General features: G+C 62.8%; 96 protein-coding genes, 4 tRNA genes, 1 pseudogene and 1 riboswitch (2 of these 102 running past the window's edge). Of the genes and pseudogenes, 49 read left to right on the top strand and 52 right to left on the bottom strand.

Annotation, left to right across the window (positions count from 1 at the left end):
- The 3 genes in view from rsxC to rsxA are tightly spaced (at most 14 nt apart) and all read right to left on the bottom strand, a layout consistent with a single transcriptional unit that may run on beyond the window.
- A protein-coding gene (rsxC, locus tag HB860_RS11575; RefSeq protein WP_247626741.1) for an electron transport complex subunit RsxC crosses the window boundary here: on the bottom strand, positions 1-1229 show its 5' end (the start). The gene continues 1507 nt to the left of window position 1, outside the view; only the first 1229 of its 2736 coding nucleotides appear in the window; the start codon lies at positions 1227-1229; its stop codon lies off the left edge, out of view.
- A 14-nt stretch (positions 1230-1243) separates the two neighbouring features.
- Entirely contained in the window at positions 1244-1810 is a 567-nt protein-coding gene (gene rsxB / locus HB860_RS11570) for an electron transport complex subunit RsxB (RefSeq protein ID WP_247626740.1), read from the bottom strand.
- 4 nt (positions 1811-1814) lie between these two features.
- Positions 1815-2396 carry an electron transport complex subunit RsxA gene (gene rsxA, locus HB860_RS11565; protein ID WP_005326871.1) on the bottom strand — a complete coding sequence of 194 codons (582 nt, stop codon included), beginning with the start codon at positions 2394-2396 and terminating at the stop codon, positions 1815-1817.
- Positions 2397-2507: 111 nt separating this feature from the next.
- Here rsxA and HB860_RS11560 point away from each other — a divergent pair, with 111 nt between their 5' ends.
- Positions 2508-3404, top strand: a complete 897-nt coding sequence (locus HB860_RS11560) for a DMT family transporter (RefSeq protein WP_247626739.1) — start codon at positions 2508-2510, stop codon at positions 3402-3404.
- 61 nt (positions 3405-3465) lie between these two features.
- Positions 3466-3663, top strand: a complete 198-nt coding sequence (locus tag HB860_RS11555; protein ID WP_139434130.1) for a hypothetical protein — start codon at positions 3466-3468, stop codon at positions 3661-3663.
- An 80-nt stretch (positions 3664-3743) separates the two neighbouring features.
- Here HB860_RS11555 and HB860_RS22285 read toward each other — a convergent pair whose 3' ends face one another.
- Together HB860_RS22285 and HB860_RS11540 are read right to left on the bottom strand one after the other, a co-directional pair.
- On the bottom strand, positions 3744-5042 hold the full coding sequence (locus tag HB860_RS22285; RefSeq protein WP_348773030.1) for a methyl-accepting chemotaxis protein: 1299 nt from the start codon (positions 5040-5042) through the stop codon (positions 3744-3746).
- 324 nt (positions 5043-5366) lie between these two features.
- Positions 5367-6404 (bottom strand): helix-turn-helix domain-containing protein, encoded by a 1038-nt coding sequence (locus HB860_RS11540; RefSeq protein ID WP_247626738.1) that lies wholly within the window; start codon positions 6402-6404, stop codon positions 5367-5369.
- Positions 6405-6701: 297 nt separating this feature from the next.
- Here HB860_RS11540 and HB860_RS11535 point away from each other — a divergent pair, with 297 nt between their 5' ends.
- Positions 6702-9122: a beta-glucosidase family protein gene (locus HB860_RS11535; protein ID WP_247626737.1), complete on the top strand. Its 2421-nt coding sequence runs from the start codon at positions 6702-6704 to the stop codon at positions 9120-9122.
- 85 nt (positions 9123-9207) lie between these two features.
- Here HB860_RS11535 and HB860_RS11530 read toward each other — a convergent pair whose 3' ends face one another.
- Positions 9208-9654, bottom strand: a complete 447-nt coding sequence (locus HB860_RS11530; protein ID WP_247626736.1) for a DUF4124 domain-containing protein — start codon at positions 9652-9654, stop codon at positions 9208-9210.
- A 260-nt stretch (positions 9655-9914) separates the two neighbouring features.
- Here HB860_RS11530 and fabV point away from each other — a divergent pair, with 260 nt between their 5' ends.
- Positions 9915-11108 carry an enoyl-ACP reductase FabV gene (gene fabV / locus HB860_RS11525; RefSeq protein ID WP_247626735.1) on the top strand — a complete coding sequence of 398 codons (1194 nt, stop codon included), beginning with the start codon at positions 9915-9917 and terminating at the stop codon, positions 11106-11108.
- Positions 11109-11271: 163 nt separating this feature from the next.
- On the top strand, positions 11272-12747 hold the full coding sequence (locus HB860_RS11520) for a YfcC family protein (RefSeq protein ID WP_247626734.1): 1476 nt from the start codon (positions 11272-11274) through the stop codon (positions 12745-12747).
- Between the two features lie 64 nt (positions 12748-12811).
- Here HB860_RS11520 and HB860_RS11515 read toward each other — a convergent pair whose 3' ends face one another.
- A complete protein-coding gene (locus HB860_RS11515) occupies positions 12812-14026 on the bottom strand; it encodes a pyridoxal phosphate-dependent aminotransferase (RefSeq protein ID WP_117403192.1) in 1215 nt (404 codons plus the stop codon).
- Positions 14027-14385: 359 nt separating this feature from the next.
- Here HB860_RS11515 and HB860_RS11510 point away from each other — a divergent pair, with 359 nt between their 5' ends.
- Positions 14386-14595 carry a DUF1653 domain-containing protein gene (locus tag HB860_RS11510; protein ID WP_005326862.1) on the top strand — a complete coding sequence of 70 codons (210 nt, stop codon included), beginning with the start codon at positions 14386-14388 and terminating at the stop codon, positions 14593-14595.
- A 60-nt stretch (positions 14596-14655) separates the two neighbouring features.
- Here HB860_RS11510 and HB860_RS11505 read toward each other — a convergent pair whose 3' ends face one another.
- From HB860_RS11505 to HB860_RS11485, 5 genes are all read right to left on the bottom strand, one after another.
- Positions 14656-14913 carry a GrxA family glutaredoxin gene (locus HB860_RS11505; RefSeq protein ID WP_010674029.1) on the bottom strand — a complete coding sequence of 86 codons (258 nt, stop codon included), beginning with the start codon at positions 14911-14913 and terminating at the stop codon, positions 14656-14658.
- Positions 14914-15128: 215 nt separating this feature from the next.
- Positions 15129-16562 carry a D-alanyl-D-alanine carboxypeptidase/D-alanyl-D-alanine endopeptidase gene (gene dacB, locus HB860_RS11500; RefSeq protein WP_247626733.1) on the bottom strand — a complete coding sequence of 478 codons (1434 nt, stop codon included), beginning with the start codon at positions 16560-16562 and terminating at the stop codon, positions 15129-15131.
- A gap of 92 nt (positions 16563-16654) precedes the next feature.
- Positions 16655-18415 (bottom strand): DEAD/DEAH box helicase, encoded by a 1761-nt coding sequence (locus HB860_RS11495; protein ID WP_247626732.1) that lies wholly within the window; start codon positions 18413-18415, stop codon positions 16655-16657.
- 113 nt (positions 18416-18528) lie between these two features.
- On the bottom strand, positions 18529-19566 hold the full coding sequence (locus tag HB860_RS11490; protein ID WP_139434122.1) for an HlyD family secretion protein: 1038 nt from the start codon (positions 19564-19566) through the stop codon (positions 18529-18531).
- Between the two features lie 10 nt (positions 19567-19576).
- Positions 19577-19909, bottom strand: a complete 333-nt coding sequence (locus HB860_RS11485) for a DUF3302 domain-containing protein (RefSeq protein WP_202045145.1) — start codon at positions 19907-19909, stop codon at positions 19577-19579.
- Positions 19910-20133: 224 nt separating this feature from the next.
- Between HB860_RS11485 and HB860_RS11480 the strand changes: the two genes are divergently transcribed.
- Complete coding sequence (locus HB860_RS11480; RefSeq protein ID WP_432612678.1) at positions 20134-21762, top strand: mechanosensitive ion channel family protein; 1629 nt, start codon at positions 20134-20136, stop codon at positions 21760-21762.
- A gap of 71 nt (positions 21763-21833) precedes the next feature.
- Here the strand turns inward: HB860_RS11480 and HB860_RS11475 are convergent, their stop codons facing one another.
- From HB860_RS11475 to adhE, 5 genes are all read right to left on the bottom strand, one after another.
- The gene (locus tag HB860_RS11475) at positions 21834-23255 is read right to left on the bottom strand and encodes a carbon starvation CstA family protein (protein ID WP_139434120.1); all 1422 of its coding nucleotides are present in this window, start codon (positions 23253-23255) and stop codon (positions 21834-21836) included.
- 142 nt (positions 23256-23397) lie between these two features.
- A complete protein-coding gene (gene btsR, locus HB860_RS11470) occupies positions 23398-24102 on the bottom strand; it encodes a two-component system response regulator BtsR (RefSeq protein WP_247626731.1) in 705 nt (234 codons plus the stop codon).
- Positions 24099-25790 carry a sensor histidine kinase gene (locus tag HB860_RS11465; RefSeq protein ID WP_247626730.1) on the bottom strand — a complete coding sequence of 564 codons (1692 nt, stop codon included), beginning with the start codon at positions 25788-25790 and terminating at the stop codon, positions 24099-24101. Before HB860_RS11465 ends, btsR begins: the two co-directional genes overlap by 4 nt.
- Positions 25791-26142: 352 nt before the next feature.
- Complete coding sequence (locus tag HB860_RS11460) at positions 26143-27378, bottom strand: HD-GYP domain-containing protein (RefSeq protein WP_171269608.1); 1236 nt, start codon at positions 27376-27378, stop codon at positions 26143-26145.
- Between the two features lie 110 nt (positions 27379-27488).
- A complete protein-coding gene (gene adhE / locus HB860_RS11455; RefSeq protein WP_247626729.1) occupies positions 27489-30176 on the bottom strand; it encodes a bifunctional acetaldehyde-CoA/alcohol dehydrogenase in 2688 nt (895 codons plus the stop codon).
- 896 nt (positions 30177-31072) lie between these two features.
- On the opposite strand from adhE, the gene HB860_RS11450 reads away from it, so the two are divergent.
- The 7 genes from HB860_RS11450 to HB860_RS11420 all read left to right on the top strand — a co-directional run bounded on the left by HB860_RS11450 (position 31073) and on the right by HB860_RS11420 (position 38899).
- The gene (locus tag HB860_RS11450) at positions 31073-31708 is read left to right on the top strand and encodes a YchE family NAAT transporter (protein ID WP_162519108.1); all 636 of its coding nucleotides are present in this window, start codon (positions 31073-31075) and stop codon (positions 31706-31708) included.
- A gap of 280 nt (positions 31709-31988) precedes the next feature.
- A complete protein-coding gene (locus tag HB860_RS11445) occupies positions 31989-33608 on the top strand; it encodes an ABC transporter substrate-binding protein (protein WP_139434114.1) in 1620 nt (539 codons plus the stop codon).
- A gap of 96 nt (positions 33609-33704) precedes the next feature.
- Positions 33705-34625: an oligopeptide ABC transporter permease OppB gene (gene oppB / locus HB860_RS11440; RefSeq protein WP_041205427.1), complete on the top strand. Its 921-nt coding sequence runs from the start codon at positions 33705-33707 to the stop codon at positions 34623-34625.
- A gap of 14 nt (positions 34626-34639) precedes the next feature.
- Positions 34640-35551, top strand: a complete 912-nt coding sequence (gene oppC / locus HB860_RS11435) for an oligopeptide ABC transporter permease OppC (RefSeq protein WP_139434113.1) — start codon at positions 34640-34642, stop codon at positions 35549-35551.
- A 110-nt stretch (positions 35552-35661) separates the two neighbouring features.
- Positions 35662-36642, top strand: a complete 981-nt coding sequence (locus tag HB860_RS11430) for an ABC transporter ATP-binding protein (RefSeq protein ID WP_043129280.1) — start codon at positions 35662-35664, stop codon at positions 36640-36642.
- Positions 36642-37637, top strand: a complete 996-nt coding sequence (gene oppF, locus HB860_RS11425) for a murein tripeptide/oligopeptide ABC transporter ATP binding protein OppF (protein WP_139434112.1) — start codon at positions 36642-36644, stop codon at positions 37635-37637. The genes HB860_RS11430 and oppF overlap by 1 nt, the downstream gene beginning before the upstream one ends.
- Positions 37638-37939: 302 nt before the next feature.
- The gene (locus HB860_RS11420) at positions 37940-38899 is read left to right on the top strand and encodes a TerC family protein (RefSeq protein ID WP_247626728.1); all 960 of its coding nucleotides are present in this window, start codon (positions 37940-37942) and stop codon (positions 38897-38899) included.
- A gap of 52 nt (positions 38900-38951) precedes the next feature.
- On the opposite strand, the gene alr is transcribed toward HB860_RS11420, so the two are convergent.
- On the bottom strand, positions 38952-40178 hold the full coding sequence (alr, locus tag HB860_RS11415) for an alanine racemase (RefSeq protein ID WP_247626727.1): 1227 nt from the start codon (positions 40176-40178) through the stop codon (positions 38952-38954).
- Between the two features lie 172 nt (positions 40179-40350).
- On the opposite strand from alr, the gene HB860_RS11410 reads away from it, so the two are divergent.
- Positions 40351-40797: a methyltransferase family protein gene (locus HB860_RS11410; protein WP_247626726.1), complete on the top strand. Its 447-nt coding sequence runs from the start codon at positions 40351-40353 to the stop codon at positions 40795-40797.
- Between the two features lie 54 nt (positions 40798-40851).
- Here the strand turns inward: HB860_RS11410 and HB860_RS11405 are convergent, their stop codons facing one another.
- The 5 genes from HB860_RS11405 to HB860_RS11390 all read right to left on the bottom strand — a co-directional run bounded on the left by HB860_RS11405 (position 40852) and on the right by HB860_RS11390 (position 44682).
- Positions 40852-42105 carry a dicarboxylate/amino acid:cation symporter gene (locus HB860_RS11405; RefSeq protein ID WP_247626725.1) on the bottom strand — a complete coding sequence of 418 codons (1254 nt, stop codon included), beginning with the start codon at positions 42103-42105 and terminating at the stop codon, positions 40852-40854.
- A 202-nt stretch (positions 42106-42307) separates the two neighbouring features.
- A complete protein-coding gene (locus HB860_RS11400; RefSeq protein WP_247626724.1) occupies positions 42308-42778 on the bottom strand; it encodes a CC0125/CC1285 family lipoprotein in 471 nt (156 codons plus the stop codon).
- 133 nt (positions 42779-42911) lie between these two features.
- Positions 42912-42988 (bottom strand) — tRNA-Pro (locus tag HB860_RS11395).
- A gap of 226 nt (positions 42989-43214) precedes the next feature.
- Positions 43215-43337 (bottom strand): hypothetical protein, encoded by a 123-nt coding sequence (locus HB860_RS22195; protein ID WP_282101207.1) that lies wholly within the window; start codon positions 43335-43337, stop codon positions 43215-43217.
- 1 nt (position 43338) lies between these two features.
- A complete protein-coding gene (locus tag HB860_RS11390) occupies positions 43339-44682 on the bottom strand; it encodes a dihydroorotase (RefSeq protein ID WP_247626723.1) in 1344 nt (447 codons plus the stop codon).
- 79 nt (positions 44683-44761) lie between these two features.
- On the opposite strand from HB860_RS11390, the gene HB860_RS11385 reads away from it, so the two are divergent.
- A complete protein-coding gene (locus HB860_RS11385; RefSeq protein ID WP_247626722.1) occupies positions 44762-45637 on the top strand; it encodes a 6-carboxytetrahydropterin synthase in 876 nt (291 codons plus the stop codon).
- A 72-nt stretch (positions 45638-45709) separates the two neighbouring features.
- On the opposite strand, the gene HB860_RS11380 is transcribed toward HB860_RS11385, so the two are convergent.
- Complete coding sequence (locus HB860_RS11380) at positions 45710-47722, bottom strand: methyl-accepting chemotaxis protein (protein ID WP_247626721.1); 2013 nt, start codon at positions 47720-47722, stop codon at positions 45710-45712.
- 258 nt (positions 47723-47980) lie between these two features.
- Between HB860_RS11380 and hinT the strand changes: the two genes are divergently transcribed.
- From hinT to secF, 9 genes are all read left to right on the top strand, one after another.
- On the top strand, positions 47981-48331 hold the full coding sequence (gene hinT / locus HB860_RS11375) for a purine nucleoside phosphoramidase (protein ID WP_025326574.1): 351 nt from the start codon (positions 47981-47983) through the stop codon (positions 48329-48331).
- Complete coding sequence (locus HB860_RS11370) at positions 48331-49764, top strand: COG3014 family protein (protein ID WP_247626720.1); 1434 nt, start codon at positions 48331-48333, stop codon at positions 49762-49764. Before hinT ends, HB860_RS11370 begins: the two co-directional genes overlap by 1 nt.
- A gap of 66 nt (positions 49765-49830) precedes the next feature.
- On the top strand, positions 49831-50229 hold the full coding sequence (locus tag HB860_RS11365) for a YcfL family protein (RefSeq protein WP_247626719.1): 399 nt from the start codon (positions 49831-49833) through the stop codon (positions 50227-50229).
- A complete protein-coding gene (gene lpoB, locus HB860_RS11360; protein WP_202045159.1) occupies positions 50229-50825 on the top strand; it encodes a penicillin-binding protein activator LpoB in 597 nt (198 codons plus the stop codon). The genes HB860_RS11365 and lpoB overlap by 1 nt, the downstream gene beginning before the upstream one ends.
- On the top strand, positions 50815-51678 hold the full coding sequence (locus HB860_RS11355) for a phosphotransferase (RefSeq protein WP_247626718.1): 864 nt from the start codon (positions 50815-50817) through the stop codon (positions 51676-51678). The genes lpoB and HB860_RS11355 overlap by 11 nt, the downstream gene beginning before the upstream one ends.
- Before the next feature lie 51 nt (positions 51679-51729).
- Positions 51730-52590: a DUF6279 family lipoprotein gene (locus tag HB860_RS11350; RefSeq protein ID WP_202045161.1), complete on the top strand. Its 861-nt coding sequence runs from the start codon at positions 51730-51732 to the stop codon at positions 52588-52590.
- Positions 52591-52658: 68 nt separating this feature from the next.
- Positions 52659-53156: a hypothetical protein gene (locus HB860_RS11345; protein ID WP_247626717.1), complete on the top strand. Its 498-nt coding sequence runs from the start codon at positions 52659-52661 to the stop codon at positions 53154-53156.
- Positions 53157-53302: 146 nt separating this feature from the next.
- Entirely contained in the window at positions 53303-55105 is a 1803-nt protein-coding gene (gene secD, locus HB860_RS11340; protein ID WP_247626716.1) for a protein translocase subunit SecD, read from the top strand.
- A 100-nt stretch (positions 55106-55205) separates the two neighbouring features.
- Positions 55206-56120, top strand: coding sequence for a protein translocase subunit SecF (secF, locus tag HB860_RS11335; RefSeq protein WP_202045164.1), 915 nt, complete (start codon positions 55206-55208; stop codon positions 56118-56120).
- Positions 56121-56213: 93 nt separating this feature from the next.
- On the opposite strand, the gene HB860_RS11330 is transcribed toward secF, so the two are convergent.
- Entirely contained in the window at positions 56214-56816 is a 603-nt protein-coding gene (locus HB860_RS11330) for a DUF924 family protein (RefSeq protein ID WP_247626715.1), read from the bottom strand.
- Between the two features lie 209 nt (positions 56817-57025).
- Here HB860_RS11330 and HB860_RS11325 point away from each other — a divergent pair, with 209 nt between their 5' ends.
- The 5 genes from HB860_RS11325 (at position 57026) to HB860_RS11305 (ending at position 63938) form a co-directional block, all read left to right on the top strand.
- Positions 57026-57940, top strand: coding sequence for a DUF808 domain-containing protein (locus tag HB860_RS11325; protein ID WP_139436055.1), 915 nt, complete (start codon positions 57026-57028; stop codon positions 57938-57940).
- A 173-nt stretch (positions 57941-58113) separates the two neighbouring features.
- Positions 58114-59892: a M3 family oligoendopeptidase gene (locus HB860_RS11320; RefSeq protein WP_247626714.1), complete on the top strand. Its 1779-nt coding sequence runs from the start codon at positions 58114-58116 to the stop codon at positions 59890-59892.
- A 112-nt stretch (positions 59893-60004) separates the two neighbouring features.
- Positions 60005-61822, top strand: coding sequence for a M3 family oligoendopeptidase (locus tag HB860_RS11315; protein ID WP_247626713.1), 1818 nt, complete (start codon positions 60005-60007; stop codon positions 61820-61822).
- A 209-nt stretch (positions 61823-62031) separates the two neighbouring features.
- Positions 62032-62571, top strand: a complete 540-nt coding sequence (ycfP, locus tag HB860_RS11310) for an alpha/beta hydrolase YcfP (protein WP_005331594.1) — start codon at positions 62032-62034, stop codon at positions 62569-62571.
- A 74-nt stretch (positions 62572-62645) separates the two neighbouring features.
- A complete protein-coding gene (locus HB860_RS11305; RefSeq protein WP_247626712.1) occupies positions 62646-63938 on the top strand; it encodes an NAD(P)/FAD-dependent oxidoreductase in 1293 nt (430 codons plus the stop codon).
- 72 nt (positions 63939-64010) lie between these two features.
- Here HB860_RS11305 and HB860_RS11300 read toward each other — a convergent pair whose 3' ends face one another.
- Entirely contained in the window at positions 64011-65201 is a 1191-nt protein-coding gene (locus HB860_RS11300) for an OmpP1/FadL family transporter (protein ID WP_247626711.1), read from the bottom strand.
- Between the two features lie 253 nt (positions 65202-65454).
- Between HB860_RS11300 and HB860_RS11295 the strand changes: the two genes are divergently transcribed.
- Both HB860_RS11295 and HB860_RS11290 read left to right on the top strand, forming a co-directional pair.
- Positions 65455-65772: a heavy metal-binding domain-containing protein gene (locus HB860_RS11295; protein WP_010674360.1), complete on the top strand. Its 318-nt coding sequence runs from the start codon at positions 65455-65457 to the stop codon at positions 65770-65772.
- A gap of 331 nt (positions 65773-66103) precedes the next feature.
- Positions 66104-67114 (top strand): S66 family peptidase, encoded by a 1011-nt coding sequence (locus HB860_RS11290; protein ID WP_247626710.1) that lies wholly within the window; start codon positions 66104-66106, stop codon positions 67112-67114.
- Between the two features lie 133 nt (positions 67115-67247).
- On the opposite strand, the gene HB860_RS11285 is transcribed toward HB860_RS11290, so the two are convergent.
- Positions 67248-69509, bottom strand: a complete 2262-nt coding sequence (locus HB860_RS11285) for an LTA synthase family protein (RefSeq protein WP_247626709.1) — start codon at positions 69507-69509, stop codon at positions 67248-67250.
- A gap of 249 nt (positions 69510-69758) precedes the next feature.
- On the opposite strand from HB860_RS11285, the gene HB860_RS11280 reads away from it, so the two are divergent.
- Positions 69759-70853, top strand: coding sequence for a hypothetical protein (locus HB860_RS11280; RefSeq protein WP_247626708.1), 1095 nt, complete (start codon positions 69759-69761; stop codon positions 70851-70853).
- A 131-nt stretch (positions 70854-70984) separates the two neighbouring features.
- Here the strand turns inward: HB860_RS11280 and lysC are convergent, their stop codons facing one another.
- Entirely contained in the window at positions 70985-72337 is a 1353-nt protein-coding gene (gene lysC / locus HB860_RS11275) for a lysine-sensitive aspartokinase 3 (protein ID WP_247626707.1), read from the bottom strand.
- A gap of 86 nt (positions 72338-72423) precedes the next feature.
- Positions 72424-72645, bottom strand: a riboswitch (Lysine riboswitch).
- A gap of 108 nt (positions 72646-72753) precedes the next feature.
- On the bottom strand, positions 72754-74082 hold the full coding sequence (argA, locus tag HB860_RS11270) for an amino-acid N-acetyltransferase (RefSeq protein ID WP_139436071.1): 1329 nt from the start codon (positions 74080-74082) through the stop codon (positions 72754-72756).
- Positions 74083-74334: 252 nt separating this feature from the next.
- Between argA and msrA the strand changes: the two genes are divergently transcribed.
- Entirely contained in the window at positions 74335-74967 is a 633-nt protein-coding gene (gene msrA, locus HB860_RS11265) for a peptide-methionine (S)-S-oxide reductase MsrA (RefSeq protein ID WP_247626706.1), read from the top strand.
- 276 nt (positions 74968-75243) lie between these two features.
- Here the strand turns inward: msrA and HB860_RS11260 are convergent, their stop codons facing one another.
- The 3 genes from HB860_RS11260 to HB860_RS11250 are packed head-to-tail and all read right to left on the bottom strand — an operon-like array spanning position 75244 to position 76504.
- On the bottom strand, positions 75244-75579 hold the full coding sequence (locus HB860_RS11260) for a DUF3802 family protein (RefSeq protein ID WP_139436190.1): 336 nt from the start codon (positions 75577-75579) through the stop codon (positions 75244-75246).
- An 11-nt stretch (positions 75580-75590) separates the two neighbouring features.
- Entirely contained in the window at positions 75591-76127 is a 537-nt protein-coding gene (locus HB860_RS11255; protein WP_247626705.1) for a GNAT family N-acetyltransferase, read from the bottom strand.
- Positions 76128-76132: 5 nt separating this feature from the next.
- A complete protein-coding gene (locus HB860_RS11250; RefSeq protein ID WP_247626704.1) occupies positions 76133-76504 on the bottom strand; it encodes an MmcQ/YjbR family DNA-binding protein in 372 nt (123 codons plus the stop codon).
- Between the two features lie 108 nt (positions 76505-76612).
- On the opposite strand from HB860_RS11250, the gene HB860_RS11245 reads away from it, so the two are divergent.
- Positions 76613-77401, top strand: coding sequence for an alpha/beta fold hydrolase (locus HB860_RS11245; protein ID WP_247626703.1), 789 nt, complete (start codon positions 76613-76615; stop codon positions 77399-77401).
- A 192-nt stretch (positions 77402-77593) separates the two neighbouring features.
- Here HB860_RS11245 and HB860_RS11240 read toward each other — a convergent pair whose 3' ends face one another.
- The 4 genes from HB860_RS11240 to HB860_RS11225 all read right to left on the bottom strand — a co-directional run bounded on the left by HB860_RS11240 (position 77594) and on the right by HB860_RS11225 (position 83119).
- Positions 77594-78490: a hypothetical protein gene (locus HB860_RS11240; protein WP_247626702.1), complete on the bottom strand. Its 897-nt coding sequence runs from the start codon at positions 78488-78490 to the stop codon at positions 77594-77596.
- 280 nt (positions 78491-78770) lie between these two features.
- Complete coding sequence (locus tag HB860_RS11235) at positions 78771-79811, bottom strand: lipocalin-like domain-containing protein (protein WP_247626936.1); 1041 nt, start codon at positions 79809-79811, stop codon at positions 78771-78773.
- Positions 79812-79996: 185 nt separating this feature from the next.
- The gene (locus HB860_RS11230) at positions 79997-82423 is read right to left on the bottom strand and encodes an FtsX-like permease family protein (protein ID WP_247626701.1); all 2427 of its coding nucleotides are present in this window, start codon (positions 82421-82423) and stop codon (positions 79997-79999) included.
- A gap of 21 nt (positions 82424-82444) precedes the next feature.
- On the bottom strand, positions 82445-83119 hold the full coding sequence (locus HB860_RS11225; RefSeq protein WP_247626700.1) for an ABC transporter ATP-binding protein: 675 nt from the start codon (positions 83117-83119) through the stop codon (positions 82445-82447).
- 152 nt (positions 83120-83271) lie between these two features.
- Between HB860_RS11225 and HB860_RS11220 the strand changes: the two genes are divergently transcribed.
- The 4 genes and pseudogenes from HB860_RS11220 to HB860_RS11200 all read left to right on the top strand — a co-directional run bounded on the left by HB860_RS11220 (position 83272) and on the right by HB860_RS11200 (position 86143).
- Positions 83272-83745 (top strand): DUF4357 domain-containing protein, encoded by a 474-nt coding sequence (locus HB860_RS11220; RefSeq protein WP_247626699.1) that lies wholly within the window; start codon positions 83272-83274, stop codon positions 83743-83745.
- Between the two features lie 33 nt (positions 83746-83778).
- A pseudogene (locus HB860_RS11215) lies at positions 83779-83871 on the top strand (DUF4357 domain-containing protein); the annotation flags it as partial.
- Between the two features lie 250 nt (positions 83872-84121).
- Positions 84122-85546 (top strand): sodium:proton antiporter NhaD, encoded by a 1425-nt coding sequence (nhaD, locus tag HB860_RS11205; RefSeq protein WP_247626698.1) that lies wholly within the window; start codon positions 84122-84124, stop codon positions 85544-85546.
- A 30-nt stretch (positions 85547-85576) separates the two neighbouring features.
- Entirely contained in the window at positions 85577-86143 is a 567-nt protein-coding gene (locus HB860_RS11200; RefSeq protein ID WP_247626697.1) for a pyridoxamine 5'-phosphate oxidase family protein, read from the top strand.
- Positions 86144-86223: 80 nt separating this feature from the next.
- Here the strand turns inward: HB860_RS11200 and HB860_RS11195 are convergent, their stop codons facing one another.
- The 15 genes from HB860_RS11195 to HB860_RS11125 form a co-directional block, all read right to left on the bottom strand.
- Complete coding sequence (locus tag HB860_RS11195) at positions 86224-87426, bottom strand: Bcr/CflA family multidrug efflux MFS transporter (protein ID WP_247626696.1); 1203 nt, start codon at positions 87424-87426, stop codon at positions 86224-86226.
- A gap of 116 nt (positions 87427-87542) precedes the next feature.
- Complete coding sequence (locus HB860_RS11190) at positions 87543-89186, bottom strand: hypothetical protein (RefSeq protein WP_139436099.1); 1644 nt, start codon at positions 89184-89186, stop codon at positions 87543-87545.
- A 77-nt stretch (positions 89187-89263) separates the two neighbouring features.
- Entirely contained in the window at positions 89264-90583 is a 1320-nt protein-coding gene (locus HB860_RS11185; protein ID WP_247626695.1) for a hypothetical protein, read from the bottom strand.
- A gap of 143 nt (positions 90584-90726) precedes the next feature.
- Entirely contained in the window at positions 90727-91287 is a 561-nt protein-coding gene (locus HB860_RS11180) for a hypothetical protein (RefSeq protein WP_247626935.1), read from the bottom strand.
- Between the two features lie 116 nt (positions 91288-91403).
- Positions 91404-92828, bottom strand: coding sequence for an NAD(P)/FAD-dependent oxidoreductase (locus HB860_RS11175; protein ID WP_247626694.1), 1425 nt, complete (start codon positions 92826-92828; stop codon positions 91404-91406).
- A gap of 76 nt (positions 92829-92904) precedes the next feature.
- Complete coding sequence (locus HB860_RS11170) at positions 92905-93729, bottom strand: FTR1 family iron permease (protein WP_247626693.1); 825 nt, start codon at positions 93727-93729, stop codon at positions 92905-92907.
- Positions 93729-96713: a hypothetical protein gene (locus tag HB860_RS11165; protein ID WP_247626692.1), complete on the bottom strand. Its 2985-nt coding sequence runs from the start codon at positions 96711-96713 to the stop codon at positions 93729-93731. Before HB860_RS11165 ends, HB860_RS11170 begins: the two co-directional genes overlap by 1 nt.
- 4 nt (positions 96714-96717) lie before the next feature.
- The gene (locus tag HB860_RS11160) at positions 96718-97167 is read right to left on the bottom strand and encodes a hypothetical protein (RefSeq protein ID WP_247626691.1); all 450 of its coding nucleotides are present in this window, start codon (positions 97165-97167) and stop codon (positions 96718-96720) included.
- 122 nt (positions 97168-97289) lie between these two features.
- Positions 97290-97775 (bottom strand): YqhA family protein, encoded by a 486-nt coding sequence (locus tag HB860_RS11155; RefSeq protein ID WP_139436110.1) that lies wholly within the window; start codon positions 97773-97775, stop codon positions 97290-97292.
- Positions 97776-97862: 87 nt separating this feature from the next.
- Positions 97863-98564, bottom strand: coding sequence for a peptidase (locus tag HB860_RS11150; RefSeq protein ID WP_247626690.1), 702 nt, complete (start codon positions 98562-98564; stop codon positions 97863-97865).
- 31 nt (positions 98565-98595) lie between these two features.
- Positions 98596-99396: a transglutaminase family protein gene (locus HB860_RS11145; protein WP_247626689.1), complete on the bottom strand. Its 801-nt coding sequence runs from the start codon at positions 99394-99396 to the stop codon at positions 98596-98598.
- Positions 99393-100319 (bottom strand): alpha-E domain-containing protein, encoded by a 927-nt coding sequence (locus tag HB860_RS11140; protein WP_247626688.1) that lies wholly within the window; start codon positions 100317-100319, stop codon positions 99393-99395. The genes HB860_RS11145 and HB860_RS11140 overlap by 4 nt, the downstream gene beginning before the upstream one ends.
- Complete coding sequence (locus tag HB860_RS11135; protein WP_041998737.1) at positions 100313-101749, bottom strand: circularly permuted type 2 ATP-grasp protein; 1437 nt, start codon at positions 101747-101749, stop codon at positions 100313-100315. Before HB860_RS11135 ends, HB860_RS11140 begins: the two co-directional genes overlap by 7 nt.
- A 311-nt stretch (positions 101750-102060) precedes the next feature.
- Positions 102061-102136: transfer RNA gene (locus HB860_RS11130), tRNA-Asn, on the bottom strand.
- 2 nt (positions 102137-102138) lie between these two features.
- Positions 102139-102214, bottom strand: a tRNA-Asn gene (locus HB860_RS11125).
- Positions 102215-102768: 554 nt separating this feature from the next.
- Here HB860_RS11125 and dauA point away from each other — a divergent pair.
- Both dauA and HB860_RS11115 read left to right on the top strand, forming a co-directional pair.
- Positions 102769-104505: a C4-dicarboxylic acid transporter DauA gene (dauA, locus tag HB860_RS11120; protein WP_202045197.1), complete on the top strand. Its 1737-nt coding sequence runs from the start codon at positions 102769-102771 to the stop codon at positions 104503-104505.
- 270 nt (positions 104506-104775) lie between these two features.
- Positions 104776-104863, top strand: a tRNA-Ser gene (locus HB860_RS11115).
- Between the two features lie 511 nt (positions 104864-105374).
- Here the strand turns inward: HB860_RS11115 and HB860_RS11110 are convergent.
- Positions 105375-106589, bottom strand: a complete 1215-nt coding sequence (locus tag HB860_RS11110; protein WP_247626687.1) for a hypothetical protein — start codon at positions 106587-106589, stop codon at positions 105375-105377.
- Positions 106590-107458: 869 nt separating this feature from the next.
- Between HB860_RS11110 and hybO the strand changes: the two genes are divergently transcribed.
- The 8 genes from hybO to HB860_RS11070 all read left to right on the top strand — a co-directional run.
- Positions 107459-108592, top strand: a complete 1134-nt coding sequence (gene hybO, locus HB860_RS11105; RefSeq protein ID WP_247626686.1) for a hydrogenase 2 small subunit — start codon at positions 107459-107461, stop codon at positions 108590-108592.
- A 2-nt stretch (positions 108593-108594) separates the two neighbouring features.
- Entirely contained in the window at positions 108595-109638 is a 1044-nt protein-coding gene (hybA, locus tag HB860_RS11100; protein ID WP_247626685.1) for a hydrogenase 2 operon protein HybA, read from the top strand.
- Positions 109631-110818: a Ni/Fe-hydrogenase cytochrome b subunit gene (gene hybB / locus HB860_RS11095; RefSeq protein WP_139744840.1), complete on the top strand. Its 1188-nt coding sequence runs from the start codon at positions 109631-109633 to the stop codon at positions 110816-110818. Before hybA ends, hybB begins: the two co-directional genes overlap by 8 nt.
- Positions 110815-112518, top strand: a complete 1704-nt coding sequence (gene hybC, locus HB860_RS11090) for a hydrogenase 2 large subunit (protein ID WP_247626684.1) — start codon at positions 110815-110817, stop codon at positions 112516-112518. The genes hybB and hybC overlap by 4 nt, the downstream gene beginning before the upstream one ends.
- Entirely contained in the window at positions 112518-113048 is a 531-nt protein-coding gene (locus HB860_RS11085) for a HyaD/HybD family hydrogenase maturation endopeptidase (RefSeq protein ID WP_247626683.1), read from the top strand. Before hybC ends, HB860_RS11085 begins: the two co-directional genes overlap by 1 nt.
- Positions 113030-113572 carry a hydrogenase-2 assembly chaperone gene (gene hybE / locus HB860_RS11080; RefSeq protein WP_247626682.1) on the top strand — a complete coding sequence of 181 codons (543 nt, stop codon included), beginning with the start codon at positions 113030-113032 and terminating at the stop codon, positions 113570-113572. Before HB860_RS11085 ends, hybE begins: the two co-directional genes overlap by 19 nt.
- A 104-nt stretch (positions 113573-113676) precedes the next feature.
- Entirely contained in the window at positions 113677-115293 is a 1617-nt protein-coding gene (locus tag HB860_RS11075; protein WP_247626681.1) for an ABC transporter substrate-binding protein, read from the top strand.
- Positions 115278-115343, top strand: the 5' end (the start) of a protein-coding gene (locus HB860_RS11070; protein ID WP_247626680.1) for an ABC transporter permease. It continues 945 nt past the right edge of the window; only the first 66 of its 1011 coding nucleotides appear in the window; the start codon lies at positions 115278-115280; its stop codon lies off the right edge, out of view. Before HB860_RS11075 ends, HB860_RS11070 begins: the two co-directional genes overlap by 16 nt.

Below are 115343 nucleotides of genomic sequence, written 5' to 3'. Positions count from 1 at the left end.
TTCTCGGCCTTGTCATACTCCTTGACCCGGCTGTACCAGTAGAGCTCCTGGGGCAGCAGGTTGGCGGGGCAGGCGTCGGCACAGGCGCTGCAACGGATGCAGGCCTGTTCGGGGCCGGGGGGCGGCAGCTCGGCGCGGGTGGGGGAGAGCAGGCAGTTGGTGGCCTTGACCACGGGCACCATGGCATGGGGCAGGGTGAAGCCCATCATGGGGCCCCCCATGATGACCCGCTGATCCGCCTCCGGTTGCAGTTCGAAACGCTGCAGCAGCCAGCGCACCGGGGTGCCGAGGCGCACCCAGGCATTGCCGGGCTTTTTGAAGGCGTCACCGGTGAGGGTGACGATGCGCGAGATGAGCGGCTCGCCGTCGATGATGGCGCGCTTGATGGCAAAGACGGTGGCGACGTTGAGCACCATGATGCCCATGTCGACCGCCCGGCCTCCCTTGGGCACCTGGCGCCCGGTGAGCAGCTCTATGGTCTGCTTGGCACCGCCGGAGGGGTACTTGGTCGGCACTGACTTGACCAGCACATCCTCGTCTGTGGCATGGCGGGTCAGGGCGTCGATGGCCGCCGGCTTGTTGTCTTCCACCCCGATCAGGGTCAGCTTGGGCTTGAGCAGGTGCTTGAGCACCCGGATGCCGTCCATGATCTCGTCGGCATACTCCTGCATCAGGCGATCGTCTGTGGTGATGTAGGGTTCACACTCCAGGCCGTTGACGATCAGGATCTCGGTGAGCTGGCCGCGGCCATCGAGCTTGCTGTGAGTCGGGAAGACGGCGCCACCGAGCCCAGCGACGCCCGCCTGCTGGATGCGCTCGAGCAGGTCGCCCCGCTCCAGATTCCAGTAGTCGGGTTGGGGGTTGCGCTCACCCCAGGCATCTTCTCCGTCCGGGGTCAGGATGACGCAGAGATCGTCCAGGCCCGAGGGGTGTGCCACCGTGTGTTGTTCGATGGCGGTGATGGTGCCCGAGGTGGAGGCGTGCACCGGCACTATGCGACCCTTGTCATGACGGGTCAGCGGTTGGCCCTTCTTGACCCTGTCACCCACCCGCACCAGCAGTTCGCCGGCCGGGCCCGCGTGCTGGCGCACCGGTATGATGAGCTGGGGGGGAAGCCCCGCGTCCACGACGGGGGTCAGGCTGGACTGGTGCTTGTTCTCGGGAGGATGAATGCCACCGTGAAAATCCCAGAGGGTGCCGGCTTTGATGCGTTCTAGCAGATGCTGCATGGTTACTCCGCTGTTTATTCCACTATCTTGACCGGAATGGCGACCTTGGCCAGATCCCATTTCCAGTTGTCGACCGTGGTCGGCACCGGGATCATCTCGATACAGTCAGTCGGGCAGGGGTCGACGCAGAGATCGCACCCGGTGCACTCGGCCGCGATGACGGTGTGCATCGCCTTGGTGGCGCCGAGGATGGCATCGACCGGGCAGGCCTGGATGCACTTGGTGCAACCTATGCACATGTCCTCGTGAATGAAGGCGACTTTCTTGACGGGGACGGCCGCTTCGTCGCCACCGTCCAGCGGCTGGGGCTCGACCCCCATCAGATCCGCTATCTTGCGCATGGTGGTATCGCCACCGGGCACGCACTTGTTGATCTTGTCGCCGTTGGCCAGGGCCTCGGCGTAGGGCTTGCAGCCCGGGTAGCCGCACTGGCCGCACTGGGTCTGGGGCAGCAGGGCATCGAGCTGGTCGACGATGGGGTCGGCCTGCACATGAAACTTGACGGCGGCATAGCCCAGAATGATGCCGAAGGCCAGGGCCAGCAGGGCCAGCACCAGGATGGCAAAGAGTATGTGAGTCATAGAGCTATATCTTGATGAGGCCGGTAAAGCCCATGAAGGCCAGGGACATCAGGCCGGCGGTGACCATGGCGATGGAGACGCCGCGAAAGGGGGCTGGCACGTCGGCGGCCACCAGACGCTCACGCATGGCGGCAAACAGGATCAGCACCAGCGAGAAACCGCAGGCAGCCCCGAAGCCGTAGATGATGCTCTGGATGAAGTTGTGACGCTCGTTGATGCTCAGCAGCGCGACGCCCAGCACGGCGCAGTTGGTGGTGATGAGGGGCAGGAAGATGCCGAGCAGGCGATAGAGGGTCGGGCTGCTCTTGCGGATCACCATCTCGGTGAACTGCACCACCACGGCGATCACCAGGATGAAGCCCAGGGTGCGCAGATAGGCGATGTCCAGCGGGATCAGGATATAGTGCTCCATCAGATAGGAGCAGGCGCTGGCGAGCGTCATCACGAAGGTGGTGGCCAGTCCCATGCCGATGGCGGTTTCCAGCTTGCCGGAGACGCCCATGAAGGGGCAGAGGCCGAGAAACTTCACCAGCACGAAGTTGTTGATCAGCACGGTACTGACCAGTAAAAGCAGGTACTCAGTCATTGACGATGGGTTTTCCGGTGTGAAGGCGGCAGTATTATCTGATGTTAGGTGCCTTTAGACAACCGCAAGGCCGTATGGTTATTATTCGGGGGCCCAATTCATGGAGGCATTGTGCGCCCGTTACCCATACTGACCCTCACCCTGGCCATGCTGCTCTGGTCCAGCTCCTTTATCGCCCTCAAACATGTGCTGGAGGTCTGGTCCTTCGGTCAGGTGCTGTTTATGCGCATGGCGGTGGCATCGGGCTGCTGGCTGCTGTGTTACCGTCACCTCGGCAACTTCCACTATCAAAAAGGGGATTGGCGCTGGCTGGCCCTGATGGGCGCCTTGGAGCCCTGCCTCTATTTTCTGCTGGAGGTCAATGCCCTGCGCTACACCAGTGCCGGGCAGGCGGGCATGGTCTGTGCGCTGCTGCCCCTGATGGTGGCCCTGGTGGCCTTCGTGTTGCTGAGGGAGCGGGTGAGCCGCCGTCAGCTGCTGGGTTTTGCCATCGCCATCTGCGGCATCGCCCTGCTGGGGCTGGCCGAGGGGGCGGATGAGTTCGCTCCCAATGCCCTGCTCGGCAACAGTCTGGAGATGGGGGCCATGCTCTGCGCCGCCACTTACTCGGTGGTGTTCAAGAAGCTCTCCAGCCGCTACGGTGTGCTGACCCTGACCGCCCTGCAGGCCTTCGTCGGCACCCTCTTCTTCGCCCCCTTCGCCTTCAGTGCCCCCTGGCCCGCGGACTGGGCCTGGCAGGACATGGGGGTCATCCTCTTCCTCGGCGCCTTCGTGACCCTTGGGGCTTACCTGCTCTACAACTGGTCGGTCACCCAGGTGAAGGTGACCCTGGCGGCCGCCTATGTGAACCTCATTCCGGTCTTTACCCTGCTGCTCGCCTATCTGCTGCTGGGGGAGACGCTGGGTGCCCTGCAATGGGTTGCCTGCGCCGCCGTGCTGGCCGGCATCGGGGTCGGTCAGTTGCCCGCGGGCAAAAACCGGGTGCGCAGCGCCGCCGCCCAGAGTTGACTTCCCCCCGATCGGCTACAGTCTGGACAGGGGCCTATGCTGGCCATAAAGGAACCACACCATGAGCGACATGAAGTTGCTGGCCGAGGCCAAGACCTTGTTGAGTCACCACCCTTTTACCCTGGCCGATGCCAGGGCCCTGGAGGCCCTGGAGGAAGCGGCGGTGGGGGAGGAGGGGCTCTGCATCGCCGAGTTGTGGGAGCTGGCCCTGGGTCAGGCCGACGAGGAGGCGAGGCACTATCTGCAGGGAGGGGATTGACGCCTCTTTGAGTGTCTGGATGAGCAAAAAACAACGCGGGGCCTGGCCCCGCGTTTTTTATTGGATGGTGCGCCAAGGTCTCAGATGGAGAGACTCTTGACGGTGTCCGAGACCGAGTTGGCGTCCTCGATGATCTCCTTGATGACGTCGGCGATGATGTTGGCCTGATCCTGCCCCGCCACCGCCTTGCCTGAGACGACGGAGACGGTCTGGGTGATCTTGGAGGTGATGTCGGAGTTGTGCTTGATGACGGAGACGATCTCGTTGGTGGAGGTCGAGGTTCTGGCCGCCAGCTGCCTCACCTCGTCGGCGACCACCGCAAACCCCCGGCCCTGCTCGCCGGCCCTGGCTGCCTCGATGGCGGCATTGAGTGCCAGCAGGTTGGTCTGATCCGCGATGCCGCTGATGGTGGAGATGATGGACTCTATGCTCTTGGATTGCTGATTGAGCAGATCTATCTGCTTGCTCACCTCGTTGACCGAGGTGTTGATGTGGGAAGAGGTCTCAAGCACCTTGTCGATCACCTCACGCCCCTTGGCGGCACTGGCGACGGTTTCGCTGGCGATGGTGCAGGCCTTCTGGGCCGCCTCCCGGGTGGAGATGGATTTTTCCACCCGCTCAGTGATGTCGCTCGCCAGCTTGATGATTTTGACCACCTTGCCCTCGTGGTTGAAGATGGGATTGTAGGTCGCCTCCAGCCAGATCTTCTCCCCGCGGTGACCAAGGCGCATGAAGAGTCCGGACTTGATGTCCCCCGAGCCGAGATCGCGCCAGAAGTTGGGGTTTTTCTGGTAGAACTCGGGGTCGCAGAACTGGCGGTGGTGTTTGCCGACCACCTCCTCCAGCCGGTAGCCGAAGCAGTGGAGGAAGTTCTGGTTGGCGGTGATGACGGTGCCATCCGGCTGGAAGTCGATCACCGCCAGGGATTTGTCGAGCGCCACCAGCAGGGCCTGGGTGCGCTCGAGGGAAGACTGCTGCTGGGTCACGTCCGAGGCGACCTTGGCGACGCGTGCCACCTTGCCATCGATCATGATGGGGAAATAGGTGGCCTCCAGCCAGACAGCCTTGCCCGATTTCGACTGGCGGATGAAGCGGCCGTTGCGGGAGATGCCGCCGCGCAGATCCTGCCACAGGCTCTCGTAGTCACGGGTCTTGACGTCCTCCGGGAAGCAGAGCGCACTGTGGTGCTTGCCAATCACCTCCTCCCACTGAAAGCCCACGATCTTCAGAAAGAGATCGTTGACGAAGGTGACTGTGCCGGCCGGAGTGAACTGGATGAAAGGCACCTGGGACTGGATGGCCTGCTCGAAAGCCCCCAGCTCTGCCATCTTCACCACCTGTTCACTCGCTTCCTTGCTTGCTTTGTGATTCCAGAACATATGGAGCTCCTCCATGAGACCCTTGAATGACAGACCGACAGTAATCTGAGTGAATTAACAATAACATTGCTGCTTGATGAACCTTAATCGACTCCAGCTTAACTTTTTGAAGTTTTTTAATTTTTAATCTCGATTAATTGTTTTCTTCTGCATCCCTGCCTCTCAGGAGGGCTCCATACGGGTTCGTTATCCACGGCGCTCAACTTCGAGCCATTTTTGTCATAAATATGTATCAATTGGCACTGACGATGGGGGCGGCCACGCTGCATTTGGCGCCATGTCCACTAGGGTGTTTATTGGCAGAGCGCCGACTATTGCGAGTCGTTAACCACCTTGACCGAGCCGACGCCGATAATGCAATGGCGGGGTGCCCATGTGGGTGGAGAAGAAGCGTGAAAATACCGAGAGGGAAGAGAAGCGAAGTCGCTCACTGATATCCTGAATACTCATGTCGGTTTCGGCCAACCAGGCGCAGGCTTTTTTAATGCGTACATTTTTCAATAACATGCTGAGATGGCTATTTTCCTGCTTGAGCCTGGCATTTATGGTCCAACGACTCATGCCGATCAGGCCACAAATATATTCCATGAAGCTGGCTTCATCATTGAGACAGTTATTTTCGATGGCCTTTTCTAGCAATGACATGACAAGGGTCGAGAATCCTTGCTCATATTCCAGCGCAGCGACTCTGCGGCTGATCTGCTGGTGCTGATTCCGGTTGAGCAGCGGAAGATAGTGCTCGGCCCGGCTCGTCAGGGCGGCGCTCTTGAAGTGGATGACGTTGGCCGCCTGATCAAACTGGCAATGGCAGCCGAAGCCCTCGTCGAGTTGCTTGCGGCCGGGCTCCGCTGCCCCGCGCAAGCTGACGGCGGTCTCCACCCCGGGAGCATAGAGGCGCACCAACTCCTTCAGCAACATGAAATTACCGATGGCGGAGTGGTTGCGCTGCACCAGTTCCTGGTCTTCGACATAGGTTATGGCGAGTTGGTCGTCCGCTTGGGCAATGGTGAAATGGTCGCAATTGCCGATGATGATCCGGTTGTGGATATAACCGAGCACAGCCTCCTCGGCCGTCGGCTGGTTGAGGCAATAACCGACGAGATCGGGAAACATCTCATAGGCACCGTCGATGAGCGATGCGGGGGAATGGCTTTGCGACAGGCGCTCCTGCCATAAGAAGTCATATGCCGATGTCGCCTTGATAAAACGCAGATGCTGCCTTTGTGAGAGCCGGCCATCCGCTCTATCCAGCTCATATTGGCTGAGTTGGCACAGTGTTTTTATGGCGTCGGTATTGACGCCACCCTCTTCTAATAGATAGAGCGTCGATCTGGCGATGATATTTGAAACGCTCTTTCCCATTTTTATTTCCTCATGCCGGAAACATGCCTGTCGTGGCCCCGCAGCATCCTGCTGTTCGGGAAATTAAGGCATGTTATGCAAGGGATAACTGAGAGTCAGATCAAATGCAGTGCAACCGAGTGTCGGTAACTGTAACCAAAGGTAACGTTGTGACCGCCGTGGTGATATTGGCGTCCCACTCCCCAATGCAAAATGGCTGCTCCCCCATGCAAAGCAGGCACCCTGGCCCTCGCGTTAAGCTGCGCTGGCTAGTTCGGCTTGTTTATTCACCTGAATAATGGAATGAAAGGGAATTATATGCAGCATAACAATAAAGGGTATCAATGGAGCGCCCTTGCCATCGCCGTCGCGCTGATCCTTGGGGCTCAGGGGTGCAACGACAACAGCTCGTCGGCGCCGCAAGAGGTGGTCAAGGACAATGCCTATTATCGGACCCTGGCGGAAGGCATGGTGGCCAAAATGACCCACGACGAACAGCTGGGCATGCTGGTGGGACCGGGTTACGTGTTTACCAGCCGCGGCCTTGAGGTGAACAAGGAGGCGATCAACAACCTCAAGGGTGACGTGCCGGGCAGCGTGGGCTACATCAGCGGCGTGTTCAACGCCGACTCCGGGCTCGACATCGCCGCCAGCAAGCTGGCCGATGGCGCCGCCGGGGTGCGCATCACGCCGACCCGGGAGGGGGAAACCGGCACCTTCTACGGCACCGCCTTCCCGGTGGGCACTCTGTTGGCGTCGACCTGGGATGCGAGCCTGGTCAAGCAGGTGGGGGCCGCCATCGGCAACGAGGTCAAAGAGTACGGGCTGGATGTCTGGCTTGCCCCCGGTATGAACATTCAGCGTGACCCTCTCAATGGGCGCAGCTTCGAATACTTCTCCGAAGATCCCCTGGTGTCCGGGGTGATGGGGGCTGCCGAGGTGAACGGAGCCCAGGCCCAGGGGGTGGGCACCACCATCAAGCACTTCATCGCCAACAACGCCGAGACCTCCCGATCCATCGTCGACAACATCATCTCCCCAAGGGCCATCCGGGAGATCTACCTGCGGGGCTTCCAGTACGCCGAGGAGCACGCCAATCCCTGGGCCGTGATGACCGCCATGAACAAGGTCAATGGCACCTACACGGGCCAGTGGGCGGATCTCAATACCCGGGTGCTGCGGGATGAATGGGGGTTTGAAGGCTTCGTCGTGAGTGACTGGTGGTCGGGTGATGGCCACTATGCGGACATGATCAAGTCCGGCAACGATCTTATCGAACCCGGTGGCCCGGCGCTGCCCTATGGCTACGGCGATGCCCTGACCGGCTTGCAGGAGGCCTATGCCGCCGGCGATCTGAGCGCGGATGACATCAGGCAGGGGGCGGTGCGGATCCTGACCCAGGTGCTGAAGATGCCATCGAACCAGGGGGTTATCGCCAGCAATGCGCCGGATCTGGCTGGCCATGCCAGGTTATCGCGCCAGGCTGCCAGTGATGGCATGGTGTTGCTGAAAAACGAGCAGGGCAGCCTGCCCCTGGCGAAGGGGATCAAGTTGGCCTCCTTCGGGATCACTCAGGTCAATACTCTCAAGGGCGGCGCTGGTAGCGGCGACGTGAACGCGGCCTATACCGTCAATGTGGTGGACGGGCTGGCCCGGCAGTTCAGTGTCGACACCGGGCTTGCGGACTTCTATCGCACCTTTTTCGAGCAGAACAAGAGCACGAGCGACTTTGGCGGCATCTCGATCATAGTTAGCTGCCCTGAGCCATCCCTGAGCCAGGCCGAGATAGCGACTTATGCCGCCAGCAATGATGTCGCCGTCATCACCCTTGGTCGCAACTCGGCGCAAGGGGAGGATCGCCTGAGCGGGAAGGGGGATTATCTGCTCTCCGATGTGGAGCAGACGCTCATCGACGACGTCAGCAGTGCTTTCCACAGTCTTGGCAAGAAGGTAGTGGTGTTGCTCAACATCGGCGGCGTCATGGACACCAGCGCCTGGCAGGACAAGGTCGATGCCATCCTGCTGGCTTACATGCCGGGGCAGGAGGCGGGCAATGCCATCGCCGATCTGTTGTCGGGGACTGTCAATCCGAGCGGCAAGCTGACCCAGACCTTCCCCATGCGCTATCAGGATGTGCCTTCGTCTGCGGGTTTCCCGGGCACGGATACCGACGGGGATGGCAAGATCGACACCCACTACTACAACGAAGGCATCTATGTGGGGTATCGCTATTACGCGACCTTCGGCAAGGGGGTGAATTATCCCTTCGGCCACGGTCTTTCTTACACGCAATTCGACTACAAAAATACATCTGTACAGAGCAATTCTCTATCCGAGGCCGGTGGCCAGGTGACCCTGACCACTACCGTCTACAACAGCGGCAGTGTCTCTGGTCGGGAGGTGGCTCAAGTCTATGTGGCAGCCCCGGCTGGGACCCTCAGCAAGCCGGCCATCGAGCTCAAGGCGTTTGCCAAGACCCAGCTGTTGGCCGCGGGGGCGAGCGAAACCCTGAACTTCGAGATCCCGGCCAGCTGGCTCGCCAGCTTCGACAACGCCAACAGCGAATGGATCATCGAACCCGGGGTCTACAAGGTCTATGTCGCAGCCTCCTCCGAGGTGGGGAGCGTCACGCCGCAGACCTTCACGGTGAGCAGCAAGCTGGTGGTCAGCAAGACCACGCCGGGGGCACTGGCCTTGCCGGCCGGGGTGATGGAGGCCTCTTTCGAAACGCAGTATTGAGCGAAAAAAGTGTGGGGGAGCCTTGGCTCCCCCTTTTCATGTCCGCTTCACTGTCCCGGAACTCTGGTCAGCCAGGAGCCTGAGTCTATTTCTTCTGCTGCAGGGTCGAGATCTGTTTGTTCAGCGCCTCCATCTCGTTCTGGTATTGGCGCGCCACGCCCTGCATCCCGGGAGAGCGTACTCTGTCCTCAAGATCGCTTGTCTCGGTCGTCGCCCTCTGTTCATTGCGCTCACCGGCTATCTCAGGGGTCATCTTCTGATCCCTGGCGCCCATCCCGGTGCGCAGGGCCTCAAGCTGGCGTTGCTTCCGACCGCTGGCCAGGTTCTCCTCTATATCCCGGGTTCGCTTGTTCGCCCGCTCGACCTCCTCGGGCGAGGGGGTGAAGATGTTCATCCGCACCGGCTCGCTGTCACCGGTGCAGGGAATGTCGCTGAAGGTGATGTTGCCGTTGACGGTGCATTTGTATACCTCGGCAGAGAGCGGGGTGGCCGCCACCAGCAGGGCGAGGCAGATGACCAGGGTGCGTGACATAGACTCCTCCTTGAATCCTCCCCTTGCACACTAGTACATGGTGCCGGGTCAGACAATCGCCCCCGACACCCGCAATGAAAGCGAGGGGGGGCCCGTGCCGCCCTGTCCTCATTTCCTGCACGCAGGGTGCCCGGTTGCCGTGCCAAACGGCGGGATGTTGGCCGGTTTTCCCGGCAGTTCAACACATCAGAGCACCATAGCGGGCCACAATGAGGTATCTTATGCCCCGATTTCATCCATTTAACGGATCCGAGACCCCTATGATTATCAAACCCAAGGTTCGCGGCTTTATCTGCACCACCACTCACCCGGTCGGTTGTGAAGCCAATGTTCGTCGCCAGATCGCTTACACCCAGGCCAAGGGCACCATCGAGAATGGTCCCAAGAAGGTACTGGTGATCGGCGCCTCCACCGGTTATGGTCTGGCCTCCCGGATTGCCACTGCCTTCGGTAGCGGCGCCGCCACCATTGGCGTCTTCTTCGAAAAGCCGAGCTCCGAGACCAAGACGGGCTCCGCCGGCTGGTACAACTCCGCCGCCTTCGACAAGGCCGCCAAAGAGGCGGGCCTCTACGCCAAGAGCGTCAACGGCGATGCCTTCTCCCACGAGTGCCGTGCCAAGGTGATCGAGCTCATCAAGCAGGATCTGGGTCAAATCGATCTGGTGGTCTACTCCCTGGCCTCCCCGGTGCGCAAGATGCCGGACAGCGGCGAAGTGGTGCGCTCCGCCCTCAAGCCCATCGGCGAGGTCTACACCTCCACCGCCATCGACACCAACAAGGATCAGATCATCACCGCCACCGTCGAGCCGGCGAACGAGGAAGAGATCCAGAGCACCATCACCGTCATGGGCGGTCAGGACTGGGAGCTGTGGATGGCTGCCCTGCGTGATGCGGGCGTGCTGGCCGACGGCGCCAAGTCCGTGGCCTACTCCTACATCGGCACCGATCTGACCTGGCCCATCTACTGGCATGGCACCCTGGGCCGCGCCAAGGAAGATCTGGACCGCGCCGCCGCCGCCATCCGTGGCGATCTGGCCGCCAAGGGCGGTACCGCCCACGTCGCCGTGCTCAAATCCGTGGTGACCCAGGCCTCCTCCGCCATTCCTGTGATGCCGCTCTATATCTCCATGGCCTTCAAGATCATGAAGGAGAAGGGCATTCACGAGGGTTGCATGGAGCAGGTGGATCGCATGCTGCGCACCCGTCTCTATGGCGAGGAGCTGGCACTGGACGAGCAGGCCCGCATCCGCATGGATGACTGGGAGCTGCGTGAAGACGTGCAGCAGACCTGCCGCGATCTCTGGCCCTCCATCACCACCGAGAATCTCTGTGAGCTCACCGACTACGCCGGCTACAAGCAGGAGTTCCTGCGCCTGTTCGGTTTCGGTCTGGACGAGGTGGATTACGATGCGGATGTGAATCCGGACGTGACATTCGACGTGGTCGAGCTCTGAGCCTGACCATGTGACGACAGGGCCCTGCGGGGCCCTGTTTTTTTTGCTGCTCATTCAAGCTGTTGCCGCAGGTTTATTATCCGCGATCACCTTTTTCCCCGAACAAACCCGCTAGTCTTGCGCTGTTTGGATCACATGACGGCATTGCCGAGGAAGGGAAGCCATGACCACATCAACCGAGGCGCCCAAGAAGCGCCAACTCCCCACCGTTTATACCCTGCTTTTCATCATCATCGCCCTGATGGCGGCCCTCACCTGGGTGCTGCCGGCGGGCAAGTACAACTACCTGACGGCAAAGACCCAGCAGCCGGTGGCGGCGGCCGCCGTGGCCGACTACAGCGGCGACGAGCGGCTGCTGCCGGTGCCCGGCAGCTACACAGAGCTGCCCGCCCAGCCGCAGGGGGTGTTCGAGGTGCTCAAGGCGCCGATCCAGGGCTTTCACAAGGCGGCGGACGTGGCGCTCTTCGTGCTCATCATCGGCGGCTTTCTGGCGGTGACCATGCAGAGCGGGGCGCTCGATGCCGGGGTGGGGGCCATAGTGCGCGCCTTCGCCGGGCGCGAGCGGCTGCTGATCCCCGTGCTGATCGCGCTCTTTGCCCTCGGCGGATCCACCTTCGGCATGGCGGAGGAGACGGTGGCCTTCTGGGCGCTCATCGTGCCGGTGATGATGGCCGCTGGCTTCGATCGCATGGTGGCGGCGGGGATCATCTTGCTCGGCTCCGGGGTCGGGGTGCTCGCCTCCACCGTCAACCCCTTTGCCACCGGCATTGCCTCCGGTTTTGCCGGCATTCCCATCGGTGAGGGGATTGGTCTTAGGGTTGTGCAGTGGCTGCTGCTGGTGATCTTCGCCTCCTGGTTCGTGATGCGCTACGCCAAGCAGGTGCAGCAGGACAAGTCCCGCTCAGTGCTGGCCGACATCGTCTATGACGACGAGTTCTCCCAGATGAAGAGCGGCAACCTCGCCTTCAGCGGCAAGCAGAAGCTCACCATGCTGGTCTTCTTCGGCACCTTCCTGCTGATGATCTATGCGGTGGTGCCTTGGTCGGATCTGGGGATCGATCTGCTGCCTACTTTAGGCTGGTGGTTCGACGAGCTCTCCACCCTGTTCTTCAGCGCCTCCATCCTGATTGCGATCATTAACCGGATGCCGGAGTCCAGCTATGTGGCGACCTTCCTCAACGGTGCACGGGATCTCATCGGGGTGGCCCTGGTGGTCGCGGTGGCGCGGGGCATCTATGTGGTGATGGAGCAGGGCGTCATCATCGACACCATATTGCACTGGGCCGAAGGGCTGGTGAGCGGGCTGTCGTCGTCGGTCTTCATCCTGATGGCCTATCTGGTGCACATCATCCTGAGCTTCTTCATTCCCTCCACCTCGGGGCTGGCGACCGTCTCCATGCCGCTGATGGGGCCGCTGGCGGACTTCTCTGGTATCTCCCGGGATCTGGTGATCACCGCCTATCAGTCCGCCTCCGGCTGGATCAACCTGTTCGCTCCCACCGCCGCCCACCTGGTGGCGGGGCTGGCGCTCGCCAGGATCCCCTACGATCGCTTCGTGCGCTGGGTGCTGCCCTTCATCATCGGCGTCGCTCTCATCACCATGGGGGTGCTGGTGGCCGGGGCCCTGCTCCACGGCTGATGGCACGGATAAAAACGACAGATAACAAAAAGGCTCCCGCGGGAGCCTTTTTCATGAGCTTTGCTTACTGCTTGTAGCCCTTGAGGAAGCGGGCGAGACGGCCGATGGCCTCTTCCAGCTCCTCTTCCCGGGGCAGGAACACCAGGCGGAAGTGATCCGGCGCGGGCCAGTTGAAGCCGGTGCCCTGTACCAGCAGCAATTTTTCCTGCTGCAGCAGATCGAACACCATCTTCTGGTCGTCGCGGATGTCATACACCTTGGGGTCCAGGCGCGGGAACATGTAGAGCGCCCCCTTGGGCTTGACGCAGGAGACCCCGGGGATCTCGTTCAAGAGCTCCCAGGCCTTGTCCCGCTGGCGGCGCAGGCGGCCGCCCGGCAGGATCAGCTCGTTGATGCTCTGGTAACCCCCGAGGGCGGTCTGGATGGCGTGCTGCATGGGCACGTTGGCACACAGGCGCATGGAGGCCAGCATCTCCAGCCCCTCGATGTAGCCCTTGGCGCGGCCCTTGGGCCCTGTGATGACCATCCAGCCCTGACGGAAGCCGCAGGCACGGTAGGCCTTGGAGAGGCCGTTGAAGGTCACCACCATCACATCGTCGCACAGGGTGCAGACGCTGGTGTGGGAGATGTCGTCGTAGAGGATCTTGTCGTAGATCTCGTCGGCGAAGATGATGAGGTTGTGCTGGCGGGCGATCTCGATCACCTCCAGCAGGAACTCGCTGCCGTAGACGGCGCCGGTCGGGTTGTTCGGGTTGATCAGCACCAGGCCGCGGGTGCGCGGGGTGATGCGGGCGCGGATGTCGTCCAGATCCGGATACCAGTCGGCCCCTTCGTCGCAGCGGTAGTGCACCGCATGACCACCGGAGAGGGTGACGGCGGCGGTCCAGAGCGGGTAGTCGGGGGAGGGCACCAGCATCTCGTCGCCGTTGTTGAGCAGCGCCTGCATGGCCATGACGATGAGCTCGCTCGCGCCGTTGCCGATGTAGATGTCGTCGATGTCGACCTTGCGCATCCCCTTTTGCTGGTAGTACTGCATCACCGCCTTGCGGGCCGAGAAGAGCCCCTTGGAGTCGCAGTAGCCCTGGCTTTGGGGCATGTTGAGGATCACATCCTTGATGATCTCCTCCGGCGCATCGAAGCCGAACGGGGCCGGGTTGCCGATGTTGAGCTTGATGATGCGGTGGCCTTCGTCCTCGAGACGGCGGGCCTCTTTATGCACCGGGCCGCGAATGTCATAGCAGACATCGTCGAGCTTGTGCGACTTGTCGATAGTGAACATGGTGAGCGTGATTCCTTCCCCTAGGGGCGCGTTGGCAGAAAAGCTGTTTTTAGTATCAAATTTCTCTACCCCTATTCTTCACAGAATTGAATGCTAGAACAATCTAATTTATGGAATAAATCCCTGATATTTACCCCTGAAACAGGGTTACCAGTCTGTTAAATTCAGCAGGATCGTTTGCCTCTCTCGCGAGAGACTAGTGAAAGATGAGGGGGAGGTTCATAAAGCAGCAAGAGTGTATTGAATTATCCCCCCCATCTGGCACGATTGGCTGGGGTAAAAATCTGCTCCAACCCCTGCTGCCGGCCAAGGGCGCGCGCAGCCCAGGGCGCCCTTTCATCCTGTCGTCGAGGATCTTCATGCACGCACCCGCCACCGGTCGCTACCGCCACTTCAAGGGGGGTTACTATCAAGTGCTGGCCCTGGCCCTGCACACCGAAACCCAGGAACAGCTGGTTGTCTACCAATCCGAGCAGGATGGACAGGTCTATGCCCGCCCGGTCGCCATGTTCATGGAGTGGATTGAGCATCAGGGGCAGGTGGTGAGCCGCTTCACGCCGGTGGCATGAGCTTGGTAAAGCGACATGAAAAAAGGCGCCTGAGGCGCCTTTTGCATTGGTAAATCTGTCTTACAGACCCAGATTGGCTCTGGCATAGGCCTCGAAATCGGTGCAGCCACCGATGTGCTGCTCGTCCAGGAAGATCTGCGGCACCGTGGTGACGGGCTTGCCCGCCTTGGCGGCCAGATCGTCCTTGGTGAGCCCGGCGACGTTGATGTCCACATAGCGGAACTCGAAGTCATCGCGCTCCTCGGTCAGCTGCTCGGCAATCTGCTTGGCACGAACGCAATAGGGGCAACCCGGGCGACCAAAAATTTCTACAAACATCTTTTCTCTCCGTTAGATAAGGCCGTTGAGACGAGGCTGGCGACAGCATAGCCTCGGCTCCTGGCCAGTCAAAGCTGAAAATACCGATACGCCCATTCGCCGTGCTCGATTGCACCCCGGAAAGGGATCGGCACCTGGCGCGGCATTCTGGATTGGCGGCGATGGGAGTTTCCTTCTCGAGCCAGCCTTGCTGGCAAGGCCACCCATATTGTTCATCACTGCTCGGCAATCTGGATGGGCTGCTGCTGATAGATGCTCTCCAGCACCCCCTTTTCGAAGACGGTCCAGGGCCAGGGGGCCTTGCTGGCGCGGTAGCGCTCGTGGGTGACCGGATCCTGGGAGAGGCCGCGCTGGAACATCACGAAGGCCTTGCGCTGACCACCGGCGGTGTCGATGAAGCCAGCCAGGTTCGAGGTGCCGGTGATGGTGCCCGTCTTGGCGTGCACCTTGTTCTTCATCATGGGGGCAGTGACACTGCGTCGCCAGGCCAGGGTGCCGTCCACCTGGGAGCTCGGCAGCAGCTTGATGAAGTCGAGCTGGGCGTCGTTCTTCTGGATGAAGTTCAGCACCGACAGCATCTGGCGAGCGCTGATGAGATTGTGGGCGGAGAGACCGGAGCCGTCGGCCAGGGTGGCGTTGCCCAGATCGATGCCGTTCTTGGTCAGAATGGCGCGCACCGCCATGGTGCCACTGCGATAGCTGCCCGGCTTGTTGTAGTAGTGACGGCCCACGGTTTTGAGGAAGGTGTCGGCGTAGAGGTTGTCGGATTTCTTCAGCATCTTGGAGAGCATCACCGGCAGGGAGACCGAGTAGTGGGTGGCCAGGGTTTCGGCGCCAACCGGGGTCTTGTGGGTGACACGCAGCAGGCCGTCGTGGCTGATGCCGGCGCGGTTCATGGCCCAGCGGATGTTGTCCCAGCCCCAGGCTTCCACGTCGTGGATGGCGAAGCGCAGGCCCTGCGGCTCCTTGTTCGGGGTGATGCAGCCCTTGAGCTCGTAGAAGTTGCCCTTGGCCATGTCCACTTCCAGGGCGCAGAACTGACGCGCCATGTCGCCATAGCTCATCACCTCCACGTTGTCGGCACCTATGCCGATGGGGACGCCGGTGGCGACGTTGCCCACCGCAGGTCTGCCAATCTGGGTGGCGGTGATGGTGCCGTAGGCGCAGTTCTTGTCGATGATGACGGAGGAGACGGGGGCCGCGAAGCAGAGGGTCTGATCCCCCCAGGACCAGCCGTTGCCGCGCTCATAGCCGTTGTAGGCGCCGGTGTTGACATAGACATTGCCCTGAATGCGGGTGACCCCGAGCTGCTTGAACAGGGCCACCAGATCCATCCGCGACAATGTGGGGTCGCCGACGAAGTTGATCCAGATGTCGCCGTTGATGGTGGTGCCCTGCCTGGCGCCAGCCTGGGCCTGGATATCGGTGGCGAAACGGAAGTCGGCGCCGAGCTCGAGGCGGGCGGCCAGGGCGGTCAGCACCTTCATGGTGGAGGCGGGGGCTATCATATCGTCGGCGTGGCGGGCAAACTCCACCCCGTTGTTGCCCTGGACTATGATGGCGTACTGGCCCCCCTTGGGCGGGGTCAGCGGGGTGGCCTGGGCCACCAGGGAAAAGAGAGCACAAAAACCAATCAACAACCGCTGCATAAGATCCTCTAACTGAACGAAGGGCGCCGGCAGTGCGATGCGCCCCTGATAATCAAACCTGGTGTCTGTCATTTGCCCGCCAGACGGCGTGGCTAGGCAAAGGCGTTGGCAGTCCGGTACCGCCCTTCATAATCAAAAATTTTCTCCTTCACCTGCCAGAAACGCCCCGACTTGCGGGCGATGACGAAATCCGGGTGACGGAACTGGCTTTCTGCCGCCAGCACGCTCGCCATGGTGGTGAATTCGGGCTCCAGGCCCGGGGCGGGCCAATGATGACGCACAAAGCGTTGTTGAAACAAGCGCCGTGCACCGCTGGTGTGAAAGGCGAAGTACTCCGTCAGGGTGAGACCGTCCTCATCGTGATAGGTCACCTCCAGCCGCTCCCCCTGTTTGCCGCGCCCTGCGGTGAGGGTCAGCCCCGCGCAGCGGATGACCATGCAGTCCTTGAGATTGAGCGCCTCCTTGAGCTTGTCGTCAGGATCTACCAGCAGCTGATCGCAGCTCTGGCAGCGGCGGGCGGCGATGTCGTTTTCGGCGCCGCAACCGGGACAGATCTTGGCGCGAAAGCGATAGTCGCACTCCTCGCGGTGGCCCTCGTCATCTTCAAACAGCCCCTGACAGCGGCGGCCGTAGTGCTCGACCACCTTGCCCTCCTCGTCTGTCTTGCCCCAGAAGGTGTTGGCAAAGCCGCAGGCGGGGCAGGGCACCTGTACCGGCTCGGTGCCGGCGTGGGGTCTGGGCTCCCCCACCTCGGGGGCGAACAGGTTGAAGTTGTTGCCCGCGTAGTCGAGCACCAGACAATCGCTCTTGCCCGGCGAGAGGCGCAGGCCCCTGCCCACAATCTGCTGATAGAGCGACACCGACTCGGTGGGTCTGAGCATCACGATGAGATCCACATGGGGGGCATCGAAGCCGGTGGTGAGCACCGCCACGTTGACCAGAAACTTGATCTCCCGCCCCTTGAAGGCGCTGATGAGGGCATCGCGCTCCGGTCCCGGTGTCTCGCCGGTGACGAGGGCCGCGCTCTGGGATTTGGCCTGCAGCAGTCCCTGAATTTCCCGGGCGTGCTCGACGGTGGCGGCGAAGATCATCACCCCTTGGCGCTCGGCCGCATACTCGAGCACCTGGTTCAGGATATGGGGGGTGACCCGCTGCTGGCGCTTGAGCTCGCCGTTGAGATCCGCCTCGCTGAACAGGCCGTTCTCCCGCGCTACCAGCTTGCTGAAGTCGTAATGGACTATGGGGGCATCGATCATGCGCGGCGGCGTCAGGTAGCCGTTTTTCACCATGAAGCGCAGGGGCAGCTCGAACACGCAGTCACCGAACAGCCGCTCCCCGTGGCTCTTCACCATGCCGTGGTAGTGGCGCCGGTAGATCCAGCCCAGCCCCAGCCGATAAGGCGTGGCGGTGAGGCCGAGGATCTTGAGGGCGGGATTGGCGGCCTTGAGGTGCTCGATCACCTGATGGTACTGACTGTCGTCATCGAGCGAGACCCGGTGACACTCGTCGATGATGAGCAGCGAGAAGGCGCCGTCGAAGGCATCCAGATTGCGCGCCACCGACTGCACCGAGCCGAACACCACCTGGGCGCTCGCCTCCTTGCGTGCGAGCCCGGCGGCAAAGATGTCGGCCTTGAGCCCCCAGGCCTCGTACTTGGCGTGGTTCTGCTCCACCAGCTCCTTGACATGGGCCAGCACCAGCACCCGGCCACGGGCCTTGCGGGCCAGCTCGGCGATCACCAGGCTCTTGCCCGCCCCTGTGGGCAGCACCACCACGGCGGGATCCGGGTGCTTGCGAAAGTGGCTGATCACGGCGTTGACGGCGTCGGTTTGATAGGGTCTGAGAACGAACATGAGAGCGTGGCGTGTGGACATGGTGCGGCGCAGGATGGCGCCATTATAGGGATCTTGGGGCCACAAAAACAGCGGGCCGGCATGATGCCGGCCCGCAGGTACCACCAAGGTGCTTAGTGGAAGGGGAACAGGTAGTTGAGCCAGCTGCCCATGCGCAGCAGGATCTTGCGCATGATGGCCACGTGGTGCATGTGTTCGGTATAGATGGCGGCCTGGCCGCTGGAGCCGGCGATCACCTGATACTGGGCCCAGTCCGGATCCGTGATGCGGATGAGCACCGGCAGGCGACCCGGTTGCTGCGCCGAGTTCTGGTCCAGCAAGGGGGCGTTGGCCTGTATGTTGCCGGGTGCCATGGCCGGGATGATGGCCTCGACCTTGCCCTTGAAGATGCGGCCAGGGGCACCATCGATGACCACTTCCGCTTCGTCACCCGCCTTGAGGCGTTGCATGCTGTTCTGCCAGAACCAGCCCACATAGAAGTTCTCGTCCTTGTGAACGAAGGTCATCACGGGGCGATAGAGGTAGGGGGTGGCCACCATGCCGGGGCGCAGGGCCATTTGCAGCACATAGCCATCCGAGGGGGCATAGACCACTGTCTGCTCCAGGTTGTACTGCGCTTCGCCCAGTTGGGCCTGCAGATCGTCGATGGTCGCCTTCTGCTGATCTATCTGTGCCGTGATGTCATCGACGTTGGCCTGTGTCACATCCAGATCGCGCTGCTTGCCGATACCACGGCGCATCAGCTCTTTCGCCCGATCCCGGTCAAGCACCGCAGAGCGGAGCCTGGCGTTGATGGAGTTGAGGCTCTCCTTGCTGGCGGTGAGACGGGCGGCCAGACTGTTGACCTTCTGCTCGAAGCGCACCGGATCTATCTTGAACAGCACGTCGCCTTGCTTCACAGCCTGGTTGGGCTGGACGGGGACCTCGGTCACTCGACCCTTCACCAGGGGCACGACTGGGGTGGAGACGTAGTAATTCCGGGCCGTCTGGGCATAGGGGTGGTTGTAGTTCATCAGGGTGATCAGGGCCCCGATGATGATGACGCCACCCAGCACGGCGGTCGGCACGGTCCACTTGTTGAGCGGGATCTTGAAGATCTTGAAAATCCCTACACAGATGGCCGTATAGGTGAGAATAAGTAGCAAATCCATGGAGGGTTACCTATTTTTCAGTCTGTTCGAGCGTGGTCATACGGGCCTGCAGGGCGGCAAGTTCCTGCTTGAGTGCGTTGATTTCGTCTTCGTCTTTTTCAAGACGCTGACTGAACCCCCAGCCGCGATCGGGGCGATAGAGCGTGGCCCAGATCCAGAGGAAAGGCCAGAGTACGTGCAGGGTGAACAGGCTGACCCAGCCGGCCACATGAATGGCATCCTGGTGGGGGTGATTGCGATGCTTGGCGATTTCATACGGAATGTCGTGGATGACGATGACTCCATAGAACATGATCAAGACGACGAACACCAATATTCCCAGGGCAATGTAGTCAAGTACCATCGATTTCTCCCATCTAAGTCGCGAGGCCATACCCGGAGCCTGGCATTCACAATAATCGGCTCATGATGACAGCATATTAGCAGATCGCAAGAGTGCAATCGGGGAGTTAGCTTGCCAGTACAGGCTAGGTTAACCGGTTGGTTATTTAACATGCACCGTCTAAATATTTCTATAAAATCAAGCAGGAAAGAGATTCGTATGTCTCGTAACAGAAAGGATGCGCGATGGAAAGGCGATACAGGATGAACCTCTGGCTGGGGCTGCTGCTCATGCTTGCCCAGACCACGGTGGCATGGGCCGCCGAACCCAGGCTGGAGCCGACCGAGCAGGAGAAGGCACAGACCCTGGTGCTGCTCCATGAACCCATCGTCATGCTCCAGGCCAAGTTTGGCAGCCTGGACGGGGCGGGCAGGGTCCGGCTGGTGCAGGAGCGGATCAAGCAGATGCAGGCCTCCGACCTTGAACAGCCGGTGACCCTGGTGAGCGCCAGGCGCTTCGGGCAGGACAGCCGGGAGTTTCTGGTCAATGGCAAGCGGATCCTGGTGCTGGTGGAGGGGGATCTGGAAGCCCTCGACGAGCTGAGCCTGGATCAGGCGAGCGAGCGGGTCCGCCAGCGGCTCGACAAGGTTCGGCTCAAGTACCTTGAGCTGCACTCGACCCCCTATCTGGTCAAGGCCAGCGGCATGGCGATCCTGGCCAGCCTGATCTTCTTCGGCCTCATCTGGGCGCTGCAATGGGGGCATAGGCGGCTCAGGAAGTGGCTCGCCAATCGCCTCCTGCTGCAGAAGGGATTGATCCCCCACCAGTGGCGTCAGGTGGCGGGCAACGTGGAGGTCCGCTTGCTCGGCCTGCTGACCCTGTTGCTGGTCTTCATGCTCACCTATGGCTGGCTCACCTATGTGCTTGGCCTCTTCCCCCAGACCCGGGCCTGGAGCGAGCGGCTGGGAGACTCCCTGTTTGCCCTGTGCGGCGACATGCTGGAGGGCATGATTGCGGCCATGCCGGGCCTGGTGACAGTGTTGCTGATCGCCATCATCACCCGCTTCTTCATCCGGATGCTGGCCATCCTCTTCGATCGCATCGAGCGGGGACAGTTTCGCGTGCAGGGGCTGCATGCCGAGACCATAGGGGCCACCCGGCGGTTGCTCTCGGTGGTGATCTGGCTGTTTGCCCTGACCGTGGCCTACCCCTATCTGCCCGGTGCCGACTCCGACGCCTTCAAGGGGATCAGCGTCTTCTTCGGTCTCATGGTGACACTGGGGTCGGCTGGCATCATGAACCATGCCATGAGCGGCCTGGTGCTCATCTACTCCCGCGCCCTGCGGCCCGGCGATCTGGTGCAGATTGGTGAAGTTGAGGGGATGGTGAGCGAGCTCAATGCCCTCTCCACCAAGCTGGTGACCCGCCAGGATCACGAGGTGACCCTGCCCAATGCCGTGGTGGTGGGGGGCAAGGTGGTGAACCTGACGCGGCTGGCGGGGGAGAAGGGGGTCGCACTGTTGACCAAGGTGACTATCGGCTACGATGCGCCCTGGCGTCAGGTGCACGCCATGCTGGAGCTGGCGGCCCGCCGCTGCACCCTGCTCAATCAGTCCGAGCCGCCACTGGTGCGCCAGCTGAATCTGCAGGACTGGTATGTGGAATACGAACTGCAGGTAAGGATGAAGGCTGACCTGCTCCCCGCCGTGGTCAAGACCGAGCTTCACGGCCATATCCAGGACGTGTTCAACGAGTTCGGGGTGCAGATCATGTCCCCCAACTTCATCGCCCAGCCGGAGCAGGCGGTACTGGTGGCGAGGGAACATTGGTACCAGGCGCCCGCCGAGGCGCCCGGGACGACCAGCAAAGGGTAGCTCCCCGGAAAATGAAGAGGCCCGGCAGCAATGCCGGGCCTCTTGTCATGGGGAAAATGCAGTCTCGGGACTCAGCTCTCCTTGGCTTCCCTCAGCTGGGAGGGTCTGAACTTCACCAGGAAGGCCAGGGTGATGAGGGCGGTGCTCACCAGGCCTATGATGGTGGAGACGTTCATCGCCAGCCCGAAGCCGATGGGGGCGTTGGCCAGGTAGGTGATCACCACGGCGGTCATGAAGATGGCGGGTATGGTGCAGATCCAGTGCAGCTTGCCCTCCTTGATGAGGTAGGCGGCGGCGGCCCACAGCATGATGACGGCTGTGGTCTGGTTGGCCCAGCCGAAGTAGCGCCAGATCACCCCGAACTCGGCCTTGGAGATGATGAAACCGAGGATGAACATGGGGATGGCGATCAGCAGACGCTTGGCCAGCGGCTTCTGGGTCATCTTCAGGAAGTCCGCCACTATGAGGCGAGCGCTGCGAAACGCGGTGTCACCGGAGGTGATGGGCAGGATCACCACGCCGAGGATGGCCAGGATGCCGCCCACTGTGCCGAGCAGGCTGGTGGAGACCTCGTGTACCACGGCCGCCGGGCCGCCGTTCGCCATGGTGGCGTTGAGCGCCTCCGTGCTGTCGTAGAAGGAGAGACCCAGGGTGCACCAGATGAGGGCGATGATCCCTTCACCTATCATGGCGCCGTAGAAGATGAAACGGCCGGATTTTTCGTTCTGCATGCAGCGGGCCATCAGCGGTGACTGGGTGGCGTGGAAGCCCGATACCGCGCCGCAGGCGATGGTGATGAACAGCAGCGGCCAGAGCGGCAGCTCGGTCGGGTGCAGGTTGGAAAAATCCATTCCGGTGTTGTAGAAGCCTTTGCCTGAGACGATGAGGCCGATGATGAGGCCGACCGACATGAACACCAGCAGGGCGCCGAAGATGGGGTAGAAGCGGCCGATGATCTTGTCGATGGGGACTATGGTGGCGAGGATGTAGTAGGCGAAGATCGCCACTATCCAGTAGACCAGGTCGGTGGAGGTGAGGTTGGCCAGGAGACCCGCCGGGCTCAGCACGAAGACCACACCCACCAGCATCAGCAGCACCACGGCAAAGAGGTTCATGAAGTGCTTGGCGGCGGTGCCGAGGTGCTCGCCGACCACGGTCGGTACCGAGGCGCCCCTGGCGCGCACCGACAGCATGCCGGAGAAGTAGTCGTGGACCGCGCCGGCGAAGATGCAGCCGAACACTATCCAGAGCATGGCGACCGGACCATAGAGGGCACCGAGTATGGGGCCGAAGATGGGGCCGACGCCGGCGATGTTGAGCAGTTGCACCAGGTAGACCTTCTTGTCCGACATGGGGACATAGTCCACCCCGTCCGCCATGGTGATGGCGGGGGTCTTCAATTCGGGCTTGGGCCCGAATATGCGCTCGACGAATTTGCCATAGATGAAGTAGCCGGCGACAAGTAAGCCGACACAGAGGAAGAACCAGATCATTGCTACGCTCCTGCTTTGTTATTGTTTGGTGTGCGCAGCCAGTCTAGGTGGGGGCTTCTGTTAACGGCAGGTAAATGAGGGTGAGCGGCGACATGGCGACCCGAGCGGTCGCCTGTTGTGATCCGGCGCACAGCGGGCGACCTTATTCCAGCCCTAGCTCGTCTTTCAGCTCCTTGAGATAGCGTCGGCTGACCGGCACCCGGGCACCGCTCGGGGTGACTATCTGGGCCAGCTGGTTTTCCAGCAACTGGATCTCGAAGATGGCGGTCGGGGCCACCAGGTACTGGCGGTGGCAGCGCAGCAGCGGGGTCTTCTCCTCCAGGGATTTCAAGGTGAGCTGGGTGTGAAACAGCTCCCCCTGGCAGGCGACGTGCACCCCGCCGAGATCCGAGAAGGCGTACTCCACCTGTTCTATGGGCAGCAGCCGCACCCGGTTGTGCAGATAGCCGGGAATGTGGCGAATGGCCGGTGTCAGCGCCGCCACCGGCTGGGGGCTGAGATCCTGCTTGAGGCGCGCCAGCGTCTTGGCGAGGCGGGCAGGTTCCACCGGTTTGAGCAGGTAGTCGAAGGCGTTCTCCTCGAAGGCCTGGATGGCATAGTCATCAAACGCCGTGACAAAGACGATGCGGGGCAGGGGGTCCAGCATGGCCACCAGTTCCATGCCGCTGAGCTTGGGCATCTGGATGTCGAGAAACACCACCTCCGGCTTGAGTCGCGCAATGAGGGAGAGCGCCTCTATGGCATTGGCGGCCGAGCCGAGGATCTCGATGTCGGGGTCGCTGCCGAGCAGCTCGGCTAGCTCCTCGCGGGCATAGGGTTCGTCGTCGACGATCAGGGTGCGGATCATGTCATCTCCTTGGAAGGGGAATCCGGCTGTCTGGGCAGGGTGAAAGAGACCCGGGTCCAGTGCTCCGGCTCACACTGCACCTGGATGCCAAAGCGCTCGCCGAAGGCACTCTTGAGCCGCCTGTCCACAATGCTCATGCCAAGGCCGTCCCCCTGGGGGCCCGGCTGCCAGGCTCCGGCATTGTCCTCCACGCAGAGGGTGACACTCTCTTGCCCCTCCTCGGCGAAGAGCCGGATCCGCCCCTGCTCCAGCAGGAAGCAGATCCCGTGCTTGATGGCATTCTCGATGAGGGGCTGCAGGGTGAAGCTCGGCAATTGCATGTTGGCCAGGTGTGGCGGTATCTCGTTGATGACGGTCAGGCGCTCGCCAAAGCGGGCCTGCTCTATCTCCAGATAGGACTGGCAGTGCTCCTGCTCCTCCCGCAGCGTGGTCAAGCCGCTCTGGCGCTTGAGGTTGTTGCGAAAGAAGCGGGAGAGGTGCAGCAGCAGCTCCCGCGCCCGGCCCGGATCACGGCGGGTGATGGCACTGATGGTATTGAGGGTGTTGAACAGAAAATGGGGATTGATCTGCGCCTGGACCAGCTTGAGCTCGGATTGCACCAGCAGGCGCTGCTGCTGCTCCAGCCGGCCGGCCAGCAGCTGTTGCGACAACAGGTTGGCTATCCCTTCCCCCAGGGTGTGATTGATCTTGAGGAAGAGCCGCTTCTTGGGCTCGTAGAGCTTTATGGTGCCTATTACTCCTCTGTCTCCCTGCAGCGGGATCACCAGCACGGAGCCGAGCTGGCACTGGGGGGAGAGGCTGCAGCGATAGGGCTGACTATTGCCGTCGGCAAACAGCACCTTGTTCTGGGCTATAGCCTGCAGTGTGATGGCGGAGGTGATGGGGGTGCCCGGCTTGTGGTGATCCTCCCCGGTGCCGATGAAGGCGAGGATCTTGTCGGTGTCCGTGATGGCGACGGCGCCGACCCCGGTCTCCTCCTGCACTATGTGGGCTATCTTGCGGCTCGCCTCCGGGGTGAAGCCCTGGGCCATGATCCCCAGGGTGCGGTTGGCGATGGTGAGCGCCTTGGCGGAGAAGACCCGGGAGAACTTCTCGTACATCCGCTGCTGGTCGCGGATCATGCTGATAAAGAGCGCCGCCCCGCAGGAGTTGGCGAGGATCATCGGGGTGGCTATGGTGCGCACCAGCTGCAGGGCCTGCTCGGACGGGGTGGCGACCAGCAGGATGATGACCATCTGCAGGATCTCGGCGTAGAGGGTGGTGAAGAAGGCAATCCGGGGAGTGAACAGGGCATCCACCCGGTTCGTTCGCATCAGCCGCCAGTGCACCAGGCCCCCCAGCAGCCCCTCGCAGGTGGTGGAGATGGCGCAGGCGAGATCGGTAAAGCCCCCCAGGGTATAGCGATGCAGTCCCCCGGTCAGCCCTACCAGAAAGCCCACCAGGGGGCCCCCCAGCAGCCCTCCCAGCACGGCGCCGACGGCGCGGGTATTGGCGATGGCGTCGTCTATGTCCAGCCCCACATAGGTGCCCAGTATGCAGAAGCAGGAGAAGATGACGTATATCAGTATCTTGTGCGGAAGTCTGACCGAGTAGTTGGCCAGGGGGCGCAGCAAGGGACTCTTGGAGAAGAGGTAGGCAATGACCAGGCTGACGCTCATCTGCTGGAGCAGGGAGAGGACTAATTGCATAAAAAACCTTCCTCAAGAGTGATCCCGGGTCAGAGCGCCATCAGGGCGTACTGTGAGCAAGATCCCGTCCTGATGCAGGACGCGGCCCCATGGCGGGGGCAGTTTGCCAGAATGAAAAAATAAAACCATATAAAATCAGCACGTTAAATTGATATTTGTGTAACCGGGCGGAGCTTGATATTGCTGGAGTGAGCATGAATGTGCCCACTGGGTGCGCCACACGGAGGTGGCATGCTCCGCCCGGCCTTCGGCTGGGCGTTTTTTATCCAGCTCCAATGGCGGACGATTTTGAGGGGGCTCGAGCAATTATTCAGGTTTGTCCAATGAGTTATCCCCAGCTTCTGGGGATAACTCAGAAGGCGAAATAGTAGCAGACGCGTCGGCCCAGGTTGAAAAATGGCCGTTGCCCCTCATCCAGCTCCTCCTGCCTGAGGGTGGCTATGATGCTTCTCCCATCTTCCCGCAGATCCATCATGGCCACGGCTTCCGGGCGCTGTCCCCTGATATAGGGTTGCACCTTGGGTTTGAGGGGCATGCTGGGTTCGGTCGAGAGCACCAGCGCCACCGTATCATCCTCCAGGCGTACCAGGGATCCGGGCGGATAGACCCCCAGCACCTTTATCAACAATCTGACCAGATCTTGATCGAATTTCTTCTGGGACAACTTGTAGAGCTGGCCGATGGCCTGACTCGGCCCTGCCGGGTGGAGGCCGCTGCGCGGGTGCAGCAGCTCGTCGTAATAGTCCACCAGGCCGATGAGGCGGGCGAGGGGAGGTATCCTGTCCCCCTGAATGCCGAGGGGAAAGCCGCTGCCGTCCAGCCGCTCGTGATGGAGGTGGGCAACCTCGCGGATCCTGGGTTCGAAGGCCTGCCACTGGTTGAGCATCTCCAGCCCGTACTGGGGATGCATGTTGAGAAAATTCTGCTCGGCGCGGCTGAGCTCTCCCCGCTTCTGGGTGATCTGGCTCGGGATCCTGAGCTCGCCGATGTCGTGCAGCAGGCCAGCCAGCCCCGCCTCCTCGATCTCGATATGGCTCATGCCGAGCTCCCTTGCCATCAGCATGGCGATGAAGGCCACGCTCAGGCTGTGTTGCAGCAGGATGTCCGTGTGCTGGCTGCGAATGAGGTGCAGGCCCAGGGGCCCCTGGTGGTCGGCGAGGCGGGCGGCGACGGTGCGCACCATCTGGGCGGTATTGGCCAGTCCCTCGTCAGGCTTGAGATTGAGGGCGCCGAGGGCATCCCGAAGATCTGACAGGGATTGGCCGAATGCCTTGTCGGCGGTGCGCAGGGAGCGGCGAAAGGCCTTTTCGTCAAACGCGGGTTCGGTCGGTAGGGGGGAGGCATCTTGCGCTGCCCCGAGATCGGGCGAAGGGGTCGGCTCGGCCCGCAGCAGGGGCTCGACGGGGAGATCGCTCTTGTCGGGATCCACCATCAGCAGGGTGAGGTCGAGGTGGCGGATGATCTCGAGCTGCTGCTGGTCCTTGATCTTGAAGGCGTTGAACATGAAAGGGTGGCTGGTCCATCCCGTGGGGAGATGGATGTAGTGGCCGACTCTCAACTGCTCGATGGAGGCCTGGATCAGCGCCATAGACTCACTCTTCTGTCGAATTTGCCTATCAACAAGCTAGCAAAATTAAACAGATAGACAAACAAAAAAGCCCGCGCATGTGCGCGGGCTCTTGTCATCCTTGCCGGTTATCAGGCCTTGGATTTTTTCTTGCTGTCGACCTTGGCGTCGACCTTGGCGTCGACCTTGGCCTCAACCTTGGTCGCTACCTGAGCTTCCTCGGTGAAGGGACGGCCGTAGTAGGTGTCCATCAGTATGGCTTTGAGCTCGGTGATCAGCGGGTAGCGCGGGTTGGCGCCGGTGCACTGGTCATCGAAGGCTTCCAGGGCCAGCTGGTCAACCTTGGCCAGGAAGTCGGTCTCGTTCACGCCGGCTTCACGGATGGAGGCCGGGATCCCCAGGGTCGCTTTCAGCTCGTCCAGCCAGGTCAGCAGCTTCTCGATCTTGGCAGCGGTGCGGTCGCCGGCGGCAGTCAGACCCAGATGGTCGGCCACTTCGGCGTAGCGACGACGAGCCTGCGGACGGTCGTACTGGGAGAACGCGGTCTGCTTGGTCGGGTTGTCGTTCGCGTTGTAGCGGATGACGTTGCTGATCAGCAGGGCGTTGGCCAGGCCGTGGGGGATGTGGAACTCCGCACCCAGCTTGTGGGCCATGGAGTGGCACACACCCAGGAAGGCGTTGGCGAACGCGATACCGGCGATGGTCGCGGCGTTGTGCACCTTCTCGCGGGCAACCGGGTCGTTGGCACCGTTCTGGTAGCTGGAGGGCAGATACTCTTTCAGCAGTTTCAGGGCTTGCAGCGCCTGACCGTCGGAGTATTCGTTGGCCAGCACGGAGACATAGGCTTCCATGGCGTGGGTCACGGCATCGATACCGCCGAAGGCACACAGGGATTTGGGCATGCCCATGACCAGGTTGGCATCGACGATGGCCATGTTCGGGGTCAGCTCGTAGTCGGCCAGCGGGTACTTCATGCCGGTGGCGTCGTCGGTCACGACCGCAAACGGGGTCACTTCAGAACCTGTACCGGAAGTGGTGGTGATGCAGACCAGTTCGGCCTTCACGCCCATTTTCGGGAACTTGTAGATACGCTTGCGGATGTCCATGAAGCGCATGGCCAGGTCTTCGAACGCGGTGTCCGGGTGCTCGTACATGACCCACATGATCTTGGCTGCATCCATGGGTGAACCACCGCCCAGGGCGACGATCACGTCCGGCTTGAAGGAGTTCGCCATCTCGGCGCCCTTGCGAACCACGGACAGGGTGGGGTCGGCTTCTACTTCGTAGAAGATTTCCACTTCCATGTTCAGCTTCTTGAGCAGACGAACCACTTCATCGGCATAGCCGTTGTTGAACAGGAAGCGGTCGGTGACCACCATGGCGCGCTTCTTGCCTTCCAGGTCGCCCAGGGCGATCGGCAGGGAACCACGACGGAAGTAGATGGATTTCGGAAGTTTGTGCCACAGCATATTTTCTGCCCGTTTTGCGACTGTCTTCTTGTTGATCAGGTGCTTGGGACCGACGTTCTCGGAGATGGAGTTACCACTCCAGGAGCCGCAACCCAGGGTCAGGGACGGGGCGAGAGCGAAGTTGTACAGGTCACCGATACCGCCCTGGGTGGAGGGGGTGTTGATCAGGATACGGGCAGTCTTCATCTTGTCGCCGAAGTACTTGATGCGGTCGGCGTTGCGATCCTGGTCGGTGTAGAGGCCGGAGGTGTGGCCGATACCACCGATGTTGACCATGTCGCAGGCCATTTCGACGGCTTCTTCGAAGTTCTTGGCGCGGAACATACCCAGGGTCGGGGAGAGCTTCTCGTGAGCGAACTCGTCCTCTGCACAGAGCTCCAGACCTTCACCGATGAGGATCTTGGTGGTGGCAGGCACTGTCACACCGGCCATGGCGGCGATCTTGGTGGCGGGCTGGCCCACGATGTCGGCGTTCAGGGCGCCGTTGATCAGCAGCACCTTACGCACCTTGTCGGCTTCGTCCTTGGAGAGGATGTAGCCGGCGTGAGTCGCGAAACGCTCTTTGACCTGGTTGTAGATGGAGTCGACCACGATGACGGCCTGCTCGGACGCACAGACCACGCCGTTGTCGAAGGTCTTGGACATCAGGATGGAGGCGACGGCACGCTTGATGTCGGCGGTTTCGTCGATAACGATGGGCACGTTACCGGCGCCCACACCGATGGCGGGTTTGCCTGAGGAGTAGGCGGCCTTCACCATGCCCGGGCCACCGGTGGCCAGGATCAGGTTGATGTCGTTGTGCTTCATCAGGGCGTTGGAGAGCTCGACGGACGGTTGGTCGATCCAGCCGATGATGTTCTTCGGGGCACCGGCGGCGATGGCTGCATCCAGTACCAGCTTGGCAGCGGTATTGGTGGAGTTCTTGGCGCGGGGGTGTGGGGAGAAGATGATGGCGTTGCGGGTCTTCAGGGAGATGAGAGCCTTGAAGATAGCAGTGGAGGTCGGGTTGGTGGTCGGCACTATACCGCAGATGATGCCTACCGGCTCGGCGATGGTGATGGTGCCCATCTCGTCGTCCTGGCTCAGGATGCCGCAGGTCTTCTCGTCTTTGTAAGCGTTATAGATGTATTCGGAGGCGAAGTGGTTTTTGATGACCTTGTCTTCGATGATGCCCATGCCGGACTCAGCCACTGCCATCTGGGCCAGGGGAATACGGGCGTTGCTGGCGGCCAGGGCGGCGGCGCGGAAGACCTTGTCTACCTGCTCTTGCGAGAAGCTGGCGAATTCACGCTGGGCTTCTTTGACGCGGGCAACCAGTGCATCCAGTTCAGCCAAATTGGTTACTGCCATGTTTATCTCCTGATGATTTGAAAACTGTTTAGTAAGACCTTGGCAATGCCCGGCAATTATAGCCGCCCTGTCAAGGAGAGAATCACCATAACGGGGTATTTACATGCCTTACTAAATTGTTTTCTGGCTCGATTATAGAGCCGGGATGTGTCAGAAAAGATTGATCTGGATCATATGTAACAAAAGAACAAAAGAAATTTTGTTTCACCATCCCGGTCGGCCAGATGTTGCGCATTTGTAGAGTAGAGCGCCGGGGGGATGAACACGAGGTGAACAGCCATTTTTGCGCCAGGTATCAAACCGTTGCCTCACATCCCCCCGCTGTTTCGCCGCTGGCAAGGAGGGCGGTGAGGTTAGGCCTGGTGGCGGCCCTTGCAAGCCTCTCGCCCTGATAGAGAGGTCGGCGTTTCATTTCTGTTGGAAAAAGTGGTGGTTGTTTTCATCCAGCGCGGGCCTTTGTGCCGGGCTCTGGGGGCTGTTCGGCAAATCCCATGGCGACGCCTGTGCGGGGGCACGGCTTGCTGCATGGCCGCCCCGGGCAGATCGGGGTGAAGATAGGGCGCCAGCCTGGGGCGCGCTGTGGGGATGAATAGGGGTTATCCCCTGGGGTCATCCAGATCAATCCATGAAAATGACGCTTTCTTGAAGGGAAATAGGGTGATGACTGGGAGTTTCGATATAAAACGCCGCCACACTTTGCAAGCGTGTTAAATGGCCTCCATGGCGATTAACAACTCGATATGTTGATTTTTGTCGATTCATTAGAGGAACTAACTGAAAAGCCCCGGAAAGGGTGAGATTATTTGATTGGAGAAGGGAAATATCATGGTGTAAATTTACGCGCAGTTTGACGGGGGATGGCCCTCGGTGGCCCGAATTGGTTCTGGATGGCGCTTATGGCAGCAATTGACTTCTCTTTATACCTGAAATTTTTCGTTGGCCTGTTTGCGATCATCAACCCGCTGGGTCTGTTGCCGGTCTTTGTGAGCCTGACGGGCCACATGCAGCCGGATGAGCGCAGGAAGACCAACACCACGGCCCATATTGCCGTGATGATCATCCTCATGGTCTCCATGTGCATGGGGCAGCTGATCCTCGACGGTTTCGGCATCTCGCTCGCCTCGTTCCGCATTGCAGGCGGCTCGCTCATCACTTTGATCGCCTGGTCCATGTTGCAGGGCAAGCTGGGGGAGGTGAAGCACAACAAGCAGGAGAAGGGTGAACTGGCCGCACGCGAATCCATCGCCGTGGTGCCCCTGGCGCTGCCGCTGATGGCCGGCCCCGGGGCCATCTCATCCTCCATCGTCTATGCCAGCCAGAAGACCCTGCCCGAGCTGATGGGCATGTTCGTGGTGGTGATGGCCTTTGCCTACTGCTCCTGGCTCATCTTCCGTGCCGCCCCTCTGCTGTTCAAGCTGATGGGCAACACCGGCATCAACGTGGTGACCCGGATCATGGGTCTCATCATGATGTCTCTTGGCATCGAGATCATGGTTGCAGGGATCAAGGGAGTCTTTCCCGGATTGATGTGATTCAGGTCTGTTTTGTCGGAGCCGGTCCTCGTGACCGGCTTTTTATTGTTTCTTTTTTGTTAGTCATTTCCTAGAATCGAGCGGCTTTGTATAAAAAACGCCCATTGCACGATATTTAAATGCTGAATAAATGGTTTAAAGCTGTTTTTTTGACCGCCAAAGCCGCCCCCACCTGATGATATCTATTGCATTATCAGAATTGTCAGGGAATTATGCGGGCAGCGGGATTTTTATCTCGTGAATGGACAAATGCATGGAATGTTCTTGTTGGAGTATGGAAATGACTCATAGAAAAACAATTATTAATACCCTTTTATTGACTGCACTCTTTGGTGGCGCCACCCTGGCCCAGGCCGCCGACGTCCCCGCCGGCACCAAGCTCGCCCCCGAGCAGACTCTGGTGAAAGGCAATGGCTCCGAGCCAGCCACCCTGGATCCGCACAAGACCGAAGGAACGGTTGAATCCAATATTCTGCGCGATCTGTTCGAGGGTCTCGTCACCTCAGGCCCCAAGGGTGAAACCCTGCCCGGCGTCGCCGAGTCCTGGGAAACCAAGGACAACAAACACTTCGTGTTCCACCTGCGCAAAGATGCCAAGTGGTCCAACGGGGATCCGGTCACCGCCCATGATTTCGTCTTCGCCTTCCAGCGCGCGGTGGATCCCAAGACGGCTTCTCCTTACTCCTGGTACATGGAGATCCCGACCATAGTCAACGCTACCGACATCATTGGTGGCAAGAAACCGGCCGACACCCTGGGGGTGAAAGCCAGCGACGACTACACCTTCGAAGTCCAGCTGGAGAAGGCGGTGCCTTACTTCGTCAGCATGCTCTCCCACACCACCACCTACCCGGTGCCGAAGAAAGTGGTCGAGAAGTTTGGTGACAAGTGGACCCAGCCCGGCAACATGGTTTCCAACGGCGCCTATGTGCTGAAGGATTGGGTGGTCAACGAGCGCGTCGACGTCGAGCGCAACCCCAGCTACTGGAACAACGCCAAGACAGTGATCGAGAAGGTCACCTACCTGCCCATCCAGTCCACCAACGCCGAGCTGAACCGCTACCTGGCCGGTGAAGTCGATCTCACCTACAACATGCCCATCGAGCGCTTCAAGCAGATGAAGAAGGAGCACCCGAACGAGGTGCAGGTGAGCGGCTATGTGGGCACCTACTACTACCAGTACAACTTCAAGCACAAGCCGTTTGACGACGTGCGGGTGCGTACCGCGCTCTCCTATGCCATCGATCGCAACGTGATCGCCGACAAGGTGATGGGCAAGGGCGAGACCCCGGGTTACACCCTGGTGCCTGACTTCGTGGATGGCTTCAAGCCGGTGGCCCCGGCCTGGTCCAAGCTGACCCAGGCCGAGCGTGACGCCAAGGCGAAAGAGCTGTTGACCGAGGCCGGTTACGGCCCGGGCAAGCCGCTCAAGTTCGAGCTGCTCTACAACACGGACGACAACCACAAGAAGGTGGCCGTGGCCGTCGCCTCCATGTGGAAGAAGCTGGGCGTGCAGGTGAGCCTGGTGAACCAGGAGTGGAAGACCTACCTGGAAACCAAGAAGCAGGGTAACTTCGACGTGGGTCGCGCCGGCTGGATTGCGGACTACAACGAAGCCTCTTCCATGCTGGATCTGATGCAGACCACCCACGGCAACAACGACGGCAAATATTCCAACACCGCCTTTGACAAGCTGATGAGCGAGTCCCGCAATCAGGTGGATGCGGATGCGCGCAACAAGCTCTATGTCCAGGCCGAAGATATCCTGGCCAAGGACATGCCGATCGCCCCCATCTATCAGTACGTGACCTCCCGCATGGTCAAGCCCTATGTGGGCGGCTACCCGGCCAACCCGCTGGACAACCTCTACAGCAAAGACATGTACATCATTGCTCACTGAGTAAAGAAACAAGTCGCATAACAAGCAGGCCCGCCGGACGGCGGGCCTTTATTACAACCGCGACCCTTTGGAAGCAGTACAGGACAGGAAATGTCTATGTTGAAATTCATCCTTAAACGTCTACTGGAAGCGATCCCGACTCTGCTGGTCTTGATCACCGTCTCCTTCTTCATGATGCGTTTCGCGCCGGGTAACCCCTTTACCAGCGAACGCGCCCTGCCGCCGGAAGTGCTTGCCAACATCGAGGCCAAATATGGCCTGGACAAGCCCATCGGCGTGCAATACCTCACCTATCTGGGCAACCTGGTCCAGGGGGATCTGGGGCCCTCCTTCAAATACAAGGATTTCACCGTCAACGATCTGGTGAGCCAGGCGCTGCCGGTCTCCGCCAAGATTGGTTCGGTCGCCTTCCTGCTGGCGGTGACACTGGGAGTCACGTTCGGCACCATTGCGGCCTTGAAACAGAACACCCTCATCGATTATCTGCTGATGTCGTCGGCCATGGCCGGGGTGGTGATCCCCGGCTTCGTGCTGGCACCCTTGCTGGTGCTCTTCTTCAGTATCTACCTGGGCTGGTTCCCGGCGGGAGGCTGGCAGGGGGGCGGTGTGCAGTTCATGGTGCTGCCGGTGTTCGGCATGATGATGTACTACATCTCCGCCATCTCCCGCATCATGCGTGGCAGCATGATTGAGACCATGAACTCCAACTTCATCCGTACCGCCCGCGCCAAGGGGCTGCCGCTGCGCCATATCATCCTGAGACACGCGCTGCGTCCGGCCATGCTGCCGGTGGTCTCCTATCTGGGCCCGGCGTTCGTGGGCATCATCACCGGCTCCGTGGTCATCGAGACCATCTTCGGCCTGCCGGGGATTGGCCAGCTGTTCGTCAACGGTGCACTGAACCGTGATTACTCCATGGTGCTCGGCCTGACCATACTGGTCGGCGCCCTCACCATCACCTTTAACGCCGTGGTCGATATTCTCTATGCCGTCATCGATCCCAAGATCCGTTACTAAGCCGGGAGTACATCATGGTAGTCACAACTGAAAAGCGCGAAGCCGTCGAGGCGTTCGCCCAGAAAGTGGAAGTGGTGGAAGGACGCTCCCTGTGGAAGGATGCCCGTCGCCGTTTCCTGCGCAACAAGGCGGCCCTGACCAGCCTCATCATCCTGACCATCATTGGTCTGGCGGTGATTGTCGGGCCACACCTGTCCCAATATACCTTCGACGATCCGGACTGGGGCGCCATGCAGGCCGCCCCTGACATGGAGACGGGACACTGGTTCGGCACCGACAGCCTGGGGCGCGACTTGTTCGTGCGCACCCTGCTGGGTGGCCGCATCTCCCTCATGGTCGGCATCATGGGGGCCCTGGTGGCCGTCATCATCGGCACCCTGTACGGCGCCGCCTCCGGCTTCATCGGCGGGCGGGTCGACAGCCTGATGATGCGGGTGCTCGAGATCCTCAACGCCTTCCCCTTCATGTTCTTCGTCATCATGCTGGTGACCTTCTTCGGTCGCAACCTGGCCCTCATCTTCCTCGCCATAGGCGCGGTGAGCTGGCTCGACATGGCGCGAATCGTGCGAGGCCAGACCCTGAGCCTCAAGAGCAAGGAGTTCATCGAGGCGGCCCACGTCTGCGGCGTCTCCAAGTGGAAGATCATCACCCGTCACATCGTCCCCAACGTGCTCGGGATAGTGGCGGTCTACGCCACCCTGCTGGTGCCGGGCATGATCATGTTCGAATCCTTCCTGAGCTTCCTGGGGCTGGGTGTGCAAGAGCCCATGACCAGCTGGGGTGCCCTGCTGGATGAAGGCTCCAAGTCGATGGAAGTGGCCATCTGGCAACTCCTGTTCCCCGCCGGTTTCATGGTGGTGACCCTGTTCTGCTTCAACTTCCTCGGGGATGGTCTGCGTGATGCCCTGGATCCAAAGGATCGCTGACACCAAGGGACAGGCAAGACGCCAAGGGGCCATAAGACCCGTCCAGAGAACGCACTGCGTTCACGGGATGGGCAGGCTGGCATCACGACAGCGCGATAAGGAGTGCTGATATGAAATTACTGGATGTGAAAGATCTGCGGGTCGAGTTCAAGACCCCGGACGGCAATGTGGTGGCGGTCAACGACCTCAACTTCTCCCTCTCTGCCGGCGAGACCCTGGGGATCGTCGGTGAGTCAGGCTCGGGCAAGTCCCAGACGGCCTTTGCTATCATGGGGCTGCTCGCCAAGAACGGCATCATTACCGGCTCGGCCAAGTTTCAGGGGGACGAGATCCTGAACCTGCCGGAGCACAAGCTCAACAAGATCCGCTCCGAGAAGATCGCCATGATCTTCCAGGACCCCATGACCTCCCTGAACCCCTATATGAAGGTGAAGGATCAGCTGATGGAAGTGCTGATGCTGCACAAGGGGGTGAGCAAGGCGGCGGCGTTCGAGGAGTCGGTGCGCATGCTGGACGCGGTGAAGATCCCCGAGTCGCGCAAGCGGATGAACATGTATCCGCACGAGTTCTCCGGCGGCATGCGCCAGCGGGTGATGATAGCCATGGCACTGCTGTGCCGGCCGCAACTGCTCATCGCCGACGAGCCGACCACGGCGCTGGACGTGACGGTGCAGGCCCAGATCATGACCCTGATGAACGAGCTCAAGCGGGAGTTCAACACCGCCATCGTCATGATCACCCACGATCTTGGCGTGGTGGCGGGCATCTGTGACAAGGTGCTGGTGATGTACGCCGGTCGCACCATGGAGTACGGCCGGGTCAACGACATCTTCTATCGCCCGAGTCACCCCTATACCGAAGGCTTGCTGCGCGCCATTCCCCGTCTCGATACCGAGGGGGAAGTGCTGCCCACCATACCGGGCAATCCGCCCAACCTGCTGCGTCTGCCCACCGGCTGCCCCTTCCAGGAGCGTTGCCACCGGGCGCACGAGATTTGCGGCCAGCAATCTCCCGTCCTGACCCCCTTCGGCGACGGACGGACAAGGGCCTGCCACTGGGTTTCGGATGCCATGATCAAGGGGGTGAACTGATGGGTACTGACAAGAAACTGCTGCTGGAAGTGTCTGACCTCAAGGTTCACTTCAGCATCAAGAGTGACAAGGCCTGGCCCTGGGCCAAGCCCTCCGCCCTGAAGGCGGTGGATGGTGTCACCCTGCGCCTCTACGAAGGGGAGACCCTGGGGGTGGTGGGGGAGTCCGGTTGCGGCAAGTCCACCTTCGCCCGGGCCCTGATCGGCCTGGTACCGGCCACCGACGGCAAGGTTGTGTGGCTGGGCCAGGATCTGACCAAGCTGGAGCAGGGGGCGCTGCGGGAGAAGCGCAAGGAGATCCAGATGATCTTCCAGGACCCGCTGGCCTCCTTGAACCCGCGCATGACCATAGGCGACATCATCGCCGAGCCCCTGGTCACCTTCTATCCCAATCTCTCCAGGGAGCAGGTGAAGGAGAAGGTGCGGGCCATGATGACCAAGGTGGGGTTGTTGCCCAACCTGGTGAACCGCTACCCCCACGAGTTCTCCGGCGGCCAGTGCCAGCGCATCGGCATCGCCCGGGCGCTGATCCTGGAGCCCAAGATGATCATCTGCGACGAGCCTGTCTCGGCGCTGGATGTCTCCATCCAGGCCCAGGTGGTCAACCTGCTCAAGTCCCTGCAAAAGGAGATGGGGCTCTCCCTCATCTTCATCGCCCATGACCTGTCCGTGGTGAAACACATCTCGGACCGGGTGCTGGTGATGTATCTGGGCAACGCGGTGGAGCTTGGCACCCGTCAGGAGATCTTCGCCAATCCCCTGCATCCCTACACCAAGGCGCTGATGTCGGCCGTGCCCATTCCGGATCCGGATCTGGAACGCAACAAGGTGATCCAGATCCTGGAGGGGGACCTGCCATCCCCCATGAACCCGCCGTCCGGCTGCGTGTTCCGTACCCGTTGCCCGGTGGCGGGCCCCGAGTGCGCCAAGACCCGCCCCATGCTGGAGGGGAACTTCGATCACGCCGTCTCCTGCCTCAAGGTGGATCCGCTCTGAGGGCGAGGGCGTGAATGAACATGCGGGGCACCCAGAGGGTGCCCCATTTTATTTCCATTCGCGGTGAAGATGCCCCTTGGCGCCACCTTTGGAGGCTGTTACTATCCGCCGCACAAGGGGAGTAACTTCTCGCCGGTTTGTCGTCATTACGGTGCACCCATATCCTGCAGTGCACCCGGCAGCCGGGCAGTCGATGAACATTGGCTGTAAGTGAGACCTTGCCGAGAGGCAAGGTGTATCTGCTCCAAACGCAAACCCACGCCTCTCGGTCGTGGGTTTTGTCGTTTTGGGAGAAGTGAAAAATGGGTGAATGGTGGATGTGGACCGGTTTCTTCAGCATAGTGCTGGTCCTGTTGTGGATTGACATCCGCTTTGTCGGTGGCGGCAAGGCGCACAAGGTGTCCCTGAAAGAGGCGGGGATCTGGTCCCTCATCTGGGTCAGCGTGGCCCTGCTGTTCAACCTGGCCATCTGGCTCTGGCTGGATCACAGCGCCGGGCGTGAGATCGCCAACGAGAAGGGGCTGGAGTTCCTCACCGGCTACCTCATCGAGAAGGCGCTGGCGGTGGACAACGTCTTCGTCTGGCTGATGCTGTTTGGCTACTTCGCCATTCCGGCCGAGCTGCAGCGCCGGGTGCTGCTCTACGGGGTGCTGGGTGCCATCGTCATGCGTGCCGGCATGGTGTTCGCGGGCAGCTGGCTCATCGAGCAGTTCCACTGGATCCTCTACCTGTTTGGCGCCTTCCTGCTGCTGACTGGGGTCAAGATGCTGTGGGCCGCCGACAAGGAGCCGGATCTCGCCAACAACCCGCTGCTGGGCTGGATGCGTCGCCGCTTCAAGGTGACCGAGACCCTGGAGGGGGAGAAGTTCTTCGTCTGGCGTGACGGTGTGCGCTATGCCACCCCGCTGCTGCTCATCCTGGTGCTGGTGGAGGTGAGCGATCTCATCTTCGCGGTGGACAGCATCCCGGCCATCTTCGCGGTGACCACGGATCCCTTCATCGTGCTGACCTCCAACATCTTCGCCATCATGGGCCTGCGCGCCATGTACTTCCTGCTGGCCGGCGTCGCCGAGCGCTTCGCCCTGCTGAAATACGGTCTGGCGCTGATCCTGATGTTCATCGGGGTCAAGATGCTGCTGCTGGACATCTTCAAGATCCCCACCGGCATCGCCTTGGGCGTGGTTGCGTTGATCCTGCTGGCCTCCATGGGGCTCAGCCTCTGGGTGACCCGCAAGAAGGTGACCGATCAGAAGGCGGTGTAAGTACCCGCAAAAAAGGGCTCCCTCGGGAGCCCTTTTCATATCAGATCCGTGCTTAGCGCTTGATCTTCTTGGGGTTGGTATAGCCCCAGATGGTGTACATGTCCGCCAGCAGGGCACCGTTGTACTCCTCCAGATCCGCCTGCTTCACCTCGGCATCCCCCTGACGGCCGAACAGCACCACCTCGTCACCGGGTTTCACCCCTTTGAGATCGGTCACATCCACCATGATGGTGTTCATGGAGGTCTTGCCCACCACGGGCACCTTCTGGCCCTGGATCAGCACATAGGCCTTGTTGCTGAGCGCACGGCGGTAGCCGTCGGAGTAACCGAGCGGCAGGTTGGCGAGCAGGGAGTCGCGCTTGAGGGTGAAGGTGCGGTCATAGCCGACGGTGTTGCCCGCCGGGTAGTGGTTCACCGAGGCAACCTGGGTCTTGAACGCCATCACCTTCTTGTATTCGGTGTAGGAGGGGATGGTGTCCCCGTAGATGATGCCGCCCGGGCGTACCATGTCAAAGTAGGCTTCCGGCACTTCCAGGGTGGCGAAGGAGTTGGCGGCGTGAATGGTGAGCTTGCTGCGATCCAGCTTGCCCGCCTCGATCAGCCACTGGTAGTCCAGCTTGAACTGGGCCAGCCCCAGCTTGACGTCCTCTTTCTCTTCCACCGGGAAGTGGGTCATGATGCCGACCGGGGTGATCCCCTGGAGCTTGACCATGGCCAGGGCATCTTCCTTGGCGTCCGCCTGGCGCAGGTCGATGCCGTTGCGGCTCATGCCGGCGGAGTTCAGACCTATGTGCACCGGAATGTTGGTATGGTGGCGCTGGGCGATGTCGGCGATCCCCTTGGCGCTCTCCAGGCTGCCCACCAGCTCTTCCAGCTTGTAGGGCAGGGCCTGCTCAACTTCGGCCGGGGTAGCGGCACGGACCCGCATCAGACGGCCCTCGAAGCCCTTCTCGCGGGCCACCCGGGCCTCTTCATTGCTGGCGATGCCGATGCAGGGAATGCCCGCCTTGACCACGGAGGGGACCAGCAGATCGATGCCGTGACCGTAGGCGTCGGCCTTCATGATGGCGCAGATCTGCGGGCCCTTGTCGCCGAGACGATCCTTGAGGGTCTGGATGTTGTGCTCGAAGGCGGTCAAATCCACCTCCAGCCAGGCGTTGGCGGCGGTCTGCTCCTGACCGTTGCGGGTGTCGCTGGCCAGGGGCAGATAGGGGGCGGCGACGGCCTGGCCGGCGAGCAACCCGAAGACCAGGGTCGCGAGCAGGGTTTTCTTGTGCATGGGATGATACCTTCTTATTGTTGAGGTAGGGGGCGTCCGGGTGTGGACGCGAGCGTTAGTCGCCTGGGAATTTATTCGTATGTGGATGATATTTATCCATTTTTTATAATTTGACGACGGCGAGAGTGTATCTTATTGGCGCCATTCGTGGCACTTTTTGCAGGAAGAAAATATGCGTTTCGAGCTGCGTATCCCACCTTTGCTACTGTTTGTCGTCATCGCGCTCGCCATGTGGCTGGGAGCCGGAGATGACAGGGGGAGGGGCGTCTTGCTGATCCTGGCAGGAGCCCTGCTGCTGGTGGGCGCCGTGTTCGGCGGCGGGGCCTTGCTGCACTTTGCCCGTCAGCGCACCACGGTCAATCCCGTGCGCTTGCAGCAGAGCCGGGTGCTGGTGACCCGGGGGGTCTATCGCATCAGCCGCAACCCCATGTACCTGGGGCTGCTGTGTTGGTTGCTGGCGCTGGCCTGCTATCTCGGGGGCCCCTGGGTCTGGCTCGGGCCGCTGCTGTTGCTGGGCTGGCTCACCCGCTTCCAGATCCTGCCGGAGGAGCGTGCCCTGCGTGCCCGCTTCGGCATCCCCTATGTGCAGTACTGCCGGCGAGTGAGGCGTTGGTGCTGAGCACCAAACGAAAAAAAGCCCGCAGTTGCGGGCCTTTTGCCGGTTCTTCTTGACTCAAGCCTTGACGAGTTCGCCCTCGGTCTGGGTCTCTCCCAGGCTGTCTTCCGTCTTGGCCACCACGCTGGCGGCGATGGCATTGCCCAGCACGTTGGTGGCGGAGCGCCCCATGTCCAGGAAGTGGTCTATGCCGAGCAGCAGCAGTATGCCGGCCTCCGGGATCTGGAACTGGTTCAGGGTGGCAGCGATCACCACCAGGGAGGCGCGCGGCACCCCGGCCATCCCCTTGGAGGTGACCATCAGCAGCAGCAGCATGGTGATCTGCTGGGCCATGCTGAGCTCGATGCCATAGGCCTGGGCGATGAACATCACCGCGAAGGTGCAGTACATCATGGATCCGTCCAGGTTGAAGGAGTAGCCCATGGGCAGCACGAAGCTGGCGATGCGCTTGTCGCAGCCGAATTTCTCCAGCCTGTCCAGGGTCTTGGGATAGGCAGCCTCGGAGCTGGCGGTGGAGAAGGCGAGCAGGATGGGCTCGCGGATCATGGCCAGCAGGGTCAGGATGCGGCGGCGGATGAAGAGGCTGCCCATGGCGATGAGCAGCAGCCAGAGGCAGGCCAGGGCCAGATAGAACTGGGCCATGAAGGTGCCATAGGTGGCGAGGATGCCGAGCCCTTCCTTGGCGACCATGGCGGCGATGGCACCGAACACCGCGAAGGGGGCGAAGTTCATCACGTAGCCGGTCACCTTCAGCATGATCTCGGCGCTGCTTGCCATCAGCTTGACCACGGGTTTGGCGGCATCCCCTAGGGCGGCGGCGGCCAGCCCGAAGAAGAGGGAGAAGACCACGATCTGCAGGATCTCGTTGGTGGCCATGGCCTCGATCACGCTTTTCGGGATGGCGTGGGTCACGAAGTCCTTGAGGGAGATGGCGGTGGCGGCCACCCCTGAGCTCGCGCCGTCATCGGGCAGGGAGAGGGAGAGGCCGACCCCGGGCTGCATCAGGTGGACCATCACCAGCCCCAGGGTCAGTGACATCAGGGAGGCCAGCATGAACCAGCCCAGGGTCTTGGCGCCGATGCGGCCCACGGTGCGGGTGTCGCCCATCTTGGCGATGCCGACCACCAGGGTAGTGAACACCAGGGGAGCGATGATCATCTTGATGAGGCGCAGGAAGATGTCGGTCAGCAGGGTGATGTCACTGGCAAAGGTGGCGGCCTGGGCCGGGGCAAACAGGCGATAGCCTTGCCCGGTAAAAATGCCAAGCAACATCGCAATGAGGATGGCAACGGTCAATTTGTTCATTTTCATGGGGGGACAGTCTCGATATGTGCAGTGCCTGTGCAGGTGGGGAGGGTACCACCTAAGTCCGTTTTTGTGATCCGGGCCATGGAATCCTGACAGCCGGTATGCTGGCAGCATGCCTAATCACGAAGGGGAAATCCAGCGACTTATATCAGAACTTTATGTTGCAATTAGTTGTATGTGATGTAGATCTTGTAAATTAATTATATTAATCACTGTTTGTTTTCAACTTTGCCAGATAAATGGCTTCCAGGCTCTGATCGTCCAATGGGGCTCTCCCCAGGGAGAAGATCAGCAGTGCCGAGGTGCGGTGCTCTACCTGCATCTCGTCCATGAAGGTGTCGGGTTCGTACTCATCGAAGCCGAACCGGGGGCGGGTCGGGGTGACCCTGACCGCATCCCGCGACAGGGTCAGCGACTGCACCTGCACCCAGGCGTACCCCTGCGCCAGCGCTATCTCCCCCGCTCGCTTGAGCACATACTTGCGGGCCGTCTCCCTGTCCACCAGATCGTTGCCCACAAACTCCAGCTGCCAGCGGGTCGCCCCGAGCCGGGTCTGGGAGAAGCCTGTCTGGCCGTTCCAGAAGGACTTCTCGCTGTCGTAGGAAGTGGCGCAGCCGCCGAGCAGCAGGGAGCCGCACAGGACGAGGACGAACAAGAGGGGGGAGCTTGGTGACATGGTGCTGGCCCTTGGCTGAGAAGGAGTCACTACAGCACAACGCCCCCCAAGAGACAATCGCTGGCCCGGGCGCCGCCGCGGGGAGGCAAAAAGAAAAGGCCTTGTCGTCTGACAAGGCCTTTCTCGGGGAATTTGGTCGGTGTGAGAGGATTCGAACCTCCGACCCTCTACACCCCATGCAGATGCGCTACCTGGCTGCGCTACACACCGACGGAGTCAGCTCGGCTGACGGGGAGGGAGTTTATGGAGATGCCCCGACCCTGTCAACAGGGGAAATCCCGCGCCGAGATCGTTTGCCTGCTTTGCGAGCAACTTCGGATCAAAGTGCGACCAGTCGCGCATTTTGTCGGCACTCCGCCGCCGCCTTGCATGAAAAACGGCCGCCCTGGTGGGCGGCCGTTTGGCGTGAGTGACAGGCGTCGCTCTCAAGCAGGGATCAGCGGTTGAAGGTCAGTCGCTTGCCCAATACCTGATCGGTGACCTGGCCGTTCTGCCAGGCAATCTGACCATTCACCAGGGTCATCTCAATCAGGGCGCGCTGGAAGCTGTCATCACGCATATCAGCGGTTGAAGGTCAGTCGCTTGCCCAATACCTGATCGGTGACCTGACCGTTCTGCCAGGCAATCTGGCCGTTCACCAGGGTCATTTCGATGGTGCTCTGGAAGCGGTAGCCGTTGAAGGGGGACCAGCCGCACAGGTAGAGCAGGTTGCTGTCGTTGACCACATAGGGCTTGCCGAGATCCAGCAGCACCAGATCCGCGAAGTAGCCCTCGCGGATGTAGCCGCGATCCTGCACCTGGAAGCGCTCGGCCACCGCGTGGGAGGTCTTCTTGACGATGGTTTCCAGCGAGAAGACGCCGTTGTGGTAGAGCTCCAGCAGCGCCTGCAGGGAGTGCTGCACCAGGGGCACACCGGACGGCGCCTTGAAGTAGCTGTTCTGCTTCTCTTCCCAGGTGTGGGGGGCGTGGTCGGTGGCGATGATGTCGAGCACGTCGTTGCGTACCGCATCCAGCAGGGCGTGCTGGTCGGCGGCGCTCTTCACCGCCGGGTTGCACTTGATCTGGCTGCCCAGGGTGTCGTAGTCCGCCTCGTTGAAGAACAGATGATGGACGCACACCTCGGCGGTGATGTTCTTGTCCTTGAGATCCTTCAGATCCGGGGTGGCGGTGAAGAGCGACAGCTCCTTGGCCGTGGTCAGGTGCAGCACGTGCAGCTTGGCGCCGTACTGCTTGGCCAGGGAGACCGCCATGCTGGAGGATTTGTAGCAGGCGTCGGCGCTGCGGATGCGGCCGTGCTCGCGCATCGGCACATCCTCGCCCCACTTGGCGCGGGCCTCGTCTTCCAGCCCCTTGATGGAGGGGGTGTCCTCGCAGTGGGTGACTATCATCACCGGGCTCTCGCGGAAGATGGCCGCCAGGGTCTCCTGGTTGTCCACCAGCATGTTGCCGGTGGAGGCCCCCATGAAGATCTTGATGCCGCAGGACTGCTTGGGATCGAGCTTCTTGATCTCTTCCAGGTTGTCGTTGGTGGCACCCAGGTAGAAGCTGTAGTTGGCGGCGGCGGAGTTGGCGGCTATCTGGTATTTGGCTTCGAGGGCGTCGATGGTGGTGGTCTGGGGATTGACGTTGGGCATTTCCATGAAACTGGTGGTGCCACCGGCGACGGCAGCCCGGGATTCACTGGCGATGGTCCCCTTGTGGGTCAGGCCAGGCTCCCGGAAATGGACCTGATCATCGATCATCCCGGGGATGAGGTGACGGCCTGCGGCATCGATCACCACGGCATCGGGGGCGCTGATGTCCGGGGCGATGCGGGCGATCCGCTCACCCTCGATCAAGACGTCGGAAGCATAGATGCGGCCTTCGTTGACCAGGGTGGCATTCTTGATAAGCAATTTGTTCATGGGGGGTTCCAGTTCCTTTGCCGATAATCCGGGGTCATAATATCGCAAACTGCACTTTCTCTGTAGCAAGGCCTGAGTAATGAAGTTATTTGTTAGAGATTTGACTGTGATCGATTCTAGCTATCTGTGCGAGCGTCGCGGCATGGTAGGGGAGAGCTGGCTGGTGGACATCGAGATGAGCGGCGAGCTCAACGAGATGAGCATGCTGCTGGATTTCGGCCGGGTGAAGAAGCTCGTCAAGTCGATCATCGATGAAGAGGTGGATCACAAGCTGCTGGTGCCGGCCGAGAGCCCCCTGGTCCATGTCCACGCTCTGGACGGCGACGAGTGCACGGTGGATCTGCTGCGCCCGGGGCGCTCCATCCACCTGCGCTGCCCGGCCCAGGGCTTTGCCTTCATTCCCGCCCCCCAGGTGGACAAGGAGTCGGTGACCCGCTATCTGCTGGCGGTGCTGGCCAAGCGCCTGCCCGGCAACATCAAGGATCTCTCCCTGACCTTGCGCCAGGAGAAGATAGAGGGCGCCTTCTACCACTACAGCCACGGCCTGAAGAAGCACGACGGCAACTGCCAGCGCATCGCCCACGGCCATCGCTCTCCGGTGGAGATCGAGGTGGACGGGGCGCGCGACGAGGAGCTGGAGCTGAACTGGGCCGAGCGCTGGGCCGACATCTACTTGGGCACCCAGGAGGACAAGGTGGCCCTCTCCGAGCTGGCGTTGAGCGAGCTGGCCAAGGCCCATCTGGGGGAACACCACCTGGGCTTCAAGTACGTGGCGCCGCAGGGGCTGTTCCAGCTCGCCATGCCGGCCGCCGAGGTGGAGATGATAGACACGGACACCACCATAGAGCTGCTGGCCCACTATATCGCCCGCGAAGTGAAGAAGCAGGTGGGGGAGAAGTTCGTCAAGATTGTCGCCTATGAAGGGGTCGGCAAGGGCGCCATCGCCTACGCCTGATCTTCCTGCAAGCCGCCATAAAAACGAGGCCCCGCATCTGCGGGGCCTCGTCGTTTCACATGGCTCGGGGCGTCAGGCGCTGAGCCGGAAGCGCTGCACCAGCCCCTCCTGCTGCTCGGCCAGGGAGTCGAGCTGCTGGCTGGTCTCGGCGACCCGCTCTATGCCCTGATAGTTGAGATCCGAGATGTCCGAGATGCGGTTGAGGTTGGTGGCGATGTCGGCGCTGGTGGCCTGCTGCTGCTCGGCGGCGGAGGCTATCTGGCTCGACATGTCGCTGATGAGCACCACTATGCCCTGCACCTCCTCCATGGCGTTGTTGGCCTGGGAGCTCTGATCCACGCAGCTGTCCATCTCGCGGGAGCACTCCTGCATCACGTTGACCGCCCGGGCGACCCCCTGCTGCAGGTTCTCTATCATGGTCTGGATCTCGCTGGTGGACTGGGCGGTGCGACCGGCCAGGTTGCGCACCTCGTCCGCCACCACCGCAAAGCCGCGGCCCTGCTCGCCGGCCCGGGCCGCCTCGATGGCGGCGTTGAGCGCCAGCAGGTTGGTCTGCTCGGCGATGCCGCGGATGACGTCGAGTATGTTGCCAATCTGGCCGCTCATGGCGCTCACGTCGCCGATCACCTTGCCGGTCTGCTGCAGCTTGCCCGCCAGCTGGTGGGTGGTGGTGATGTTGCCAGCCATCACCTTGCGCCCCATCTCGGAGGCCTTCTCCACGTCCTGCACCCGCTCCAGGGTCTGGTTGGCGGCCTGGGCCACCTCCCGCACCGAGGCCTCCATCTGGGTCATGGCGGCGGCAACCGAGGCGGTCTCCTGACGCTGTTTCTCCAGATCCGCCCGCACCGATTCTGTGGTGTGGCGGTTGTCGTGGGCGGCGCTGTTGAGCTGGGTCGAGGCCTGGGAGAGCTGCCTGAGCACGTCTCCCATCTGCTGGATCAGCAGGTTGATCTGGCTGGCAAGCTGGCCGAACTCGTTCTGGCTCTTGAAGCCGACCCGCTGGGTCATGTCACCCTGGGTCACCTCGGTCAGTACCCGCAGCAGCTCTTTCAGGGGGCGGCGGATGGCCTTGCCGAGGGTGAAGGCCACCAGGATGGCGACGAAGATGGCGATGACTATGCTGATCCCCTGGGTCAGGGTGCTCTGGGTCTGCACCCGATCGGAGGCCCTGATGCTGGCGTTCATCAGCTGCTGGCTCTGGGCGGTGATCCCCTCCAGCTTGTTCTGGATGCTGACGATGAGCTGGCTCGCCTGCTTGCTCTGCTCGCGCATGGTCTGCTGCTGCTTCATCAGCGCCAGGTACTGGGCGAGCACCCCCTCATTGGCGGTGGTGTCGCGCACGAAGCCATGGACGTAGTGGCCCATGTTGTTGTCGAAATCCTTGAGCTCCCCCTGGAGATCCTTGATGGTGCTGTTGAAGCCCTCGATCTGCATCTTGTTGCGCTTGAGCGCCGCCTCGATGGGGGCGGGGATGCTCTGGTTGAGGGCATCCATGGTGGAGAGCTCGATGGCAGAGAGCTTGGTGGTCAGGGTCTCGGAGAGCATCTTGATGAAGCTGTCGTCGACGGTGACCATCATGTCGCCGAGGTTCTTCTTGAACTGGGGCAGGCTGACCTGGAACTGGCCCTTGGCCTGGTTGACCTTGTGCAGCCGGGTGAGCAGGGCCTCGTGCTCGGTGGGCAGGGTCTGGGTCAGCTGCAGGTAGTCAGCCACCAGCTTGCCGAGGGCTGTCATCTCCCCCTGCAATTCGGGGTGTGCCGCCACCTGCTGCCTGAGGGTCGTCAGCATCTTGTCGACCTGGCCCTTGGCCTGCTGCAGTTCGGCCACTTCCGCCGGCAGTTGCTTGGGATCCTGCTCGGTCAGCACGTCGGTGAGCCACTTGTTGGCGCTGAGCAGGCTGATCTGGGTCTGGCTGCTGGCGATCACCAGCGGCATGGACTCTTGTGTTACCTGATCCAGGGCATCGCTGAGTTCGCTCTGGCCGCGAAAGGTCAGTACCGCGCTGGCGACCATGACGGCGACCAGGATGGCAAAGCCCAGATAGACTCTCTGTAAGATCGAGAGGTCTGACATTGTTTGTTTCATTATTGTCCCGCTGTCTATGCAAAAGTCCCTTGCCTGAGTACCCCGTCCCTTTGGTACCCTGCATGCCCTCACGGGGAATGCCGCTGGGGTACTCGGGACGTCATCCTCACTATCGGTATTCTTCACAATAACTGAAGTGATTGGGACAACGGCTGTGTCAAATGTCGGCTTGTGTCACACTTGGCGGGCTGTGGCGACATTTTTGGGAGTCGCTTGAGTTTTGCATTGAATTTTCTTTTTCATATAAAGGAGTTACCCATGGCGCAAGAAACCATTTTCAGCAAAATCATCCGCAAGGAGATCCCCGCCGACATCCTTTATCAAGACGATCTGGTGACCGCGTTCCGCGACATCCAGCCCAAGGCCAAGACCCACATTCTGATCGTGCCGAACGTGCTGATCCCCACGGTCAACGACGTGGAAGCGGATCACGAGCTGGCGCTCGGCCGCATGTTCACCGTGGCCCGCAAGCTGGCGGCGGATGCCGGGATCGCCGAGGACGGCTATCGCCTCATCATGAACTGCAACCGCCACGGCGGGCAGGAGGTCTACCACATCCACCTGCACCTGGTGGGTGGCCAGCCGCTGGGACCCCTGCTCAGCCTGTGATGCGTCCCGCCTCATTGACCGGCCTGCTGTTGGCCGGTCTGCTGCTGGGAGGCTGCGCCTCCCGCTGGCAAGATCTCTTCGTCTCCTATTCCGATCAGATGGTGCCCCTGCGCAACCAGCTGCTGCTGGGGCATGCCGCCGAGGCCCTGCCGAAGGTGCGGGAATCGACCCCGGGGGACGACACCTATGTGCTGGATCAGCTGGAGAGAGGGCGCATCGCCTGGCTGGCGGGTCAGGACGGGGTCAGCAAGCAGGGCTTTGCCGCCGCCGACAGCCGGCTCGCCTGGGAAGACAATCAGGCCCAGTATCGCCTGAGTCACGGCCTCGATCAGGCGGGCAGCCTGCTCACCAACGATCAGACCATGGCCTACCGGGCGCCGGACTACGAGCGCACCATGCTGCACCACTATCTGGCGCTGAACTACCTGCAGCGGGGGGATGCCGAAGGGGCCCTGGTGGAGGTGCGCCGCGCCAACCAGGTGCAGGAGCGGGCGCTCAAGGCGCGGGCCGACGAGGTGCGCAAGGCCAAGGAAGAGAGCGAAGAGGCCGAGGCTGATACCGCAGCAGAGGGGGAGATGCGCCAGCTGATGTCGCGCGGCGCGCCCGAGCTCGATCGCCTGATAGGTCAGGTGAAAAACGGTTTCCAGAACGCCTACACCTTCTATTTCTCCGGCGTGCTCTACGAGGCGGCCGGGGATCTCAACGACGCCTGGGTGGACTATCAGCGCGGCTACCAGATAGCGCCGGACAACCAGAGCCTGCAGGATGCCTTGCTGCGCCTGGCCCGGCTTCGCGGCTCGGTGGACGAGCTCAGGGAGACAGAGAAAAGGGTGGGCCGCAAGGTGCCGCCGCTGCTCAAGGATCAGGGCCAGCTGGTGGTGCTGTTTGAAGATGGCCTGATCCCGGCGCGGCGGGAGATCTTCCTGCCCCTGCCGATTTCCACCTCCAGCGGCGATTTTCGTACCTTCACCGTGGCGGTACCCTATTACGACAACAGGGCCAGCGACACCGGCCCGCTGACGGTGTCGGCGGGCAAACAGGCCGGGCGGACCAGCTCGCTGGTGCGACTGGAGGCGCTGGCGGCCAAGGATCTGCAGGAGCGGCTGCCCGGCATGCTGACCCGTCAGGCGCTGCGGCTGGTGGCCAAGGAGCAGCTGCGGCGCTCCGCCGCCAAGGAGGGGGGAGATGTGGGCAACATCCTGGTGGGGATCTTCAACACCCTCTCGGAGCGGGCCGATACCCGCAGCTGGCTGACCCTGCCCGCCGAGGCATCGAGCTGGCAGGGAATGCTGCCGGCGGGCGACGTGAACCTTACCCTGGGGGCCGGTGCTGCCCAGCGTCAGTTGCCGCTTACCATTCACAGCGGCCGCACCACCCTGGTCTGGGTGCAGCGTCTCGGCGCAGGACTGAGCACCCGAGTGATGCCCCTATGAGTGCCCGTTTGGGCAAGATCACACACTGACCGGCACGGCCCATCGGCCGCCGGCAAGGAGAGCAAGATGAAAGCATATGGCTTGGCCCTCGGGCTGGTACTGCTGCTGGCGGGTTGCGCCACCAACACCTCTGGGGTGGCGCTCTATGGCGCGCCCGGGGCGGCGGCGGTGGCAGAGCAGCACCAGAACGTCAATGTCACCCTGACCGAGCTCAGCCGCCGCCAGCAAAACGGCCTGCTGCAGGTCAACGTGGCCGCCGCCAGCACCCAGCGCGGCGACAACAAGCTGCAATACCTGTTCTATTGGTATGATGACGCCGGGCAGGAGGTGGCCAGCGATGGCCGCGGCTGGACCCCCATCAAGCTGCACGGCTACCAGACCCGCACCCTGTCCGCCCTGGCGCCGAGCCCGGCCGCCCGGGGCTACCGGATTTACGTACGCGAAGTGATTGAGGAATCGAACTGATGAGAATGAACCATGCCCTGCTGATCCTGACTTCTGCCCTGCTGCTGGGGGGCTGCTCCAGCACCACAGTCAGCTATGGCGACGCGACCGAGACAGAGACGGTGACAGTGGATTACGGCTCCTCCGACTTGCAGGCCATCGCCGACAAGATGGCGGACTCCATGCTGGCCTCGCCGGTCACGGGCGAGATCACCGCAGGGGGCCGTCCCGTGATGTTCATGGACTCCATCCGCAACAAGACCTCGGAGCACATCGACACCGAGGCCATCACAGACACCCTGCGCACCAAGCTGCTGCGCGCCGGCAAGTTCCGCTTCGTGGACATGAGCAAGGTGAGCGCGGTCAAGCAGCAGCTCGAGTACCAGCAGAGCAGCGGCATGGTGGATCCCGCCTCCATGGTGCGCCTTGGCAAGCAGACCGGCGCCCGCTACATGGTCTATGGCAACCTGGCCAGCATCGTCAAGGACAACGGCAAGGTGAAGGACGTCTACTACCAGATGACCATGAACCTGATGGATCTGGAGAATGGCGAGCTGCTGTGGGCCGATCAGAAAGAGATCCGCAAGCAGGCGAAGACCTCCACCTTTGGCTGGTGAGGCTACCCGGCAGCAGGGGGATCTGGCGGAGCTGACCCTGCTGGCCAGCCTGCCGGCCCCCTGGAACCAGGGACGCCTTGAGCCACTGGCGAGCGGCCTGACCAACGGCAACTACCGGCTGCATCTGCCCTCGGGGCAGAGCGGCTTCCTGCGGCGCGGCCACCCGGATCCGGTCCGGCTCGGCATCGACAGGGCCACCGAGTGGCAGCTCTATCAGGGGGCCGTGGGGCAGGGGCTGGCCTTGCCCTGTCATCACGGCGATCCCGCCACCGGCCTGATGCTGCTGGCGTGGTGCGACGAGCCGAACTGGGCCGAGCAGGCGCCGCCCCTCGCCGAGCAACCGCCCTTGATGGCGGAGGTGCTGGCGCGGCTGCACCGCCTGCCGGTGCCCCGGGTGGTGATGGCGGTGCGGGCCCACAGCGCCGGCTATCGCGGCCGCCTGGCCCGGATCCCGGACTGGTTGCCGGCGCTGGAGCGGGCCCTGCTCGCGAGCCGGGAGCCGGACGACTGCTGGCTCCCTTGCCATCACGATCTCAATCCGGCTAACTTGTTGGGCCACAGACCCTGGGTCATCGACTGGGAGTACGGCGCCGCCGGCCATCCCGGCTTCGAGCTGGCCAGCATACAGCGCACCCATGGCTGGAGCGAAGAGCTGCGGTGCCAGTTGGAGAGCTGCTATCTTGAAGGCAGGGGAGGCGCTCATAAGCTGCTCAATGGCAAGGGATTCCAGGCCGATGCCTTCCTGCCCTGGGTCGATTACATCGGCCTGTTGTGGGCGCTGCTGATGGCGGAGCAGCAACCCGGGCCCGACTATCAGGCCCTCATCGACACCAACCGCCAGCGCCTGGAGTGAGTCCGGGCAAGGGCCAGCGCGACGCTTATTTTCTACGACTTGGAGGCATGCATGGTGACCAGATTCTCATGGCGTCAACCCCGCAGCTGGAGCCTGCTGCTGCTCTGCCTGCTGCTGACCGGCTGCGCGACCCGGGTGATCTACTACTGGCTCGACTCGGCCATCGTCTGGCAACTGGACGACTACTTCTCCCTGGACCGCAGCCAGAAGACCCTGCTGGACAGGGAAGTGAAGGGGCTGATGGCCTGGCATCGCCAGCACGAGCTGCCCATCTATGCCCGGGATCTCGATGCCCTGGCCAGGGCGGTGGCCAGCCCCATGACCCCGGCCCAGGTCACCCTGCACCTGGATCGCACCCAGGCCAGCCTGACCCGCACCCTGGAGAACGCCATTCCCCGCACCGTGCGCCTCGCCAGCACCCTGACCGATGCCCAGGTGGCGCGCTTCATGACCGACCGGGTGAAGCGCCAGCAGGAGCGCAAGCATGATTTCGCCACCGAGCCCAAGGCGCAGATGCTCAAGGAGTTTCGGGAGAAGATGAGCGAGCGGCTGGTGTTCTGGATTGGCAAGGTGAAGCCGGCCCAGGAGCCGCTCATCGCCCAGTGGGCCGAGTGGCAATACGAGATGATGCCCCCCTGGCTCGAGTTCCAGGAGGCCTGGACCAAGGAGCTGGAGCGGCTGATGAAGCAGCGCCAGAGCCCGGACTTCGGCAGGGAGCTGACTCGGCTGCTGCAACAGGGGGACGGCCTGATGGATGGCCGCTTCACCGGTTACACCGACCAGTCACGGCAGCGCACCATACAGTGGCTCAGCGCCCTCAGCCAGTCGATGGATCTCTCCCAGCGCGCCCACCTCTATACCCTGCTCAAGGACTATGCCGAGGACTTCGAGGCCATGACCCGCAGCCGCTGATTGACAGGATCCGCGCCGCAAGGGCGGCAGGCGTCATGGCCTTCCGCCCTTGTCCTTGTGGGGGGGCTATGGTAGTTTTCCCTTTCTATTATTCGGGAATTAACTTTTTGAGCCTGCTGGACAAAGTGAAACTGGCGGCGATGACCCTGCTCATCGCGCTCACTCTGCTGCTCTCTACCGTTTCGGTGGAGGGGCTCAAGGTTCCCGCTTCCCAGCACGCCGCCCAGCTGATGGGGGAGGCCGCGGACTCCGCCGACGGCGCCCGGATCCAGCACGGCGCCAGCGACAGCGACGACGGTGTGGTCAAGTTCATCGGCTCCCACCAGAGCCACCTGCTGCGCCTCGAACACTCCCTGAGCCGGGATCATCAGCCCGGCAGCGTGGTCTACGAGCTGGTCATGAGCTGGGCCCAGCAGGCCATACTGTTGCTGCTGTGCGGCCTGCTGCTCTACGCCGCCCTCTTCTACCCGAGGACGAGCTTTCGCGATCACTTCGCCAGCATCCACCGGCGCCGCCTGCAGCGCCGGCACCTGCAATACCGCTTCTCCCAGAGCTTCCTCGCCTGACCCCGATGGGGTCAGTCTGCCTGCTGTTGCCTCATCTTCTCTCTGTTGCTGTTCACTTTTAGTGAACGGCTAGGCTGTCTTGTTTCATTTTTTTGCACGGTGCGACCCGGTGTCGCCCTTGCCATCGCCTGACAGAGGCCGATTTCATGAGAAAAAAGAGTCATACCATATTGAACCGCATGAGCCTGTGGCAGTACGCCCTGCTGCTGCTGATGCTGCTCACCTTCACCTTCTACTCCCTGCCCACCTTCTTCGGTGAGCAACCCTCCCTGGGCCTCCATGGCCAGAGCCGCCTAAGCGGGGCGCAGCAGCGCCTGCTGCAGGAGCACCAGATAGCCCCCCAGCTGCAGATCGCGCAGAAGGAGCGGGTAGAGCTGGTGTTCGCCACCCAGGCCGAGCAGCAGCGGGCCAAGCAGTTGCTGGAGCAGCAGGGGGTGGACAGCGCCGCCCTCACCCTGGAGTTTCACTCCAATGCCCCGACCTGGATAAGCCGGCTCGGCGCCGATCCCATCAAGCTCGGGCTGGACTTGCGCGGCGGCTCCCAGCTGCTGATCGGGGTCGACGTGGACTTTGTCATCGACAACCAGACCAAGAACCTGGTGGATACCCTGCGCACCCGCTTCCGTGAGGCCAACCTGCGCGGCGCCAGCGTGATGCGCACCGCCCAGGGGGCCCTGGCCGTCACCCTGCCGGACGTCGACGGGCAGGAGGGCTGGCTCAATATCATCAAGGAGAGCGCCGGCACCCGTCAGGATCAGTGGAAGCTCTCCCGCTCCGGCAATGAGCTCAAGCTGGTGCTGAGCGATGCAGAGCGCACCCTGCTGGTGAACAACGCCGTGACCCAGAACCTGTCGATCCTCAAGAAGCGGATCAACGAGCTCGGCATCGTCGAGGCCTCTGTCCAGCGTCAGGGTCAGGACGGCATCCGCATCGAGCTGCCCGGGGTGCACAACCCCAAGCAGGCGAAAGAGGTGATAGGCGCCACCGCATCCCTGGCCTTCTACGAAGCCAAGGCCGACAGCCGCTTCTTCATGGCGGATCGCAGCGGCCAGGCGGTCGGTCTGGCCCGCAAGCCGGTGCTGAGCGGCGAGCACATCGTCGATGCCCGCGCCAACATGGGGGAGATGGGCCAGCCCCAGGTCAACATAGTGCTCGACACCCTGGGCGGCAGCAAGATGAACCAGTTCAGCCGCCAGCACGTGGGCAAGCCCATGGCCACCGTCTTCACCGAGTACAAGACCAACGCCGAGGGCAAGCTTCGTGCCCGAAGCGAGGTGATCAACGTCGCCATCATCCAGACCGCCCTTGGCAACCAGTTCCGCATCACAGGGATTGGCAGCCTGCCAGAGGCCCAGGAGCTCGCCATGCTGCTGCGGGCCGGCGCCCTCACCGCGCCGCTGAAGATCCTGGAGGAGCGCAGCATAGGCCCGACCCTGGGCTTGCAGAACATAGAGGCGGGCTTCACCGCCCTGGCGTTCGGCATGGCGGGCATGATGCTGTTCATGATGGCCTGGTATCGCAAGTTCGGCTGGGTCGCCATCACGGCGCTCATCGGCAACCTGCTGATGCAGGTGGGGATGCTGGCGGTGCTGCCGGGGGCCGTGCTGACCCTGCCCGGGATCGCCGGCCTGGTGCTGACCGTGGGCATGGCGGTGGATACCCATGTGCTGATTTTTGAGCGGATCAAGGACAGGCTGCGGGAGGGGGGCTCCTTGGCCAACGCCATCGACTTTGGCTATCGCTCGGCGTTTCGCACCATCTTCGATGCCAACATCACCACCCTCATCTGCGCCGTGGTGCTCTACGCCATCGGCTCAGGGCCGCTGCAGGGCTTCTCCATCACCCTGATCCTGGGGCTCATCTCCAGCATGGTGACCGGCATCTGGGGCACCCGCGCCATCATCAACCCCCTGTGGGGCAACAGCCGCGCCAAGCTGCTGAGGGTATGACCATGACTGACCACCTGTGTCATGACACCGCGCGTTCGAGCCTGCTCCGCGCCACTCGCTTCCTTGCGGGAAGCCAGCACCAACTGTCGAGGGAAGAAGAATGCTGAGAATGATCATTGCCATGGGCCTGACCCGCTGGCGCTACATCGGGATGTGGGCCTCGGTGCTGCTGACGGTGGCGAGCATCGCCGTGCTCGCCATCAACGGGCTCTCCCTCGGGCTCGACTTCACCGGCGGCATACTGCTGGAGTTTCGCATCCAGACCCTGAAGGAGGCCCACGAGCTCAACGCCCTGCTGAGCGCCCCCCTGGCGGGGGCCGTGGAGCTGCACGGCGCCGGCGTGCCCGGCGAATGGCTCATCAAGCTGCCTCCCCACGAGTTGCCCTGGGCGGCGGAGGATCTGGCGACCATGCTGGGGCAGCAACTCGCCCTGCCGGTGGAGCTGCTGCGCACCACCATAGTGGGCCCCCAGGTGGGCGCCGAGCTGTTCCAGCAGGGGATGCTGGCGGTGCTGGTGGCCTCCTTGGCCATCTCCGCCTACCTGGCGGTGCGCTTCGAGTGGCGCCAGGCCATCGGCATCCTGGTCTCTGTGCTGCACGACGGTCTGGTGGCCCTGGGGCTGCTGGCGCTGTTCAACATCGAGTTCGACCTCAACGTCATCGCCGGTCTGATGGCGGTGATCGGCTACTCCCTCAACGACAGCATCGTCATCTCGGACCGGCTGCGTGACCTGCTCGGCTCGCGCACCCAGATGGGGATCCACGACTGCTCCGACGTGGCCATCAAGGCCACCTTCAGCCGCACCATGATCACCTCGGGCACCACCTTGTTCACCGTGGGGGCCCTGCTGCTGTTCGGCGGCGACGCCCTGTTCGGCTTCTCCTTCACCCTGTTCGCCGGCATCCTGGTGGGCACCATCTCCTCCATCACGGTCGCCTCGACCGTGCAGGAGCTGCTGGGGCTCTCCCCCCAGGCCTACCAGAAGAAAGAGGAGGCGCTGGCGGAGGCGGCATGACCCCGCCACCCTGCATGCAAAACGGGCCCGAGGGCCCGTTTTTTTATGCGCGTTATGCGCGTTATGCGCGTTATGCGCGCTTGGCGAAGCGGCTCAGAAGCCGGAGCCAGGTTGGCGCAAAAACTCGGTCTCCTCCGGGGTGCTGGTGCGCCCCAGAATGGCGTTGCGGTGGGGGAAGCGGCCAAAGCGCTGAACGATCACCTGATGGCGGCGGGCGAAGTCGGCGAACCCCTCGAAGGTCTCGCGCGCCTGGCCGTCCCCCTGCTCGGCCGCCAGCGCCTCGAACAGGGCCACGCTTCTGGCCTGCTGCTCTCTGGACTCCGCATGCTCCAGCGGCAGGTAGAAGAAGACCCGCGCCAGCGGGGAGAGGGCCTTGTCCGCGCCAAGGGAGAGGCCCCTGAGGCAGAGATCCCGGGCCTTGGCATCCTGGGCAAAGGCCGCGGGCGTGCCACGATGAAGGTTGCGCGGCAGCTGGTCCAGCAGCAGGATCAGCGCCAGCCTGCCCACCGGCACCTCGGCCCAGTGGGCGAGCTCCCCCTCGGCGGCGGCCTGTGCCAGCTCGCCAAAGCGGTGTGCCAGCAGCGCGTCCGTCTCGCTGCTCTTGCCCCACCAGAGGGGGGCTTGCCGGGCGGCGCGGGGAGCGTCGCCTGAGTCGTCGCCAAACCAGAAATCGAGCAGGGGTTGCCAGGGTTGCATGGGTACTCCTTGGGCCTGGGGCCTTCAGGTGAAACAAGGCCGGTTGACCCTGTCATGGGGGGCTGCCGAAAGGGCGGCTTCTCGCTACACTGTGCCATCTTTTGCCTGAAATGCGGAACCCCAGATGAGCAAGGTCGTCGCCAGACCACCTGGGAAGAACGCCGTGCTGCCTGGGGAGATGTTTCCCACTGATATAAGGAATACCTGATATGGCCGGAACCAGTCTGTTGGCCCTGCTCGACGATATTGCCAGCGTGCTCGATGACGTGGCCCTGATGACCAAGATGGCGGCCAAGAAGACCGCCGGTGTGCTGGGGGACGATCTCGCCCTCAATGCGGAGCAGGTCTCCGGGGTGCGGGCCGAGCGGGAGCTGCCCGTGGTGTGGAAGGTGGCCAAGGGCTCGTTTCGCAACAAGCTGATCCTGGTGCCCGCCGCCATCGCCATCAGTGCCCTGATCCCCTGGCTCATCACCCCCTTGCTGATGCTGGGGGGCGCCTACCTCTGCTTCGAGGGGGCCGAGAAGCTGGCCCACAAGTTCCTGCCCCACGACAGCGGCGAGACGGCCTCGTCGGCGCAGGCGATTCCGGACGATCTGGAGGCCTTCGAGCAGCAGAAGATAAAGGGGGCCATTCGCACCGACTTCATCCTCTCAGCCGAGATCATCGTCATCGCCCTCGGCACAGTGCAGGGCTCGAGCCTGGGCCTGCAGATTGCCGTGGTGGCGGGCATAGCCCTGTTGATGACGGTGGGGGTCTACGGCCTGGTGGGGCTCATCGTCAAGCTCGACGACATCGGTCTGCACCTGCTGCAAAAACCGGATGCCGGCGCCCTGCGCCGGGCAGTGGGGCGGGGGCTCTTGGTGACGGCGCCCCGGCTGATGCACCTGCTGGCCCTGGTCGGCACCATCGCCATGTTCATGGTGGGGGGCGGCATTCTGGTCCACGGCTGGCCCTTTGCCCATCACCTCATCGAGGGGGTGGCCGCCAGCCTGGCCCCCCTGACCGGGGGCGCCGTGCTGGCCGCGGTGACGCCGACCCTGCTGAGCGCCCTGGTGGGGGTGGTAGCCGGTCTGCTGCTGGTGCTGGCCATGACCCTGGTGGGCAAGCTGACTCCCGCGAAATAGCAGCGGCGGTCGCTCAGGAATCGTCCCCTGCCGACAGGGGGCGTCGCAGGTCGGATCTGCTGTTTGTTGACCAGAATGGGGGCTAGGCAAGGGCCGGCCCCCTTCGTACTATTTGGCGGTCACTGCCCACAGAGGCAGGGCCCCCACATGGACGCAAACAGACAAGGACAGTTATGACCACCACCCTCTGGCAGGATGATCACATCTATGCCGCCCCCGATTGCCCGGCCATCGACGCCGACTTCCAGCGCGCCGCCCTGGCCCTGACCGAGATAGCCAGCCTGCTGGCCAGCCTGCCAGAGACGCGGGACATCAACGCCTTGCGCCACCTGCTTAGGGCCATTCGCCGCGAGGCCAACGCCGTGCGCAGACAAGCCTGGAACAGCCAGACCTTCGCCTACAACAGGCTCAGCCGCAACGGCCGCGACGAGGCCGCCCGGGTGCTGCTCTCCCGTGGCCAGCAGTTGCAGGCGAGGCTGGCCCAGCTCGTCAAGCCGGTGGCCCTGTTCTGGCTGAACGCCCCCGAGGATCAGGTGCGGGCCCTGCTGCAGGATCCCGAGCTGTTCGAGCTGGCCTACCTCATTCGCCACGATCGCCGGTTGCAGGATCAGGCCCTCTCCCTCGAGAGCGAGCAGCTGATCGAGGGGCTGGCGGTGGACGGCCTGCAAGCCTGGGGGGATCTCTACGACAGCCTGGTGGCCAGACTCAGGCCAGAGGTGGCGGGGGAGCCCATGGGGCTGGCCCAGGCGGACAACCTGCTCTCCCACCCGGACAGGGCGCGGCGCGCCCACGCCTGGCACGGCATTCAGGCCGCCTGGGCTGGCGAGCAGGAGACGGTGGCCGCCATCCTCAATGCCATCAACGGCTGGCGCAACGAGCTCGCCACCCAGCGCGGCAAGGGGCGGCTGCTCGATGCGCTGGACGTCTCCTGCCACCAGGGGCACCTGGATCGCATCACCCTGGAGACCCTGATGGCGCAGGCCGAGGCCCACAAGGCGCTGGGCAGGCGGGCACTGCGGGCCATGGCCAGTGCCCAGGGGATAACGGATTTCGCCCCCTGGGATCTCTATGCCCCGGCCCCAGACGGGGTGCAGGCCAGGTTTGGCTTCGGACAGGCGCTGACCCTGGTGGCCGATGCCTTCGCCGCCTTCGATCCCGAGATGGGGGCCTTCGCCCGCATGATGGCCCAGCGGGGCTGGATCGATGCCGCGCCGAGCGACAACAGGCGCAGCGGCGCCTATTGCACCGAGTATGCCGACCCCGCCGAGCCCCGGGTCTTCCTCACCTTCGAGGGCACCATGGACAACGTCATCACGCTGGCCCACGAGCTCGGCCACGCCTGGCACAGCTGGCTGCTGCGAGACCTCCCGCTGGAGCAGCGTGACTACCCCATGACGCTGGCCGAGACCGCCTCCCTGTTTGCCGAGACCCTGGTACGAGACGCCCTGCTCGCCCGTGCTCAGACCCGGGAGCAGTGCCTGGCCATCGCCTGGATGGACGGGGAGCGGGTCGCGAGCCTGCTGCTCGACATCCCCTCCCGCTTCCACTTCGAGCGGGCGCTGGTGGCAGGCCGGGCCCAGGGGTATCTGGGGGCGGGCCAGCTGAGGGCCATGATGAAATCCGCGAAGCAGCAGTGGTATGGTGACAGCCTCAGCCAATATGACGAGCTGTTCTGGGCCAGCAAGGGTCACTTCTCCATCGCCGAGTTCGGGTTCTACAACTACCCCTATCTGTTTGGCTACCTGTTCAGCCTGGGGCTCTATGCCCAGAAGGAGCGGGTCGGGGCCGACTTCGTGCCGGCCTATCGGGCGCTGCTCGCCGACACAGGGCGCATGAGCGCCGAGAGCCTGGTGGAGAAGCACCTGGGCATCGACATTCGCGAGCCCGCCTTCTGGCAGGAGAGCCTGCGCTCTGTCGAGGAGGCAGTGGAGCGCCTCGAGCGGCTGGTGTAGTCGCCGCGTTTGATCCGGCTGGTGTCGCCGCCAGCCTTGGTATTCCTGTGCGTGGCCCTGGGCCACCCCTGTTTCACGACGGGCCGGACCCGTCTCTGACAATGAGCGTTCGATGCAACAACGAGTCTACCCACAGCAGTGGCAAAATCAGCACATCTACCCCTCCCTCGACAGCAGCGTGCTGGAGGCGGACATGAGCCTGGCCCGCGCCAGCCTCGCCGAGCTGGCGCTCTTCATCGACGGCCTGCCGTTGAGTGATCTGGACGCCGCCCAGCGGGATGGCCTGCGGGATGGCTTGCGAGAGGTGCGGCTGCGGGCCCGCCGCATCCGCGAAATAGGCTGGAACATCGCCGTGCTGGCGGCCTGCACGGGGAGCCAGGACGCCCGGGATCCCCTGGCCAAGCAGCTGGCCTCCCGGGCCCGGGCCCTCAACGCGGACCTGTTCAAGACGCTGGCCCCCATCGAAGATCTGATGCTGGGGCTGCCGGAGGCCGAGTTCGAGCAGCTGATGCAGGACTCCCTGCTCGGGGAGGAGGAATACCGGCTGCGCCACGAGCGCCGCCTGCAGGATCAGCGGCTGCCGGTGGAGGCGGAGCAGCTGGTCATCGGCCTTGGCACCGACGGGCTGCACGCCTGGGGCAACCTCTACAACGATCTGGTGGGCAAGATCCGGGTGCAGGTCGCCGGCCAGGAGCGGGGGCTGGCGGAGGCGAGCAACCTGCTCTCCAGCCCGGATCGGGCCCTGCGCAAAGAGGCCTTCGACGCCATCAGCGCCGGCTGGGAGGGGGAGCAGGAGACGGTGGCCGCCATCCTCAACGCCCTCAACGGCTGGCGGCTGGAGCTCTCGCGCCAGCGCGGCAGGGTGCGGATCCTGGATGCCCTGGATCTCTCCTGCCACCAGAGCCACATCGAGCGGGCGACCCTGGATACCCTGATGCAGGAGACCTGGCAGGCGCGCCATCTGGGTCAGCGGGCCCTGGGGCTGATGGCCCGGCGGCTCGGCATCGAGGAGCTGGGGCCTGAGGATCTGTTCGCGCCGCCCCCGGCGAGCAGCCACCGCAGCATCCCGTTCGAGGAGGCGATCGAGATCATCGCCCTGGCCTTCACCGGGTTCGATCCCGAGATGGGGGAATTTGCCCGCATGATGGCCGAGCGCGGCTGGATTGATGCGGCTCCCACCCCGAACCGGCGCACCGGGGCCTACTGCACCAAGTTTGCCGATCCGGTGGAGCCGCGGGTCTTCATCACCTATGCCGGCACCATGGACAACGTCATCACGCTCGCCCACGAGCTGGGACACGCCTGGCACAACTGGCTCATCCGGGACTTGCCCATGAGCCAGCGCAGCTACCCCATGACGCTCGCCGAGACCGCCTCCATCTTCGCCGAGACGCTAGTGCGCAGCGCCCTGTTCGAGCAGGCCCGAAGCGCCGAGGAGCGCCAGGCCATCGCCTGGGCGGAAGCCGACGGCGCCGCCACCTTCCTGGTCAATATCCCGGCCCGCTTCGCGTTCGAGCAGGCCCTGGTGGCCGAGCGCGAGCAGGGCTATGTCTCCTCGGCCCGGCTCAAGGCGCTCACCGACGAGGCCTGGGGGCGCTGGTATGAGCAGAGCCTTGGCCGCTATCACCCCATGTTCTGGGCCGCCAAGGCGCACTTCTCCATCGCGGGCTTCGGTTTCTACAACTACCCCTACCTCTTTGGCTACCTGTTCAGCCTCGGGGTCTATCAGCAGCTGATGAGCCGTCAGGCCGCGGGCGAACAGGATGTGGCACAGGCCTATCGTGCCCTGCTGCGGGACACGGGCCGCATGAGCGCCGAGGCGCTGGTGGCGAAACATCTGGGGCAGGACATCCGCGAGGCGGCCTTCTGGCAGGGGAGCCTGGCCCTGGTGGCGGCGGCGGTGGATCGCTTCGAGCAGACCCTGGGCTGAGGCCGGGAGCAGGCAGGGCAGCGCGCCTGCCCTCGTCAGGGGCCTGGCGCCCCTTTTCCCCTGCCGAATGCGCCCAAACGGGGTGGGGAAACGATTTTCCGGCGGCGGGGGGCGTGATCCAAAGCAAGAAAGTGCGATGTTTTGGTGGCGCCTCGGCGGTTCGCTGGGGTAGTTTCGATAGAACCGACACAGTTCTTGAGGTCTTATCCATGATCATCTATCTGCATGGCTTCGATGCCACCAGCCCCGGCAATCATGAGAAAGTGCTGCAGTTGCAGTTTATCGATGATGATGTGCGCTTCGTTCACTACAGCACGGTTCACCCCCGCCACGACATGAGCCACCTGCTCAAGGAGGTGAAGAAGCAGCTCGACATGAGCACAGACCCCAAGCCCCTCATCTGCGGGGTCGGGCTCGGCGGCTACTGGAGCGAGCGGATCGGGTTTCTGTGCGGCATCAAACAGGTGGTCTTCAACCCCAACCTGCACCCGGAAGAGAACATGCAGGGCAAGATCGACAGGCCGGAAGAGTACGAGGACATCGGCACCAAGTGTGTAACCGAATTTCGTAATAAAAATTCAGGAAACTGCCTGTGCATCCTTTCCGTTCAGGATGAAATCCGCGATAATCGGGACACTGAACGTGAATTGAAGAACTATTACGACATCGTATGGGATGAGCGCGAGACCCATAAGTTCAAGAACATCTCGCACCATCTGCAACGGATGAAGGCCTTCAAAGAAGCCTGAGCCATCACGTCAACCGATTTCGTTTTAGGGAGCCAATGGCTCCCTTTCGTTTTGAGGAACCAAGGAAAATCATCATGATGAATATTGTCGTTGTAGGCGGTGGCGCCGGCGGTCTCGAGCTCGCGACCAGCCTGGGCCGCAAGCTGGGCAAGAAGAACAAGGCCAGGATCACCCTGGTGGATCGCAACCGCACCCACCTGTGGAAGCCCCTGCTGCACGAAGTGGCCACCGGCTCCATGGATGCGGGCATCGACGCCCTGAGCTACCAGTCCCACGCCAAGAACCACGGCTTCGAATTTCAGCTCGGCAGCCTGACCGACATCAAGCGCGACGAGAAACGCATCGTGCTGGCCCCCATCCACGACGAGAGTGGCGCCCTGGTGGTCAACGAGCGGGAAGTGGCTTACGACGTGCTGGTGATGGCCATAGGTTCTGTGTCCAACGACTTCAACACCAAGGGCATCAAGGATCACTGCATCTTCCTGGACAGCCCCTCCCAGGCACACCGCTTCTACAACAGCATGATGAACCGCTTCCTGCAGTTCGCCACCGAATACCAGCCCGGTGACAAGGTGAAGATCGCCATCGTCGGCGGCGGCGCCACCGGCGTCGAACTCTCCGCCGAGCTCTACAACGCGGTGGAGCAGCTCTACGCCTACGGCTTCAAGAACCTCACCACCGACAGCCTCAAGGTGACCCTGGTGGAAGCGGGCCCGCGCATCTTGCCGGCCCTGCCGGAGCGCATCAGCGGCTCCGCCCACCAGGAGCTGGTGAAGCTCGGGGTGGACGTGCGCACCGCCACCATGATCACCGAAGCCACTAGCGATGGGCTGCACACCAAGGATGGGGAGCTGATTGAAGCAGACCTCATGGTGTGGGCCGCGGGCATCAAGGCACCGGACTTCATGAAGGAGATAGCGGGGCTCGAGACCAACCGCATCAACCAGCTGGTGGTGAAAGAGACCCTGCAGACCACCCGTGACGAGAACATCTTCGTCATCGGCGACTGCGCCGCCTGCCCGCAGCCGGACGGCAAGTTCGTGCCGCCCCGCGCCCAGTCCGCCCACCAGATGGCGACCCAGGCGTTCAAGAACATCCTGGCCAGGATGAACGGCGGCGAGATGAAGCCCTACCTCTACCACGACCACGGCTCGCTCGTTTCCTTGAGTCGCTTCTCCACCGTGGGCAGCCTGATGGGCAACCTGATGCGCGGCTCCATGATGGTGGAAGGCTACATCGCCCGCATCGTCTACATCTCCCTCTACCGGATGCACCAGGTGGCCCTGCACGGCTACATCAAGACCGGCCTCATCATGCTGGTGGGCCGCATCAACCGGGTGCTGCGCCCGAGCATGAAGCTGCACTGAGCGGCGTCGGCAAGGGAAACCACAAGGAGAGGCCTGGGCCTCTCCTTTTTTTATGGCCGAAGCGGGACCTGCCTAGAAGCGTCTGCCGTAGTTCAGGGCAAAGAAGTAGAGGGCCGGGGTGGGGTAGCGACCCGAGAGGGAGCTTTCATCGACGCTGGCGCTCTCCATGTGAATGTACTCAAACCCGGCCCCCAGGGTCTCCTGGGCGTTGAAGGCATAGGTCACCCCGGTGCCGAGGCGCAGCGCGGCGCCGCTCGGCACCGTCAGGGCGGTGTGCTCCTGATCCCGATAGGCGCTGCTGTCGTAGGCCAGGCCGCCATTGAGGGTCCACTGCGGCGTCAGCGCGTGCTGGAGCCCCACCGCCAGGTGGTAGCTGTCCTGATAGAGTCCCTTCTGCGAGGAGGTGCGGTCGAAGATGGCGACCTCGTTGTCGTTGTAGCGGCTCCAATCCTGCCAGCCCAGATTGCCCATGATGGCCCAGTCGTGGGCGAAGCCGTGAAAGGCGCTCACCATCAACTGTTGGGGACTGTTGACCATGCCGGAGAGGGGGAGGGTGGCGCCGATCCCGGGCAGATTGGGGCGCGAGAAGGTGATGTCGCGGTCGATGGCGAAGTGATAGGTCACCTCGCTGGCATAGCCGAGTCCGAGTCGGGTGCCCGGGTTCCACTCATAGAGCAGCCCCAGCCTGGCATTGAGGGCCCAGTCACTGTCGTCCTGCTTCTGCTCCCCACCACTGCCCTCCCGGGTGAGGGCGAACAGGCCGTAGTTGATGCCGACCCCGGCCCCGAGGGACCAGTGCTGGTCGAGGCGGTAGGCGATGGATGGCTGCAGGGTGAGGGCGAGCAGGGTGGCCTCCTTGATGAGCTGCTTGCCGGCCCAGTCGCCAAAATCCAGCCCCAGCCCGAAGTTGCCATAGAGCGCCAGGCCCGCCGACCAGCGCTCATCGAGCTGCTGGCTGTAGTAGGCGGAGGCCGCGGGGAACCAGCCGATGACGGTATCGACATCCCCCTGCGCGGGATCGTCCAGATCGTAGGGGACGTCCCCGTAGAGCAGTTGTCCGCCCAGGGTGAGGTGGCGCCCCTCCAGGTGGCTCAGGCCGGCGGGATTCACCAGCTGCACTGTGGCATCCTGGGCCCTGGCGGCCATGCCGGCGGAGGCGAGCCCGAGATCGTTGGTGCCGGTTTCGTACAGATAGAGGCCGGCCCCCTCGGTGGGGGCGCTCAGCAAGGTGGTCAGTGGCAACAGCAGCAGCGTTCGTTTCATCAAGGTCCCTCTCCCATCAATCCTGAGGATCGGCCCCCTCAGGCAAGTGCCAGATGCATCTGGCAAAGAGGGAGAAGATCCGCGACACAGGCAGTATAGATGGCACTTTGAATGCTGAATCAGTCACTTGTCAGTGCCGGGGGCGCAGCGTCTCCCGCCGCCTCCGGCAAGGCGGGGTTATGCTTTGGCCAGCGCCTTGCTACCATGACGGCAACGGTGCCCCGCGCACCCAGCCCAACCCACAGGAGACCTCATGATCCTCTCAACCACCCCCACCCTGGAAGGCAAGACCATTCGTGAATACCGCGGCATCGTCGTGGGTGAAGCCATCCTCGGCGCCAACATCTTCAAGGATCTGTTCGCCGGCATCCGCGACATCATAGGCGGCCGCTCCGGCGCCTACGAAAAAGAGCTGGCCCGGGCCCGGGAGATCGCCTTCGAGGAGCTCAAGGAGCGCGCCCAGGCGCTGGGGGCCAACGCCGTGGTCGGCATCGACATCGACTACGAGGTGGTGGGGCAGAACGGCAGCATGCTGATGGTCAGCATCAGCGGCACCGCAGTGGTGATCTAGCCCGCCAGCACCGGCCCTGCATGGCCAAACGTCCCGTCACAAGCCGACCCCGAGGTCGGCTTTTTATTGGGCGCGGCACCGCCATGGCATGGGGGGGCGATTCACCCTTCTTCCTTGCGGGAGAAGGGTGGGGGATGAGGGGAGGCCTGGGCCGGGAAAGTTGTTTATTTTTTCTATCCGACTGGCTTGTATCGTTTGGTTTATCCAAACAAAAAAGGGCCTGTCCGGAGCCTATGGGCCCTTGTCGGGGAGAAAACAGCTGGATTAGGATGGAACCTGCTGCCGGATCTTGGGGATCCCGGCCCCAGACTCTCAGGAGCGACCGTCATCCATGGCACTGCGCAAACCCGCCGGGCTCAAGCCCGGCGACACCATAGGCTTCTTCTCTCCCTCCTGCGCGGCCACCGCCTGGGCTCCCCGGCGGTTCGAGCGTGCCAGGGCATTTCTGGAAGGGCAGGGTTTCAGGCTCAAGGCGGGCAGCCTGACCGGTGAGCGGGATCACTGGCGCTCCGGCTCCATCGCGGCGCGGGCCGAAGAGCTCAATGGCCTCATCCGGGATCCAGAGGTGCGGGCAATCATGTCGGTGATTGGCGGCAGCAACTCAAACTCCCTGTTGCCCTATGTGGACTACGAGGGGCTGAGAGAGGATCCCAAGATCATCGTCGGTTACTCCGACGTGACGGCCCTGCTGCTCGGCATCCACGCCCAGACCGACCTCGTCACCTTCTATGGCCCTGCGCTGGTGGCCTCCTTTGGCGAGCTCTCGCCGCTGGTGAACGAGACCCTGGCGGGCTTTCGCCAGATCTGTCTGACCGGTGGCGCCGCCGCGCCCCATACCCTGCCGACCCCGACGCAATGGACCGACGAGCGGCTGGATTGGGAGAACCAGACCCGGGCCAAGCAGTGCCTGCCAAACCGGTTGATCTCGGTGGGTTCCGGCCGGGTGCGGGGCCGGCTGATCGGCGGCAACCTCAACACCCTGACGGGGATCTGGGGTTCGCCCTATATGCCGCCCATAGCGCGGGGGGACATTCTGCTGCTGGAAGACAGCCTCCGGTCGGCGGAGACGGTGGAGCGCTCATTTGCCCACCTCAAGCTGTGCGGGGTGTTCGAGCGCATCGGCGGACTGGTGCTCGGCAAGCACGAGCTGTTTGACGGCCAGGGCAGCGGCAAGCAGCCCCTCGATATCCTGCTGGAGGTGGTGGGGGAGCCCGGCTTCCCCATACTGGCGGAGTTTGACTGCGCCCACACCCACCCCATGCTGACGCTGCCGCTTGGCATCGAGGCCGAGCTGGATCTCGACGCCCAGACCCTCACCCTGTGCGAGCCCTGGCTCCGCTAGTCGCAAGAGAAATGCAAAGAGGCCGCAGTTGCGGCCTCTTTTTATTGGGCTCTCGGGCAGGATCAGGGCAGGGCATCGGCCCGGAAGGTGTGGCAAGGATCTGCGGCCCCCGTCTCTTAACTGTTTATTGATCTCAGGGTAATGCATCGGCCCGGAAGCTGGCGCGGATCTGCGGCACCAGAGGGGAGGGGTCGAAGCCCTTCTCCTCCCCGAGCACCGGGTGGAGCAGGGGTCTGTCCTCTATGGGGGTGAGATCCCCCGCCAGCAGCGCTCGGGTGGCCTGGCCCATCTGGTAGAGCTGGCGCACCGGGGCAAACTGGCGATCGAGTGCGATGGCGCCATCGTTTCGGGTGAAGGCCATCATGGGGATCTGGTAGGGGGCATCCCGGGGGGGCTTGGCGCCATGGATGCCCTTGCCCGCCGACATCAGGAAGGGCTGGTGATCCCCGAAGGCCACCACCAGGTAGCGCTTGCCTGAGCCGTCCAGGGTCTTGAGCAGCCGCTCCAGGGAGGCCATGGCGTCCACCACCCCGGTGTAGTAGGTGTTGAGCAACTGCCGCTCCGCCGGGCTCTGATCCGGGCAGGCCCTGTCGATCTGCTGGGCCCGATAGCGATCCCCGTCGAAGGGGCCGTGCCCCTGCATGGTGACCGCGTAGGCGAACAGCGGCTTGTCATCCTGCTCGCTGCGCCTGATCAGGTGATCGATGAGGGCATCATCCGAGATGTAGAGCCCCTTGTGTTCCAGGGTGGTGAAGCGGGTGTCGAACCAGCGCTCCTGGTAGCCGAGCGCCGGAATAGCCTTGGCGCGGCCCCAGAACTTCTCCACATAGGGGTGGGCGAACAGGGTCTGGTAGCCGTTCTGCCTGGCGCTGCTGGCAAGGCCTGGCACCTTGTCCGAGAGGTAGTAGTAGGGCACGACCCCCTGCTTGAGCAGGCCCACCGGCAGGCCGGTATTCATCTCGAACTCCGCCAGCACCGTCATGCCCCCCGTGGTGGGGGAGTGGATGGTCTTGTGCCACTGGGCCACGCCGGCGGGCAGAGAGAGGGTGGGGGCGGGGGCGCAGATCCTGCCCTGCCAGTCGAGCCAGAGGGACTCATATTGCAGGACTATCACCAGATCGAAGCGGGGCGGCTGGCCCGGGGCCGGCTGGCTGAGCTCTGGGGTGCGCTCGTTGATCTGCAGGGGGTAGCGGAAGATGTTGCCGCTTTGCAGCATCTCGTCCACCAGGTTGAACAGGTAGAGGCCGGGACCGGCGCGGATGATGTCCCTGTGATAGTTGACCGCCCTGTCCACGTAGCGGATGTTGGCCCCCAGCAGCTTGTTGCCGGTCTGGGTGGCGAACACGCAGAGCGCGAAGAAGGCGGCGGTGGCGGCTGTGGTGCGCAGGATCCAGCGCGACAGTGCGAAGCGCCAGCACAGGAACAAGAGCCCCAGCAGGGCCAGCACCGGCAGCACGGGGTGCTGATCGAGCAGTATGTGCAGCAGGGCCATCAGGTTGCCGAGATCGTCCCCCCCCAGCGGCACCCCGTAGATGGCTATCTTCATGAAGTTGGCGAGCAGCCCTATCCCCGAAAGGGCCGTAAAGACCAGCCCCATATAGAGGTTGAAGCCCGCCAGGGCGCAGAGGCTCCAGCCCAGCACCATGCTGCCCCAGGCGAGGTAGTAGTGCTCGGGCCGAAAACCCGACCAGAGCAGAAACTCCCCCAGCTTGAACACCACGAAGCCGTGCAGCAGCACGAAGGTGAGGTTGCCGAGCAGCAGGCTGCCCAGCACCCGGGAGCGGTAGCTGCGGCGCAGCCGCGGCAGCAGGGCCCTGAGCACGGCGGCGCTCACCAGCAGCACCAGCAGCAGGCTGGTCATCAGATAGGTCAGGTTGAAGCCGCGCTCCGGCAGGGTCTGCAGGATCTGGCTGTACTCGGCGCTCTCGGGTCTGTCCGCCAGCAGCAGGCCGATGCGCAGCTGATAGCGGCTGTCCAGGGCGTCGTCGGGGGCGCGCAGGGCGCTGTTGAGATCCAGGGTGCAGCGGTTCTGGCGACACTTCTGGCGCTTCTCCACCGCCTGGCTCAGCTGATCGATGCGAATGCCCTTGTCGTTGAGCAGCTCCACCCGCACCTTGTCCCCCGCCTGCAGCGGCTTGAGCAGTTGCCACTGGCTGCGCACCACCAGATAGAGGCCGCGACTGTCGCTCTTGTAGAGCAGGCTGTGGCGGGTGAGGGTGGCGATGGGCTGATCGGCGGGCCCCAGGATCAGCGGTTGTGCCTTCCCGAGCCAGCCGGCGGGATTGAGCAGCGGCAGGGCCAGGGTCAGCAACAGCAGGGCGATCAGCAGGCCGAACAACCACCCGGCCAGAGACCGGGAGAGGGAGGGGCTGTGACCACAGACGGGGGCATTCATAGGGGCTCATCCTTGGAGCGGGCAGGGCAGCAGCGCTGCATCTATTTTGACCCGATGGTGAGGGGCTTGTTCCTTGATGTCAATTTAATGACGACGGGATGAATCCTGGGTGACAGCCTGGGCGTGCAAATTGTGATCCCGATCCGGGAGGGGCACTCATTCTGTGATGAAAGCGTCATCATGGGGCTTTGCCGCTGGTCTGGGAGGGGGGTGCTGTTTAGTCTCTCAGTAACGGTTGGAGGTACATGTATGAATCCCAAGGTTGCGGCACGTCAGGCAAGATTGCTCCAGATGCTGGAGAACGGGGACGAGATCCGGATCGGGCGTGAGCGGGACTGCCCCCTGCCCCTGGCCCAGTTGACCAGGCTGACCGAGGATCACCCGGACGTCGTCAAGGTCTATGGTCACGGGCTCACCGCCGAGGTGTTCCACCTCAAGGTGGAGGGCCATCACTGGTGCCTGAAGCGGTGCCGGCCAGACTCCCTGGTGGCCAACGTCGACGGCAAGACCGCCTTTCTCACCGAGCTGGAGCGGCGCCGGGAGATAGAGAGCCTGCGGGAGCTGCACCCCACCATCCTCTCCAACGTGGTCTGCACCAGCTTCGGCTCCGCCCGCGCCGGGGTGCTGGTCTCCCCCTGGCTGAGGGGAGAGCCGGTGCGCAGGCTCAATGAGCGCAACCTGGCGCAGATGCTGGCGGTGGAGGCGGAGCTGGCCCGCTGGGGCTGGTTTGACTGGGATCCGAGCCCGGGCAACCTGCTCGACGACGGCCAGCAGATCTCGGTGTTCGACTTTGGCTACATGTGGCCCTTCGATCCCCTCCACGAGTTCAACTCCAACGGCCTCACCGATCCGGCGTTTCATGTGCCTGAGCGGCTGGAGACCCGCACCCTGTCCGGGCTCTGGCTGGAGCAGATCGATCCCCTGCCGCTGTTTCGCCACTGGCGCACGCTCTGCCTCGCCTGGGCGAAGGGGGAGTTGCAGTACCTGAGCCGGGAGGGGGCCAGCGCCCCCGTGCTGGCCCGGATGCAGGGGCTGGTGGGGGAGTGGAGCGCGGCGCTGGCAAGCGAGCAGGCGCTCGCCGCCAACTGGTGGCGCGACATGTATCGCAGCCATCGGCTCGACATCCAGGACGATCTCAGCGGCAAGAGCTGCGGCCCCATGACCCTGCGTCGCCTCGACTGGCTGGAGCTGGCGGTGCGGGATCACTTCCCGGCGCTGGCCGATAACCTGGGGTTTGACGAGGCCGGGCTCAGCCAGGCGGCGCTGTTGCTGCGGCTGGGGGGGCTGCGCGAGCAGATCCGGGCCAACCTGTTGCCGACCCGGTCCCGCCAGCCCGCGCGCTGACATGGGGACGACAGCATGACGAGAGGGGCGCATCGGCGCCCCTCTTCGTTGGTATAGGGTCGCCGTGGGCTTCCCCTGATGCCAGCCCTTCTCCCTCGCGGGGAGAAGGGGCTGGCAAGGTTTTGTCAGGCTCAGTCGAGCAGCTCCTGATGGAGGCGGTTGACGATGTGGCCCGCCTCGCTCTCCTTGACCAGGAAGCAGAGGTTGTGGGCGCTGGCGCCGTAGCAGATCATCCGGATGTTGTGCTCGCGAATGGCGTCGAACACCCGGCTGCCCACCCCGGCGGCCTCGCTCATGCGGTTGCCGATGAGGGCCACCAGCGCGAAGTCGGTCTCCACCTCCACCTTGCACAGCTGGCCGAGCTCCGCCAGCACCTTGTCGCCCAGGATGGGCTCGCCGTTGCTCTGGCTGCCGGTGTGATCCAGGGTCAGGGAGACGCTCACCTCGGAGGTGGTGATGAGATCCACCGAGATGCGGTGACGGGCCAGGATGCCGAACACCTCGGCCAAAAAGCCGTAGGCGTGGAACATGTTGAGGCTGTGCAGGGTGACCAGCACCTGCTGGCGGCGCAGGGCCACGGCGCGAAACAGCGGGTTGCTGCCGGTGCTGGCGCGGATCCAGGTGCCACCGGCCGCGGGATCCCGGGCTGAGCCCACGAACACCGGAATGTCCTGGCGCAGGGCGGGTTGCAGGGTGGCCGGGTGCAGCACCTTGGCGCCGAAGGTGGCCATCTCGGCCGCCTCCACGAAGCTGATTTCCGGGATGGGGCGGGCCCGGGTGACCAGGCGCGGATCCGTGGTGTAGATGCCGGGCACATCGGTCCAGATCTCGATACTGCCGGCGTCCAGCGCCTCGGCGAGCAGGGCCGCGCTGTAGTCGGAGCCGCCCCGGCCCAGGGTGGTGGTGCGGCCATCGGCGTCGGCGCCGATGAAGCCCTGGGTGATGACCAGGCTGTCACCGAGCAGGGGGCCCAGGGTGGCTTGGCAGAGGGTGCGGGTGGCGGCCAGATCAACGGTCGCCTTGCCAAAGCGGCTGTCGGTGCGCAGCAGCTGGCGGGCGTCCTGCCACTGGGCCTTGATGCCCCGCTGGTGCAGCAGTTCGGTGAAGAGGCGGGTGGACATCAGCTCGCCGCAGGCGATGAGGCGGTCTGCGAGTTCGGCATCGGTGTGCTGGCAGGCCTGGCGGGCCATGGTGCGAATGTCGCCAAGCTGGGCGTGGATGAGCGCGCTCACCTCGCTCGGGTTGCCGAGCGCCGTCAGTATGGCCTGCTGGATCCCGGTCAGCTTGTCGAGCTGGGCATCCTGCCCGGCTTCGTCCAGTTCACCCTGGGCCAGGCTCACCAGCAGGTTGGTGACCCCGGCGCTGGCGCTCAGTACCACCACCCGGGTCGCCGGATTGGCCAGCACCACGTCGGCGCAATGGTTCATGGCCGCGGCATCGGCGACACTGGTTCCGCCAAACTTGGCGACGTTGATCGGGTTCATTGCATACTCCTGTCTCAAGGTGAAAATCCGGTTTCATCGGGCAAAAGAGAGGAGGAGGCAGAAAATGGCAGGAATAGCGAAGGATCCCGGCCAGAAGCACTCCATCCGCGGTGCCCATCCCACAAGGATCCTGCTGGATGCCTGTGGGATGCACACGACCGATGACAACCCGGGGGATTCAGCCCCCGCAGCCGACGTTGAGGCATCCAGTTGCCTCACTCGTCTCGGCGCTGCTCCCCCTGACCCAAGTTCACCGGACTCTGGTGTCCTCCCTTGGGCTGCCTGGGCAGCGCTCCTCTTCTGGTGCCACCCTGGAAGGTGGCGTGCATGTAGAAATACCCTGCTCTGGATTGCACTGTCAATCGAGTTTGTAAAAAAGTACACAATTGGCAACAACCAGGCACAAGATCAATCAGTTACGAAATGGTCTTGGACAAAACCTTGGAGCGGCGCTGCCAGTTGTAGAGGCGCTGGCGTGCCACCGGCAGATCTTCCACCTCCAGGGGATCGAAGCCCCGCTCCCGGAACCAGTGGATGGAGCGGGTAGTGAGCACGAACAGGCGGCGGATGCCGAGCCGCTTGGCCCGCTCGGCCACCTTGGCTACCAGCTGATCCCCTCGGTTGGAGTTGCGGTACTCGGGATGGATGGCGACGCAGGCCATCTCGGCCATGGCCTCTTCCATGAAGCAGTAGAGCGCCGCGCAGCCGATGATGAGGCCGTCGCGCTCTATGATGGTGAACTTGTCTATCTCCATCTCCAGCTGCTCCCGGGAGCGGCGTACCAGTATGCCTTCCTCCTCCAGCGGCCGGATGAGATCCAGGATGCCGCCGATGTCCTCTATGGTGGCGGCCCGCGCCCGCTCGGCGCTTTCGCGCACTATCTGGGTGCCGAGCCCCTCGCGGCTGAACAGCTCCTGCAGCATGGCGCCGTCATCCTGATAGCTCACCAGGTGGGAGCGCGGCACGCCGCCCCGGCAGGAGGCGATGGCCGCGCGCAGGTAGCGGGCGGTGCCGGACATCTCCTCGCCCGCCTGCTCCAGCTCCACCAGCAGCTCCTCGGCCTGCTCGGGGAAGAGCTCGGAGATGGCCACGCCCTGCCTGTTCATCACCCCCTGGGTGCTGCTGAAGCAGATGAGCTTGTCCGCCTTGAGATCCACCGCCACCCGGCGCGCCACCTCTTCCGAGCTCAGGTTGAAGCTCTCGCCGGTGACCGAGCAGCCGATGGGGGAGATGAGCACCAGCCCATGCTGATCCAGCTGGCGGGTGATCCCCTCCACGTCGATGCGCCGCACCCGGCCGCTGTGGCAGTAGTCGATGCCATCTTCCACCCCGAGCGGTTGGGCGGTGACGAAGTTGCCGCTCACCACGCTGATGCGCGCCCCCTGCATGGGGGTGTTGGCCAGCCCCATGGAGAGCTGGGCGGTGATGTCGTATTGCAGGCCGCCGCACACCTGCTTGATGATGGCGAAGCTCTCGTCATCGGTGACCCGGATCCGTCTGTGGTACTGGGCCTGGATGCCGGCACGGGCCAGCGCCTCGTCGTTTTGCGGACGCGAGCCGAACACCAGGACCAGGCGGATCCCCAGCGTCTGCAGCAGGGCGATGTCGCTGACGATGTTGGCAAAGTTGGGGTGGCAGATGGCTTCCCCGCCCATCATCAGCACGAAGGTGGCACCCCGGTGCACGTTGACATAGGGGGTGGATTGCCGAAAGGCATGGACCAGGCTGGGTTCGCGTTCACGCACGTGTTTCGTTCCATAAAAAAGCAGCAATTTGCTCAATATATGAAAATAAATTCACAAATCAAGACTAAATATTGGTTTTGATGTTTTGTGCCGCCATTTTGACCAGCCGCAGACACCCAGCGCCTTGGCGAGTCGGAAGGCGGTCAGCCCGCTGAAGGGACCGCCCTGGTTGATCCGGGCTCATAACCTGTTATCTTCGGGGTTCCTTTTCGTCAGCCGCCTCGCGCGGGATTTTATTCAAGGACAGGGCATATGGAGCAGATTATTTCACCGGCAGAGGCCCTGCCGGGACGACGGGAAGCGCTGGCGATCGGCCAGCAGCATGCCGTCAACGGCCACCCGACCCAGGGCCCCTGGCCCGAGGGGATGGAGCTGGCCTGGTTTGGCATGGGTTGTTTCTGGGGCGTGGAGCGCCTGTTCTGGCAGCAGCCCGGCGTCTATTCCACCGCCGCCGGTTATCAGGGGGGCCTGACGCCCAACCCCACCTACAAGGAGGTGTGCAGCGGTCTGACCGGTCATGCGGAGACGGTGCAGGTGGTGTTCGACCCTGCGGTCATCAGCTATGGCGAGCTGCTCAAGCTGTTCTGGGAGCAGCACGATCCGGCTCAGGGCATGCGCCAGGGCGGCGACATCGGCACCCAGTACCGCTCGGTGATCTTCTATGGGGATGACAGTCAGGAGGCCATCGCCCAGCAGAGTCTGGCGGCCTACCAGCAGGCCATGATGGCGAGCGGCGATGCCCGCGCCATCACCACCCGGATCCTGCCGCTGGCCCCTTTCTACTACGCCGAGGATTACCATCAGCAATATCTGGAGAAGAACCCGGAAGGCTATTGCGGACTGGGGGGCATTGGCGTCTGCCTGCCTCCCAGCCTGAACCGCTGAGGCGCAGTCTGGATAAAACAGGGGCCATTAGGCCCCTGTTTCGTTTTTTTGAAAGAAATATTAAAAAAAGCGTCCTGGCCGGGAACTTAACCGAACCTCGGCAGACTAACTGGGTAGCTACCATGGACGGCAGCCAAGACCAGACACATTTCTTGCCTCGATATTCATTCAACTGACAAGCGCGATGAATCGGAAGTGATAGCAAGCAGGGCTGCCCTTTGAGGCGGCCCTTTTCATTGCAGATCTTTGCGGGCCCTGCGGCCGCAGGGGAGGGGACTAACCGATGGTGCTGTCGAACAGGTTCTTGATGAGATCGATGAACTCATCGAGGAAGGCGTGCTGGGCCGGGGTGGGCGCCCGCAGCCAGACGGCGGAGAGCACCTCCTCCAGATCGGCCACAACGGCGTCGGCCTCCTGCATGATCATGAAACGCACCTTGGGGTCGAGCTGGGGGTTCTGCTCGCAGATGGCCATGAGGTTGCCTGCCACCCGGTTGCTCACCAGATCCTCTATGGTCTGGGTGCCCGTGCCCTGCTGCTGGCTCTCGAACAGGCCCAGACTCTCTACCAGATACTCGATAAGCGCAATATAACCGTCGCTCTCTACCACCATGATGGCTGCCTTCATTCATCGCTTTGGGGAAATGGTGGGTATTTTAGTGGCTGGCCCCCGCTTGGCAAGCGGCAGTAGAGGCGATGGCGGACAAAACTGACCCCGCCGCGCTCCACGGTTTCCAATCCGGCCTGCTCGAAGCCGTGGCGCAGAAAGAGCGCGAGGCTGAAGGCGCTGGCCTCTGTGGTCAGGCTGTGCAGACCCAGCTGGCTCGCTGCCTGCAGCGCCTGCGCCAGCAGCAGGCCGCCGAGCCCCTGGCGCGGATGATCCGCGCTCACATAGAGCAGGCTGAGATGGCCATCATCGCTCAGGGTGACAAAGCCAAGGGGGATGCCCTCCTGCTCGATGATCCAGCCGTGGTGCTCGCGCAACTGGCTGGCGAGACCCGGATGACGGGCGCCCAGCGCCCATTGCTCCACCTGCTCCGGGCTGTAGTGCTCCGGGCCCATGCGGCGCACCGACTGCTCGAACAGGGCGAGCAGCGCGGGGATATGCTGCTCCCTCAGGGGCCTGATCCGGGCGGGCGCGTTTTTTTGTGTCTGGGGCATGGGGGCTATCCCGCCTTTGCCGACAAGGCCGACGCCTGGGGCCGCTTGGCCTTGGGCAGGCCCGCCACCACCCGCTGGTAGGAGTGTTCAATCCAGCCCTGCCAGAGCTCGGCGTCCAGATCCTCGCTCAGGGTCACCGTGTTCCAGTGCTGCTTGTTCATGTGCCAGCCGGGTTTGACCTCGGGATGGATCTCTCGCAGCAAAAGCGCCAACTCCGGCTCGCATTTGAGGTTGATGGTCAGCGGCTCTGCCTGCCAGTCCACCAGGGCGAACATCTTGCCGGCGATGCGATAGACCAGGATCTCCGGGCCGAAGGGGGTATCCTCGGTGGCGCCGGGCTGGCTGAGCAGAAATTCGCGCAAAAGGGTGAGCGTCATACAGGCCTCCAGGCTGGTCCGATCATGAGAGCAAGCATATTCATCGAGGCGAGGCTTCTGTTAATATGCCCGCCGAGTATATCCCTCAACCCCCCGGGAGCCCATAAGATGTTGTACCACAAGACCTTTGAGCTGGGCCCCGATCGGGATTGGGTGGTGTTCGTGCACGGTGCCGGCGGCAGCTCCTCCATCTGGTTCAAGCAACTGCGGGCCTACCGGGAGCACTTCAACGTGCTGCTGCTGGACCTTCGCGGCCACGGCCAATCCAACCAGTTGCAACAGGTGGTCAAGGGGCACTACAGCTTTCGGGCCGTGACCGAGGACATACTGCGGCTGCTGGATCACCTGCGCATTCCCCGCGCCCATTTTGTCGGCATTTCGCTCGGCACCATCCTCATTCGCCATCTGGCCGAGCTCTGCCCGGAACGGGTCAAGAGCATGGTGCTCGGCGGCGCCATCCTGCGCCTCGACATCCGCTCCCGGGTGCTGGTGCAACTTGGCCGGGTCGGCCAGCACATACTGCCCTACATGTGGCTCTACCGCTTGTTCGCCTTCATCATCATGCCGCGCCAGCACCATCAGGAGTCCCGCAACCTCTTCGTGCGCGAGGCCCGCAAACTGTGCCAAAAGGAGTTCAAACGCTGGTTCCGCCTCGCCACCGAGGTCAACCCCCTGATGCGCTACTTCAAGGAGCGCGCCCTGCCGATCCCGACCCTCTACGTGATGGGGGAGGAGGATCATATGTTTCTCGCCCCGGTACGCGAGCAGGTAGCCCGGGACCCCTACAGCCGGCTCGAGATCATCGAAAACTGCGGCCACGTCTGCAATGTGGAGCAGCCGGATCACTTTAACCGGCAGTCGTTGGCGTTTCTTTCCAGTCAGACGGTCGTGGCATAGGCGGTTGAGTTGAGTGGGGCGAAGCAAAACAGTGAATTGCCTCGTTGTTACAGAGTTCGATATCGTCCATCCGGCAAAAACAAATAACCGACTCGAAAATTATCTTGGGGCTGGAGAGGTTTGAACGTTCCATCCACGATCGTCCGAATACGCTCCGCTATTCGAACCTACGCCTACGCCAGATATATAATTTCAAACGCCATCCTTTATTAATGCTGTTTTATATTCATCAAATAGATTCTTAAATTCTCTTGCGGATTCAGGTTGGCTGAACATATAAACTTCATTTAAACCAGATTTAGATTTCAGATGTAGTTCACCATAACGAACAATAGGGATTTGATAGTTATCCGTAAAACGCTTGTCTCTACTTCCATCTTTATTAGATTTTGCCCACGCATGGTCGACAATCTTTGAGTCAAAAGGTACTTTTTCACTCTCGATGAAATTAACATATGAGAAATCAATGGTTACATGTTGTATGTCAATTAGGGCAATATCATTACTGCTTTCCATAAATATAAATTGTGGATAGATATGTAAGTCGTCACCATTTGCATTTCCAAAATTAAGCGCCTGGTAGTCACAGAGTATTTTTGGACTATCTGATAGCTTTAACCTCACTTCCTTTCTCTCTATAACATTGTTAGCTGCCGTCCTTTCAACAACTCGGTCAGTCCTTCTAGAGGTTGTGACATCCCATGCTTTATCTATAGATATCAATTTATTGAACTGATAGCTTAGTGAGCCGAATATGTTTTCAAGTTTATCTGATATCTGTATTTCAAGTCCCAGTTGGTGCTTTTTAATTTCACTATCTAACTCTGCTGACTTTTCTCTTAGAGTGAGCAAGGCAGATTTTTTAGATGATATACTTCTTTTGAAGAAAAGTTTTGCCGGGAACCAATTAATCCATGCTAGGTTGGACTCAGTGTCTTTAATGTTTTCATTTGTAATATGAACATTGTCTTGTAACTTTCTTCTGCTATGTTCTATGTCATGCAACATATTTTTTAAATCAATCAGGTTTTGAGAAGATAACTTCCCTACCACCTTGCTCTTAAAGTAAACCTTATCTAAGTCAATCATATGTACTCACATGGTAAATGTTGACAATGGAGGTCTGAGAATACTGAGTCAGGCTGTTGTCATATGAAGAATTCACGTCACGGTTGGTTCGATTAGCGAAGCGTAATCAGACTTTCGCGTTTTTCTTGGCCTTGCAAGCTGACGATTGAGATCATATATAACAAAGCACCAGAGGAATCCGATGGAAATGGTATCAAGCACCCACCAGTCTGCAGAGTAAAAAGTCACTCAAAGCTAGGAATTTGAATGACTTTTTGAAGCAGATCAGATTTCAAGACGGTCAATACCCCGTCATCTCCAGATAACCCAGCCCTTGGGCATCTCCCCCCACAGTCACAGCCCCCTCCCAGTAATCGAAGCGTCCCGTCATGGCCTGATTGGGCTGGCGCGCCTGGATAACGAGCTTCAGATCCCCGGCCTTAAGCTGCCACTCGACGGGGTAGTCTTGCCCCTTGGGGCTGCGCCAGGTTTTACCGGGGGTGAGGACGATGGATTCGGGGGCGAGCAATCGGCTGCTGCCGTCTCGTTCAATCAGTATGCCGTAGCGATTCTCCGGCTCAGTGCGTCCTGCTTTGGTGCGCAGGCGAAACAGCATCAGCTCGCGGCCATCTTCAAACTGCAGCGAAAACCAGTCCCAGCCCGATTGCCACTGGGCCAGTACCGAGCTGCTCCACTCGTGATCAAACCACCCCTGGCCTGTGACATTGCGGGTCTCTCCCTCCAGGGTCAAGGTGCCGCTCAAAGTGAGGCGCGGGTAGGAGTAGTAGAAGGAGGCGTTGCCCGGGCTCTTCTCGCTGTACCCCTCTTTGCCTTGCAGCACCACCGGCTTGGCGGCGCTCACCCTGAGGTTCAGCTCACCCATCTTGCTCTGCACCTTGAGGGTGGCGGGAAAGAGCGGCTCCCCTTCAGAGGCGAGCACCCACTCCTTGAGCCAATACTGGCCGCCGCTGGCGCCGGCGAGCCCCGGCCCCTGGCGGCTGGTACGCTCATCCTGGCGGTGAGTGCCACGGGCGAGATCCGTGATGGCGAACTGGGCCAGCCAGAGCTGGGGGCTGAGCCAGGGGTTCTCCGATTTGACAGTTTGCTCGATACCTTGGCGAAACAAGGTCCACTGCAGGCCGTAGTCGCGCCCCTGATCATCTTGCAGGTTGCCGGTGAGATACCACCACTCGGATCTGTAGTCGGGGTGGGCGCCGTGATCGGCGGGCAGCCGGATGGGTTGGCCCGGCAGGGCCTTCTTGAATTGATCGCTGCCGCCGCCAAGGATGCTCCCCAGATCGCTGGCCTGCGCGTTGCCGCTCATGGCAATAAGCGGGATCAAGAGGGCTGCGAGCCACAGGGTTCGTAAAGAGGACAAGATTCCCCTCACCCTGGCCCTCTTCCGAAGGGAGAGGGGATGGTTAGCGGCAGCTCTATGCGCTTCTCTGCGCTGAATCAAGAGCGGTGACAGGGATGTGGTCAATGGGAGCGTCAAGCCATGGCCGAGCCAGTGCGGTAACCGATATCTCATACCACTCTCCTTGCGGCATACCAGGAGGCGATCGCCCCGCACACCGGTGCCAGCAAGAGCGCCGTGACGGCGTGCAAGGGGGCGGCCTCGAAGGCGAGGCGCCAGCCAAAGGCGCGGGGGTTGACCACTTCAATCAGCACCCAGGCGAGGCCATAACCCACCGGCAGGGCCAGCAGCGCCGTGAGCAGCCCCAATCCCGCCCCCTGCCACACCAGCAGGCGGCGGCAGTGGCGGGGGCCTATCCCTAGGCTCTGCAAGGTCAGCAACTCGCCGCGCCTGGCCAGCCCCAGCACCATAAAGGCCGAGCCTATGCCGACGAAGGCGATGCCGAGGATCAGCAGTTTCAATAGCTCGGTTACCACAAAGGTCTGATCGAACACCTTGAGCGCCGCGGCGTGGATGGCGGGGGCGGGCAACAGGTTCACCCGCTCGCCAAGGCGCGCCCGCAGCCGATCGCCGAGGCCCTCGGGGTCCGCGCTGAAGAGGGCGAGGGATTGCACCGCCCCCCCTTCGAAGGCGTGCAGTATCTGGCCCTTGTCGCTGCCGTAATCCTGATAGACCCCGGTGACGGTGAGCCGCCTTGGCCCCCCGTCACTCGTTACATCCAGTGTCTGGCCCACCCTGACCCCGAGGCGCACCGTGAGCGGTTCGCTCGCCAGCACCTCGTCGGGCGTTGCGGGCCAGCGCCCGGCGAGCAAGGGGTAGGCGGCCTTGAGCTCGGGGATAAAGTCCATCTGCGCCCACTCGATGGGGTGTCCCTGCCAGCGGGCGGGGAGCACGGCGCGGCGCGAGGCGGCGCTCACCTGCGGCTCGGCGAGTATGGCGGTCAGGGTCTGCTCGCTCAGCTGGCCTCTGCTGCCTGCCACCCCCTTGGGGGCGCTGACATAGAGATCGGCGGCCAGACGCTGGCCGAGCCAGATCTCCACGCTCGAGCGAAAGCTCGACACCATGACCCCGATGCCGATGGCCGCGGCGATGGCAAGCTGCAGCGCCATCACGGCGATGGCGGTGCGATCCAGATGGTATTGGGTCTCGGCCACCCCGAGCCGGACGCTGAGGGGGCCGTGCCCGCGCAGCCGCCCCAGCAGGGCGCGCAGGGCATCGGGCAGGGCGAGGGCCATGGCGAGCAGCCAGCCTCCGGCCACGAAGAGGGCGCCCCCCAGGCCGGTCTGCGGCAACAGGAGGCAGAGGGCGCAGAGCAGCAGTATGGCGATGGCGAGCAGGCGTCTGCGCCAGGGATAAACCGGCGGGCGGCTGTTGCCTTCCCGAAGCTCAAGAGGGGATTGGCGCAGCAACTGCCACCAGCCGGGGAGGTTGGCGGCAAGGGTGCCAGCCAGGCCTATCAGCAGCGCCTTGATGAGGCTGGCGGGGGAGAGGCGCAGCAGGTCGATGGGATTGGGGCCATAGAGATCGGCCAGCGCCTGGGTGAGCTGGCCCATGAGGGCCAGCGCCAAGAGGCTGCCCAGCAGCAGCCCGAGCAGGGTGCCTAGGGTGGCGAGAATGAGCAGCTCCAGGGCCAGCCAACGGAGCACCCGGCTTGGCGGCATCCCGAGGATGATGAGCTGGGCGAGCTGGGGGCGACGCACGCTCTGCACGAAGCGCTGGGCGTTGAACACCAAAAACAATCCCACCGCCATGGCGAGCAGGGAGAGGGCGCTGAGGTTGAGGGCCAGGGCATCCCCGAGCTGGCTGGCATCGAGGGCCGGGCTGATGGGCTCGAGCCATAAGGGCTGAGCGGGGAACTTGGCTCCCTGCGCGGCCTGCAAGGCTCTTTGCAAGGTATTGGCCTCTGCATCGCTCAGCTTGAAGACGATGCGATCCAGCCTTCCGGCCTTGCCAAGCAGCGATTGAGCGAGACCTATGTCGGTCACCAGCAGCCGCTCCATGGGAACGGCGCCTGGCTCGAAGGTGCCTGCGAGGGTGAGGGTCAGGGGGCGCTGCCCCTCATCGCCCAGCATAAAGGCCCGCGACTGCCCCGGCGACCAGCCGAGGCGTTTCGCCTCGGGGGCCGAGAGCCAGACGCTGTCGGCGCGGCTCAGGGTGAAGTCGGGCTCGCGCCCCGGTTGCTCGCCAAAGAGTCGGCGCAAGGGGCCCGGGTTGAAGAGATCCATCCCCAGCAACTGGAAGCTGCGCCCCTGCTCGTCCTTGAGCCAGGCGTGCAGCTCTGGCATGGCGTCAAGCTCCGGCTGGCTTCGCACCAGCGTCACATAGAGCTGCTCATCCAGGCCGCCCTGGGGGGCCAGGCGGTAGTTCGCTTCCCCCGCAAGCTGGCTGCGGGCGGCGACGAAGTTGGTGCGGGCGCTGTGGTTCAAGAGCTCGATGGCCACCACCAGGGTGACCCCCAGCATGAGCCCCGCCAGGCTCATCAGCAGCAGCCAGGGGTGGGCGCGATAGAGGCGCAGCAGCGCCTTCAGCGGCAGCATGGATCATCCTGGCGGCTTGCGTCACCCATGGGGTCTGCCCTCGAGCAGTTGCCCCCCTTCCAGGCGCAGCACCCGATCCGCCAGGGCGCCATAGCCCGGGTTGTGGCTCACCAGCAAGAGGCCGGCGCCGGTATCGCGCACCGCCGCCATCATCAGCTCCATCACCTGCTCGGCGTTGTGCTCGTCGAGACTCCCGGTGGGCTCGTCTGCCAGCAGCCAGGTTGGCTGGTGAACCAGGGCCCGGGCCAGGGCCACCCGCTGGCGCTGGCCGCCGGAGAGCTGCTCCGGCCAGGCGTGGCGCTTGTGGCTCATCCCAAGGCGCTCCAGCAGGGCATCGAGGCGCGCCATGTCCCGGGGCAGGTGGTTTATCTCCAGGGGCAGGCAGAGATTTTCCAGCACGGTGAGGGTCGGCAGCAGGTTGAAGTCCTGATAGACGATGCCAAAATGTCGGCCCCGCAAGCGGGCCCGCTCGTCCGGGGACTGGGTGTCGAGCCGGGTCTCTCCCAGCCAGATCTCCCCCTCGTCCGGGGCGATGAGACCGGCGATGAGGTTCAGCAGGGTGGACTTGCCACAGCCGCTCTGCCCCAGCAGCAGACAGGTTTTCCCCGGGGCGAGCTTGAGATCCAGCCTCTCAAACAGGGGGAGCGTCTCGCCGCCGCTGGCGAAGCGTTTACTGAGGTTGCGCAGGTTCAGCATGGGATAACCGGTTGATGGCCAATGGCTTTCACAATGTCAGTCACTATGCCAGTTAGTGATCGCGCCTGCAAAAGGGATGAGGATCCTTGCTGGATCCCGCTCGCCAGAGGTGGTTAGAATAGGGGCTTCCATGGGTCACAGGATGAGCAAGGATGTTACACAAGCAAGTCAGTTTTATCGTCGACAGCAAGGGGGCCAAGCAGGCTGCCGTGGTTCCCATCGATATCTACAACGAGCTGATGACCCTGCAAAAGGCGCTCTCCGACAACAAGCCCGGCGAGCGCGAGCTCTACCACTTCAACGGCAAGGGGGCCGAGGCCCATGGTTATCCGGTGGGCAAGCGGCAGAACCCCGGCTTCATGGTGCAGGCGGGTTCCACCGCCAACGGGGAGGATGCCGCCTCCCTGCGCGAGGCGGTGATCGAGCTGCGCCAGGAGCTGCTGGCCAAGGGGGTGCTCATCCCCCGGGCCGAGGGGGGCTTCGTGTTCGGTGCCGATCAGCTGTTCAACAGCCCGAGCCTTGCCGCCAGCTTGGTGGCGGGCAACAACAGAAGCGGGCTGGATGCCTGGCAAAACAGTGCAGGCTACACCCTCAAGCAGTCCGGCTTTGGCAAAAAATCCTCCTGATATCCCCTGAGCCGCGCCGCCCGGTCGAGGCGGGTGGCGGGCAACAACAGAAGCGGGCTGGATGCCTGGCAAAACAGCGCAGGCTACACCCTCAAGCAATCCGGCTTTGGCAAAAAATCCCCCTGATATCCCCTGAGCCACGCCGCCTGCCCGATCGAGGCGGGCGGCGGGCAACAACAGAAGCGGGCTGGATGCCTGGCAAAACAGCGCAGGCTACACCCTCAAGCAGTCCGGTTTTGGCAAAAAATCCCCCTGATTTCCCCTGAGCCGCGCCACCCGGTCGAGGCGGGCGGCTCGACCTGCGGACAGGGATGAGGGTGACTTCCCTGTCCGCTGCTAGCCTCAATGCCAGACGGTTCTCAAGAGACGCGCACTCATGTCTGGATCCTCACGCCTTGCCCCCTTGTCCGGGCTCTGCCTGTTCTGCGGCCCCGCCCTGGCCGAGGGCCCCCATGCCCTGACCCAGAGTGGCGTCGGCGTATTCGCCCTCGTCGTCTTCGTGCTCGCCTACCTCCTGGTGATGGCCGAAGAGTACCTGAAGCTGCGAAAATCCAAGCCGGTGCTGATCGCCGCCGGCATCATCTGGATAGCCATTGGCGTCGTCTATGCGGACGCGGGGCAGAGCCCTCTGGCCCACGAGGGGTTTCGGCAGAACCTGCTGGAATACGGGGAGCTGATGCTGTTCCTGCTGGTGGCCATGACCTACATCAACGCCATGGAGGACAGGCTGCTGTTTGCCGCCCTGCGCGCCCGCCTGGTGCGGGCCGGGCTCAGCCTGCGCACCCTGTTCTGGCTCACCGGGTTGCTGGCCTTCTTCATCTCCCCCGTGGTGGACAACCTCACCACGGCGCTCCTGATGTGCACAGTGGTGCTCAATGTGGCGAACGAGGATCGCCGCTTCATCAACCTCGCCTGCATCAACATCGTAGTGGCGGCCAATGCCGGCGGCGCCTTCAGCCCCTTTGGCGACATCACCACCCTGATGGTGTGGCAGGCGGGCAAGGTGCCCTTCGGCCAGTTCTTCGCGCTCTTTATCCCCGCCCTGCTCAACTTCCTGATCCCGGCACTCCTGATGAGCCTGATGGTGCCGCGCCATGCCCCCAGGGTGCTGGACGAGGAGGTGACCCTCAGGCGCGGTGCCGCCACCATAGTGCTGCTATTCCTCCTCACCATAGGGACGGCCGTCGCCTGCCATCACTTCCTGCACCTGCCCCCGGTGCTCGGCATGATGACGGGGCTGGGCTATCTGCAATTTTTCGGCTTCTACCTGCGCAAGACCCAGCCAGGTGCCCTGGCGCGGGAGCGCGCCCTCTATGAGCGCACCGGTGACGAGGCGCGGCTGCTGCGCCTCGGCTCCATAGTGCCGTTCGATGTGTTCAACAAGATTGCCAAGGCCGAGTGGGACACCCTGCTCTTCTTCTACGGGGTGGTGATGTGCGTCGGCGGGCTCGGCTTCATGGGGTATCTGGCGCTGGCGTCCCAGCTCCTCTATCAGGGGGATCCGACCCAGGCCAATGTGCTCATCGGCCTGCTATCCTCCGTCATCGACAACATTCCCGTGATGTTCGCCGTGTTGTCGATGGAGCCGCAGATGTCGACCGGGCAGTGGCTGCTGGTGACCCTGACCACTGGGGTGGGGGGCAGCCTGCTCTCCATCGGCTCCGCCGCCGGGGTGGCCCTGATGGGGCAGGCCAGGGGCATGTACACCTTCCTCGGTCACCTCAAGTGGTTGCCTGCCATTTTGCTTGGCTATATGGTCAGCATAGGGGCGCATCTGTGGCTCAACCGCGCCCTGTTCTGAGCACCATGGACACAGCAGGGGAAAGGGACTATGGGACAACTGTTCGAGGCGCTCTCGCCGCGCCATGTGGCCTTTATCGAGGCGCAGAAGATCTATTTTGTCGGCACGGCGGCGAGGGAGGGCACGGTCAACCTCTCTCCCAAGGGCGGGGATTCGTTGCGCATTCTCGATGCCCATACCCTGGCCTGGCTCAACCTGACCGGCAGCGGCAACGAGTCGGCGGCCCATGTGTTGCAGAATCCGCGCATGACGGTGATGTTCTGCGCCTTCGAGGGGGCGCCCATGATAGTGCGGGCCTATGGTCAGGCGCGGGTGCTGCACCGGGGCGATCCTGACTGGGAGACGGCGCTGGCGCGCTTCCCGGCCAGCGTGGCGGCCCGCCAGATCTTCCTGCTCGACATTGAACGGGTCCAGACCTCCTGCGGTATGTCGGTGCCCCTGTTTGACTATCAGGGGGACAGGGAGGATCTCGCCAACTGGTCGGCGCGCCAGGGCAAGGAGGGCATAGAGGCCTACTGGCGCAAGAAGAACCAGCTGAGCCTGGATGGCGTGGAGAGCGAGATCCTGGCTCGCAGCGGCTTGGAGGCCGATGCCTGAGGGCCGCGCCCTGATGCAAAAAGCCCTGTCCGGTGGACAGGGCTTTTTCGTGTCGGCATAGCGGTGAGCCGAAGGGATCGTCAGGCCGCCCTGGCACGCTTGCCGGTGAGCAGCCAGTAGCAGAGCGCCGAGCTCAGGCCACAGGCGGCGATGGCGATGGCCATGGGCAGCGGCGACTCGGGGGGGTTGAGGTTGACCAAAATGCCCACCACGGCGCCTATGCCAAAGCGCAGTGTGCCCGCGAGCGCCGAGGCGGTGCCCGCCGACTGGGGGAAGTGGCCCATCAGGCCCGTCATGGCGTTGGCCCCCACCAGGCTGATGTGGCCGACGAAGAGCACCACTGGGATGACGATGCCCCACAGGCCCCCGGTCTGGCTCCAGGCGTTGTAGATGAGCAGGGCCCCGGCCAGCGGCAGCACCGTCAGGCCGTACTGCAGCATACGCTCGGCGCCCACCCCCTTCACCAGACGGCTGTTGACGAAGGTGACCACCATCATCAGCAGGATGTTGAGGCCAAAGAGCCAGCCGTAGTGCTCGGTCGGTACCTTGAAATACTCGATATAGACATAAGGGGAGGCACTCAGGAAGGCGAACATGCCCGAGCTCGACAGGGCGCCGCACAGCACGTAGCCCATGGCGCCGCGGTGGGAGAGCACGCCCCAGTAGTTGCGCAGCACCTGGCCGAGCTTGAGGGGCTGCTTGTGTTCGGGTTTGAGGGTCTCCTCTATCTTCCACTGCATCACCACGCAGATGAGCAGGCTGATCCCCACCAGCAGCCAGAAGATCACCCGCCAGTCGGCATGGGCGCTGATGTAGCCGCCCACCACGGGGGCCACCAGGGGGGCCAGCGTCATCACCAGGATGACGAAGGACATGGCCCGCGAAAACGCATCCTTCTCGAAGAGATCCCGCAGCAGGGCATTGACCACCACGGATCCCGCCGCCCCGCCGGCGGCCTGCAGCATGCGCCAGGCCAGCAGCTCCGGCAGGGAGTCCGCCAGGGCGCAGCCCACCGAGGCCACGGCGAACATGGAGAGGCCCGCCAGGATCACCGGCTTGCGGCCGAAGCTGTCGGCGAGCGGCCCGTAGAACAGCTGGCCGATGGCGAAGCCGCCGAGGAAGGCGCTGATGGTGAGCTGGGCCCCGTCTATGCTGGTGGCCAGATCCCGGGCGATGGCCGGAATGGCGGGCAGGTACATGTCCACCGCGAGCGGGGTCAGGCCCGCCAGGGCGCCGAGCAGGATGAACAGGAAGCGGGGAGAGAGGGTCGTGGCTTGAGGCATAGGGTATCCGAGTCGTGGCAGGGCCGGGAAAAGGGGCAAGTGCTGAGTCTATCAGCTTTGGCAGGCTTGGGCAGGTCTATCCTGTCCCGGGCCCAGAGGTCAGATCTGCGACGGACTCAGCGCACCGGACGCCTTGCCCTGTGGTGGCACAGAAGCAGCCAGCCCAGCCACCCGAGCAGGGAGAGGACATTGCCTGCCCGCTCGGGCCAGCGCGCCGTCAGCCTGAGGGTGAGGCTGTGGCTGCCCGCCGGCACCCAGAGCTGCATCAGGCCCTGGGGGTTGGCACCCACCGTCAGCATCAGGCGCTCGTCGAGCCAGGCCTGCCAGCCGGGGTAATCATACTGGTGCAGGACCAGCCGGGTCGGCACGGCCGCCGTCACCGCCAGGGTCAGGGCCCTGGGCTGCCAGCGGTGCACTGTCCAGCTGGCGCCCGGGGGCTCGGCGCTCACCGGGGGCTGGAACTCATCCTTCCAGGCGAGCAGGGTGGGGGCGAACATGCCCCCCGGCACCTGTCTTGGCCTGTACTCCCGGGCGCTGCGCTTGCTGTCGAACTCGAGGGCCATGGCCTCCCGGGTGGGGGCCTGGGTGAGGGGCGCGTGGCGCACATAGGCCAGGGTGGAGAGGAGGGTCAGCAGCAGCATGCCCCACCAGAGCCACTGCCAGGGACGGTGAGTGGGGGTGCCGAGCGCCACCACGGCGATGGTGGCCAGGATGAGGATGAGATTGAGCCGCCAGGGAAACTGTACCCGTTGCAGGGGGGGCAGCAGGCTCCAGAGGGGCTGGCCCACGGGCAGCATCATCAGGAAGGCGGTGACGCCGATCGCCCCCCAGCACAGCAGCTCGGGGTGGCGCGGCTCGCGGGCGGCGGCCCAGGCGATGAGCAGCAGGGCCAGGGTCAGCAGGCTCTGCCACGCCAGGTGACCGCGAAAGCGCCAGTCCCCCCAGCCCGAGGGCAAACGGTCGAGGAAGTTGCGCCTAAAGTCGAACATGCCGCCGCGCATCAGCTCCATGGAGATGGCCCCCTGATCCGCCAGGGCGGGCAGCAGCAGGGCCGCCGCCATGCAGAGCCCCAGCCCCTGGGCCCCCAGGGCTATCCAGCAGGGCGCCAGGGTGCGGGATCGCCAGGCGAACCAGAGGGCACGCACGCTGACCAGCCCCATCATCAGCAGCAGGCTGGGCAGGTGGGAGAAGGCCAGCAGCGCCAGCCCCAGGATCAGCAGGGGCAGGCCCTGGCGCAGGCCGCGATGGGCGAGATCCTGGCCAAGCAGGATCAGCGGCGCCCAGGCGAAGGCCCAGAACTCCGCCAGGGCGAAGCGGGCATAGAGATCCATGGCCAGGTGATAGGGCAGGATCAGGTAGAGCAGGCTGACCGCCAGGGCCCGGCCCGGGGGGGTGGTGGCGCGCAGCCACAGATAGGCGAACGTGCCCGAGAGCAGCAGCGCCAGGGTGGCGCTCCCGAGCAGGGGGTAGATGGCCTGCTGGGCGGGGGCACCGGGGCCGGCAAAGAGGGCGCTGACATAGTAGGGGAGCGGGGGATAGAAGAAGAAGGTGGGGCTGCCAAAGCCGCCATTCATGGCCATCAGCCAGCGGGGATAGAGCTCCCCCTGCCACAGCTGGCGGGCAAAGTAGTGGCCGGAGAGCAGGTGGTGGAACAGATCGTGCCCCTGAGTGCCCCCCTGCAGCCAGACAGGCAGCACCAGGAGCGCACTGGCCAGCACCAGAACCAGGGGGACCAGTGCCCACTCCTTGCCTCCCTTCATGCATCCTCTCCCTGCCACGCCCATGCGCAGTGAGTGTAGACGAGTCAGCTGACGCAGCGACGCGTTTGGGCCAGATGTCAGCGCGGGATGGCGAGCCAGAGGCCGGGTTCGGCGCCAAAGCGGGGGGCAAACCAGTGCCCCTGGTGGGGGAGCGGCATCTCGCTCTGCGCTATGGGGCGGCGGCTGAGGCGGCAGGCCCCCTGGGTGAGCGCAAGGGCGGCATCCCCCTGATACCAGCCGTCCGTCACCGGCAGGGTCGTGGTTTCCCTAAGCAGCCTCACTCCCCACTGGGTCACCAGGGCCGAACACGCCTGCTCGGCCAGCCGGGCGGCTTGCACCATGGCGGGTGGCGCTGGCGCTGTGAGTGTGGTGCAGAGCAGCAACAGGGCTCCCAGCATGGCAGGGCGCTCGCCCCATCGGGGCAGCTTGCCCGCCAGCAGCACTATGCCGAGCAGGGTGATGGGCGCCAGATGGCGGGGATTGTCGGGGTTCTGGCCAAACAGGGTCCAGAGCAGCAGGGCGAACCAGTAGAGGGTCCAGAGCGGGGAGAGGGCGGCAGTCTGGCCCTTTGGCCGCTGCCAGACTGGCAGCAGGAGCAAGGTCCCCATCAATAGGGGCCAGAGCGGGGTGAGCTGATCATTGAAGGTGCGCGCCCAGCTCAGCAGCCGATCCCCGTGGGCCGCCGCCGTGTTGCCCCAGAGGGTGAAGTGGCCGTCGGTAAAGCGCCGCCCCTCGGCAAAATAGGCCCAGCCATCGGCCTGCCAGACAAAGAGCAGACTGATAAGCCCCACCAGGGTGATGGGGAGCACAAACCTTAAGCGCGTTCCCTTCTGCTCTATCCCGAGCCAAAGGGGCAGCAGGGCCAGCACAAAGTAGGAGGGGCGCAGCGCCAGCAGCAATCCAAGCAGCAGACCCGCCACCGCGATTTTGCGATGCTGCAAGGCCAGCAGCGCCCCGAGCCAGGCGGCCAGCGCCGGCCCGTCCGAGAGGCCGGAGAGCGCCAGGGTCGGGGTGAGCGGCAGGGCCAGCACCAGCAGCCAGACCGGCGCCAGCAGGCTTGGCCGTTGCCATAGTTTCACCGCCAGCAAGGCGGCGAGGGGCGCTATCAGCGCTGTGCCGAGCAGGCTGGCCCACTGCACCGCGCGGGCCGGGTCGTCTACCGCGAGGTTGATCAGCCGCGCCAGCCAGATAAAGGCGGGGTAGCCCGGAAAGTGGGGGGAAAACTCCAGCACGCTGAAGCGCACCACCCCATGGGCGAAATTGAGGGCGTCGTCGGAATCGAGCGCCACAGGGAAGGTAAATAGCCAGCCCGTCCAGACCAGTTGCAGCAGGGCAAGCAGCCAAATGGCGGTTGTGCAGGGGGAAGCCCAACGCCGAGACCTTGCCTTCCCCCTCATCCCCAGCCCTTCTCCCGCAAGGGGAGAAGGGGGCAAACCGGCGTGCGGGTGCATCTATCGGCCGGTCGTGCGTAGGGTGGGTAGAGCGCAGCGAAACTCACCGTTTGTCACAGCGAGATGGCGCAATGCTTGGCGGGTAGCCATCAAAGCGGCGCCAGCACGGCCATCAGCGCTTTTTCGGCATCGCTAAAGGCGGCGGCATCGGCGGGCTTGGCGCCTACCCCGAATACCCCCGGGTTGCCGATGGCGTCCAGCACCTTGGCCAGCGCCTGTTCGGCCGCCTTGCGATCCCCTTCATTCAGGGAGGGAAGGATCAAATCGAGGAAGCGCTTGCTCTTGACCACCAGCACCTTGGCGCTCTGGTAGTCGCCAAGATTCTGGCTGGCCCCCTCGAGGCGGCGCTCGATCTCCGCCTTGTAGGCGCGGTTGAGCAGGGCTTTGGTGGCGGCGGCGTCTTTCCCCTTGATGGCGGCGGCCAGCGGCGCTTGCAGTGTCACCTTGTGGTGCTGTTCCAGATAGGTCAGCTCGTCGGCAATCTCGCTCAAGGTGGCGCTGGCATCCTTGCCGTCAGTGGCGGCGCCAAGCAGCGCCTCGCGGGCGTCGATCAGCGGCTCCTTGCCGGCGGCGGCGTAGGAGTAAGCCTGCGCCTGACCGCTCAGGGCCAGCAGCAGGGTGAGGGCAAGCAAACCCGGGCGTATGGTCATCCTGTTCTCCTTGTTGATTTGTCCTGACGGCATGGCGCCAGTCCTGATGAGTTGGCCCCCACCCCGACCCTCCCCCTTTCGAAGGGGGAGGGTCGGGGTGGGGGTTGTTCCTGTTGCTACGCCACGCTCTGGGTCTCGATGACGGTATTTTCGTTGCGATGGTTATAGATGGCGTGCCGTCTGTCCACTCCGTCGATCACCATGTCCGCGGCCATCATCCCCATCTCCATGGCGGTGTCGGTGAAGATGTAGCGGAATGTCCCCTGACGGCCGGTCATGATGAGGTTGGCTATCGGCATCAGCGCCTTGATGGCCTCGTTGCGGCGGGCCTGATAGCCGAGATCCATCAGCGGATAGGCGTACTCGCTGCGCGCCTCGAAGGTCTCGTCGCCAAGTTTGGCGGTATCGACCCCGAGGCTCGCGAGATCCTCTGTCACCCGGCCCCGCAGATCGGCGAGCGGCGCCTGCCAGGTGGCATCCCCCGGGTTGCAGGGGATCTCCAGCATCACCGAGCTCTGGCCTTCTGGCGCCATAAAGGGGCTGCGCCGGCGCGGCTCCTGCAGACGGGTGGCCAGAATATGGGAGTCGGAGAGGTACTGCCAGGTGTTGTCCGACAGATTCTCCTGTTTGAGGGGCATATTGACGAAGCGCAGGGATCGGTAGTGCAGATCGCAGGGCAAGCCCAGATGCTGGCAGGTCAGCGGCAGCGGCAGGGTGGAGATCACCTGATCAAAGTGCTCGCTCTGTTCAATCCCCTCTTGTTGCCAGTACACCCGCTCGATGCGGCCATCAGCCTGCTCGAGGCGGGTGATGGTGGCGCCGGTCTTGAGTTCGACTCCCTCTGCCACCAGCCGCTCCCCCAGGGTGGTGAAGATCTGGCCGAAGCCGTACTTGGGGTAGCGATACTTGCGGGCATAGGTGCGCACCGAGAGGTTGCCCTTGCGCCTTGGCAACAGGCGGCGCGCCACGTCTTTCAAATCGATGAGACTGATGCGCTGACCGGCCCAGTCGGCGGAGAGCTGGTCCGGGTTGATACCCCACAGCTTGCCGGTGTAGCCCTCGAAGAACTGGCGGTAGAGGGTGCGGCCGAAGTGGCTCTGGATCCACTCGGCAAAGCTCGCCTTGGCAAAGTCGGTGGGCTTCTTGGCAAAGGGCAACAGCAGCAAGTCCTTCACCGCACCGGCCATCAGCGGCAGCGGGGCGGTCTTGAGCAGGTTCGGCAGGTTCAAGGGGTAGTCATAGGTGCGCCCGCCAAAGCGGATCACGCTCTTTCGCTCGGCGTGGAGCAGATCGTCCCCCATCAGCTCGTCGATAAAGGCGAGCAGCTCGGGGTTCTTGGTGATGAAGCGGTGGCCGCCGTAGTCGAAGCGATACTCTCCATCGCGCCCCTTGAAGGTCTGGGTGGCGCACATGCCGCCGACGACCGGCTCCTGTTCGAACAGGGTGACCGCAAAACCGGCCTGGCAGAGGCGCCAGGCGGCCATCAGACCGGCGGGACCGGCACCCAGTACCGCAATCTTCTTCTTGTTGTTGTCGCTCATGAGTGTTCCGACACTGCTTGATAGATAAGGGAGCCGCACCAGGGCGCGGCCCCCGAATGGGGTTGCAACCGTGGGTTTATCCCTGCGCCCGAGGGCGATAGCTGCGATGCCAGAGGGTGACGAAGATGGCCAGATAGGCGGCCCAGGTCAGCAACTGCAGGCCGGCCGGCGAGGCATTGTAGCCAAACAGGGCGCGCAGGAAGGTGCCGAAGACCCCCTGATCGTCGAGGATGTGGCTGATGTTGAACACCGGCGTGGTCCAGAAGGTGATGACGTCCGCCGCCTGCAACATGTTGACGGCGGACGACAGCAGCCCCGCGGCTATGATGATGATGAGCAGCCCGGTCCAGCGGAAGAAGGGGGCCAGCGCCACCTTGCGGGTGGAGCGCAGCAGCCCCCACACCAGCACCACGGAGACCAGTAGCCCCGCCAGCGCCCCCATCAGTCCCTCGTGCAGATCCACCCCTTGCCCTGAGTAGACCAGGGCGGAGAAGAAGAGCACGGTTTCAAAGCCTTCGCGCATCACCGCCAGGAAGGCGAGCAGCACCAGACCGAACAGGTTGCCGCCGTCGATGGCGGCATCGATGCGCGCCGTCATGGCCCCCACCTGGGATTTGGCCTGCTTCTGCATCCAGATTGCCATATAGGTGAGCACCAGGGTGGCGAAGATGAGGATCCCCGCCATCAGGAGGTGGTTGTAGCGCTCGCTCTCGAACTGGCTCACCACCACCTGGAACAGGAAGGCGACCACGAGGGAGGCGACGAGGCCAAGCCCCACCCCCAGATAGATGAGCTTGTTGTAGCGGCTCGCCCCCAGCTTGGCGAGGTAGGAGAGGCAGATGCCCACCAGCAGAAAGGCTTCCAGCCCCTCGCGCAGGGTAATGAGAAAACTTGCAAACATCAGGTTTGAGGCTCCGTGTCGGGCGTAACGGGGAGGGGCTGCAGGGTCAGTTGCAGCCGATTGAGTTGCACTATGGGTGGCGCCGGCAAGCTTGGCTCGGCGGCGCGCACCGCATCACTGACCCACTTGGGGTAGGTGCGGAAATTGAGTCTGATATCGGCCTTGAAGGGGCCTTTGGCATCCGCTGGCAGCGGCCAGGCTTCATCGCGCCAGCCATCGGCCGGAATGCGGGTATCTTCCAGCAGTTTGGCGTAGCGCCAGAACCTGAGCCCCACCGGCTTGCCCTCGGCATCGCCGAACACCTTTCTGAACAGGCGCGCATCCTCAGGCACGGCGCCGTCCACCGGCTGGCCGCTTTGGAGCACCACCTTGCCGCTGGCGTCGGTGACGGTCAGCTCCAGCCAGAGTTCACGGAAATCGGCGACTCCGGTGGGCAGGGCGTGGCCCGCGCCGGTATTGGCGACTCTCACCACCAGCGCAGGTTGGCCGTTCTGGTTTTCAATGCGGGCCGAGAGGGTGGCGCTTGAGCGCAAGAGCGCCAGGCTCTCCTGCTCGAGCGCGGGATTGCGCAGCCCCACCAGCTGGTGCTGGGCGCCGGTGAAGTTGTGGCGATAGAGCCGCGCCTTCATGGTGCCGTTCTCGGTGGACTGGCCCGCCACCGGTGCACCGCCATTGCCGGGCTCAGGGTTCATATGGCAGTCGATACAGGTGCGCCGTTTGGCGGGATCCTTAGCGTTCGCAAAGCTGGATTTCTCCCACTCGTCCCAGGTGTTGACGATGTTGGCGCCTGTGCCCGGGGCAAACTCGTTGTGGCACGACTTGCACAGGGCCGCATCCTGGTAGAAATCCTTCTGGTAGGAGGCCTTGTGCATGGCGGGACGGGCGTTGATCTGCCGCTCCGCCAGCCAGTGCTTGAGGCTGCCACCCGGGGCATCCTCGAACACATAGCTCTCGCGGTCTTTCAAATTCACCGTAAAGGCACTGTTGCCGCCCGCGTCTTCCACTTTGGTGATGCGATGGCAGAGCACGCAGCCGGTGCCTTCTTCCACCACGGGTTCGCCAGCCTGGTGGGCGGCAATCAGCGAGGCGCCGCCCTGCTCGAACATGTGGGATCCCTTGGGCAGATCCTGCTGGCCGGTCAGCACCTGCTGGGGCATGTGGCAGCCCTGGCACCACTGGCCGAAGGCTTCCCCTTCGGTTTCCCGGGCCAGGGCCTGTACCACCTTGTAATAGGGGTGGGAGTTGCCCATCAGCCTGTGGTTGCTCTCGCTCCAGTCCTTGAACGCTTGGCTGTGGCAGTTCTGGCAGGAGGCAGAGTTGAGCCACTCTTTCGGGTGGGTGGTCGGCGCCTTGGCGGGATCCCTGCGCGGGGCATCGAGCCTGAGCCAGTTGGCGAGATAGGGGAGGTTGCCATCGGCGGTGACGAAGGCGTGCAGATCCTCCATCATCGCCTTCACTTCCGGCTGAGGCCTCTCGGGATCCACCGGCTCGGCCCCATCCCGGGTGTCGTGGCCCATGCCGCCCTGGGTCTGCTGGGTCATGCGCAGGTACTCGCCGACGAAGTCTCCCGCCACCATGTTGGCGAGGTTGGCGTGGCCGTTGATGGCGTTGTCGCCGCTCTTCTGGCGATGGGCCGCCATCAGATGGCGGTTGGTGAAGTTGAACCCGTCCAGATGGCAGGAGTTGCAGCTCATCCAGTTGTCCCCCGCCATGGGGAAGCGGCTGTTGGCGGCGGTATTACCCAGGTTGAACAACCGCTCGCCGCGCTTGAGCGCTTCGGGGCGGGGATCCGTCTCCACCAGTTTGGCGAAGTGGGGCACATCCACGGTGACTCGGGCGAAGGGGCCGCTGCCGCCTGAGCTGAGGCGGGTGAGATCCTGCCCCATGACGTTGTGCACCAGGATATGGTCGCCGTCTACAAACAAGTCCCGCGGATTCTGGCCCGGCAGGTGGCGCAGCAGCTGGGTCGCCTTGGCGCCCCCCTGGAACTTCTTGCGGCGGTGGCGGTTGCTGTTGGATTTGCCGCTGCGCGACAGGTCGAACACCAGCAAGTCCTCGGAACCCGCCAGGGTCAGGTAGACCCGCTTGCCGTCGGCGGCGAAGCGCGCCGCGAAGGGGTTGGAGACAATCTGGCTGCGGTTGCCGACGCTTGGCAGATTGATCTGTAAAAAGAGCTGCTTTCTTTCATCGACCCGCTCTTTCTCTTCATCCAGATCGATGATGGAGACCGCCGGGAAGACGGTGCTCTGGAACTGGAAGGGGTGGTCGAAGCTCCAGAGCACGTGAGGCAGCCAGGCTTCGCTGCCATCGGGGGAGAGGGCGATGCCGTCCAGCAGGCGTGGCAAGCCCTGGGAGTCGCTCGGCGTGTCGCTGTGGGTCTCCGCCAGGGTAATGAGCTTGGGTTTGGGCAGGACGGTCTCGAGCAGGGAGGTACCCTTGATGCTATTGCCAAGCTTGGCGAGATCATAGATGGCGAGCTGGCCTGTCATGGCGTGGGTGAGCAGCAGGCGATCGTCGTCGGTCAGGGCGAGCCCGCGGGGCGTCTCGGCAGTCTCTGCATCCAGCTGGAGCTTGCCCGCGCTGTCATAGGCCTGCAGACGAGCCGATTCGAACAGGCTGATCCAGAACCAGCGCCGCTTGGGATCGAAGATGACCCCGTAGGGTCTATGGCCGGTGGGGATCGCCTTTTCCAGGGTGAGATCATCATCCAGCAGCAGCAGGCGATCGCCGCTGTAGTCGGTGACCAGCAGGGTGCCGTCGTCTGCCCGGGCCAGCTGGCGCAGATCCCCCCCCAGCTGCACCTCTTTCAGCCGCTTGCCGCTATCGCGCTCAAGCAGGGTGACGGAGCCGGCGCTTTGGTTGGCCACCAGCAGGCGCGGGGCGGCGCCCTCGTCATAGGGGATCATGGCGGTGCCCATCTCCTGGGCCGAGGCGGTCCCCAGCAGCAGGGCGGCGAACATCAGGGAGAACAACCACTTCAACATAAGATCAGGCACGCCATGTCAGGATGGTCCAGCGCCAGGCGTGACGCAGCACCAGGGGCGTCAACGCGAGCGCGCTCAGCCAGTGGGCCCAGCTGGCAAGGTTGCCCAGGTTATCCCCCGGGGTGCCGTGCAGCACCAGCAGCAATCCGCTGGCGAGACAGACCAGCAGCAGGGCTTCGATGATGCGGCCCGTGGTGCGCAGAAAGGGCTTGCGGCTCTTGTTCAGCAGGCTGCGATGGGAGAGCCAGAAGGCGCCAAACAACAGGGGAAACAGGGAGAGCGAGAGCATCACATGGAGAAACAGGTTCCAGCGCGCCAGGGACCAGACCGGGGTCAGGGGTTCCCACAACAGCAGGCCGGAGAAGAACATCAGGTAGAGGGAGCCCTCGGCGGCCTGATGGTGATAGGCCAGCCATTGCCAGAGGTGTCGCGGTGAGAGGGAAAGGCTTGTCATAGGTGCTCCAGCACCCGGGCAGTTCAGCCCGGGGCGAGCAAGTTTACAATGGGGTAAGGGTAATGAAAAGAGTTATCAATTCGGCCGCTGATGAATAGATCCTGAATGAAATCAGGACCGGGTCACTTGTGATCCGCCAGCCGCTCCGTGATGGCGTAGATGAGGGCGGCGGTGGAGAAGGCCAGGAAGACGATGACAGACCACTTCATCTCTGTCTCGTTGCCGGTGCCGTCTTCCAGGAAGGCCTTGAGCACCTCGATCCCGGCTATGGTCACCAGGGAGTTGATGACGATGAGCTTGAGGGAGGCGAAGTTGATCTTGCTGAGCCAGTTGTCCCCCAGGGCCGCCCGCTGCTCCGGGGTCTTGATGAACTGCACATAGCCGCAGATGGCCACCAGGATCAGCATCTGGGCCACCAGCACGAAGTCCACCAGGGTGAGCACCCCTGTGATGAGATCCAGATAGTCGATCTCGATGATGTCGCGGCACAGCACATAGAGCTGCATGGCGAACTTCACCATCAGGAGGGCGACACAGATAAGGATGCAGACATAGAAGGGGAACATCATCAGCCGGCTGCCGTTGAGCATGACGTTGAAGCGGCGCATGGGGACTCCATCGAGAGGGAAGCGAATGGCAGCCAGAATATCTGGAAAGAGGGGGGCGGGAAAGCGCCATGGCGCTTCCCCGCCCGTTCAGAGGGGGAAGGGGGGGAGATCTCGAAACAGCCGCTGCAACCCCTCGCCCCAGGCCTTGCGCAGGGCCAGGAAGTGGGGGTTTTGCTCTGTGATGCGGTGCAGGTTCTCCGCCGAGAAGCTCCCCTCGGGATAGACCAGGGCGTCCAGGGGCAAACCCACCGACAGATTGCTGCGCAGGGTCGAGTCGATGGAGATGAGGGCGCACTGCAGGGCGGTCTGAAGCGGCGTCTCATGGTGGATGATGCGATCTATGATGGGCTTGCCGTACTTGCTTTCACCAATCTGGAAGTAGGGGGTGTCGGCGCTCGCTTCGATGAAGTTGCCCTCCGGATAGATGTGGAACAGGCGGTGGCGCTCCCCCCGGATCTGCCCCCCCAGCAGTATGTTGCAGCCGAAGTTGACATGCCCCTGCTGCTGGCCCCCATCCCGGCAGATGACGGTGCGTATGGTCTGGCCGATGAGGGCCGCGACCTCGTAGAGGCTTGGGAGGCTGAGCAGACCCGTCCCCTCCGTCAGCAGGCTGATGACACTCTGGGTGGTGGCCAGATTGCCGGCGCTTTGCAGCACTATCACCCTGTCCTCCTGGGTGAAGAGGTGCAGCTTGCGGAAGGTGGCGATGTGGTCCACCCCCGCATTGGTGCGCGAGTCTGAGGCGAAGACGATGCCATCTTGCAGGCACATGGCGACGCAATAGGTCATGGCCGCCCTCCCGCCAGCGCTTTCCGGGCCCTCATTGCTGCTGCCCATCCAGACGGGTGACCCGCGCCTGGCTCTGCAACTGCTCGCATCCGCCACCGTAGCGCACCCCGCGCACCGGGCAGGCATCCAGATAATCCATGCCGACCGCGAGCTTGAGGTGCTCGCTGGCGGAGCAGGTGAGGTTGGTGACATCGAAGGTGTGCCAGCGCGCCTCGATCCACACCTCGGCCCAGGCGTGCATCGCCACGTGGCTGCTGTCCTGGCTGTAGAGGTAACCGCTCACGTACCTGGCCGGCAGGCCGGCATGGCGGCAGCAGGCCAGGAACACATGGGTGTGGTCCTGACAGACGCCGCTGCCCGAGGCGAGGGCCTCGTCGGCGCTGAAGGTGGCGTCCGTGCTGCCGGGCTGATAGGGCATCAGCACCAGGATGCGTGCCATCAGCCCCTGCAGCTCGGCCAGGGTGGGCTCCTCTGGCAGACAGGCCTTCGCGAGATCCCGCAGGGCCGGGGTCGGACTGGTGAGGGCGGTGGGCCTCAGGTAGCTCAGGGGGGAGATGAGGGAGTGCTCCTCATCGTCCTGGGCGTCGTCGCAGATCTCCACCTCGCCACGGGCGCGGATGAGGATCCCCTCGTGGGGGGACTCCAGGCTCAGCACGTGCAGTATGTTGCCGTAACCGTCCGTGGTGCAGGTGGCCTCCCCAGGCAGCTCCAGCTGCCAGGAGAGGATCTGCTGGCGGGCCGTGCTGTGGGGGGTCAGGCGCAGGTACTGGGTGCTGCGGCGCACCACGTCGGCATAGTGGTAGCGGGTCTGGTGATCGATGATGAGTCTCATAATACCTCCAGGTAGGCGGCGTGGATGCTCTGGCCGATGGCGCCGATGTCGCTGAGAAAGTCCCTCAGGTACGCCTGCATGCCGAGGGCGAACACATCCTCGATGGCGCCATAGGTCAGATGGGCGTTGAGTATGGTGGTGAGGCGCCGGGGCGCCTGGCCGGCGTTCCCCTCGATCTGGGCCAGGATGTGCTCCATCTCGTCGAGGCAGGCGCGCAGGGAGCGCGGCACTTCGTTGCGCAGGATCAGCAGCTCGGCGATGGAGGCGTGGGAGAGGGTCTTGTAGAGGGTCTGGTGCGCCTCGTAGGCCCCCACCGAGCGCAGCAGGGCGTTCCAGCGGTAGAACTCGCGCACGCTGTCCTCGTCCTCCCGGATCACCTGATACTTCACGGTCAGGATGCGCGCTGTGTTGTCGGCCCGCTCGATGAAGGTGCCAAGGCGCAGGAACCAGAGCACGTCCCCGCGCATCATGGTGCCATAGGTGGCGCCACGGAACTGATGGGATCGCTCCTTGATCCAGTCGAAGAACTCCTGGGCCTGGCCGCTGGAGAGCCCCGCCTTGCGGCGCCTGCGGATCTCTATCCAGGCGGCGTTGATGCTCTCCCACACCTCACCCGGGATCTTGCCGCGCACCCCGTGGGCGTTGTCCCTGGCCATGCGCAGGCAGCTGAAGATGCTGCTCGGGTTCTCCTCGTCGAAACAGAAAAATTGCAGCAGGTTCTCCATGTTCACCTGGCCGTAGCGGGCCAGGAAGGGCTCGTGGGTGCCGCTGATGGTGAGAGGGGCCACCAGCTCGCTGTGATCGGCGTCGATGGAGGGCATCAGCGACATGGTCTGGGTGACGTCCAGCATGCGGGCCGTGTTCTCCGCCCGCTCCAGGTGGCGGGACATCCAGTAGAGTTCGCTTGCGGTGCGGCTCAGCATGGGTTGCCCTCCATGACCCAGGTGTCCTTGGTGCCGCCGCCCTGGGAAGAGTTGACCACCAGGGAGCCTTCGGTGAGGGCGACCCGGGTCAGGCCGCCCGGTACCAGGCGCAGCTCCTGTCCGGTGAGGACGAAGGGGCGCAGGTCGATGTGGCGGGGGGCGATGCCCGCCTCGACGAAGGTGGGGCAGGTGGAGAGGGAGAGCGTCGGCTGGGCGATGTAGTTGTCGGGCCTGGCCTTGAGCAGCTCGCGAAAACGGGCCAGCTCCTCGCGGCTGGCGCAGGGGCCGATCAGCATGCCGTAGCCGCCGGCGCCATGGACCTCCTTGACCACCAGCTCCTCCAGGTGCGCCAGCACATAGGCCAGGGCATCGGGTTCCCGGCACTGCCAGGTGGGGACGTTGTTGAGGATGGGCTCCTCGCCCAGATAGAAGCGGATCATCTCCGGCACATAGGGGTAGATGGACTTGTCATCCGCCACCCCGGTGCCGATGGCATTGGCCAGCACCACGCCGCCGGCGCGATAGACAGAGAGCAGGCCGGGCACGCCGATGAGGGAGTCCGGGTTGAAGGCGAGGGGATCCAGGTAGTCGTCGTCGATGCGGCGATAGATGACATCCACCCTTTTCAGCCCAGTAGTGGTGCGCATCAGCACCTGACCATCCTTGACCACCAGATCCGCGCTCTCCACCAGCTCCACCCCCATCTGCTGGGCGAGGAAGCTGTGCTCGAAGTAGGCGCTGTTGAAGCGGCCCGGGGTCATCACCACCACGCAGGGGTTGTCCACCGGGCTGCTCTCGCGCAGGGTCTGCAGCAAGAGAGCCGGGTAGCGCTCCACCGGGGCGATGGGCTGGTTGTGAAACAGCTCAGGGAAGAGGCGCATCATCATCTTGCGGTTCTCCAGCATGTAGGAGACCCCGGAGGGGGTGCGCAGGTTGTCCTCCAGCACGTAGTAGTCGCCGTCGCTGTTGCGGATGATGTCGACCCCTGTGATATGGACATAGGTATTGCGGTGCAGGTCGACCCCCTGCATGCAGGGCTGGTACTGGGCGTTGGTGAGGATCTGGGCGGCCGGGATCACCCCCGCCTTCAGGATGCGCTGATCGTGATAGATGTCGTGCAGGAAGGCGTTGAGGGCGGTGACGCGCTGGCGGATCCCCTTGTCCAGATGCTGCCACTCCCGGGCGGGGATGATGCGGGGAATGCTGTCGAACGGGATGAGACGTTCGGCGCCGTCCCCGTCCCCATAGACGTTGAAGGTGATGCCGACCCGGTGAAACAGCAGATCGGCCTCCTCACGCTTGCGTTCTATGCTCTTCTCGTCGGTCTGGTGCAGCCACGCCAGGTAGGCGTGGTAGTGATCGCGAAACTGGTTGTCGGCGAGCAACATCTCGTCGTAGCAACCGGGTCCGGGCGGCTTGATGGGCAGCATAGGTAACTCCTTGTGACGTCCCTGAGATCAGGAATTGCAAGGGCTGTGCCAGTCAACTGAGTCGCTATCAAGGCCAACATCAGTAATTTTATACTGATAAATCAGAGAGATGAGTGTGTTGTCATCAAGGGGGAAAGGATGCTGCACCAGACTGGTACCCCAGAGAGGGTATGCCTGCGCCATCTTGTGGCAGCGCCCTCAGGCGCAATGAGAGGAAACGGGCAGGGAGGGGAGGTCACGTTGCTTCGTCTTGCCCCGTGCTGGGGCAGTAGAAACGAAAAAGCCCAGTCCTGAGACTGGGCTTTAGAAGATGGCTCCCTCGACAGGACTTGAACCTGTGACATACGGATTAACAGTCCGCCGTTCTACCGACTGAACTACGAGGGAATTGGCTCCTCCTACTGGACTTGAACCAGTGACATACGGATTAACAGTCCGCCGTTCTACCGACTGAACTAAGGAGGAATTGCCTGTCTCGTCGAGACGGAGCGGATATTAATGATCCCCCGGACGGGTGTCAACCCGCCATGCCACGGAAAAAGGGCTTTTCGGCCCGTTTGCCCAAAACTTGGGCGCTGTGGACTATTTTCAGCACAATCAGCAGCTTGAGATGCCCTGCCTGCGGCCACGGTGGAGCTGGCCGTGAAGGCGCCCCCCGGTCTGGATGGGGCGCGGCAATGGATAAACCGATCATGGAGGGGGGTGATGCCTATCGGCGATAAGTTCCTTGTCGATGGGCTTGCCTCTGAGGTGATGGGCAGGGGATACGAGGGGGATGCCGGTTCGTGATGGACGGGTCACTGAAGAGATGTCTGGGAAAATCGGCGATATGCGAGCTATCGATGACAATAATGCGGGGTAATGGCCATTTCTTGATCCTGCCCATCGAATTATCGGGCCGGCTCGGGTATGGTTGCTCTGGATACCATCGCCGCGTCGACAGCTCTGCCGGCCCTTGATGATGATCGGGTGCCGGTTCACCCCGGCCTTTGTCTCCCTCTTCTGGTATTACCCTAGACATGCACAATCAAGCTTCCTTACAAGGCGTGAAGCTGGCTATCGCATTGCGCCAATCCTGCATCGATGAACCCTATAGCGTGGCGCGCTTCGGCCGCGACCTCATCGCCGGCATCACGGTCGGCATCATCGCCATTCCGCTCGCCATGGCGCTGGCCATCGCCAGCGGGGTGCCGCCCCAGCACGGCCTCTACACCGCCATCATCGCCGGCATCGTCATCGCCGTGACGGGGGGCTCGCGCTTCTCGATTTCTGGCCCCACAGCCGCCTTCGTGGTGATCCTCTATCCGGTGGCCCAGCAATTCGGGGTGGGGGGCCTCTTGATGGCGACCCTCATCTCCGGCTTCTTCCTGGTGGCCATGGGGATGGCGCGCCTCGGCCGCCTCATCGAATACATTCCGCCCTCGGTGACGCTTGGCTTTACGGGCGGTATCGCCATCGTGATCGCCACCTTGCAGATCAAGGACTTCTTCGGCCTGCACGTTCCCGAAATGCCGGAAACCTATGTCGGCAAGGTGCAGGCGCTGGCCCATGCCCTGCCCAGCTGGCAGTGGGGTGATACCCTGGTGGGGGTGGCCACCCTGGCGGTGCTGTTGCTCTGGCCCAGATTGCGGCTGCCGGTGCCGGGTCATCTGCCGGCCGTGCTGGTGGGGGTGGGGCTGGCTTTCGGTCTGCACCAGTTCGGGGTGGACGTGGCCACCATAGGCAGCAAGTTCAGCTATACCCTGGCCGATGGCACCCAGGGCATGGGGATACCCCCCATAGCCCCGACCCTGGTGATGCCCTGGGCCCTGCCCGGGCCGGACGGGGCGCCGGTGGAGTGGAACCTCGCCGCCATCGAGCGCTTGCTGCCCGCCGCCTTCTCCATGGCCATGCTGGGAGCCATCGAATCCCTGCTCTGCGCCGTGGTGCTGGATGGTATGACGGGGCGCAAGCACAGCTCCAACGGCGAGCTGGTGGGGCAAGGGCTTGGCAACATACTCGCCCCCTTCTTCGGCGGCATCACGGCGACGGCCGCCATCGCCCGCTCCGCCGCCAACGTGCGGGCCGGTGCCACCTCGCCCATTTCCGGCATAGTCCATGCGCTGGTGGTGCTGGCGGCCATTCTGGTGCTGGCCCCCTGGCTCTCCTGGCTGCCGCTCTCCGCCATGGCCGCCCTGCTGCTGCTGGTGGCCTGGAACATGAGCGAGGCCCACAAGGTGGTGGATCTGGTGCGCCGGGCGCCCCGCTCCGACGTGCTGGTGCTGCTGGTCTGCCTGTCGCTGACCGTCATCTTCGACATGGTCATCGCCATCACCTTCGGGGTGATCCTGGCGTCCCTGCTGTTCATGCGCGAGATTGCCAAGATGACCAAGCTGCACAATCTGGCGGAGCATGGGCGCTATGCCAGCGAGGTGCCGGCGCAGACCCTGCTCTACAAGATCAATGGTCCCCTGTTCTTTGCGGCGGCGGAGCGGGTCTTCGACGAGTTGCTGGCCCAGGTGGGGGAGCACAAGGCGCTGATCCTGCAGATGGAGGCCGTCTCCATTCTGGATGCCGGCGGGCTCTCTGCCTTCCAGCAATTTGCCCGGCGCATGGCCAAGTCGGGCGTCCAGCTGAAGGTGGCCGAGCTGCAGTTCCAGCCCCTCAAGACCCTGGCGCGGGCCAAGGTGCGTCCTGTCCCGGGTGAGCTGGAGTTCTACGGCTCGCTGGAGGAAGCCATCAGAGGGGAACATTTGCACGAAGCGGTTGAAAATTGATGTAAAGGGATAGGAAACGGCATCTTTTTGGTCAGTTGGTTCGCAAATTGAGCAAACGATGGCAAAAGATGAAAAATGAGATTGACCGGCATGCTCCTATCCCTTACATTACGCCCCGTTCCAGCGCAGCAGCGCAACGAACCCGTGTTGGCTGAACACGTTAAACCACAGACAGAACTTTGGTGCGGTGTCCGAGAGGCTGCCCACCGACGAAGTCGGCGAGATGCACGCGCAGCGTGCTCCGAAAGCCACTTCAAGAAGTAAAAATTTGGTGAGGTGTCCGAGTGGCTGAAGGAGCACGCCTGGAAAGTGTGTATACGGCAACGTATCGAGGGTTCGAATCCCTCCCTCACCGCCAAATTGAAAGCCCGACCTTTGGTCGGGCTTTTTGCATTTCGGGTTATCACATTCCCTGATGCTCAGCGAGGGGCGGCTCGGTTCGAGCTCTGGTTCGACAAGGGGGCAGGACAGCCCGCCTGGACAGCCGTAGGCTGCCCGCAGGGCGAGCGCCAGGGATGGTGCGAGTCAATCCCGACCCACCGCCAAATTGAAAGCCCGACCTTATGGTCGGGCTTTCAATTTGGGTTATCACATTCCCTGATGCTCAGCGAGGGGCGGCTCGGTTCGAGCTCTGGTTCGACAAAGGGGGCAGGATAGCCCGCCTGGACAGCCGCAGGCTGCCCGCAGGGCGAGCGCCAGGGATGGTGCGAGTCAATCCCGACCACCGCCTTATGCAAAGCCCGATCTCATGATCGGGCTTTTTTGTTGTTGGGCAGCCATCTCTTCGGCTTCAGCACAGGATGGTTGTGTCTCCTTGTCGGAGACGGTAATTCGTCCAGCTCATGCCGCTTTTTCCTTCCCCACCCGCATCAGAAGATCACCCCCACCAGCCTGTCGAGCAGAGTCTCGAAGGAGAAGAGGGTGAGGAGCAGGGGCAGGAAGGGCACCACAGTCGCGAGCACCAGCTGCAGGAACATGTCCCGGCTAAATGGCATGGGCCTTATCTCCTTGATGACGGCATAGGCATTGCCGAAATCTGCGAGGGACTGGATATCCGAGGCGCCGAGCAGGGCTTCCCCGTCTCTGTCCGCCGTGCGCAGCCAGCGGTGTTCGAAGCTGCGGCTGTATTCGGCGGCGAGGGCGCCGTATTCCCGCAGCCCCAGACGCTTGGCCGCCAGAATATGGGGGGCAAAGACCGTCAGGGGCGCCAGCACCAGCAGCAGGCCGAAGCTGGCGAGCAGGATGATCTCCGGCTTGTAGGCGGTGAGCACGGCGGCGTCAAAGAAGATCCGGTTGGCGATAAAGCCGGCCAGCTGGGCCCCCAGAGCGGTCAGCAGCGGCGAGTAGGCGTAGGCCGACCCCCCGAGAAAGCCGAGACCGCAGTTGCGATCGGGATGGGTCGGCATGAGGGAGAGGGGGATCCGGGAGACCTGCCAGAGGAAGCGGGTCCAGATCAGGATCCGGTAGAGCCAGCGCAGGAGCAGGAACTGGATGATGGGGTTGCTCACCCAGAAGAACCAGAAACCGGGCAGGGTCAGGGTCGGGTTCCCCCCTTCCATGGTGGCGTACCAGGTCGAGGACTCCAGGATGAAGGTGTGGGTCCGGATGAAGTACCCCATCGAGAAGACAAACAGAATGAGGCCGACCTCCGCGGGGATCGAATTTCGCCAGACCATGGCGCTGCGAATGGCGTCATGAAAGCGTGGCAGAGAGAGCGGCGAGATCAGCCCCCGTTCGATGAACTGGCTGACGATCCCCCGGATGCGCTGGTGGACGATGAGTTCGGCGAACACCAGCAAGGAGACGCAGATGAGAAAGCGGACATGGGTCTCTATGTCCAGCAGAAAAGGCACCGCCACCCCTTGCAGCAGGCTGCCTTCCCACCCGCACAGCAGCAACAGGGGCAGCCAGCAGATCCCGCTCAGGATGAGGATCCGTCGCCTGATGTGCGCCTCTATGTCACCAAGATGCGCCCGACTCCAGAGCTGATAGAGGGGGCCCCCCAGGATCAGGGAGAAGTTGCCCGGATCGGACAGGGGAGGGCTGAGGGGATCGGGCGGGGTGACAGGCCTGTGATGCGACATGATGGGACCACCTTGCTGTGCGACAAATGTGCCATCCGGCCGCCACTGGCTCCCCTTGCCACCAGGGTGGAGGGGGAGGGAGCTGCTGGCCGGGATTCGGGCTTGGTGTCATGAGTGCACCATGACGGATCCTCTGAACTCAGCCTCTGTATTGGCTGAAAACCCCATATGTAACAGGATTTGCAGAGGAAAATGACTGCCGTGGCGGCGGGTTCCATCGCAATGCCTTTGAGCCAAGCCCTATGGCTATAGGTATAGCGTTTGCTCATGCTCATGGTGTGATAACCAGCCTATTTTGACATCCTTGTTTGTCTCTTTTTGAACTGGCGTTGCGGATGCACTCTCCCATTACGTTTGAAAAACATAACGGAGGTTAAAAGACCCGGGAGGGATATGCCTGATCACTAAGTGAATGGACGCTCTCTGTCGTTCAACATAGATAATATTTATTACCCAGCAGACCATCTGATCTTGTCAGCAGAGACATGTTGATTAATTACCCTGGTGTCTGGTGATCTAGGACTATTTATTCAAGGTGATGTAATAAGGTTAAATCATCGATTTTCAGCATCAAATAGAAAATACTGTGACAACGCTTTCATTTTGCACCATGCATGGGGTGAATAGGGGCGTAATTTAAATTCAGTTAATTTAAAAAGGACGGAAAATACTACTTTGTGGGTATTTTGGGTTGTGGCCAACAGTAAATAACTGCATGTTACATATAGCTTTTTATTTCAAAATCCCAGCGTCATTTGCAAGTAACGTGTTTCTGTTTGATAAAGATCAACATAGGGGGAGAAGGGGAGGCATAGCATTCCCGCCATTAAGCATTTGTCAAACAATGCTCACTGACGGGAATAAAAAGAATGGTCGAGGATACTTTTTTATCGGCTCATGGAATTAATCGCCGTGACTTTATGAAATTGTGCGCCGGGATGGCCGCAACCCTGGGATTAAGCCAGAATGCGGTGGCCAAGATGGCCACCGCACTCACCAGCCCCGAGCGGCCGCCGGTGATCTGGATTGGGGCACAGGAGTGCACCGGCTGTACCGAGTCGCTGCTGCGGGCCACCCACCCCACCATAGAAAACCTGATCCTCAATACCATTTCGCTGGAGTACCACGAGGTGCTCTCGGCGGCTTTCGGTCATCAGGCGGAAGAGAACAAGCACAACGCCATCAAGCGTTATAAAGGCAAGTATGTGTTGGTGGTGGATGGCTCCATTCCGCTCAAAGATGGTGGCGTCTACTGCATGGTGGCCGGTGAGCCCATCGTCGACCATATTCGCCGTGCCGCCAGTGACGCGGCCGCCGTCATCGCCATCGGCTCCTGCGCCGCCTGGGGCGGTGTGCCTGCCAGCGGGGGCAACCCCACCGGCGCCGTCAGTCTGGAAGAGGCCCTCGGCAACATCGGTACCCCCATCATCAATATCCCGGGTTGCCCGCCCAATCCCCACAACTTCCTCACCACGGTCGCCTACTACATCACCTACGGCAAGCTGCCGGCGCTGGATGCCAAGAAGCGTCCGTTGTTTGCCTACGAGCGGCTGATCCACGAGAACTGCGAGCGTCGTCCGCACTTCGACGCCGGCCGTTTTGCCAAGGAGTTTGGCGACGAGGGGCACCGTCAGGGCTGGTGTCTCTACCATCTGGGCTGCAAGGGGCCGGAGACCTATGGCAACTGCTCGACCCTGGAGTTCTGCGATGTGGGCGGTGGCATCTGGCCGGTCGGCATCGGCCACCCCTGTTATGGCTGCAACGAGCAGGGGGTGGGTTTTAGCAAGGGGATTTTCCAGCTCGCCAAGGTAGAGAACCCGACCCCGCGGGTGGACAAGCCCGATGTGAAGATCCAGGAGGGGGGCTATACCTCGCCCACCGCGACGGGCCTTATCGGTGGCGCCCTCGGGGTGCTGGTAGGGGTGAGTCTGATGACGGTGCGTGAACTCGGTCGCCAGCAGAAGCGCCACGAAGCCGGGCAGCACCCATCACGGGAGGAGTGACCGTGAACAGACGCAACTTCCTCAAATTCGCCTCCGTCGGTGCACTGGCGGCGGGCACAGCCGTACCCGGCACTGCACTGGCGGCAGCCAAGAACAAGCCCCCCATTCCCGGATCGCTCGGCATGTTGTATGACTCCACCCTCTGCGTCGGCTGTCAGGCTTGTGTGGCGGAGTGTCAGCGCCTCAACGGCAATCCGGCCAATCCGGAGGGCGCACAGACCTGGTCCACTAACGACAAGCTGACGCCCTACACCAACAACATCATTCAGGTGTGGAAGAGCGGCACGGGTGAGCACAAGGATCAGCTGGTGGATGGCTACGCCTACATCAAGAAGCAGTGCATGCACTGCGTCGATCCCAACTGCGTCTCGGTCTGCCCGGTGCAGGCCCTTACCAAAGATCCCAAGACCGGCATTGTTCATTACGATCCGGACGTCTGTACCGGCTGCCGCTACTGCATGGTGGGCTGCCCGTTCGATGTGCCCAAATATGACTACGACAATCCGCTGGGGGCGATCCACAAGTGCGAGCTCTGCAACCAGAAGGGGCTTGAGCGGATCGATCAGGGCAAGTTGCCCGGCTGTGTCGAGGTGTGCCCGACCGGCGCCGTGATCTTCGGCACCCGCGAGGAGCTGATGGCGGAGGCCAAGCGTCGCCTGCTGGCGACCCCGGGCAGTGAATATGCCTATCCGCGCCAGACCTTCAGCGCCAACGATCCCTACCTGCACGAGGTGCCCAACTACCAGCCTTACGTCTATGGCGAGAAGGAGGGGGGCGGCACCCAGGTGCTGGTGCTGGCCGGGGTGCCCTACACCAGGCTCGACATGCCCGACCTGCCGGAGCTCTCCTCCGGGGCGCGCTCCGAGCATATCCAGCACACCCTCTACAAGGGGATGGTGCTGCCCATGGTGGTGCTGACCGGACTCTCGGTGCTCATTCGCCGCAACAGCAAGAAGAACGGCCACGATCACCATGATGACGAGAGCCATGGGCCGGACAGTCACCAGGATCAAGGCTCGCCAAAGGGAGGCAAGGATCATGAGTAATCACAAGGCACATCCCCTCGGCGGCAAGCTGGTCAGCTGGCCGGTGCTGGTACTGGCCCCCTTCGCCGTGCTGTGCGGCATGCTGATCTTGAAGCGCCTCTTCTTCGGGCTGGGTTCGGTTACCGATCTCAACGGGGGTTATCCCTGGGGGCTCTGGATCTCGTTCGATCTGCTGATCGGTACCGGTTTCGCCTGCGGCGGCTGGGCACTGGCCTGGGCTGTTTATGTGTTCAACCGGGGCGAGTATCACCCCCTGGTGCGACCGGCCCTGTTGGCGAGCCTGTTCGGCTACTCGCTGGGCGGTCTCTCCATCACCATCGACGTCGGTCGTTACTGGAACCTGCCGTACTTCTACCTGCCCGGTCACTTCAACACCTCCTCTGTGCTGTTCGAGACGGCGGTCTGCATGACCATCTATATCGGGGTGATGGCGCTGGAGTTCGCGCCGGTGCTGCTGGAGAAGTTCGGCTGGAAGGCGTCACTCATTCGCCTCAACAAGATCATGTTCTTCGTGCTGGCGCTCGGGGCCCTGCTGCCCACCATGCACCAATCCTCCATGGGCTCCCTGATGATCGTTGCGGGGGAGAAGATCCATCCGCTCTGGCAAAGCTACGAGCTGCTGCCGGTCTTTTCGCTTCTGACCGCCTTCATCATGGGCTTTTCCATAGTCGTGTTCGAAGGCTCCCTGGTGCAGGCGGGACTGGCGGGGCGGGGCCCCAACGAGAAGTCGCTCTTCTACAAGCTGACCCAGGTGATCGACATCTTCCTGATCCTGTTTGTGGCGCTGCGCTTTGCCGAGATCGTCATCAACGACAAGTCGGAATACCTCTCCGAGTGGAATCGCTACGCCTTGATGTTCTGGAGCGAGATCGCGCTGATGATCTTCCCGCTGCTGGTGTTCCACTGGGACAAGAGCCGCCGCGACTCGCGCATGTTGTTCCTGGGGGCCCTCAGCATGCTGCTGGGCGCAGCCCTCTGGCGACTGGACTACTCCCTGCTCGCCTTCAACCCCGGCAATGGCTACCACTACTTCCCCTCCGCGGAGGAGGTACTGATCTCCCTGGGCTTCGTCGCCATCGAGGTGTGTGCCTATTTGCTGTTGATCCGGCTGCTGCCGGTACTGCCATCACTTGAACGTGTTCACCAAGATTATCAGGCCCGAGGGAAAGCCAACGTATGAGCCAACGTATCACCATAGACCCCATCACCCGCATCGAGGGGCACCTGCGTATCGACTGCGAAATCGAAGGCGGCGTCGTCACCAAGGCCTGGTCGTCCGGCACCATGTGGCGCGGGATGGAGGAGATCGTCAAGGGCAACGACCCGCGCGATGCCTGGATGATAGTGCAGCGCATCTGCGGGGTATGTACCTCCATTCATGCCATCGCCTCGGTGCGGGCGGTGGAGAACGCCATCGGCGCCAAGGTGCCGGTCAATGCCCAGTTCATCCGCAACCTCATCATCGCGGCCCACAACATCCACGATCACATCGTCCACTTCTACCAGCTCTCCGCGCTGGACTGGGTGGACATCACCGCCGCACTGCAGGCTAATCCGCAAAAAGCGGCCGACCTGCTCAAGGGGGTATCGACCTGGTCCCTCAACAGTGCCGACGAGCTGACCAAGGTGCAGGACAAGATCCGCGCCCTGGTGGCCAGCGGCCAGCTCGGCATCTTTGCCAACGGTTACTGGGGTCACAAGGAGATGAAGCTGAGTCCGGAGGTGAACCTCATCGCCGTGGCGCATTACCTGCAGGCACTGGAGTGTCAGCGCGATGCCAACCGCATCGTCGCCATTCTGGGGGGGAAGAGCCCGCACATCCAGAATCTGGCGGTGGGTGGCGTGGCCAACCCCATCAACCTGGATGCGCCGAGTGTGCTCAACCTGGAGCGGCTGCTCTATGTGAAGAGCTTTATCGACCGGCTCGGCGAGTTTATCGAGCAGGTCTACAAGGTGGATGCCGCCATCATAGCCGCGCACTATCCCGAGTGGTTGAACCTGGGGCAGGGGGCCAGGCACTACCTGAGCGTGCCGGAGCTCCCCACCGACGCCAATGGCGGCAGCTTCCTGATGCCGGGCGGCTATATCGAGAATGGCAATCTGGCGGGATATCGTCCCATCGAGAGCCATCAGGATGCCTGGCTGATGGACGGCATCGCCGAGAGCAACAAGCACGCCTGGTACAAGGATGACGAACCGCTCAAGCCGTGGGAGGGCAAGACCGAGCCCAGCTACACCGGCTGGCAGGATGACGGCAAATACTCCTGGGTCAAATCCCCCACCTTCTACGGCAAGGTGGTGGAGGTGGGGCCGCTTGCCGACTTGCTGGTCAAGCTGGCCGCCAAGCACCCGGAGACGGTGACCCATTTCAATGAGCTGAACGGCATTTATAAAGCACTCACCGGTTCGGCCATCAAGACCGAACAACTGCACTCCACTATGGGCCGCATCATAGGTCGTGCGGTGCGCTGCTGCGTGCTCAAAGACACCCTGGCGCACCAGTGGAAAGCGCTGGTCGACAACATCGGCAAGGGGGACACCACCGCCTACATCAAGGCGGAAATCCCGGCGGACAAGGAGTTTCGCGGGGTGGGCTTCGAGGAGGCGCCGCGCGGCATGCTTTCCCACTGGATCGTCATCAAGGGCGGCAAGATCGCCAACTATCAGGCGGTGGTGCCATCGACCTGGAACTCGGGTCCGCGCAACTTCAATGACGAGCCCGGCCCTTACGAGCAGGCGCTGGTGGGTACCCCGGTGGCGGATCCGGCCAAGCCGCTGGAGGTGGTGCGCACCATCCACTCGTTCGACCCCTGCATGTCCTGCGCGGTCCACGTGGTGGATACCCAAAATGGCGAAACGACCCAGGTGAAGGTGCTGTGATGAACACCTTGATCCTGGGCGTGGGCAACCTGCTCTTGAGCGACGAGGCGGTGGGGGTTCGGATCGTCGAGGGGTTGGAGCGCGACTACCGCTTCGCCCCCGGCATCGAGCTGCTCGACGGCGGCACCGCCGGTATGGAGCTGCTTGAAGCCATGGCCAGTCGCGATCACATCATTCTGGCGGACGCGGTGCGCAGCGGCAATCCGCCGGGCACAGTGGTGACCCTGAAGGATGAGGAGATCCCGACCCTGTTTGGCCGCAAGATCTCCCCGCACCAGCTGGGGCTGGCGGATGTGCTCTCGGCGCTGCACATGACCGGGGAGTTCCCCAAGCGGCTCACCCTGATCGGGGTCGAGCCCGAGTCCCTCGAACCGCGCATCGGCCTCACCCCGCTAGTGGCGGCTGCCATGGGGGAGGCGACGGATCGGATCCTGACCCTGCTGGCCAGTGTTGGCGCCCCCGCCATCCCGCTCTCTGAGCAGGAGAAAGCCGAACAAGCACGGGAGGGCCTATGGCGCAGTCCCATTTAAGCGAGCCTGATGCCGTGCAAGAACGCGTGCAGGAGTTCATCGGTTTTGCCAGCAATCCCGCGCCCCTGCTGGTGGTCCAGTACGAACGGATCGCCCGCGAAGAGATGCAGGCCCTGCCCTTCTATCACGCCACCATGCCCATAGTGGCCGAGTGCGTGCTGTTTGAAGAGCAGTGGCTCGGCTGCGTGCTCACCCCCTGGATGCTGAGCGTGGTAGTGCTGCCGGGGCCGGATCAGCTCTGGCCGGTGCGCGGCAGCAGCGATCGGCTCGCGTTGCAGCTCCCCTGCGGCAACATGACCTTTATGGTGGGTGAACTGCCCGAAAGTGGTCAGCTGCTGGCCTGCTCCCTGATGTCGCCGCTGGATCCTCATCTCGGGGCCGAGCAGGGGCGCGCGCTGGTGAGCAGCACCCTCAGGATGCTGCTCTCCTTGCCGGTTCAGCAAGGTGCAAGCGGCGTGGATCTGGGTCGTAGAAGGCTATTCGGGGCCCGGCGCGGCCAGAGGCCAGGGGCCACCGAGTCCTAGCGTCAGGGCTCATCCACCATAGTTCGGGGGCCCCTGTCGGCCCCCCTCGTTCGATGTGTCGCCCGGCGCCCTGCGTCGCCCGGTTCAGATGGATAAGGAGTCTTATGACCATCCCCCGTCATGCCCATAACCAGGTTCGCCCTTATGGCGCCCCTGTGGTTGCCACCCTCCTGCTGGCCCTGCTCTCGGGCATGTCTCATTCGGTGCAGGCCGCCCAGCCTGTGCCCGCCGAGCTCAAGCTCGCCATCGGTAGCGAACCCACCGAAGGGTTTGACCCTCTGCTCGGCTGGAGCCACGGCAGCTACCTGCTGCTGCACAGCCCGCTGCTCAAACAAAACGCGGATCTCGGCTGGCAGGATCTGCTCACCCAATCGGTGACTCCGAGCCAGGATGGCAAGGGGTGGCTCATTACCCTCAAGCCTGATCTGAAATTCTCCAACGGCGCGCCGCTCACCGCCGAGGATGTGGCCTTTACCTACAACAGCGCGGCCAAGGGGGGCGGCAAGATTGACATGGGCAACTTTGTCTCGGCCGAGGTGGTTTCGCCCACCGAGGTGGCCATCACCCTGAGCGCTCCCCAGAGCACCTTCGTCAACGTGCTGGGATCCTTGGGGATAGTGTCGAAGAAGGATTACGATCCCAAGCGGTATGCCCAAAAGCCGGTCGGCGCAGGCCCTTACCGGTTGGTGAGCTTCCTGCCCGGCCAGCAGCTGGTGGTGGAGGCGAACCCTCATTACGCCGGCGGCAACAATGACTTCAAGCGGCTGGTGTTTGTCTTTATCGATGAAGAGAGCGCCTATGCCGCCGCCCAGAGCAGCCAGCTCGATCTGGTGCGCATCCCCCCGTCGCTGGCACCCACCGTACCCGACACCCTCAAGCTGTGGGTGCGGCCAAGCGTGGAGAACCGTGGTATCGTCTTCCCCATTCCGCCAGCGGGCGGCAAGGATGCCAAGGGTTATCCCATCGGCAACGACGTGACCTCTGACGTGGCGGTGCGCCGCGCCATCAACTACGCCATCGACCGCAAGCTGCTGGCCGATCAGCTGCTGGAAGGGCACGCCATCCCCGCCTACAGCGCGGTAGAAGGCCTGCCTTGGCTGAACAAAGCTACCGCTTTCAAGGATGGGGATGTCGCCCATGCCAACGCACTGCTCGACCAGGCGGGCTGGAAGAGGGGCAGTGACGGCATTCGTCACAAGGGGGATCTGCGCGCCGCCTTTACCCTCTGGTACACCAGCGGTGACAGCACCCGCCGGGATCTGGCGGAAGCGGTGCGGGCCATGCTCAAACCCATCGGCCTCGACGTGAGCCTCAAGTCCGGCAGTTGGGAGCAGGTGGAGCGCGAGATGCACGCCAATCCGGTGCTGATGGGGTGGGGGAGCCTGGATCCCATGGAGCTCTATCACCACTACCAGAGCGGCTCCGGTGGCGTTGAGTTCTACAACCCGGGTTACTACAGCAATCCTGTGGTGGATGGCCACCTCAAGCAGGCGCTGGATGCCACCGACTGGCAGGCGGCCGTGCCGTTCTGGCAGCAGGTGGAGTGGGATGGCAAGACAGGTGCCGGGGTGCAAGGGGATGCCGCCTGGGCCTGGCTGCTCAATGTGCAGCATACCTATCTCGCCAACCGTTGCATCGACCTTGGCAAGGGGGCGCCGGAGATCCACGGTAGCTGGTCACTCCTCAACAACCTGCAGGATTGGCGGTGGACGTGCCGCTAAGTTCGCCCTTGAGTCATGCAAGTGATGTGTTGCTAAAAGCCCTGCTGCGT

Source organism: Aeromonas genomosp. paramedia, assembly GCF_023093515.1.
GTDB lineage: Bacteria > Pseudomonadota > Gammaproteobacteria > Enterobacterales > Aeromonadaceae > Aeromonas.
Note: the sequence above shows the minus strand (reverse complement) of the source record. Positions and strands in the feature narration are given on the sequence as shown.

Bases quoted from the DNA above. Each gene is read 5' to 3' on its own strand.
- rsxB (WP_247626740.1), bottom strand. From the start codon at position 1,810: ATGACTCACATACTCTTTGCCATCCTGGTGCTGGCCCTGCTGGCCCTG.
- rsxA (WP_005326871.1), bottom strand. From the start codon at position 2,396: ATGACTGAGTACCTGCTTTTACTGGTCAGTACCGTGCTGATCAACAAC.
- HB860_RS11555 (WP_139434130.1), top strand. From the start codon at position 3,466: ATGAGCGACATGAAGTTGCTGGCCGAGGCCAAGACCTTGTTGAGTCAC.
- HB860_RS22285 (WP_348773030.1), bottom strand. From the start codon at position 5,042: ATGTTCTGGAATCACAAAGCAAGCAAGGAAGCGAGTGAACAGGTGGTG.
- HB860_RS11540 (WP_247626738.1), bottom strand. From the start codon at position 6,404: ATGGGAAAGAGCGTTTCAAATATCATCGCCAGATCGACGCTCTATCTA.
- HB860_RS11535 (WP_247626737.1), top strand. From the start codon at position 6,702: ATGCAGCATAACAATAAAGGGTATCAATGGAGCGCCCTTGCCATCGCC.
- HB860_RS11530 (WP_247626736.1), bottom strand. From the start codon at position 9,654: ATGTCACGCACCCTGGTCATCTGCCTCGCCCTGCTGGTGGCGGCCACC.
- fabV (WP_247626735.1), top strand. From the start codon at position 9,915: ATGATTATCAAACCCAAGGTTCGCGGCTTTATCTGCACCACCACTCAC.
- HB860_RS11520 (WP_247626734.1), top strand. From the start codon at position 11,272: ATGACCACATCAACCGAGGCGCCCAAGAAGCGCCAACTCCCCACCGTT.
- HB860_RS11515 (WP_117403192.1), bottom strand. From the start codon at position 14,026: ATGTTCACTATCGACAAGTCGCACAAGCTCGACGATGTCTGCTATGAC.
- HB860_RS11510 (WP_005326862.1), top strand. From the start codon at position 14,386: ATGCACGCACCCGCCACCGGTCGCTACCGCCACTTCAAGGGGGGTTAC.
- HB860_RS11505 (WP_010674029.1), bottom strand. From the start codon at position 14,913: ATGTTTGTAGAAATTTTTGGTCGCCCGGGTTGCCCCTATTGCGTTCGT.
- dacB (WP_247626733.1), bottom strand. From the start codon at position 16,562: ATGCAGCGGTTGTTGATTGGTTTTTGTGCTCTCTTTTCCCTGGTGGCC.
- HB860_RS11495 (WP_247626732.1), bottom strand. From the start codon at position 18,415: ATGTTCGTTCTCAGACCCTATCAAACCGACGCCGTCAACGCCGTGATC.
- HB860_RS11490 (WP_139434122.1), bottom strand. From the start codon at position 19,566: ATGGATTTGCTACTTATTCTCACCTATACGGCCATCTGTGTAGGGATT.
- HB860_RS11485 (WP_202045145.1), bottom strand. From the start codon at position 19,909: ATGGTACTTGACTACATTGCCCTGGGAATATTGGTGTTCGTCGTCTTG.
- HB860_RS11480 (WP_432612678.1), top strand. From the start codon at position 20,134: ATGGAAAGGCGATACAGGATGAACCTCTGGCTGGGGCTGCTGCTCATG.
- HB860_RS11475 (WP_139434120.1), bottom strand. From the start codon at position 23,255: ATGATCTGGTTCTTCCTCTGTGTCGGCTTACTTGTCGCCGGCTACTTC.
- btsR (WP_247626731.1), bottom strand. From the start codon at position 24,102: ATGATCCGCACCCTGATCGTCGACGACGAACCCTATGCCCGCGAGGAG.
- HB860_RS11465 (WP_247626730.1), bottom strand. From the start codon at position 25,790: ATGCAATTAGTCCTCTCCCTGCTCCAGCAGATGAGCGTCAGCCTGGTC.
- HB860_RS11460 (WP_171269608.1), bottom strand. From the start codon at position 27,378: ATGGCGCTGATCCAGGCCTCCATCGAGCAGTTGAGAGTCGGCCACTAC.
- adhE (WP_247626729.1), bottom strand. From the start codon at position 30,176: ATGGCAGTAACCAATTTGGCTGAACTGGATGCACTGGTTGCCCGCGTC.
- HB860_RS11450 (WP_162519108.1), top strand. From the start codon at position 31,073: ATGGCAGCAATTGACTTCTCTTTATACCTGAAATTTTTCGTTGGCCTG.
- HB860_RS11445 (WP_139434114.1), top strand. From the start codon at position 31,989: ATGACTCATAGAAAAACAATTATTAATACCCTTTTATTGACTGCACTC.
- oppB (WP_041205427.1), top strand. From the start codon at position 33,705: ATGTTGAAATTCATCCTTAAACGTCTACTGGAAGCGATCCCGACTCTG.
- oppC (WP_139434113.1), top strand. From the start codon at position 34,640: ATGGTAGTCACAACTGAAAAGCGCGAAGCCGTCGAGGCGTTCGCCCAG.
- HB860_RS11430 (WP_043129280.1), top strand. From the start codon at position 35,662: ATGAAATTACTGGATGTGAAAGATCTGCGGGTCGAGTTCAAGACCCCG.
- oppF (WP_139434112.1), top strand. From the start codon at position 36,642: ATGGGTACTGACAAGAAACTGCTGCTGGAAGTGTCTGACCTCAAGGTT.
- HB860_RS11420 (WP_247626728.1), top strand. From the start codon at position 37,940: ATGGGTGAATGGTGGATGTGGACCGGTTTCTTCAGCATAGTGCTGGTC.
- alr (WP_247626727.1), bottom strand. From the start codon at position 40,178: ATGCACAAGAAAACCCTGCTCGCGACCCTGGTCTTCGGGTTGCTCGCC.
- HB860_RS11410 (WP_247626726.1), top strand. From the start codon at position 40,351: ATGCGTTTCGAGCTGCGTATCCCACCTTTGCTACTGTTTGTCGTCATC.
- HB860_RS11405 (WP_247626725.1), bottom strand. From the start codon at position 42,105: ATGAAAATGAACAAATTGACCGTTGCCATCCTCATTGCGATGTTGCTT.
- HB860_RS11400 (WP_247626724.1), bottom strand. From the start codon at position 42,778: ATGTCACCAAGCTCCCCCCTCTTGTTCGTCCTCGTCCTGTGCGGCTCC.
- HB860_RS22195 (WP_282101207.1), bottom strand. From the start codon at position 43,337: ATGCGTGATGACAGCTTCCAGCGCGCCCTGATTGAGATGACCCTGGTG.
- HB860_RS11390 (WP_247626723.1), bottom strand. From the start codon at position 44,682: ATGAACAAATTGCTTATCAAGAATGCCACCCTGGTCAACGAAGGCCGC.
- HB860_RS11385 (WP_247626722.1), top strand. From the start codon at position 44,762: ATGAAGTTATTTGTTAGAGATTTGACTGTGATCGATTCTAGCTATCTG.
- HB860_RS11380 (WP_247626721.1), bottom strand. From the start codon at position 47,722: ATGAAACAAACAATGTCAGACCTCTCGATCTTACAGAGAGTCTATCTG.
- hinT (WP_025326574.1), top strand. From the start codon at position 47,981: ATGGCGCAAGAAACCATTTTCAGCAAAATCATCCGCAAGGAGATCCCC.
- HB860_RS11370 (WP_247626720.1), top strand. From the start codon at position 48,331: ATGCGTCCCGCCTCATTGACCGGCCTGCTGTTGGCCGGTCTGCTGCTG.
- HB860_RS11365 (WP_247626719.1), top strand. From the start codon at position 49,831: ATGAAAGCATATGGCTTGGCCCTCGGGCTGGTACTGCTGCTGGCGGGT.
- lpoB (WP_202045159.1), top strand. From the start codon at position 50,229: ATGAGAATGAACCATGCCCTGCTGATCCTGACTTCTGCCCTGCTGCTG.
- HB860_RS11350 (WP_202045161.1), top strand. From the start codon at position 51,730: ATGGTGACCAGATTCTCATGGCGTCAACCCCGCAGCTGGAGCCTGCTG.
- HB860_RS11345 (WP_247626717.1), top strand. From the start codon at position 52,659: ATGGTAGTTTTCCCTTTCTATTATTCGGGAATTAACTTTTTGAGCCTG.
- secD (WP_247626716.1), top strand. From the start codon at position 53,303: ATGAGAAAAAAGAGTCATACCATATTGAACCGCATGAGCCTGTGGCAG.
- secF (WP_202045164.1), top strand. From the start codon at position 55,206: ATGCTGAGAATGATCATTGCCATGGGCCTGACCCGCTGGCGCTACATC.
- HB860_RS11330 (WP_247626715.1), bottom strand. From the start codon at position 56,816: ATGCAACCCTGGCAACCCCTGCTCGATTTCTGGTTTGGCGACGACTCA.
- HB860_RS11325 (WP_139436055.1), top strand. From the start codon at position 57,026: ATGGCCGGAACCAGTCTGTTGGCCCTGCTCGACGATATTGCCAGCGTG.
- HB860_RS11320 (WP_247626714.1), top strand. From the start codon at position 58,114: ATGACCACCACCCTCTGGCAGGATGATCACATCTATGCCGCCCCCGAT.
- HB860_RS11315 (WP_247626713.1), top strand. From the start codon at position 60,005: ATGCAACAACGAGTCTACCCACAGCAGTGGCAAAATCAGCACATCTAC.
- ycfP (WP_005331594.1), top strand. From the start codon at position 62,032: ATGATCATCTATCTGCATGGCTTCGATGCCACCAGCCCCGGCAATCAT.
- HB860_RS11305 (WP_247626712.1), top strand. From the start codon at position 62,646: ATGATGAATATTGTCGTTGTAGGCGGTGGCGCCGGCGGTCTCGAGCTC.
- HB860_RS11300 (WP_247626711.1), bottom strand. From the start codon at position 65,201: ATGAAACGAACGCTGCTGCTGTTGCCACTGACCACCTTGCTGAGCGCC.
- HB860_RS11295 (WP_010674360.1), top strand. From the start codon at position 65,455: ATGATCCTCTCAACCACCCCCACCCTGGAAGGCAAGACCATTCGTGAA.
- HB860_RS11290 (WP_247626710.1), top strand. From the start codon at position 66,104: ATGGCACTGCGCAAACCCGCCGGGCTCAAGCCCGGCGACACCATAGGC.
- HB860_RS11285 (WP_247626709.1), bottom strand. From the start codon at position 69,509: ATGAATGCCCCCGTCTGTGGTCACAGCCCCTCCCTCTCCCGGTCTCTG.
- HB860_RS11280 (WP_247626708.1), top strand. From the start codon at position 69,759: ATGAATCCCAAGGTTGCGGCACGTCAGGCAAGATTGCTCCAGATGCTG.
- lysC (WP_247626707.1), bottom strand. From the start codon at position 72,337: ATGAACCCGATCAACGTCGCCAAGTTTGGCGGAACCAGTGTCGCCGAT.
- msrA (WP_247626706.1), top strand. From the start codon at position 74,335: ATGGAGCAGATTATTTCACCGGCAGAGGCCCTGCCGGGACGACGGGAA.
- HB860_RS11260 (WP_139436190.1), bottom strand. From the start codon at position 75,579: ATGGTGGTAGAGAGCGACGGTTATATTGCGCTTATCGAGTATCTGGTA.
- HB860_RS11255 (WP_247626705.1), bottom strand. From the start codon at position 76,127: ATGCCCCAGACACAAAAAAACGCGCCCGCCCGGATCAGGCCCCTGAGG.
- HB860_RS11250 (WP_247626704.1), bottom strand. From the start codon at position 76,504: ATGACGCTCACCCTTTTGCGCGAATTTCTGCTCAGCCAGCCCGGCGCC.
- HB860_RS11245 (WP_247626703.1), top strand. From the start codon at position 76,613: ATGTTGTACCACAAGACCTTTGAGCTGGGCCCCGATCGGGATTGGGTG.
- HB860_RS11240 (WP_247626702.1), bottom strand. From the start codon at position 78,490: ATGATTGACTTAGATAAGGTTTACTTTAAGAGCAAGGTGGTAGGGAAG.
- HB860_RS11230 (WP_247626701.1), bottom strand. From the start codon at position 82,423: ATGCTGCCGCTGAAGGCGCTGCTGCGCCTCTATCGCGCCCACCCCTGG.
- HB860_RS11225 (WP_247626700.1), bottom strand. From the start codon at position 83,119: ATGCTGAACCTGCGCAACCTCAGTAAACGCTTCGCCAGCGGCGGCGAG.
- HB860_RS11220 (WP_247626699.1), top strand. From the start codon at position 83,272: ATGTTACACAAGCAAGTCAGTTTTATCGTCGACAGCAAGGGGGCCAAG.
- nhaD (WP_247626698.1), top strand. From the start codon at position 84,122: ATGTCTGGATCCTCACGCCTTGCCCCCTTGTCCGGGCTCTGCCTGTTC.
- HB860_RS11200 (WP_247626697.1), top strand. From the start codon at position 85,577: ATGGGACAACTGTTCGAGGCGCTCTCGCCGCGCCATGTGGCCTTTATC.
- HB860_RS11195 (WP_247626696.1), bottom strand. From the start codon at position 87,426: ATGCCTCAAGCCACGACCCTCTCTCCCCGCTTCCTGTTCATCCTGCTC.
- HB860_RS11190 (WP_139436099.1), bottom strand. From the start codon at position 89,186: ATGAAGGGAGGCAAGGAGTGGGCACTGGTCCCCCTGGTTCTGGTGCTG.
- HB860_RS11185 (WP_247626695.1), bottom strand. From the start codon at position 90,583: ATGAGGGGGAAGGCAAGGTCTCGGCGTTGGGCTTCCCCCTGCACAACC.
- HB860_RS11180 (WP_247626935.1), bottom strand. From the start codon at position 91,287: ATGACCATACGCCCGGGTTTGCTTGCCCTCACCCTGCTGCTGGCCCTG.
- HB860_RS11175 (WP_247626694.1), bottom strand. From the start codon at position 92,828: ATGAGCGACAACAACAAGAAGAAGATTGCGGTACTGGGTGCCGGTCCC.
- HB860_RS11170 (WP_247626693.1), bottom strand. From the start codon at position 93,729: ATGTTTGCAAGTTTTCTCATTACCCTGCGCGAGGGGCTGGAAGCCTTT.
- HB860_RS11165 (WP_247626692.1), bottom strand. From the start codon at position 96,713: ATGTTGAAGTGGTTGTTCTCCCTGATGTTCGCCGCCCTGCTGCTGGGG.
- HB860_RS11160 (WP_247626691.1), bottom strand. From the start codon at position 97,167: ATGACAAGCCTTTCCCTCTCACCGCGACACCTCTGGCAATGGCTGGCC.
- HB860_RS11155 (WP_139436110.1), bottom strand. From the start codon at position 97,775: ATGCGCCGCTTCAACGTCATGCTCAACGGCAGCCGGCTGATGATGTTC.
- HB860_RS11150 (WP_247626690.1), bottom strand. From the start codon at position 98,564: ATGACCTATTGCGTCGCCATGTGCCTGCAAGATGGCATCGTCTTCGCC.
- HB860_RS11145 (WP_247626689.1), bottom strand. From the start codon at position 99,396: ATGAGACTCATCATCGATCACCAGACCCGCTACCACTATGCCGACGTG.
- HB860_RS11140 (WP_247626688.1), bottom strand. From the start codon at position 100,319: ATGCTGAGCCGCACCGCAAGCGAACTCTACTGGATGTCCCGCCACCTG.
- HB860_RS11135 (WP_041998737.1), bottom strand. From the start codon at position 101,749: ATGCTGCCCATCAAGCCGCCCGGACCCGGTTGCTACGACGAGATGTTG.
- dauA (WP_202045197.1), top strand. From the start codon at position 102,769: ATGCACAATCAAGCTTCCTTACAAGGCGTGAAGCTGGCTATCGCATTG.
- HB860_RS11110 (WP_247626687.1), bottom strand. From the start codon at position 106,589: ATGTCGCATCACAGGCCTGTCACCCCGCCCGATCCCCTCAGCCCTCCC.
- hybO (WP_247626686.1), top strand. From the start codon at position 107,459: ATGGTCGAGGATACTTTTTTATCGGCTCATGGAATTAATCGCCGTGAC.
- hybB (WP_139744840.1), top strand. From the start codon at position 109,631: ATGAGTAATCACAAGGCACATCCCCTCGGCGGCAAGCTGGTCAGCTGG.
- hybC (WP_247626684.1), top strand. From the start codon at position 110,815: ATGAGCCAACGTATCACCATAGACCCCATCACCCGCATCGAGGGGCAC.
- HB860_RS11085 (WP_247626683.1), top strand. From the start codon at position 112,518: ATGAACACCTTGATCCTGGGCGTGGGCAACCTGCTCTTGAGCGACGAG.
- hybE (WP_247626682.1), top strand. From the start codon at position 113,030: ATGGCGCAGTCCCATTTAAGCGAGCCTGATGCCGTGCAAGAACGCGTG.
- HB860_RS11075 (WP_247626681.1), top strand. From the start codon at position 113,677: ATGACCATCCCCCGTCATGCCCATAACCAGGTTCGCCCTTATGGCGCC.